This is a genomic window from Priestia sp. 53B2 (assembly GCF_056099005.1).
This window is the reverse complement of the sequence record NZ_JBLZXA010000030.1, coordinates 459069-570701: the sequence shown is the minus strand read 5'-3', so window position 1 is coordinate 570701 and position 111633 is coordinate 459069. Positions and strand designations below refer to the sequence as shown.

Here is a 111633-nt window from a genome sequence, read left to right as displayed (position 1 = left end):
ACCTGGTACAGGTGTGGCTCCGTTCCGCTCATTTATGCAAGAGCGTGAAGAAACAGGGGCGAAAGGCAAGTCATGGATGTTCTTTGGAGATCAGCACTTCGTAACAGACTTCCTTTACCAAACAGAATGGCAAAAGTGGTTAAAAGATGGCGTACTGACAAAAATGGACGTGGCGTTTTCACGCGATACAGAAGAAAAAGTATACGTACAAAACCGTATGCTCGAACATAGTAAAGAATTATTCCAATGGTTAGAAGAAGGCGCATCTTTTTATGTGTGCGGAGATAAAACAAATATGGCACGCGACGTGCACAACACGCTAGTTGAAATTATCGAAACAGAAGGCAAGATGAGCCGTGAACAGGCGGAAGGTTACCTTGCTGAAATGAAGAAACAAAAACGTTATCAGCGTGATGTATACTGAGGATTGAAAGGAGATTTTCAACATGGTAAACAAAATTTTAAAAGCGCCCGAAGGTCCTCCAAGTGACGTTGAGCGCATAAAAGATGAAAGTAATTATTTGCGCGGTACATTAGGAGAAACAATGCTCGACCGCATCAGCTCAGGTATTTCTGAAGACGATAATCGTTTGATGAAGTTCCACGGAAGCTACTTGCAAGATGATCGAGATCTTCGTAATGAACGTCAAAAACAAAAGCTAGAGCCAGCTTACCAATTCATGCTTCGCGTCCGGACTCCAGGCGGTGTTTCAACACCAGAACAGTGGCTAGTGATGGATGATTTAGCACAAAAATACGGAAATGGAACGTTAAAGCTGACAACTCGTCAGGCATTCCAAATGCACGGAATTTTAAAGTGGAACATGAAGAAAACGATTCAAGAAATCCATGCTTCGTTATTAGATACAATTGCAGCTTGCGGAGATGTAAACCGTAACGTAATGTGCAATCCGAATCCTTATCAGTCAGAAGTACACGCTGAAGTATTCGAATGGTCAAAAAAATTAAGTGATTACTTATTGCCTCGTACAAGAGCGTACCACGAACTTTGGCTAGATGAAGAGAAAGTGATCAGCACACCGGAAGTGGAAGAAGAAGTGGAACCAATGTATGGTCCGCTCTATTTGCCAAGAAAGTTCAAAATTGGCGTAGCTGTTCCACCGTCTAACGATATTGACGTGTATTCACAAGACCTTGGCTTTATTGCCATTTTAGAAGACGAGAAACTTGTTGGGTTTAACGTAGCAATCGGCGGCGGTATGGGTATGACGCACGGAGATAAAGCAACTTACCCTCAGCTTGCAAAAGTGATTGGGTTCTGTCGACCTGATCAAATTCTAGAAGTAGCTGAAAAAATCATTACGATTCAACGTGATTATGGAAACCGCTCTGTACGTAAAAACGCGCGTTTTAAATACACAGTTGATCGTCTTGGATTAGAAACGGTAAAAGAAGAGCTTGAAAATCGTCTAGGCTGGAGCTTAGACGAAGCAAAATCTTATCACTTTGATCATAACGGCGACCGCTACGGCTGGGAAAAAGGTGTAAAAGGAAAATGGCACTTTACTCTTTTTGTTCAAGGTGGACGTATTGCTGACTTTGAAGACTATAAGCTTATGACGGGTCTTCGTGAAATTGCAAAAGTTCATAGCGGTGATTTCCGTTTAACGGCCAATCAAAATTTAATTATCGCGAACGTATCAACTGAAAAGAAAAAACAAATTAGTGACCTCATCGAACAATATGGATTAACTGATGGCAAGCATTATTCGGCTCTTCGCCGCAGCTCATTAGCTTGTGTATCGCTTCCGACTTGCGGGCTTGCTATGGCAGAAGCTGAGCGTTATCTCCCAGTTCTTCTTGAGAAAATTGAAGCAATTGTAGATGAAAACGGCCTTCGCGATAAAGAAATTACCATTCGTATGACGGGCTGTCCTAACGGCTGTGCACGTCCTGCTTTAGGTGAAATTGCTTTTATCGGTAAAGCACCGGGTAAATACAATATGTATCTTGGAGCAGCATTTGATGGCAGCCGCTTAAGCAAAATGTACCGTGAAAATATCAGTGAAGAAGAAATTTTAAACGAACTGCGCGTCTTACTCCCTCGCTATGCAAAAGAAAGAGAAGAAGGCGAGCACTTTGGTGACTATGTCATCCGCGCTGGTGTAATTGAAGCTGTAACAGACGGCACGAATTTCCACGCATAATACGGATGAAGGGACCTTTCTAAACTTACAGAAAGGTCCCTTTTTTCTATTTTAATATTCTCTAACAAATACAGCTACTCCAAATACTCCTAATCTTTCAGCAGTAATTTGTTCAAAGCCGTTATCAAGTAAACAATGTGCTGCACTTCGGTAGCGCTGACCTTGAGCTAACAAACGTCCGCAAGGATTTGCGCTGCCGATTACTGTTGCTTCTACGACAGTACGAGGAGCTTGTCTATCCAAAGGATTTCGCTCCCACAGAATTGTTACCACATCCGGAGGACGTGGGATAGATACATTTCCTGTGTGTTCATGCATAGCTATCACCTCCTTACACTATAGTAAATGCAAAAAATGACAGACTGCTTGTACACACGCTGATTTTTATTAAAAAAGGCGTTCAACTATGTCCTAGTTAACCAATTTCATGGCAATGAAGTAATCAATGGAAACAGCTGAGAGAAAAAAAGAATGCTATAATGTAAAAGAAAGGAATTTTTAGCAAGGAGGGAGAAACATGCAGCAAAAACGAGTAGCGGTTATTACAGGGGGAGCAAGCGGAATTGGCAAAGAAACTGCCTTAAAGTTTGCGCAAAAAGGAGACGCGGTGGTCATTGCTGATTATGATAAAGGGAAAGGAAAAGAGACTCTTCAAAAAATTGAAGAAGCTGGAGGGAGCGCTTTATTTGTGCAAACGGACGTCACAAAGTTTGAAGAAGTGGAAGCACTGATTGAAGAAACTGTGAACCGCTTTGGGCGAATTGATGTGATGTTTAACAATGCAGGTATTGGACGCCCTACATCTATTTTAGATCAAGACTTAGAAGAATATCACCGTATTATTAATGTGAATCAGCACGGCGTTACATATGGGATTATGGCAGCGGGCAGGAAAATGAGAGAGTTAGGTATTAAAGGCGTCATTATCAATACGGCATCTATTTTTAGCTTCTTAGCCTCACCCGGTACTTATGCCTATCACGCAACGAAAGGAGCTGTTGTGATGATGACGAAATCAGCTGCGCTAGATCTCGCTAAATACGGTATTCGCGTCGTCGCCATTGCGCCAGGATTTGTTGATACGCCCATTATTCAAGGCTATAAAGACAACGGTATGATTGAAGGAATGAAAGCTAAAACGATGAGCAGAGAGCTCACTACACCAAAACAAATTGCAGATATGGTTTATTTGCTTTCCTTAGAAGAAGCGGGAGCTGTAAACGGCAGCGTCATCATGGCTGATGATGGGTATGCGGCATTTAAATAAAACGAAAAGGATTCTTTTTAAGAAAAGAATCCTTTTTTATTATGTAGTAGGCAGTGAACTATAAACAAACGTATCGTGAGCTTTTCCGTTTTGATACATATAGTTTTTTAACACGCCTTCTTTTTGAAACCCGAGCTTTTCAAGCACATGCTGTGATGCTTTGTTTTCAAGAAACACAACAGCTCCAATCCGCACTAGCTGAAGGGTATCAAAGCCATAAGCCATAACAGCCGAAGCAGCTTCCGAAGCATAGCCGTGACCCCAGTGCTGAGGGTGTAGCTCATAGCCAATTTCCGCGCGCTTATGCTTTTGGTTCCACTGATTAAATCCAACTGTCCCAATTAATTCACCCGTATCGAGCCGTTCGATTCCCCAGCGCATGCCTTTTTGATTTCTGTAATTTTCAGCAAAAATATCAATCAGCACTAATGCTTCTTGGATAGTTTTGAATTTTTCTTGCCCGTAATATTTGATAACTTCTTTCTGAGAGAAGCAGTCAAAGATAGTATCTGCATCGACTTCTGTTATTTCACGCAGTGTAGTGCGAGGTGTAAGAAGAATAGGAAACATACTTTTCTCCTTTCTATTTTATATAGAAAGATTTCGGCAGCTCGGAGAAAATTCCTTTTATTTTATTTTTCTGTTATAAATTAAGTAGAAATATGAGCTGAAGACTGAGAAAAAGACAGGAAAAACTTCTAAATAACGCAAACAGTTGTTACGTACTAGCACTAAAAATAGTATACTAAAAAAACAAATATAGCTAGCTGCACGTAGAGCAGCTAGCTTTCCTGTAGGAGAGAACCTATTTTTTAGTTAACTGATTGCGATCTTCAATTTGAGGAGGCTCTTCAAGCCACCCGTTTTGAATCATAATTTTGCCGCCTTCTTTCGCCAAACTGTAAATGTCTTTTGCAAGCTGGAGCATCTTTAATGGCAAATCACTTCTTAAACTAAAGGCTCCTCCTAAAGCATTACTCCCCAGACCGAACGTACTCAAAAGACTCGTATTGTACATCATCAGCTTATCTGAAAAAGGAGGAACGGTTGAATTCGTCGCTTTTCCGGCATGAGTAGCCGGGGGTTCTATGTAGCTATGGCGTAAAATATCACCTAGTTCTGTTTCAATTTTCTTCGAAAGCTTCATACCCCTGACAAAATGCTGCTGGGCCTCTTTGTTGTTGGCCACTTGAGCAAAACCAATCATCAGCTGCATTCCTACAAGATTTGTATCAACAGCATGTTGAATAAGTGACACTTCAATGGTATTCAGCGATCTTTTTTCGCTAAACCAGCTCAATCCGCCTATATAATTTTGTGCATGGACAAAATGGACTTCCTTAGGCATAGAAACGTATGGGGGTTTTGCGATGACACCCGTTTCTAACAATACTTGTGTGGATTGATTGTATATGTCCTGTGCTTCTGCTGTTGCCTCTACGAAGAAATTTCGGACATCTTCTCGGTAAGACATGGTCGAATGCAAAGCAAACAGTCCTGTCTCAATTTGAGACATTAAGCGTATATACATGGCTTCGAACATGGGGTCATATAGTTTAGGAACTCCTACATTTACGTCATCTTTCGTAAAACCAATTGGGATAACAGCGCCTTCGTTCTCAAATATTTCTTTAATTCGCGCTACACTTTTTAAAGATCGGCTATAATATAGCTCAAAAAGTTCTTTGTAATCTTGTTTATCTTCCAGAAAATATTCTAGAAACCTCAAAATCATCGTTTTTTCCTGATAAGTCATCCATAAGTTAGCAAGCTCCGAGGACGTGAGCGGCGGACGTTTTGATGTGCTCATTGTACACATTCCTCCTGAAAATAGTGATAATATGTATATCTTCGTTAGTATCTCTTTTATTTATAGGAATATTCTTTTTTAAAATTTATTGAAAAGCTTTAGCAGCCGTTATTATAGTAAGATAGTTGAAGAAAATAAGGCTTACCAACAAGTCAGTTGTATGATAACTGATATGAATAAAACTAAGTTTTTCTATTACTTTAAATAATTTGACAATTGCTGTTATTCTTACTATTATGGAAACATAAGTTTTACATATATTGCTAGAGTTCGGCAACACGTTCTAGCAGCACTATAAGTAAGGAGCTTACGATGAAGCACATTGTCCAAGCAACAGATCATCCTAGAACGAAAGCCGCATTAAAAGAGGATTTACGCAGGCTAGGCATAACACAAGGAATGACCATTATAGTTCATTCTTCGCTATCTGCATTAGGGTGGGTAAACGGAGGTTCAGTAGCCGTTATTCAAGCTTTAATGGAGACAGTGACGGAGGAAGGAACGATCGTTATGCCGTCACTGTCGGTCGATCTTTCAGATCCATCGGAATGGGGCAATCCGGCTGTGCCAAAAGAGTGGTGGGAGACTATTCGGGAAACAATGCCCGCATATAATCCAGCTCATACACCAACAAGCGGTATGGGACAAATCGTAGAAACTTTTCGAACATACCCTGGCGTAAGAAGAAGCAGCCATCCAATGTATTCATTCGCCGCTTGGGGAAAGGACAGCGAAGACATCTTAAGAGATCATCCCCTCGAATTCAGTTTAGGCGAAAATTCTCCTCTTGAAAGGCTTTACAAAAAACATGCCTTTGTTTTATTATTAGGTGTCGGGTTTGGGAACAATACTTCTTTTCATCTAGCAGAATATCGTATTCCATATCGAAACGTGATTCAAAAAGGCTCTCCGGTTATGGATGCAGGAAAGCGAGTATGGAAGACGTATAAAGAATTAGAGTTTCGAGAAGAGCTGTTTGAAGAGATAGGTGAAGCGTTTATTGAAGCAAAAGGAATAAAAGCGGAAAAAATCGGTTCAGCACGTGCATACTTCTTTTCAATGCCTAAAGCCGTCGATTTTGCTGAAACGTATTTGAAAGCGCTATAGTGAGCGGTTGTATGCTTTCTAAGTTGTCTGTATATCAGACAACTTAAAGTGAGACAAACGTGAGTCGCCGCCGCGTCTAGACTTTATATTAACAAAGCGCAGAAGTGGTTTAAGCAAGATAGTTTACTTTTTATATTCCTTGTTTCATAATGGCACTTGTCAGTGAATTTATTCGGTCAGGTTGTCTTACAATTATGGAGATAAAAAGCAAGTGTTAAATAAATTCATTAAAAAATTTAAATGTATAGAAAAAAAGGAGAGAATACAATTATGTCACTACGTGATCAAGCACTACATATGCATCAAGAAAAACAAGGTAAGTTAGAAGTTAAATCAAAAGTTGAAGTTCAAAACGCTCAAGATTTAAGCTTAGCTTACTCTCCGGGAGTAGCAGAACCTTGTAAAGAAATTCATGAACATCCAGAAACGGTGTATGATTACACAATGAAAGGAAACATGGTCGGCGTTGTGACAAATGGTACCGCTGTTCTTGGACTTGGAAACATTGGACCTGCGGCTTCACTTCCCGTTATGGAAGGAAAAGCAATTTTATTTAAAAGCTTTGCAGGCGTAGATGCATTCCCAATTACACTTGATACAACAGATACAGATAAAATTGTTGAAACTGTGAAATTAATGGCTCATACATTCGGAGGCATTAACTTGGAAGATATCGCAGCTCCACAGTGCTTTGAAATTGAAGAGCGCCTAAAAAAAGAAGTAGATATTCCTGTGTTCCATGATGATCAGCACGGCACAGCGATCGTAACAGTAGCAGGACTTGTAAATGCACTGAAAATTGTCAATAAATCAATGAAAGACTTAAAAATCGTCTTAAACGGAGCAGGAGCTGCCGGCATTGCCATTACAAAGCTTCTTTATTCTTACGGTGTACGTGACATGATTATGTGTGATACAAGAGGTGCTATTTATGAAGGCCGCTCTCAAGGTATGAACAAAGTGAAAGCTGAAGTGGCTTCTTATACAAATGTAAACAAAGAAAGCGGTACGCTAAGCGATGTAATTAAAGGCGCAGATGTATTTATCGGTGTATCTGCAGCAGATGCATTATCTCAAGAGATGGTTAAATCAATGAATGAAGATGCAATTATTTTTGCAATGGCAAATCCTAATCCAGAAATCAAGCCGGACGCTGCAAAAGAAGCAGGAGCGGCTGTTATTGGAACAGGTCGTTCAGACTTCCCTAACCAAGTAAATAACGTTCTTGCATTCCCTGGAATTTTCCGCGGTGCGTTAGACGTTCGCGCTACTCATATCAACGAAGAAATGAAAAAAGCTGCTGTTGAAGCAATTGCAGCCCTTATTACAGAAGAAGAGCTAAACGCAGATTACGTTATCCCTGGACCATTTGATCCTCGTGTAGCGCCAGCTGTAGCAGAGTCTGTAGCAAAAGCGGCAATGGATTCAGGCGTTGCCCGTATTACAATTGATCCAGCACGTGTAAAAACACATACAGAACAATTAACAAAAATCGAAAACTAATAACGGGTAAAAAAGTCCTTTGAAACGCTGTTTCAAAGGGCTTTTTATGTTAAAGACTTGCTGTAACCGCAGTGAAATCTAAACGTAACACCATTTCATCTCCCGTATGATGTACAATAAAGAGAGAAGAACCCAGGTTTTGTATCATAAAGGGAGGAACAAAGATGTACACCGTATTTTCAACATTTAATGTACCGGATGAAAAAGCTGAAGAAGTGATTGGAATTTATAAAAATCGTTCAAAATCAGTCGACGAGGCTCCAGGATTTGTAGACTTTCTACTTCTTCAAAACGATAAGCGAGCAGGGGAGCTCACCGTTCAGCTTACATTTGATACGAAAGAGAATTATTTAAGCTGGGTACGAAGCGAAGATTTCAAGCGCATTCATGATTTAGAGAAAAAGTACCCTGATCAAGAACTGGCAGCCGTCATCCCAAAAGTTTCTCAGTACAAAGTGGTGGCACGATGAGTTCACTTCCCGTTAATAAGATCGTCGAAAGAGTAACGGAGAAAATCTACGAGTTAGAACCTTCTTTGCTCGAAAAATTCGGAGAGCGCGGTAAAGAAAGATGCCATGAAGATAATCATTATCATATGAAGTATCTTGAGACAACATATAAGTTAGACAACCTGCAAATTTTTACGGACTATGCCTTATGGTTAAACAATTTACTCACAAGCCGAGGAATGAAAACACAGCATATTATTGATAATTTTAATTTTATACAAGAAGCGCTGTTTGAATTAGATAATTACGGTGATAAACAAGTACAGGCGTATGTGACTTACTTAGAAGAAGCGAATCATATACTGGAGCAACAGCAGCTTTAAAAAAGAGGTTAGCACAAAAGTGTTTTAGTTAAAAGAAAATCCGAACGGGTTTGATTCTTGATAAAGAATTCAACCCGTTCGGATTTTTTTATTGATAGGGTGAACGTAGGTTTCCTGTATGTAGTTATGTCTCACTTTTTTGTTTTACATATGTATAAAGGTGGAAATAAAAAAGAAAAAAGAAAAAGGAGAATACATATGCAAAAACAGCTAACAAAAGGAATCTTGTCCTTAATCACTATGTGTATGATTGGAAGTGCGGCAGCTTGTTCAGGTGAACCAGCAAACAAAACAAAATCTGATAATCATAAAGCAGAGGAAAAACCGATTGAAGACCGTCAAGAATTGACAAAGCTACAGCAGTATTCGAGCGACCCGGACATTAAAAAGGGGAAGGATGAAGATTTTGATTTGATCGGTACGTTAAAAAAAGACGCTGAAAAAGAAATGACGCTGAATATTGATGATCAACTCGTTAAAGTGCCAAAAAGCTCTGAGATGGAAGTGGAAGGCTCACAGCTAAAAGATATGATTAATAAAGAAGTAGAAGCTGAAATTGACGCGGCTAAACAAGAAGCAACTAGTATTGAATTAACTCCAAACGCAAAAGCAGATAAAAATGGCGTGTATGAACAAGATGGAAACGAACGTAAAATTGTGGGTGTTTTTATAGAAGAAAGTAACAAACATATAACGGTAAAAGTTCCAAATGGCAAAAAAACGTATCAAAAAAGCTCAGACTTTGAAAAAGAAGAAAAAGGCAGTTTAAAAGAAAAGACGGTATACCTTGAAATCAACTCAGCTAACGAAGTAGAAAGTATAGAAAAAGAAGACCGTGAATAAATAAAGCTACAGCTCTTCTTTCCCTCCTTGCTCTCTTGACTTTTCGAACTGTGTAACTTAACGTTACAGTAGAGAAAGAAAAAAGGTGGTTTATGGAAGATGAACAGTGAATTTACCATTGCCGTGCATAGCTTAGTGTTCCTAGCAAATTTACCAGATCACCGAGCAAGCAGTGAATCGATTGCTTATAACATCTGTACCAATCCTGCACGGGTTCGGAAAATAATGAGTACACTCAGAAAAAACAACTTGGTTCGGACAAAAGAAGGGCTAGGCGGCGGTTATACTTTAGGCTGCAGCCCTGCTGACATAAGTCTTGGGCTGATTTACCGAGCTATATCGACAGGAACGCTGAAGCCTCACTGGTGCAGCGGCGACCCTGATGCTGACTGTATTGTCAAATCAAACATTCAAACAGTGATGGACGACATTTTTACAGAGAGTGAGCAAAGCGTAATTAGGCATTTAGATCAAATTACGATCGAAGACGTGCTGAAAAAAGTTAAAACTGCTCACTAAAAAGCACCTTGCTCATGCAAGGTGCTTTTGTTATGACTCTTTGGAAGCGGCTGTTTCAGCCGCTGCTTCTTTTAAGCCGTCATTTACTTTTCTTCCATTCTCTAAATACTCTGTTTTGAAGCCGCTTTTTAAAGCCCATGTATAGAAGAGAAGAGAAACAACAACAATAATTCCCATATCCCATCCATATTTAATGACATTAAGGCCCCCAAACTTTTCGCTTCCAAGCCATGAAATAGTCATCATACAAAGTAAGTATACAACCATCCATGCGCCGCCTTTGAAGTTCTGTCGAAAGCCTTTCCATTTAGCCTTTGCTTGATAATAAAAATAAATAGGAAGGCCGATTAAAATAATAAACAAAACTTGTCCAGTTAGCGGCCAGCGCGCCCAATATAGCGTTAAAGAAGCAAAAATAAAACCGAGCGGCGCAATAATGCTTAATCCTTTTAAACGAAGAGGTCGATATAAATCGCTGCCAGTTCGTCTTAGCGTCATAACCGTAACAGGACCTGTAATGTAAGAAATAAGCGTAGCGACTGAAATAATTTCAGCAAGCACGCCCCAGCCCCGAAATAAAAACAAAAAGACAAGAGAAACAGCTAAGTTAAAAAACATGGCTTGACGCGGAACACCATAAATAGGATGAAGACGTCCTAGAACACTTGGCAAATATTTATTTTGTTCCATACCATAAATCATTCGAGCAGTAGTAGCTGTATACGTAATACCTGTTCCAGATGGTGAAACAAACGCATCTGCATACAGAACAATGACAAGCCAGTTGATGTTAAGCGCAATGGCTAAATCTGCAAATGGAGAGTTGAAATTTAAATGACTCCATCCCTTCGCAATATCAGAAGGATTTACCGCACCGATAAAAGCAATTTGAAGAAGCAAATAAATGACTGTAGCCACTAAAATTGAGCCTACAACCGCAATCGGAATAGCTCTTCCAGGGTTCTTTGCTTCTCCAGCCATATTAATGGGGCTTTGAAAACCGTTAAAAGCAAATACAATTCCAGACGTAGCAACAGCTGTTAGCACACTAGCCCAGCCGTTTGGTGCGATGCTGCTGCCAGAAGTGAAGTTCTCGCCGTGAAAGCCGACAAATAAAAGTGCTCCAATTGTAAGTCCCGGTATAACAATTTTAAAAATAGTGATTAACGAGTTGGCCTTGGAAAATAGTCCAACTGTCCAATAATTCAGTAAAAAGTAAATAATCAATAGCACAGTAGCGATAGCTAATCCTTCGCCAGTTAACGTTCCTTTTTCTACGAGGTGGCTTGTCCACTGTGCCCACTTCCAAGGCCACGAACTCATATACTGTACAGAAGCTACTGCTTCGACTGGAATAACGGATACAATCGCAATCCAGTTTGCCCAAGCAGCAATAAAACCAATAAACGAACCGTGTGAGTACTGCGTATACTTGACCATTCCGCCGGCTTCGGGAAACATGGATCCTAATTCACTGTAAGAAAGTGCAATAAATAAAATAACGACCATTCCAATGACCCATGATAAAATAGCAGCCGGCCCTGCAATTTGAGCTGCTCGCCACGCTCCAAATAACCAGCCGGAACCAATAATTGATCCAAGTCCCGTCATGGTTAATGCGAATGTTCCCATTCTTCGATGTAAATTGTTCATCTGACTAACACCTTTCATGTAAAATAAGCCTTTCATTTAAACGTTGTTGCTTTATTATTATTATTCTGAAATCTTTGGTTGTCAACTTTTGTCGTTACATGCAGTTCTTAATACTCATTGATTTCCAGTTATGCAGGACAGCTATCCTCAACCTTTCTGTCACAGTAATTAAAGCGCTTTACTTTCTTATTCATCCTACAAGAAACCCTACAGAAATAGATAAAAACCGACAAAAAGTTATCAAGTTCATACCTTATGCACTAGCAATATGAAAAAATTAGGGGATAAGTGGTAGTTGTATTCCCTAAATATGTGAAGAGAAAACACGCTTCATAATAAAGCCCCTTTTGAATAGAGGAGTAAATACCTTCAAAAGGGGGGGGGAGAATTGGACTTTTATCTTTCTTGATGTTTATACTCGAGTAGTTTTACGACGTTTTCTACATCATTTTCAGCAGAAAGTTCGTTAATATTCACTTTATAAATAAGCGTATCCGTTGCAAAAAATTCATCTTTTCCCTCAGGTTTTACTTTTAAGTTTAAGATTTTTACCCGCACAATATGAGTAAACTTACCGCCTTTACCGGGCTGTATTTCACCCATTTGTATCCCGATATCATCTTTTTTAATCGGGCGAACTTTTACTTTTTTATGCTGTTTACCGTAAACCTTCTCATAATGAGAAGTAATATCTTGATGTACCCAAGGTTCAAGAGATTGATAAATAAAATCTTTTACAACAGGCTGACTTACGTGTGATTCTATATTTTCTTCTGGTATATTTTCTTCTGCGGAAATGGAAAGCGTAAAACAAAAAAAGACAAATGCTGCTAAAAATAAAAATTTTCCCACGAAAAAACCCACCTTACCTGTTCGTTTATGTAGCCGATTTTCTAGATCTGCCTCTTTATCTTTTGAACAAAGGCAGGAAGGTATGCACAATTTTTTTTGTGTAATTTATCTTATTAAAAATCAATTTAGTTTAAATAAAATATGTTCTAAATAATTGATTGAAAATTCAAATGCGGTTTACGTACAAAAAAATAGCCAAGTGCGCCTTTACATAGGGGCACTTGGCTATTTGCATGAACATTTTATGCTGCTGTTTTCTTATTGCCTTTAAAAATAAAATAAAGAGCTAATAACATAAATGCTACACCAATCCAGCGGGCTAGATCAAAGGGTACTTCCTTGCTTCCAAACCAGCCAAAATGGTCGATAATCATACTTGCAAATAACTGACCGATAACAGTTGAGATATTAGCTGCTGTTACCCCAATTTTAGGTACAGCTAAAACAGTTAGAAATAAATAAGATGCTCCGAATAAAGCGCAGGTAAGCTGCCATTTAGGGACATCAAAAACAGAAAGAATGTCTCCTTGACCAAAAAATACAACGACAATCGTTAAAATCATGGCACCTGTCGCAAAGGTTAAAAAAGCTGTTTCAAACGTACCTGTTTTTTTACTTAGTGTGCCGTTGATAGAAGACTGAGCGCTTAGCGTTAAACCTCCTATTAAGGTAAGTATCACCATTAATAAACTCATCGTAAAACCCTCCTAGAAAATAAGTACAAGCGCAATTCCCATGCATACAATAGCCATTACGCGTTCTTTGTTAATTTTAATTTTGCTGCTGCCAAGCCAACCAAAATGCTCAATGATCATGCTTGTAATCATTTGGCCCACAATAACAGCAACCATTGAAACACCAATTCCGATAAAGGGGATACTAATCACTAGAATTGTTAAATAAATCGTACCTAATAAACCGCCGGTTAAATTCCACTTAGGCGCTTTTAAGACGTAAGGTAAATCTCCCTTTCCAGCAAATAAAGTGGTCAAACCTAAAATGAGCGTTCCCATGATAAAAATATAATAACTGCTTTCAAGTTTTCCCACTGTTTTTCCGAGTTCTCCGGCAATAGCGCCTTCCATACTTAAGGCAGCGCCGCCTAGAACCGCAACCAAATAAACCAACAACTTCACATTTATCACTCCAATATTTCTTTATATTTGTATATCTAGAAAAATAGATATATTAAGTGAAAAAAACTCGTTAAAGTTTTTTTCGTAAGAATGAAGAAAGCTCTTGAAGCGTTTCTTCATTTCGGCGATAGTATGTCCATTGACCGTGCCGAATTGACTCTAACAAACCTGCTTTTTGCATCATGGAAAGATAACTGGACACTGTGGACTGAGATAGCTGAGCTTTTTCCTGAATATCTCCCACGCAAACACCGCCTCTGCTGCTGACCTCCTTAGGCAAATGTGCTTGTTTGTCTTTAAAATGCTTTTCAGGTTCTTTTAACCACTCCAATATATTTAATCGAGTTTCATTAGATAATGCTTTAAAGATATCAATAGGTTTCATACTTATTATTTTATTCGTCACAGCTCAGATGTCAAATGTTCAAGTTTGCATTTTATAGTTGAATAACAAGCGATGGGTTGAATTATAACAGCTGTGAACGAAAAGTCAACTTATAATAGGATATAAAGAAGAACGTTTTATCCAGCTATTTTTCTACTTATATAATTAGAAAGCATCTTATTTTTTTGAGCAGAACAGATGACATATTCCTTATTTTTCAAGGGATAGTTTAGTAAAATAGAAAAAAGTGAATAAGAAAAGAAGCTAGTTTACTTACTTAAGGGGGAGAGCTGCATATGCAAGGGAAAACAAAACAAGTGCGCTTTCGTAATATGGTAGCGTATGGATTTGGGGATTTGTTTGGCGGAGGATCCTTTTTTATTATCGGCACATTATTTATGGTTTTTTTAACGGATGTAGTCGGGCTTTCTCCTGTAGAAGCAGGAACGATTGTAGCTCTTGGAAAAGTATGGGATGCTTTGTTAGATCCAACCATTGGGTACATATCTGATCATCTTCAGACAAAAAAAGGACGAAGAAGAGTCTTTTTTCTTTTTGGAATCATTCCAGTTGCCATCACGTTCAGTATGCTGTGGATTCCTATTGAAGGCTCGCATATGTTTAAGTACACCTATTTTATTTTAGCCTATCTTTTATTTAACACGGCGTTTGGTATGGTCATGGTTCCTTACAATACGCTAGCAGCAGAGATGACGACAGACTACAGTATTCGTTCAAAAATGACGGGAATACGCATGGTCTTTTCACAAGGCGCTTCATTTTTAGGTGCTTTCTTCCCAAAACGAATCATTGATGCATTTCCAGGTGGACAAGGATATTTAATCATGGGCATTATCTTTGGTCTTCTTTTTGCTCTTCCATGGATTTTTGTCTATAAAGGAACTTGGGACAGCGGAGAAGTAGTGGAACGAAAAAAGAAAAACGGATTTTGGTTAGAATTTAAGCAGCTTTTTATCAGTTTTGGAAGTGCATTTAAAAATAAGTCGTTTAACGTGTATCTTGCCATGTACTTAGCTTCTTACATTGCAATGGATGTATTTAATGCTCTTTTCTTTTATTTTATTGCTTATTACATGCTGCGCGAAGCTATTTATGCAGACACCCTAAGCTTTGTGCAAATTACACAAGTGCTATTTATTCCTCTTGTTACGTACATAGCCATTAAGTTAGGAAATAAATTAACCTATAACTTCAGCATGATCATCTGGGGAACGGGCATTGTTTTATTCAGTTTCCTAACAACGGATAGCTCTTTAGTTCTTATTTATTTAGCGGCATTTTTCTTAGGAAGCGGTCATTCTGGAGCGATCATGATTCCATGGAATGTGCTGCCGTTTGTATCAGATGTAGATGAAATGATTACGACAAAAAGAAGAGAAGGCGTGTATGCAGGGCTGATGTCGTTTATTCGAAAATCTTCTCAGGCGCTTGCGATTTTTCTTGTAGGCGTTGCCTTAAAGAATATTGGCTATGTACCAAACGCCGAGCAGTCAGCTTCTACGCTAGCCGGCTTACAAAAGCTGTTCATGATTGTACCTGCTATTTTGATTCTCGCTGGAATTATCGCAACCATATGGTTTAAGATAAGTCCGGAAAATCACAAAATCTTATTAACTGAAATTCAAAGAAGAAAAAAGGGAGGCCGAGCTAAAGACGTTACTCCTGAAGCGAAAGCGGTTTGTGAAAGTTTAACGGGTTATAAATACGAACAGCTTTGGAAAGACGTAACCATTTCAAAAGAAATTCGAGATAAAACGGTTGTTTAACCTTTAACTTGGCGAAAAAGCGCAAAATTTTCAGCGCAAATATTCGCTAATTATATCCAATAAGAAACTTCCTCTGACGTATTGCCTTTTGGAAAGAAAAGAAATTCTCCTGTCTATCGACTCATTTTTCAGGTGAATTTTAGAAAGGAAGGATTTCTTGCCATTAAAGATGTGCAATTTGGCACGTCTTGATAGGGTGGATTGTACAACTTATAATGAAACTATAAACTAACCACAGGCGCTTTCAATGCGCAGGTATAAATTAGAAAAAAGGAAGGTACAGTTTATGCCAATTCGATATGTTTGTCCACAATGCCAAGGAGCCGGTAAGAAATTTGGATTTATAAAGTGCAAAGTGTGCAACGGCGAAGGAAACATTATCATGTCTTCTAATGAGCCAGATCCAACTAAAAACAAAAAATTAAAATCATCTTCTAAACAAGATAAAGCAATGTAAGCTAAGCTATTGCTAGTAAAGGTATGTATGAACCCCGCTTTTCTATAAAAAAGCGGGGTTTTCTGTTAGACAGACGAACGCTTTTCTTATAATACAATAAAATGAAAGTCGCTAAAATAATAGATAGGGAACCGAAGGAAGAGGGAGGTGGATGGAATACACCGCAAAACAATTTACGCCGCAGTTAGAACAACATATACATACAGTTGAAAGATCTATGCAAGAACTTCTCAAATCAATATATGCACAATATAAAGAAGCTTTTGAAAAAAAAGGGATGCAGCTTTCTGTAGATGTGATCCGTGAAGGGAAAAATCCTTTTCAGTCCGGTTACCACGCCACTATTCAAGTAGGTATTTTGGAAAAAGGTGAGTTTTTAGACGGTCTTTTTATTCCTATCTGGCACTGTGTACGCACGTTTTTGGGCATCCGTTCTTCGAGGAAGCTCCCAGGCAGCAAGATAATCGGAGAGCTGCTGGAAGAAACAGAAGAGGAAATAACAAAAGAAGTAGTAGGTTATTTAGAAATGCAGCTAGAAGATTAGAAGCACCCTGCTTCTAATCTTCTTTAAATTGAAGAAGGTGCAGTTTCTTTTTCAATGTGTCTTTTAGCACGAATAAAGGCCGTCAGCTGCTGAATTTCTTCTTGAGATAGTTCCGCACCGTCGACCGTAATTCTATGAGTTTGAGGCGATGTTAATTCGATGGGTGCATCTGAAAGAGAATGAGGTTCCATTTCCTTACCTAGCAAGTAGTCTGTTGATGTATCAAATAGTTCTGCGATTGTAACGAGTGCTTCAAGAGAAGGACGACGATAGCCAGATTCGTATCCTGCGTAAGTGCTTTTAGCAATTTCAAGCTGGTCAGCTGTATATTGAAGAGACCATTTTTTTTCTTTCCTGAGTTGAGCTAATCTGCTTAACATTCATGACGCTCCTTTGTAGGTGTAGTATGTAAAAAACCGAGGCATTCAGCTCGCGCGCAGATCTTTGTAATCAAACCGTGAGCTAATTTACATTTTTATTCATTATATCATTGCTGCAGAAAAAAGTGTACGCGAAACGAATAATTTTTCTCTTGATTTATTGATTTTTGGTTACTATAATTACAGGTGAAGTACGCGAAATGAATATAATTTATTTGATAGATTGTCAGGTTTTTTTACAAAAATTAAGCAAAGGGGATGTCGGTTTTGAAAAAACTATTATTGTTATCAACTGGTGGAACGGTCGCTTCACTTGAAGGTGAAAATGGACTTGTTCCTGGAATGGAGCCAGATCAATTACTAAGCTACATACCTGATTTAAATGAACACTGTCAAATTGACAGCAAATCTCTTATGAATCTTGATAGTACAAATATGCAGCCAGAATGTTGGATAGAGATGGCAAAAGCGATTGAAGAGCATTATAATGAATACGATGGTTTTGTTATCACCCATGGAACTGATACAATGGCCTACACATCGGCAGCTCTTTCTTACATGCTTCAGCATTCTAAAAAACCAATTGCGATTACAGGATCTCAAATTCCTATTTCATTTAGTAAAACGGACGCGAAACGCAATATTGCAGATGCGATTCGCTTTGCTTGTGAAGAAACAGGCGGAGTCTATGTAGTCTTTGACGGTCGTGTGATTCAAGGCACAAGAGCAATCAAGCTTCGTACAAAAAGCTATGATGCATTTGAAAGCATTAATTATCCATACGTGGCGTCTATCCATGATAATACGGTGGAATATACAAAACCCGTTTGCTCTAGTAAAGAAGAGTTGACGGTTAATACATCTCTTTGTACGGATGTAGCAGTTGTTAAACTGTTTCCCGGCATTAAACCTGAATTTTTCGATGGATTAAAGGATGTATATCAAGGCGTTGTTGTTGAAAGCTATGGAAGTGGAGGTATTCCATTTCAAGTTCGCAACATTTTAGCCAAGCTTGTTGAGTTAACAAACCACGGTGTATCCGTTGTCATTACGACTCAATGTCTTGAAGAAGGAGAAGACATGGGCATTTATGAAGTAGGCCGAATGATTGATCATGACAGCGTCGTGCGCTCAAAAAACATGAACACAGAAGCCATTGTTCCTAAATTAATGTGGGTGCTCGGACAAACGAAAGACCCTCACCAAGTTAAAAAGATGATGGAAACGTCGATTGCAGAAGATATTAATTAAAAAAGAAAGCAGGTACAGCTATGAAACAAGAAACAGCAGGATTTCGTACAGAAGCTGATTTTCTAGGAGAAAAACAAATCCCAGCAGACGTATACTACGGTGTACAAACCGCACGTGCCGTAGAAAATTTTCCGATTACAGGTTATAAAGTACATGAAGAAATGATTAAAGCGCTTGCTATTGTAAAAAAAGCGGCAGCGCTTGCAAATATGGATACAAAGCGCTTATATGAAGGTATTGGAAATGCGATTGTTCAAGCAGCTGATGAAATTTTAGCAGGTCAGTGGCATGAATACTTTATTGTTGACCCTATTCAAGGCGGAGCAGGAACGTCAATGAATATGAATGCCAATGAAGTTATTGCGAACCGTGCTCTTGAAATTATGGGAAATAATAAAGGGGAATATGGTAAATTAAGTCCTAACAGCCATGTGAATATGTCTCAGTCAACAAATGATGTATTTCCAACGGCTATTCATATTTCAACGCTGAACTTATTAAATAAACTTCTTGTTACAATGAATGACATGCATGATGTGTTTAAACGAAAAGCGCAAGAATTTGATCATGTAATTAAAATGGGCCGTACGCACCTTCAAGATGCTGTACCCGTTCGTCTTGGTCAAGAGTTTGAAGCATACAGCCGCGTGTTAGCGCGCGACATTAAGCGTATCAGCGCAACGCGTGACCACTTGCATGAAGTAAATATGGGAGCGACAGCTGTTGGGACAGGCTTAAATGCAGATCCTCGCTATATTGAAAATGTAGTCAAGCACTTAGCCGATATCAGTGGTCTGCCGCTTGTGCATGCAGAGCATTTAGTAGACGCTACTCAAAATACAGATGCTTATACAGAAGTATCTGCAGCGCTTAAAATCTGTATGACGAATATGTCTAAAATCGCAAATGACCTGCGTTTAATGGCATCTGGACCTCGTGCAGGTCTAGGAGAAATCAGCCTTCCTGCTCGTCAGCCTGGTTCTTCAATCATGCCAGGAAAAGTGAACCCGGTTATGGCTGAATTAATCAATCAAATTGCGTTTCAAGTAATGGGAAATGACCAAACAATCTCTCTTGCTTCAGAAGCAGGTCAGATGGAGCTTAACGTTATGGAACCTGTGCTTGTATTTAACTTACTTCAATCAATCAGCATCATGAACAACGGTTTCAGAAGCTTTACAGATCACTGTTTAGCAGGAATTGAAGCAAACGAAACGCGCATGAAAGAATATGTAGAAAAAAGCGTAGGGATTATTACAGCTGTTAACCCTCACTTAGGCTATGAAGTCGTATCGCGTATTGCGCGTGAAGCGATTTTAACAGGAAAACCAATTCGTGAGCTTTGCCTTCAATACGATGTGTTAACAGAAGAGGAATTAGATCTCATTTTAAATCCATTTGAAATGACGAACCCTGGTATTGCAGGAAGTTCATTGTTTGATCGTCAGTAAAAAGAACGGCTTCCATAAGGAAGCCGTTTTTTTATAAAGACATTTGCTGAATGACGCGGCGCATTTTCCGAGCTGTTGCAGCCAAAGCGTCATTCTTTTTAGCAAACTGGGGAATTTGCGTATAAAAATCTCCGAAACACTCCTCTTGGTAGCGTGGAACGATGTGCATGTGAAAATGAGTTAACTTGTTAAACATTCCCCCGTTTTGAGAGAGAGTAACTCCGTCTGGGACAAAGAGCGTCTTCACTGCTTTTGTCATTAGCTTCGCTGCATTCATCACGGCCAGTATGTGTTCAGTATCAAATTCGTCGATTTCCACTATATGTGTTTTAGGAAGAATTAAGACGTGCCCTTCGTTAAATGGCTTGTGATCTAATAGGCACGTCACAAACGAATCTTCAAATATCACATGCGATTTCTCTTGGTTATTTGCTAATCGACACCCTAAGCAATCTATACATGGATTCCCCATCATATGTTCTCTCCTTTTTTAAGATAACTAAAGTGTAGCACGAGAAGTATCAGGAGGAATAGTTTGAAATATACACAGTTGTTTTTTCGCTTAGTAAAGAGCCCGGATATATGACCTGGGCTCTTTGTTTCGTTCTTTTTATATGGGTAGCTGATTTATCTAAAATTTACCATGGTTTTAATTGTAAAAACGAAACCTTTACAGCATAATGATAGTGTAACAGTTAACTGTAACTAACAAGGGGGATTGTTTGAATACATATACAGGCAAGCAAATTACGGAGTTATTAAATAATGAAGGTGCGGACTTGAACCTGCGTACGGTACGGTATTACACGCAAATAGAAATTGTTCCTCCGCTAGAGCTAGTAGGGAATAAGCGTGTGTATACAGATCAGCACCTTCACTACTTTCGAGCCGTTTTAACATTATCAAAAGCAGGTGAGTCACTAGCTTCCATTCAAGAAACGCTTCGTTCACTGAGTGATGAAGAAGTAAAAAACATCGGTGCGCAGCTCCCTCTTTACCAAAGCAAACAAATTCAAAATCAAGAAATGCATCAAGTCAATGAAGATGTATTTGTCGCTATGAACCGAAATTTATCAGCGGACGTACGGCAAAAAGTAATTGAGTCCGTTACTCAGATTTTAAAGGATCATTCATCGCATGATTAAATTAGCTGTGGCAAAATCAGTGATGGAAAAAGAAGAAGGAATGAACCACCTTTGTATTGCATTTGAACGTTCGCAAGTAAAAGTAAAAAAACATCACGATTGATATTCAGCTGCCCGAAGGTCTTTTCAAAGCGACAAACTTAAATGGGTATCGCGAAAACGAACAGGGGCAAATTGAAATAAAGCATATTGAGGATGAACCTCTATTAGTAGAGCTTTACACAGAAGAAGCCGTTTTATATCAGAAAGCAGAGATTGAAGTTGCTGTGACTTACCGCGATGAAAGCTTGCATATGCAGCAAGAAAGATATTCTTTAATGATTAAATTCACGGATGAAGATTTGATAGGGGATTCATTTTTAAATCATGAAATCAGTGCAAAAGTGAAAAAATTTGCTCGTACTAATTCAGGGGAAAGAGGCGGTCACATGAACTTAACTCCATATGTAGTGGAACAAACAAGCAAGGGAGAGCGTGCCTATGATATTTATTCAAGGCTGTTGCTCGACCGAGTGATTATGCTCACAGGTGAAGTTACGGATGAAGTGGCTACTAGCATTATCGCTCAGCTTTTATTTTTAGAAGCAGAAAACCCAGAAAAAGATATCAGCATTTATATTAATTCACCGGGAGGATCTATTACAGCGGGCATGGCTATTTTTGATACGATGCAGCTTATACGTGCAGATGTAAGCACATTGTGTATAGGGCTAGCAGCATCTATGGGTTCATTTTTACTAGCGGGCGGTCAAAAAGGGAAACGTTTTGCTCTTCCTAATAGCGAAGTGATGATTCATCAGCCGCTAGGAGCAGCAAAAGGGCAAGCAGCTGAAATTGAGATTCGAGCAAAGCGTATTTTGCGGTTAAAAGACCACCTAAATGAACTTCTGTCTGAACGAACAGGACAATCGCTTTCAACAATTAAAAAAGACACTGATCGAGATACATTCTTTACAGCGTATGAAGCAAAAGAATATGGCTTGATTGATCAAATTTTAGTTCATCAATAAGGAGGGTACCGTGTGGAAAAAATAAATCGTTATTCAGTAGAATATGAATGGACGAACGTCATTTTTTATCAAGAAGTAGAAGCAATGACTATACAGGAAGCAAAAGAGCGCATTCAACATACAAAAGTAAACGCTGCTATTCGCGCTGTTCATGTCATGGAAGATGTCGAATCGTAACGAAAAACTGGATCCTTTCGGGGATTCAGTTTTTTTGAGCAAATGAAGCAGGGATTTAGATGAAGAAAAGAGAATGCAAAAAGAGATTTAAAAACGAGCAGCTGGTAGCATCATTCAGCAAGAACATCTCATTTCAATTACAAAAAGAAAGGTAGATGTAAATGAAAAAAGTATGGTCTGGATTAGTTGTTCTCATTGCTATTTGTTGGGTGATAACAGGATGTCAGCAAAGCAGTGCTTCAAGCGGTACTGTTGAACAAAAGCTCGTAATCGAAAAATACATAGCCGATAATCAATATGGCCATGCGGTTAAAATGAAAGACCAAAATCAAGTGCAGAAAGTGCAACAGTGGTTAAAAGATGTATCATGGAGAGAAGAAAAAGCTGAAATGATTCGAAAACCTAACTACATTCTTCACTTTGAACCGGTAGAAACAAAAAAGGATATAAAGGTACAATCTTATCGGATGTGGGTCAACTTAGGAAACGAAACCGTTGAATTAGCTACAGATACACACTACGCACAGTTAAAGGGCAAACAAGCAAGATCATTTATTGAATTAGTAGAGCCGAAATAGAAAGCAACTATAAAATAATGTCCAATAAAAGCTAAAACTGCACCTGTTCATATTGAAGCTATCTTCACCGATATGCTTGAGGATCTTGAAGGTACAGAGCTATTCATTACTAACGCGCTTGATATGAGGGTGTAGAAGTATTAAATGTGAGAGGTGACAAGCAGCAATTTTTAAATGTAGCAATAAAGAATTACACTTACAGGTAGGTCCATTATTAAAACATTTTGCTACAAGAAGTAAGGGAAAAAGAGAAATCAAGACGCTGATTTCTCTTTTTTATTCAGGCGTGTCGATGATTATTATTTCCGCGCATTTTGCGTAAAACAAAACTCACAATTAAGACTAAAATAACAGCACCAATAATAGCAGGAACAATTGCGAATCCGCCGATCTCTGGACCAAAATCTCCAAAAATTAGAGAGCCTAACCATGCTCCAATGAACCCAGCAATGATGTTTCCGATAATTCCACCTGGAACATCTCGTCCTGTTAACGCACCAGCAAGCCAGCCGATAAGTCCTCCAACAATAAGCGTCCAAATAAATGACATATACCTAACCTCCTTTTTATAGGGAATTCCTTTTCAGTCTTTCCTAAAACACATTTTGTCATGCGATATCCTTGCTGCAAACCCTTTTACATTTTTTCATCTATTTATCATATATGCTAAGATAGCCCAACATTAAATTGAAGAGTTATGTATGAGAATTCACTGTGAAAGTAACGATAAAATAAAGGAGAGAAGTTCAGCTTATGTACGTTTTAGATTCAATTTAGCTTATTCTATTCCCAAAAGGGGACATCCGGTTCATTTTTAAAAGCTTTTTCCCTTAGTTTTACTTTTTTTAACGGTATTTATGATATCATTTTAAGTAAACAAATTCTTAACGGGAGAACAATATGGAGTCATTATTATTAGATAAAAAGCTTAAACACATTACGAATTTAATTCTAGAAAAAAAAGAAGAGTTCTCAAAACAAAAACAATATGAAGAAAAAGATATTCAACAACAGTTAGAACCGTGGCGCATTCATTTAATTCAAATATATGCTGATTCTGTCTCAACAAATGATACGAAAAACTTTGAAGTGCTTGAGGAATGGGGAAGAGAAGTAGCGAATTTACTCGTTGTCCTTCAGCTTCCGTTGGATGTAGCATTAGAAGAAATCAGCTATTACCGAAATATTATCGGGGAAATTATTAAAGAAGAAGCAAAAGCTGAAACGTTTACGTTTGATGCCTTCTATCAAGTTATTTCTCGTTTCAACGTAGTAGTAGATAAGGCCGTACACTGGGTTAGTAAATCATATATGACCGACTTTGCAAACAAAATCCAATCGGCTCGCTATGCAATTGATGAACTTTCAATTCCTGTGGTACGCATTACGAAAGAAATTGGCGTGATTCCTCTTGTTGGAGATTTAGATACAAATCGCGCTCAAATTTTAATGGAAAATGCGCTTCAACACGGCAGCGACTACAAGCTAAATTGGTTGATTATTGATTTATACGCGGTTCCAATTATTGATACGATGGTAGCGGACCAAATTTTTAAAGTAATCGGTGCTTTAAGATTATTAGGAATTCAAGTGGTTTTAAGCGGGATTCGTGCTGAAATTGCTCAGACGATGGTGAACTTAGGGTTAGATTTAGCTGACATTACGACTTTCAGCAGCCTTCACCAAGCAGTGGAATACGTTAATCAAGCGGACTAATACAACACAAAAGCCCATGATTATGTAACCATATCATGGGCTTTTATTGGTAGAAGAAAATTTGAAGCTTATTTAATAAAGTATCTAATGATTGACTAATTTGAAGTGTGTTAGGACTTGTCATTCCTTCACGGACAGCCGTTTGAATCATTAACGTTCGTGTCTGTTCGATTTCTTCTATTAGTATTTGGTACATGGATTTGTCTTTTGAGCGGGTTGAAAGCAGCATGTTAATTCCTCGTTTTTCTATAGTGATTATGGTTAAATTAACATTAATAGGTTTATTTTTCAATATTATGAAATTAAAAATAGTAAATTTTAAGAATCTTTCATATAAAAAAAGAACCTCTTTTTCAACAGAGGTTCTTTTTCTAATATAATGATTTATTAGGCATGTTTATGATTACCACGCATTTTTCTCATAATGAAACTTACGATTAACACTAAAATAATTGATCCGATAATAGCAGGAATAATAGCAAATCCACCTACAACTGGTCCGAAACTTCCAAAGATAGCTGAACCTAACCAAGAACCGATAAAACCGGCAATAATGTTACCAATAATACCTCCCGGAACGTCTCTTCCCGTAATTAATCCGGCAAGCCACCCAATAATACCACCTACAATAAGTGCCCATAAAAATGACATAAATATCATCCTCCTTTTTAATGATGTATTGCTTATATAGGTTAATACCCCACTTAAAAGAAAACTATTCATAGAATAGCAAAAAAATAAAAAAAACTTGTAAAAGGATTTAAGAACTGCGATAGAGTCATAGAAAATAGACTAACTAGTATATAATAGAAAAAGGAACATAGTTTAGAAGAGAAAGGAGACATAAAGTGAAAATAAAAAATCAAAGCGAGATAGTAGAACAGCACTTGATTCAGCACTGGATGTATTTCCAGCATACGAAGAAATCTGTGAAGGTGGATACGTCAGAAATTAAATGGATTTCTGCATCTCCTTACAATCGGGGTATATATGCAGGAACCCGTCACATTGAGCCTGCGTTAGGAATATGCTCTCGGGAAGGGGAGGAACCTCTATGGATTGTCGGTCCATCTTCATATGATAACCTTGGGCCAGTTCTTCATAAAAATGGATTTGTTCCTTATGAAAAATGGATCGGAATGATTCAGCACATTCAAGAAAAAGAATACATACAGGAGTAAAAGGGTTTCAATGTAAGCGAGTGCACACAGAAGCAGAATTGAAAGAATGGATCGCGGTATACATAGACGGCTATCAAAAACCAAAAGAATATCAAGCTGACTTTCTTGAAAGGTTTAGGGAGCTTATGCAGCACGCTGACCAATATCAGTTATATCTGGGTCTTTATCACAACCGGCCAGCTGTAGCTGGGTCTCTCTTTTTTTATGACGGTACAGCGGGTTTGTATTGTATCACTACAGCTAGACATATGAGGAGAAAAGGCCTGGCCACCGCGTATTTGAAGGAAGTTCTTACTGAAGCAAAAAAACAGGCGGATACGTGTATTTTGCATGCTACAAGTGCAGGAAAGCCAGCTTATGAAAAACTTGGTTTTACAGCGGTTAACGAATTTGATGTATACAGATGGAGAAATAGAGTTGGAACATAATGTGCTGCGGTTTGTGAGAAAAGAGACAAAATTCGACAAATTTTTAAAAAAGTGTAGCTTCCACTTCGTTTTTGGTGTATCCTAGGAAAAAGCAGCAGCATGAGCTAGTGTTGTACATAGAACACAGATAAAAGGAGTCATTATGAAACATTTTTTTAAAACGAGCACGTTTTGGATAGGTTTGGTTGTTGGAATCGCGCTCACATTTGGGGGATATTTTACTGTTACTAGTATTTATGATTATTATTTAGGACGAGAACAGCTGAAAGTATTGACTGCCTCTCAGAAAAACCTTCAAACTGCTTTTAAAGAGTATAATCAGCTGATGGCCGAAAAAAAAACCAAAAAGCAATTTATCAATGAACTCGATGATATTTCAAATACTATAAACTATGAATATAATGAATTAGCTTCCCTTGATCCTACGATGAAAACGATGTATAAGCATACGGGCGTCATCGATGATATGGAACTGATGATTGATAATATCGATAGCATCTATGAATTAACGATGAATGATCACAAAGACGCAACGAAACCGCTTCAAACCTACGTATCTGATTTAATGGAATATGTAGAGAAAGATATGAAAAAAGAAATAAGCATGCTAAGTAAATAGAACAAAACAGCTGTCTAAACAAATAGGCAGCTGTTTTTTTGTTGATTATAAAAGGAATCTTTTGGTTGCAGGCGAAAGAGTATACTATGCACCCACTCGCTTACGTGCACCACGTTTACAAAAAGGGAGGACATAGTATGAAGAAAGTGGTGATTATCCTATTTAGTTTGTTTTCATTAGCCGCATGTCAGGTTCCTACAGCTGAAACGCTTGAAGATCCTTATCCACCCGCTATAAAAATAATAGCTGAAGGCAAAGAAGCCATCGTCAAGCCCTTATTCTTTTGCTGGACCGAATGTGAAGCTGATTTTGGCGAACGAAAAAATTTTAGACAAATTGTTATGAAAGATAGTATTCCCGTCTCTCAAGGTGGTCAAGTGTCCATTAAAATAGATGGTAAAAAACCTAATGCGCTTTATTACAAACAAATTCGCAATCAGTCTATTTATGAAAACATAGTAGAAAAAAAGGACATAAAAAAAACATCTGCTATTACAGTAGATTCTGCCTCTCGCAGTGATCGGTATATACTCGTAGCAGATTGGAAAGATAGCAAAGGGAAAAAGTTAATCGGGCGTGTCTACTACACCCCAGTAAAATTTGAAACACCATAAATATGGCTCTCTATGCTGTAATAGAGAGCCATATGCTTAACTAATAGAATTAAGTGCTTGTGCAAGAGAAGAAGTAGTTTTAACATGTTCAAATGAAAGCCCTAAACGAATGGCAGTTTGAGAAATTTCCGGTCGAATTCCAGATAAAATTGTTTGCACACCAATTAAACGAAGAGCTTTTACCAAATTAAAAATCTCTTGTGCCATCATCGTATCAATCGTAGCTACACCGAGCAGGTCAATACATAAATGTTCAACGCCTTTTTCCGAGCATTGCTGAAGCGTATTTTCTAAAATAAACTGACTTTTGACGGTTCCAATATCACCTACAAGAGGCAGAAGTGCAACTTTGTTTTGAAGCATAATGACAGGAGAACTTAATTCATTAATTAACTCTTTCTGAGCGTTCAGCTGTTCTTGCGTATTTTTATGATATTCTTGAATAAAGATATAAATAGATAGATCAAAAGCTTTAACAATAATGTCATACCACATAAATATCTTATCTACACTTACCTCATTCGAATGCAAAGAGATAAACTTCTTTAAGTAATTGACGGCAATTTTTTGTGAATTAAAATATTCTCGAATAATAAAGTGAAGAGGCGTACTTAAATGCTTTGGATCACGCGCTAGTTCTATCGACCACTGCTGAAAATCTGAAAAAAAATACTCCTCATCCTTTATAAACACGTCAAATAAATGCTGAAAATAATCTTGATTTTGCTGCCTCAGTTCTTTCACAATTGCTGGATTTTTACTCGAATAGACAGAGAACTCATTTTCATCGTCGAGCTGATTGTACCAGTCTTCGGTTAATTGAAGAGAATGTTCTTTGAAAAAATGATATAAGTCCTGATTTTTATGCATGAAGACTCTCCTTATATATGTATAGTCTAATTGATTTATAAATAAAGGCATAAAAGCATCCCCTGATCTAGAGTGAGGATGCTTATAAATAAATCCATTATGAAGCGCATTTATTTTCCTATACGCCTTGTTTTCCCTAACTGTATACTCTCAAACCCAATTTATTAAAAAATAAACATTTTTTAACTACCATATTCATGCATTTTACCTATTTTTCATAAAGAACCACTTCTTGTGCTTATAGCTTTAGCTTGGGTAAAGCATCTTTAATGCTTTGATAGACTAAAATAAAGGACATATCATCTTCCATAGTGCTCATATGTATGGCCATGCTAGGAGAAATTCCTGTTAAAACAAGCTGAGTTCCCATGAGCTTCAGCCAATTGTAAATATTAAGAATATCACGGCCGAAAGAATCATTAAATTGCGCTAACCCTGAGACGTCTAGGATTAAATAACGATCTTTGCTGCTTGTATTACGAGAGGTGAAGCTGTTAAAAAGCATTTCTATACGCCGTTCGTTTAACGTTCCGATTAATGGAAGAACAGAGATTCCTTCCTCTATTGGCACGATAGGGGTGGATAGCCTTTTCACTTCTTCCAAAGCTTGCTGTAGCTGTTCCTGGGCTGTAATCTCTATTGTTACGTCTTTTTGAACACCAATAAAGTAGTATTTATCTTCTTCTTCTATATATGTCGGGTCAATCGTTAGCTGATTATGAAAGAAAGAGCCGTCTTTTCGATAATTAACAATTGTAACAGAGATTGACTGATTGCGGCTGATAGCGCTGCGAATTTCGTCAACGTGGTGCGGGTTTGTAAGAGGACCTTGTAGGAAACGGCAATTTTCCCCTAATACTTCTTCTTCCTTATAGCCGGTCATAAGGGAAAACCCTTGGTTGAGGTAAATAATTGGGTTATCAGGCAAAGAAGGGTCCGTCACGATAATACCAGATTGTGAGCTATGAAGGGCTTTATTTAAAATGGACCATTTTGAATCTTGAGCTTCAGGTGTAGTCAATGCATTCCCTCATTCCTTGGAATTTTTATAAAAATATTGTGACATAAACATGTCAAAAAAACAATTTTCGACGCGTTTGCTTCTAGAGAAAGAGTGAAGATAAGGAAAAATATGTTATAATAGTTTCAGGGGCAAAGGGAGTGTGAACAAATGTGATAACCATCAATTTATTTAATGTTAGTTTCTTTGTGATGGCGCTAGTAGGCTTTATTCTCATTTTTTGTTTGCGTATAAAGTTCAAGCGGCCACTGTCATTATTTAAATGGTCTTTTTTGTTCGGAATGGTGCTGCTGTCGCTAAGTTTATACTTGTTTATGGCGACCAGCCAATATATTCATTTGATATGCAATACAATCGGCTCAGTTATGACAGCGCTCTATCTTATCAGTATTATGGTTGGAGCAGAAGAGTCATAAATACATATGTTTAAAAGTCTATTAAAAGTGGAAAAAAGGAAAGATGCATAAAAGAGAAAGAGACGCACTTACATTCTTTTAGCCGACGAAATGATAACAACTTGAAAAACACCTCGGTATAAAATGCCGAGGTGTTTTTCATAAATAAAAGGGAAAGAAGAATATTTAGAGAAATACTAGTCATATTTTACTGAGTGTAGTAAAATAAAAAGTTATTATTCTATTTTTAGGTTGTTGCTATTGGCAACATGTGTTAGTCTAAAAGTGGTATACATTTTAGGCGATCTTGAAAAAGAGAGACGAGAAGCTTTTAGTCAAGTTTCTTAAAAGCTTTACGTTTACTGAGGTGAAACAATGAAATCTCAAGTACAAAAATTTGTAGGCTATTTATTAGCTGGTGATCAAGACAGCGCTTGGGAAGTTGTGCTAGAAGAAATCCACCAAGGAAAGAACAGCCTAGATATTTATGAAAATTTAATTACAACCGCAATGCGAGTAACTGGAGATATGTGGGAAGAAAATATCATTTCTGTAGCTGATGAGCACGTCGCAACTACGACATGTGATTATGTGCTAACTCGCTATCGCTTTTATAAAAAAATTCAGGGACACGCTTCAGACACCGCTCCAAGGGCACTGCTTCTATGCTTGGAACAAGAACAGCACTTTATTGGTTTAAAGATGGTAGCTTTATTGTTTGAGGAACATGGTTGGAATACTCGCTTTTTAGGGGCCAATCTACCTCTGGAATACGCTGAGAAAATGGCTATAGAATGGAAGCCGCATATGGTAGGATTATCTGTCAGCATTCCTTATCATATTGAGAGGCTTGCTGAATATACCAAAACTTTGGACAAATTAGAACCAAGACCAACGGTAATGGTAGGAGGGCGCTTAGTTTCTCAAATTGATTTCCGTTCTTACTGTTCTGAGCATACAAGCCTAATTCCGGATCTTTACCAACTAAATAACTGGTTAATCAGTTATCACAAAGGAGTGGAAGTTAATGTCGATGCTTGAATATGTTCCAATTCCTTACTTTTTAGTGGATACTGAATTTAATATTTTGGAATGGTCGCAACAATCAGGTCATTTATTTAAGCCTTCAGCTAATTTTTTAGATCTTGTAGACGTATTTAGTCAAGAAAAGGCGAGAAAGTTTTTAAGCTTGCGCCAAAAAGATTCTCGAGAACTATCGGTAGACGAACCCCATGATGAGCAAACGCTTGTCCAAAGCCGAGGCCAGGCTATTCAGAAAGTAGAGCTTGTGATGCCAACCAATGATTCGCCTTATTCACTGTTTGAATGCTTAATTCAATGGGATAGTGATATAGGTCATTTAGTTTGTATTCGCCAAGATGAACGTATACAAGAGCTAACGAATCTTGTTCAAGACCATCGGAAACGATTAGCAGATACAGATTTTGAACTGCTTGAACAAAAAGAACGTCTTGAAAAATCATTACAAAAAATTAAGCAATTGTCCGCCTCTTTTATTAAACTATCCTCTAAAGTAGGACTTATACCTCTTTTTGGAGACTTAGATACAGATCTTGTAGCTGAAAATACGTGCATTTTGCAAAACTTTGCGCATGAAGGAAATTACACCACGCTTCTATTTGACTTTGGGGGACTCGATATATTAACGAACGAAGGAATTCAAGCTTTTGCAGGCTTTATGCAGTCCTTCTATCTCATGGGTATCACATGCTATATTATTGGCATGAAGCCGCACCATACGGCTGCTTTGAAAAATAGAACGTTTGGTGATCAAATTATTTATATGAATAACCTGAGTGAAATTATTGCTGTGAATAAGAATGTAAGTTAAAAGAGTGGAGGAGAAGAAAGTTATTCTTCTCCTCTTTCTGTATACACTTCTCTTCTTATAATTAAACATCTATTAAAGAATCTTTTTATATTTCAGCTGAAAGAATGGCGTTAAGACGTTGAAGTCCTGTGTTCAAATCAGTATCACTAAGGAGGGAATAGCTTATTCGAATGTAAGCATGAAGCGGTTTGTGAACAAAACAAGCCTCACCAGGTAAAAAGCAGATATTGTGCTCCTGGGCTTTTTTTAATAACCCAAATGTGTTTACTTTTTGAGGCAGTTTTAACCATAAGTTGAATCCTCCTTTAGGAACTTGGAATTGAACGGATTCGGAAAGAGACGAAAGCAGGTCGCTTGCATGATCTCTTCTCAGTTGCAAAGCGGTCCTCAGTTTTTCCATGTGATGTTTCATTCGCTCAGTGCGTAAAAAAGCTAGCACGGCTTTTTGAGTTAGCAAGGGACTACCAATATCCATCAGTGCTTTAACCGCATATAGCCAATCAAATACAGAACCTTGTGCATAAAGTAATCCAATTCGAAGTCCTGGAGCCAAAGTTTTACTAAACCCCTTCAAGAACAAAACATGCCCATTTTTATCAAACGTTTTGATCGGCGGAGGCACCGATATATCATCGAAATAAATCTCTCCAAACGAATCATCTTCAACAATAAAAAAGTGATACAATTCGGCCAAATCAACTAGTTCTTTGCGGCGCTGTCTGCTCATTAGTATACCTGTAGGGTTTTGAAAAGAAGGGTTCACGTACAAAAGCGAAGGCTTTATTTTTTGGCAGACTTCTTCTACTAAATTAGATTGTATTCCTTCTTCATCTAGTTCAATTGAAATGACGTTAACACCTTTATTGGTGAAGACATCAATTGCAGCTCCGTAGCATGGACTCTCTACTATAACCGTATCCCCTGGCTTTAAAAGCGTTTGAGCAATTAAATCAATACCTTGCTGAGCGCCACTTGTAATCATAATTTCATGAGGATCAGCTTTTATTCCTTGCTCTCTCTGTAAATAAGAACAAAACTCTATGCGAAGCTCACGATCTCCTTGAATTGGACCGTATGTGGCTAAAACAAGCTCATTGGTACGTAACAGACTTTGCATTTCTTGCGCTAAAAACTGATTAGGAAGGAGACGAGGGAAAAGAATAGCCTGCGAGAAATCATAATATTTACGATCACGATTTAAGCTATACTGAGAGCGCGTGATATTTACGTTTAATTCATCTTGCCATGAAAAATTATTTAATACCGTGGAAGAACGTTTAGTAACCCCTTTAACAAAAGCTCCTTTTCCTGACTGTATTACGATTAATCCTGATTTTTGTAAGAGCTGATACGATTTTCGTACCGTTAATAAGCTTATTTCTAACTCTTGTGATAGCTTGCGTAAAGAAGGGAGCTGATCACCAGGTTTTATCATGCTCGTTTGGATGCGATAACGAATTTGCTCATAGATTTGCTGATAAATGGGGGTAGAAGATTTTTTATGTACATTAAATCTCATTGTGTCACCTAACTATTCTTTTTCTTTAGTTAACCTCAAAATAAGCATGGGCGCAACTGGAAAAACAGCAACTGTTATAGTCAAGGTTTTACTGTTATACTTCCTTTCTTTTATACTCGTGGCATGTTTAAAGGAGGAAGATATATGATTATTATTAATTACGTACTTATCTGTTTTATTTTTGGCACGACATTTTTAACTATTAAATTAGGGATTGAAGCAGGAATGCCTCCACTTTTCTCAGCTGGAACTCGCTTTCTTTTAGCAGGAATTTTAGTAATCTCGTACTTTGCATATAAAAAAGACGTTCGACACTCGTTATTATTTTCAAAAAAAGTGATGATGGTAGGGTTTTGTTTGACCTTTATGACATTTTCAACGCTCTATTGGGCAGAACAACATGTGACATCGGGTCTTGCAGCTGTTTTATCTGCTACTGGCCCAATGATGATATTGCTTATCCAAGTGATGCAAAGAAAAATGGAATTAAAAAAAGAGCAGTTATTCGCTTTGCTTCTGGCTTTTATCGGTGTTATTTGCATTTCACTTCCAAATGTGACAGCCAATATGTCTTATTCGTGGACGTTAGGGTGTATCATTATCATAGTAGGAGAGGTATTTTACGGCATAGGCAGCAATTATTCGAAAGTTTTGTTAAATGAACTAAAAAAAGTGTCACCGTTTTTAATTAACGGTATTCAAATGTTTTACGGGGGAATATTTCTACTGGTGCTATCTTTATGTACAGAGCAGATTCATGTTTCAACTATTATGCCTCGGAACGCAGTATGGTCTATTGTATATTTAATTTTTGTTGGTTCAATTGCTGGACACGGCTTATATTATTGGCTAATCGCCCAAACAAATCCGGTTTTTCCATCTACTTGGTTGTATGTATCTCCTTTAATCGCGATGTTAATCGGTTATGTAGTCTTAAATGAAGCTATCACGCCTTCTATTATTGGCGGAGGCCTTCTTATTTTAATAGGAGTGTTTATGGCCAACCGTGAAGCTTTGGGAGTACATTTTAAAAAAAGTGTGCTATTCAAAAAGCAGCTGTAAAACAAGTCGCCATTTGCTGACTTGTTTTTAGTTGATCGCAAGACAAAAAAGATTGAAGAAAGATATCAAAGATGACTAAAAGCCTCTTCCTAATGAAAGAAGAGGCTTTTTTGTTAAGAGTTCGCTGACATCGTATGAGACGGTAAAATGATATCTTGGTCTACGAGAAAGGATAAAAGTTCCCGTGTAGCATATGACATATAGCGATCTTTTTTCAAAATGATGCCGAGCTCCCACATTGGAGTAGGTGCGGCAATTGGAATACTTTTAATAAAAGGGTTATTGATCTTTGGAAACACGGACTTTGGTAAAATTGCAATACCTAATTCAGAAGCGACTAGTTCAATAATTAAATCCCATTGAGAACTTTCGTATGCTATTTTTGGATGAAAACCCGCTTGAATGCACTCATGAATAATGCGATCATGAAGAGAGAAATCTTTGCTGAACAGGACAAACGGTTCTTCTCTAAGCTCGCTCAAAGCAACGATTGATTTAGCTGCCAGGGGATGCTCATGATGAATGTATAAATTAAACTCTTCTTCAATAAACGGATAGACGTGAAAAAGAGGGTTTTGAATAGGCAACACGATAATGCCAAGGTCTACTTGTTCGTTTTCTACAAGTTCGACAATTCGCTTTGCGCCAAGCTCCACAAGCTCTAATTTCACCTGAGGATGTTTTGATGTAAAGTTTTTTGCAATCATCGGGAAAACAACAGTCCCTACTAAAGGAGGAATTCCTACTTTAATATCTCCTGTAGGCAGATTCCGTAAATCATCTAACAGAGCATGCAGCTCGTGAAGAGTGGATACCAGCTTTTGGCTTTGCCCATACACAATCTGTCCTGCATCGGTTAACGTCAGTTTTCGAGTAGAGCGATCAAAAAGATCTACGCCGAGTTCTTCTTCTAGTTTTTTTACAATTTTACTTAATGCTGGCTGAGACAAATGAATTGCAGCTGCTGCTTTCGTGAAACTTTTTTGATTAACTACTTCCATGAAATGTTGCAGTTCTCGAATATCCATAAATTCTCCTCACTAGTATTCTTAGTTTTCATACTATTTATTCTATTTATCTATTTTACTTATGATTCAAATAAATGTAAACTCTTACATAAGGAAGTGAATAGTGATTCATCTAAAAATAGCACATAAAATTCCTCTAAATACGTTAGAAACCCGCATATTTGTAAGCGTTAACAAAAAAAGAACCCTCGAAGAAAATCCTAGAAAAATATTTTTTTCTCCCGTAAAACAAAGCCGCGAGCGCAGAAATAACACGTGTTGAAATGTTCATTTTGTATACTGTTCTGACAATTAAGAAAGAGGAATAAAATGGTATAGTGCACCACTAAGGTGAGTCTATTCATTCTGCAAACGAGCCGTACATAGAAAAAAGGGCCGGTTTGTTAAAAATAATTGGGGGAGTGGTTGAGATGACATACGTTAAAGGACTAGAAGGAATCGTTGCAGCTGAAACAAAAGTAGGGCATGTTGATGGAGAGAAAGGTCAGCTGATTTATCGCGGATATTGGGCAAAAGATTTGGCGATCAATTATTCTTTTGAAGAAGTTTCCTATTTAATTTGGAACGGCACGCTGCCAAATCATGATGAGTTAAAAGCATTTAAACAAAAAATGGTGACTTATCGTACGCTTCCGGCTAACATTGTTGCGTTAATGGACTGTTTGCCAAAAGATACAGAAGTGATGAGCGCGCTTCGCACATGTATCTCAGCTTTAGGAGACCCTTCATACAGCTGGCCTCCTACAAAAGAGCAGGCGCTTGCGATTACAGCGGTCACACCTACCATTATTGCCTATTGGTATCGTAAAATGAATGATTTAGAAGTAGTAGAGCCTAACGAGCATTTGGATCATGTAGCCAACTATTTATACATGATTAACGGAGAAATTCCAGATCAAAGTTTGGTTACTGCGCTGAACGCATATTTTGTTTTGACAATTGAGCATGGGATGAACGCCTCAACCTTCTCATCACGCGTTATTTCATCTACCGAATCTGACATGGTTTCAGCTATTTGCGGAGCAATTGGCGCGATGAAAGGTCCGCTTCACGGAGGAGCTCCTTCTGGTGTTATTACCATGTTTGATGAAATTGGAAGTGAAGAGAATATTGAGCCTTGGGTTCGTAAAAAATTAGATAATAAAGAGAAAATCATGGGATTTGGTCATCGCGTTTATCGTACACATGATCCAAGAGCAGAAGCATTAAAAGAAGTATCGAAACAAATCTCAGGAGACAACGGGCTATTTGATTTAATTGTTAAAATTGAAGATAAAACCATTGAATTACTCAATGAATACAAGCCGGGTCGAGGCATTTATACCAATGTAGAATATTTCGCTGCAGCGGTTATGAAAGCGGTTGAGCTTCCGTCTGAACTATTCACACCAACCTTCACAGCAAGCCGTGTAGTTGGCTGGACAGCTCATGTCGTAGAGCAGTCAGAAAATAATCGTATTTACCGACCTCAGTCTGCGTATATAGGTTATACGCCAGTTGAACAAAATCAATAAACAAACTCGGTTTCACATAAAAAACGTCGGTAGATCCGACGTTTTTTTCATATGGTTAAATATATTCTTTTTGAGAATAAAATCGCTTTAATAAATAGAATAATCCGACTGCTAAGCATAAACTTGCTGCAGCTAAGCTAGAGGTAATCATGGCGTGCTCACCTTCGGTAGGGGTATGTGAAAGTTTATAGCTGCTGTAGCATAAGAGAGCTGTGATACATAAACAGCAGGAGCTAATCAATCCATACCGCTTTTTGAAGCCAATGATAGATAGTAATACAATCAAATAAATTCCGCTCACCATCATCATAATTGGAAACTGAGGGTGGAATTTAATTGTATATAACAAATAATCGATGTGAGAATAGTGATGAACCGCCGAGGACTTTGTTAGCCCTCCGGTCAAACTAGCTGATAAAGGTCCTTCAAGCATCGAAGAGCCGTTATACCAAGTAGCGACTGAGGAAAGTAAAAAAACAAAACAACTTGCAAATAGCTGCGTCATGCATTTTATTGACACGTATAGAAAGCTCCTCTCAATAACCATCTTTTGTTAATACAAGTCCGAAAATTATTATAGCAGGTTTTGAAAGTAAAAAAAGTACTATTGGAATGGTTTCATAAAACGTTCATATTTGAAAAGGTTTGTTTTTTAAAAAGAAAGGGAAAAAAGGTGAAACGGAAGATATGAATAGAGGAGAGAGAAAGATGAAGGCAGCAGTGATTTTGAATCCAAACGCTGGAAACAAAAAATTAGTAAATGAAATTGACTTTATATGTGATCGGTTAAACACTGCATTTGAGACGGTTACTTTATATAAAACAGAGCAACCTGGAGAGGGTGCCGATCTGGTAAGAAAATTGGAAGGCAAAGCGGATGTCATTATTGGAGCAGGAGGAGACGGGACAATTTATGAACTCATCAATGCTCTTGCTCCGCTGCAGCAACGTCCTGCATTTGCTATTTTACCTGGTGGAACGTGCAACGACTTTTCGCGTGCAATTGGAATGAATCAAAATCCTTTAAAAGCAGTGGAGCAAATTATAGAAAAGCAGACGGAGGCAGTGGATGTTGGAAAACATGGCGAAGATTATTTTTTAAACTTTTGGGGAATCGGCCTCGTAGCTGATGTATCTGAAAATATTTTAGAAGAAAATAAAGAGAAATTTGGTAAGCTCTCTTACTACATGAGCGTAGGTAGAACTTTAAATCAAGCAGAGCCTTTTCAACTAAAAATGACGAGTGAAAAAGCTTCCTATGAAGGAGAAGCTGTTATGGTGTTAATTGGAAACGGTCCTTTTTTAGGAGGAACTCGCGCTATGCTAGGAAACAGCTCATTTCAAGACGGATTATTAGATGTATTTGTTATTAAAGAAATGGGAATCGAGCCGGTTATGGCATGGTTACAAACAAGCCCTGATGAGGAACAGCTTAACCCTGAAAGCAACCTTATGCATTTTCGTGCAAAAGAAGTCCATATCGAAACTACTCCTGAAAAAACAGTAGATTGTGATGGAGAAAAAGAAACGACAACACCTTCAACGATTACGGTTCTCCACAATCACATAAATATGATAGTCGGAAACGGATAAAAAAACGCTGGAACTTCCAGCATTTTTTTTATGAAGACAGCCATCGCGGAGAAGTAAAAAGCATAATCATTATGCTGCTCATTGTAATAACAAGCATGGAGTAGCAAAAAGCATTAAATCCGATAATATGTAAGCCCACTATCATAATCGTACTGTCTAAGATAAAAATGGTTATTCCTATATTGATTTTCCATTTTTTCGATACAATAATAGCAATTAAATCAAGCCCGTCCGAACTAATGCCGTAGCGAAGCATCAGTCCTATTCCCATTCCTACGAGTGCGCCTCCAAGCAGTGAGCTAAAAAGCAAAGGAAGCTCTAGCGTGCCTTCGAGAATAGACAGCCATTCTGTCATAAAAAAAGAAACAAATAAACCTATACTTCCATAAAAAAAGTTTTGACGATGACGAAAAAAAGCATATAAATAGACAGGTACGTTCAAAAAGAAAATGGACAGTCCGATAGGAGTTCCAAACACATAATATACGATAAGCCCAAATCCTATAAGTCCACCGTCTAGTAAGTGATACGGAGCAATAAATCCGTTTAGCCCTAGTCCAATTAATAAGCTGCCACAGCAAATCGAAACCACTCTCGAAAAAATATTCCTCACCCTATACGTTAAATTTTAATAGGAGTACTCGTCCATCTATGTATATGGCAGGCTTAGGTTATTTAGAAGTAAAAAGAAGAAAAATGAAAATTATGTAAAAAGTATTGATTCTATAACTCTGATATTCTATAGTTAATCTAACTTCGTTTTCACGACAATTTCTTGATTTTTTACGATACTGTTTAACTGTTTGTATTTTTAATATATAAAAAAGTTGTGTTTGGCAAAAAGCATATGATTGTAATAAGTCGATAAAAGCGAGCCGCTATATAAAGGGGTTGATTATGTGTAGGATTCTCTTTCTTTTCAGTCATACTAAAAAGAAAGAGGGATTGTCGTGGAAAATCGTTCCGTACTTTTTTTATGGTTTGGTCAAAGCCAAGCCAATTTAGCAGATGTATTATATATTGTTGCGTTAATCAGTATTCTTTATGCTCAAAATAGTTCTCCTGTGCTGCTTTCATGCATTCCGTTTACCATTACGGCTGCTAAGTTTTTGAGCAGTTTTACTGTGCCTTTTCTTATAGATCGCTACAGGGCTAAGCGTATTCTTGTTGTGTCTCAGCTGTTAAAAACCAGTGTTTTGTCTATGTTTTTCTTGTGGCATATGTCGCTTATCAGCATGCTGTGCTGCGTGGCGTTTATTGCTTTTTTCGATGGGTGGGCAGCTCCGGTTCAAAGCTCTATGCTTCCTCATTTAGTAGATAAAGAGAAGCTGTTGAAATGGAACAGTATGTTTAATGTCACCGATCAAACGATTCAAATTGCAGCCTATCCGCTTGGAAGCTTTCTGATCATTAGCTGGGATGCTACTGGCCTTTTATGGCTGTCATTTTCGTTATTCAGTTTGTCAATCGTATTTATGCAGGCCATTCGCATTAACGTTCATTCTTCTAAAACGAAGCAAAAACAAGGGTTAAAAGAGGGATGGAAGCTAATTTGGCATTATCCGCGCCTGCGGGTTTTATTAGTCATGGAGGTTTTAGAGGGGATGGCTGCCGGCGTTTGGGCATCAGCAATTGTCTACGTGTTTGTGAAAGAGATATTAAATAAAAATGAAGCTTGGTGGGGATATATCAACAGCAGTTTTTTTGTTGGAACGGTGCTTGGAGGTTTCGTTTTGTTGAAGATTTCAGTTGAACAAGAGAAAAGTCTTTATCATATCGTAACATTAGGCAGTCTTTTATCAGGTTTCTTTACATTATTGTTCGGAGTGATGTCTGCTCCTTTTCTTTCACTTTTACTTAGTTTTGCTATTGGCGTTGCTCTTCAAATAAGCGCTACGTGTTCTTACACGCTTACACAAATGGCCGTTCCTTTAGAAAAGCTTTCTAAGATACTTTCCGCTACGCTGAGCGTTTCATATGTGACGTTTGGACTTTCTGTGCTGCTTCTTGGAGCTGTTGCTTCGCTAAATGTGACAGCGGCGTTTCTAACAGCAGGAGGACTGATTGTAATCAGCGGCTGTGTAGGTTTATTCTTACGGAATTATGCGCTTGCTAACTAAAAAAGGTTGCTATTTGCAACCTTTTTTTAAAACATCGTATTTTCTCTCCTCAACCATAAGCCGTATAAAGTTGTTTGCTTCAAATACCCCTTGTGTAAAAGTAGGGAGCTTTTCACGAAAACGAAAGGAAAAAAAGTATGGCTATCGAATTATGTTAAGAGCGTTGAGCTAAAAGGAGTGATTAAATGGTTGTCATTCGACAGGCGGTTGAAACTGATCGAGAGCGACTGGCTACGTTAATGCAAGAATATATAGTAAAATTCTGTGAGCAGCCTGCCCCTTCCCGGAAAGCTTTAACTTTACATATTAAGCGCTTATTGAATAATCCTTCCTATGGTATCCAGTTTGTTGCTGAATTGGAAGGGAAGCTAGTAGGTTTTGCAACGGTGTACGTATCGTGGAGCACCTATTATTTTAAAGAAACAGCCATCTTAAAAGACTTGTACGTATCTCCTTTAAACAGAGGAAATAAAATTGGTGAACGTTTGTTTAAGATCTGCCTGGCCTATTCTCAAAAGTATGAGTTTGCAGGTATGACCGCTGAGTGCAGCAGTGAAAATAAAGTTGCTCAAAACCTTTATCAAAAAATGAACGGTAAAGAAAATGCAGGGGTTCAATACCGTTTTTTTTAAGAGAAGTGCAGCTTTTACTTTTAAGACTTCTACTAAATGGCAAAAATATGTTATAGTATGAAAAGTGAAATTGATGAAAATGTCGGTGGGCTATATGTTAGATGATCGTATCAATAGTAGGAGGAAGTTGGACTAGCTGTTTGAAAGGCGGCCATCCTATTTTTAGTATAGCCGCAAGGAAGGAGCAGGGCCTTGAAAAAAAATCCAATCTTAAACGCGTGGAAAATAGTAACTGCGACGAGCGGTTTTTTACTTGCGCTGTTTATCTTTAAAGTCCGAAAAGGAAGATAACCATATAAAAAAAGCTCCTTGATTGAGGAGCTTTTTATTATTTAGTAATAGGAAACGTCAAGGGAGTCACGGTTGATAAAGAATCTCTGTAAGAATGATAAGTGAAATAATGACGTGTTGGACTATAAATAGTCATGTAAAGTAAATAATCATATTTCGTTTCCATATAGAAAAAAACGTCGTCTGCATGGAGTGTATAGAAAGAGTATGAAATCCCGAGCAGCGTTTGCTTTTGTACGCTTGTGCTTGGATTTTCTTTAATCCATTCGTACAGTTCAAACACACTCACTCCTGGTGATGATTGCAGCGTATGTACTTTGTCATATAACTTATCAGATACATTGGAAACCGACTGTTTTAATTGGTGAAATAAGTTGGACATTTGTTCTTTCATTGTGGTGAGCTCCTTTACGAGTAGTCAGCTATTAGCATGCTCAGAGAAATCCACGCTTATGTATAAGTTAGTGGATGGCTGATTTGAATTTGCCGCCATGCGCTTCTTGGGTATCCATAATGGTTGTAAATGCATGCGGATCTATTTCGGAAATAATGGTTTTAAGCTTGGTAATTTCTAAACGCGTCACAACTACGTATATGACTTCTTTTTCTGTACCTTCAAATCCGCCTTTACCGTAAAGCTTTGTAACGCCGCGTCCTAGACGATGTGTAATAGCATCTGATAGCTCTTCGTAGTGATTTGAAACAATAAAGGCTGCTTTTGTTTCATCAAGACCCTGAATAATCGCATCGATTGTTTTAGAAGCAATATAGTACGTAAGGATCGAGTACATCGCCTGTTCCCAACCTAGCACAAAGCCTGCCCAAGCAAAAATGAAGATATTTAAAAACATCACAAATTCGCCCACAGAAAACGGGATTTTTTTTGTTAATAAAATACCTAAAATCTCAGTTCCGTCTAACGCTCCGCCGTGACGAATGACCGTTCCTACACCTGCTCCTAACAGCAGCCCGCCAAATACAGTAGCAAGAAGCGGTTCAGATGTTACGGCTGGAACATGGTGCAATTGAGATTCTACAATGGATAAAGCAACAACTGCAAACATAGATGAAAAGCAGAAGTTACGACCAATTTGTTTGTATCCACTATATAAAAAAGGGAGATTAAAGATGATGATAAGAAGACTGAACGGCAATTTCGTTAAATAAACTAAAATTAGAGAAATACCGATAATACCGCCATCAATTACGGAATTTGGGACTAAAAATAATTCGATAGAAACGGCAGCCAAGGAAGCTCCAATTAACATCATAATGTAGCGATAAATGAGCCGACCTGCCTTTTCCTTTTTGTGCTGTTTCGTTGTCATAAAATCTTTCCTTTCAAAATACTGCCTATACGCAACTCTTACTAGTATAACTAAGTCTTGGGAACTCTATCCAATTATCTACTTTAAAAAAGACTAGCCAGAATAAACAAAATCCTGTTAAATTAAACGGTAGACATTTGCTGAAATAAAGGAGCTGTACATATGATAAACGTTTATATTCCAGCGCTTCAAACAAGCGCTGGTGAAAAAGCGGCACGCTATATTGATACATTAACCAAACCGATAGGAAGCCTTGGAAGACTCGAAGAAATAGCCGTTGAATTAGCGGCCATGACCGGGGAAGTTTTTCCGACAGTCACGCCGCCAGGAGTCCTCGTTTTTGCAGGCGATCATGGAATTGTAAAAGAAGGAGTTTCGGCTTATCCGCAGGACGTAACGGCACAAATGGCGCTGAATTTTTTGCAGGGAGGAGCAGCTATTAACGTGTTTAGTCAGCAAATAGATGCCCAGTTCAAACTGATTGACATCGGCATTGCTTCTGACCTTTCCCATAAGGACCTTGTACAACGCAAAGTGAAGCTGGGCACAGCAAGTTTTTATAAAGAAGACGCGATGACGCGCAGTGAGGCAGAACTGGCTGTTCAAGTCGGATATGAAGAAGCTGAAGAGCTTATTGCCCAAGGAATTAAATGTTTGATTGTAGGAGAAATGGGCATCGGAAATACTACGTCAAGCACGGCTATTTTAGCTGTATTGACAGGAGAAAAAGTCTCTAAGCTTGCAGGAATGGGCACAGGGATTTCTGCCGAACAACTGCGCCACAAAGTGAACGTGATTGAAGAAGCGCTGCAAAATAGGCACATTAACCCTCAGGATCCGATTGATATTATTAGTAAAATAGGGGGCCTTGAAATTGCCGGGATGACAGGTGCTATGCTGGCGGCAGCTGCTCACCGTATTCCTATTTTAGTAGATGGTTTTATTTGTACAGTTGCAGCCCTTCTAGCGACAGAAATCAATACACAAGCAAGAGACTATATGTTTGCTAGTCACCAATCTGTTGAACAAGGTCATGCGTGTGCAATGAAGCTTCTTGGCAAGACACCGCTCCTCAACCTCAATCTTCGGTTAGGTGAGGGAAGTGGAGCAGCTGTTACATTTCCGCTGCTGCACTCAGCTTCATTGATGATTGCCAATATGGCCACATTTCAATCTGCGGGAGTGTCTGAGAAAGAATAAACCTAAAAAAGACATGGGAACAAAACCATGTCTTTTTTCTTTATTTTATAAAAAAATCTTATATTTTTAACATCATAAACCAATAAATGCTAAAGCTAGCACCTGTTAAAATAAATGATCCAATAATTAACAATACCAGTGCAACGCGTCGTTTAATCGCTTGAATTTCTCTATCTTTTGGCAAACGTCCCATTGGTCTTCCTCCATTATGTAAATATTTCACGTATTTTCCTATTTTACTCTGCTTTAAAAAGAGAGAACATATGTCAAAGTTACTAAAAATCAAATTATTTTACAAAAAAATTGTATCCCCGTTACAGCAGGGCAAAGAATACGTATTTTTTCAGTTAGAAAAGGACTGCTCTAAAGGTTTACTTACATGGCAACAACCTTTATCATATAACTGACTATACTATGATGTTATCCAAAGTTGGAAGAAATCTCAATAAATGTGAGTGTTATAATTACATGATAAGAGTCAGAAAATTTTAAAAAAGAGTGTGAGCAAACAATGAACGGTATGTTGATTATTCGGAACGGTGCTCCTTTTTATGAAGGAGCTTCTGTGCCTATTCCAAAAAATAAAGCCTGTATTATCGGACGAAGCAGTGAAGAATGGGAGCCTTATCTGGCCTTTCAAAGTGCTTACATTTCACGCAAGCATTTTGAAGTAACGTACGAAAGCAATGCATTTTTCATTACAGACTTGTTTAGTAAACACGGGACAAAAGTAAACGGAGAAGAGTTACAGCCTGGAACCCCTCGTTTATTGAAAGAGCAGGATGTCATTACCTTAGCAAATGAGGAGGCAGCTTTAGTATTTAGAAATGATGATATGGATGAAACCCTCGATTTAGGACCTTTGCTAAAACAAATAAATAAGCCATTTTACACATTAGATCCAATTTTGCAGAAAGTAAAAGTAAAAGAGGAAACGTATATTCTGTCAGATAAAGAATACGCGTGCTTAGCTTATCTTCTAGAATACAACAATCAATTTGTTTCAAAAGAAGCATTAAAAAAAAGCGTTTGGCCTGAACGAGTAGAGTCAAATGGAGAAATTCTAGTAGCAGCGGAAGAGCTGAATGCGCTGATTTACCGGGTTCGCAAAAAAATAGGAACATATTTAGAAATCGAAGTGATTCGAGGAAAAGGATATTGGCTGCACTTTAACGAAAATGGACGTGAATAGAATCACGTCCATTTTTTAGTCTCGTTTTACAGCATGTACACGTATATGTTTAGCTTCTGCTAGCCAAGATCCGTTTTGAAATAGTTTGTCTTGCATTCGATTTTCTAAGCGCGTAATGAGGACATTTTTTGTTTCTGTCGTCACGTGAGCAAAAAGAGGGGCTGCATTTGTTTCCAGCCAATTACGCAAGCCGTTTTCCCCTTTTAACAGGAAGGGACGGCTGTAGTGTATAGCCGTGGTGACTTGAAAATTCTGTGATTCCAAAAGAGAAGAATATTCAGCTACAGAAGGAAAGTACCATGGGAAATCTACATCGTTATAAGGGATATCAAACGTTTTAAATTGACGAATGATTTCTGTAAAAATTTCGTCCATGTTTCCTTTTCCCCAAAATTCTGCTACAAATCGGCCATTTGGTTTTAAAGCATTGTAAATGTTTTTAATGACAAGGTGAGGGGGACGGATGTCGTGTAAAGTTGCATTTGAAAAAACTGCGTCAAATTGTTCGTAATAAGGAAGGTTAAGGGCATTTAACTGTTCAAAGGATAGAGTTGGGTACTGATGACGAGCCTGTTCAATCATATTTTCAGAGCAATCGATGCCCGTTGCACGGACATCAAGCTTATTGAGCTGCGAAATAAATTCGCCAGTGCCGCAGCCAATATCTAAAATATGTTCGCCAGCTTGAGGAGAAAGAAGGTTCATAGCACTTCCTCCAAATGAAGAAACAAACGGAAGATGATACACTTGAGCAATTTTTTGTTGATTAACAGTTTGACTCATGAAGTGATTCCTCCTTTGTAAAAGATGATGACTATCGTTTTATAAGAAGAAACAAGCTTTGAATAGTAGATATGAAGTTATTGATAGAATTATACCATATATCTCACTTATTATGCCGAAAACTGCAAAGAAAAAGCGCACCAAACTTCTAGCTTGGGCGCTTACAAGCACGAACTATTTTATAACCATTAACCAAACTGAACAAATAGAGGAAGATCTGTATGGCCCATCTCACGTACGTAGACGTATAAATTTCCTTTATGATGAATTTCATGGTCAATGGCCATTTGTAAGAGTTGACTTCCAGGAAGCTTTCTTCCAAACGCCGCCGTGGTGTCAATTGTTTTGTTTAAATCATCTTCGCTAAGTGAGCGTAATACGTCTACTGTTTTTTGCGTATATTCAGCTGCAAGGTCCGATAATGATTTACCACTAAAATCAGCTTTCTGGCCAAGTGGAGATAAATCGCCGGATTTTACCACTAATGTAAATGCATAAAAGGATGTTAAAATATGCGTAGATAAGTCAAAAGCGGACATAGATGTCGGGGCAGGCTTGTAGTCGTAGTGACCTGCTTCAATTTTGTTGATTAATTCATTGGTTACGTTTCGATGTGCTAAAAAGTGATGAGTAATTTGTTCAACTGTCATGATGAAAAGCTCCTTTATTATGTATTTCGCTTCTGAGTATAGCATCTGGAAATCAGAAAGCGAAGAAAAAACTTTAACAAAAAGAAAAGCAGCTGCATGTGAGCAGCTGCTTTTCTTTTTGTTAGAAATTACGTTGTTTTAATTCTTCTAGTAATAACTCCATACCTTCGCGGCTTAAAGTTAATTTGCCATCTGCGATTGTTACGTTGTCAGAAGATACTTCGCCAGTAATTGCACAAGCACCGTTCGGCTCATATTTCTTTAAAATAATTCGATCTGTTTCAACGAAAATTTCAACAGGATCTTTTACATCTATTTCAAGAACACGTCTTAACTCTTTAGGAATTACGATACGACCTAAATCATCTACTTTTCTTACAATACCAGTCGATTTCATTTTTTAATCACCTTTACTTTTATATTTTATTGAGTACGCAAAATATTATTTTTGGAATTTCTAAGATGATTATATACTAGATAACCGCTAAATTTGTCGAAGTTATTAATATGTAAATGAACTGTAATATTATTGAAATATTATCTGTAAATACAAATCCTCCTACAATATGGAATATATAGGGCTCTTTGTATGATATAGGAGATGAAGGAATTAATTACATTTGACATACAATTTTTTTTATGTTTATGCAGCAGCCTGGGGGTAGGCTACATGTAAGCGCGGAAGCAAACAAGTTGAAAAAATGAAGAAAATATGATTAAATTTAAAAGTAACTTGCTCAAAATAATTAAATCGTAATGATTACGTATTTCAAATAAAAAATTGATAAAACGAAAGGGTGACAAAGAGTTTGGCTAAAAAATCAAAAGTTGTGAAAGAACAAAGGCGTCAAGAGATGGTAGCGAAGTATGCGCAATTACGCCAAGAGCTGAAGGAAAAAGGAGATTACGAAGCGTTAAAAAAATTGCCTAGAGATTCTTCACCAACGCGCTTAAATAATCGCTGCCGCGTTACCGGTCGTCCGCGAGGCTATCTTAGAAAATTCGAAATGTCACGCATCGCTTTTAGGGAATTGGCCTACAAAGGACAAATTCCAGGTGTTAAAAAAGCAAGCTGGTAGTATAAAAGCCCTCATTATGAGGGCTTTTATTATTTATTAGCTGCAAAATATCGAGCGATCCCTTGGTAAATACCTGTAGATATTTGCTGCTGATACGCGTTAGAAGAAACAATTTGCTCATCGTGAGCATTTGATAAAAAGCCTAATTCAAGAAGTACAGCACGCTGGTTGTTTTCTCGAGTAACATAATAATCTCCAAAACGAACCCCCATATCTTTCATAGAAGGCGCGTTTTCAGCCATGCTTTCTTGAATGTATTTTGCTAATTCTTTATCTTTGGCTTCACTGTAATAAAATGATGCGATGCCGTTTGCAGAAGATGAAGTAGAAGCGTTATAGTGAATGCTGATAAATGCATCTGCATGCTTTGCTTCACTAACATTCACCCGTCCGCTCAGTGAAATAAAAGTATCGTTTGAACGCGTCATAAATACATTTGCTCCAGAATTAGCTAGGCGGCTTGCCACAAGTTTTGCTGTTGTTAACGCTAAATTTTTCTCAACCGATGACTTGCCTGAAGTGCCAGGATCATATCCGCCGTGCCCAGCGTCTACTACAATAATTTTATCTTTTAAAGCAGCAGAAGGAGAAGGCAAACTAGCTGAAGGTGTAGAACCAGCCTCAGCTGTTAACCCTTTTGATACCCATGCTGTTTGACTCGCAGAGTACTGAATTTGCACCCAGTCATTCGCTTCGCTTACTTTTTTGAATCTTTCACCTGCTTTTGCTACGCGAATAATTCCCGCACTTAAGCTCGGCTGACTGCGTAAATTTGAAGCTTTTGTAATTTGAATCGGCTGGGCTGTTTGTGAAGACTGTTCAGAACCTGTTTGTAAGTATTGACTTGCAACCCAACCTGTTTTGCCGCTTGCTGTTTTAATCTGGGACCAGGATCCGCTTTCTTTTACCACCGTTACTTTTGAATTGCGCGGTAAGTTCGTCACGATGGATGCGCTTGTGCTCGCAGAAGAGCGAACATTTAATGAGCTCGCATTAACAACCGCTGACTTCGATGTTGTAGAGCCAGAATCCTTAGCTGGCGTAGAAGAACCGGAGCCTGCTTGTAGGTACTGACTTGCTACCCAGCCCGTTTGACCGCTTGCCGTTTTAATTTGTGACCAAGACCCGCTTTCTTTTACCACCGTTACTTTTGAATTGCGGGATAAGTTTGTTACGATGGACGCGCTTGTGCTTGCAGAAGAACGAACGTTTAATGAGCTGGCATTAACGACCGCTGACTTCGATGTCGAATTTGCGGTAGACGTATTGTTTGTTTGCGTTTTATTTATGTATTGAGATGAAATCCAAGCTTCTTTGCCGTTATAGGTAATTTTAGCCCATCCTTTGCTTTCATCTACTATATCAACGGTGTTTCCCTTCGTTATTTTACCAACGATAGCACCGCTTGTACTAGGCGTTGCACGTACATTTAACGATGTAGCAGTTACTTTGGCCGATTCAGCTGCATCTGCATCAATTGAATGCAAAAGCAATGAAGAGCTTAAAAGAACAGAAGAAACGGCTGTGTACATGACATGTTTTTTATTCATTTTTTCCTCCTTGCAAATTACAAATTTCAACATAAGGTTATTGGTATACAAAGCATATATCGGCAAATAGTCCAAAATTTTGAGTTAAATCTACTATTATCTCATAATACCGATATTATCCATCATACTATATGTCGAAATTCAATTGTATAATGAATTTGAACTATCTGCCATCCTTAACGATAAAATTTTACATTAATGTAAAATATAATTATATTAAAGGTGGAATTTAGCGATATTAAAGACCTTTAATCCTTTGTTCATCTACATTTTGAGGATATGTCTTCTACTAGCAAAAACGTAAAATAGTATAAAACAGCTGAGTGTGAATATGATAGAGGAGAGATAGAAAATAAAAGCGTATCTATCTTTTGGAGGAGGAAACATCCACAATTATGAAACATTTAGAATAAAAATAACAAAAATATATAAACTAATACAAAGCCTGTCTATAGCGATGTAAAGCTCGTAGCATAAACCAAAAGTAAATAGTTAGAAAATTCTTTCTTTTTACTTTGAAACATGATACAGTATAAAAAAGTGAAAAGGTGGAAACTGATATGCGAAAGATTGTTCAGTATGAAACAAAGTGGTCGCTTTTGTATCAAATGGAAAAAGAAGCGTTGCTTAATACACTAAAAGATTTTTCAGTAGACATCGAACATATTGGAAGCACGTCCGTTCCAGGATTGGCAGGTTCACCAATCGTTGATATTTTAATTGGAGTCAAACGCGAAGAAGACATAAATGAAGTACGGGCTATATTAAAAAATAAATCTCACGTATATGTAGCGGAAAAAGAGATGTTTGTCTTATTAAAAGAAGGTGTTCCAGCTGCACACTATCCTCGAGTTATGACAGTTAAAAATGCCCGTAAGCTCATTCCACATGATGCTAGAAGAAGTCATGTGTACGTAACGGTCAGTGAATCACCTTATTGGAATGAACGAATTAATTTCAGGGAGCAGTTACGCTCGAGCGAACGTGCTAGAAAAAAATATGAAGGTATGAAATACGAGCTTTCAAAACGATTGTGGAACGATATATCTACCTATGAGTACAAAAAAGAAGAATTCATTCAGCGCAGTCTATAAAAAACGTCATTTCACTTGAAATGACGTTTTTTTAATTAATTATCTTGTAAAACAATGGTCTCAAGCTTGTCAGCAGTATTTACTGCGAGAACCGTATAGTTTTTACCGCTTTGAAGATTTGTTCCAGGAAGACTTAGTATTTCTTTTCCATCTGCCGTGGAAACAGATAGATCATACGAACCCGGATTTACTACTTGATAACCTGAAATGTTTTTAAAAGACAGTTCTTTAAATAAAGGAGCAGCACCTTTAGGACCTACGTTTACCGCAGGAGCATCAGGAGATAAATGAGCAACACGTAAACTTGCTTTTCCATCCATTTCTTGCTTATTATTCGTGAAAGCCTGTAGTTCAAGATTTTCCGCCTTATTTACAGCGGCCACTGTATACGATTTTCCACCGTCTACAACAAGGGTAGCTTCGATGATGGAATCTTTTGTTCCTTTTGTCTTCGCTTCGTATACTTCGACTTTATGAGAACCAGCTGACAAACGCAGGGAGTTGGAGACATCTTTAAACTTTGCTCCTTCTACTAAAGCTTTGTCATCCACAAAAATGTCTACAGCCGGAGCATCCGGTGAAGCATGAACGATGCGAACTTCTGCATTCTGAGCTGTTCGCTCATCTGCAGCAGGAGGTGTTTCAGCGGCAAATACTAACATGCGGCTAAGTGCTAAGAAGGCAATCACTGCTGCCATTACGAATAGTCGTTTCATCAAGTATCACTCCTTTTATAGTATACACAGCTTTATGTAAAGAGAAGGACTGTGCAGTTGTTAGCGTATACTAAATAAAATCAACTATTCGTTTGTTTGTTAACTTTTGACGTGTTTACTGAGATTTTTGACGAAAAAATCGAAGAATAGCCAAAATATTGTACAGAGCTGTTAAGAGCCATGTCAATAAAAAGCCTAGGCCAAGCCCAATATTGGCATCTATATACGTATGCGTGAAGTCATCATATACGACGTAGGAAAGAGGAGCAATCGACAGTAAAAATAGAAGAAAAAACAAAAGCGTTTTACATCTGTTTAAAGTGAAGGTTAAATAAAAGAAAAGGAAAGAGGCGAACAATAGAAGACCGTCTCTAATAGCCCAAGGCAAAACGCCGATATGTGGATTAGCGAGAAGAAAAGTCGGGACAATTGAAAGGAGGAAAAGGAGAGAAAGTAAAGTTACGTGAAGTGTGTGCTTTTTTGTAAAAGCCGGCACCAATAAAAACGCTGCGGTTGCACTTAAAAGAAAATTACAAATTAAAATAAACTCCATATCAACACCTCATTTATTGAGTATTACTTTTAGTCTATTCAGCATGCTGTTAAAGTAGATAAAAAAGCTGCGATGTTCATCGCAGCTTTTGGTTATTCGAATTTAAATCCTTGTTTTTCAAGCATCGCTCGAACTTCTGCATAATAAATGGTTTTATAAATAGCTGATACAGTTTGTGACCAGTTGCGGTCATCAGCACCGTTTGTTCTCTTTTTCATATACTCTGCCATTTCAGCATCATAGTCTTGAATCAATGACTTTAAGTCGTGATTATAGCTTTCACGATGGTGCACAGCAGCTTGTGGCAATCGAGGTTTTTTCGCAGAATGATCTGCCCGATGTCCAACCACAAGACCACTCACTGGGAATACGTATTCCGGTAAATCTAGCAGTTCAATGACTTCTAGCGGCTTTCTGCGAATGCCTCCGATTGGGACTGTACCTAAACCGAGTGATTCTGCAGCAACTGTTGCGGCTTCTAAAGAAATTCCAGCATCAGTTGCCCCGACTAAAATTGATTCAAGCCCATCGGTTACGCCAAGAGGGGCATCGTTAAGTTCAGCTGCAATCTTAGCACGATTAAAATCTGCACAAAAGATTAAAAATAGAGGAGCTTGGTCAATCCACGCTTGGTTGCCGGCAAGCTCTGAAAGTTTTTTCTTCTTTTCTTTATCTTGGACGCTAATAATAGTCACTTGCTGTCCATTAATAGACGAAGCGGCTGACTGAGCAGATTGAATAATCGTATCTAAATGCTCGTCACTTACTGCTTCGTCTGTATACTGACGGATAGAACGATGATCTTGAATTGTACGAATTGCTTCATTCATGATGCGTCATCCTTTCAAAGAAGTTATGATTAACCTTGTAATGTTTTTACATCTAAAGGTGCTACAAGTACGCCAGTTTGAGCAAATGCTACAAAACTTTGGAAGTGAGCTGATTTATTGTGTGCTTGAATTGCTTCTTCGCTTTTCCACTCTTCAATCATCATAAATGTGTTAGGTGTAAAAGCATCTTCAAATAGTTGATAGTTGCTGTTTCCTTCTTCTTGTAAAGAATGCTTAATTAGTTCTTGTACGTTTTCTAAAAATTCTTCTCTTTTTGCTGGGTTAACTTTCATTGAAGCTTGTAAATGAATCATGGATGATTCCTCCTTTAATAATGATGGTGCTTTATATTATTTGTTTTGTTTTTAATCTTTCATTCAATTTATGATTAAAATGAAGATAAGTTCGAATATCATCGAACAACGAAACTATAACACCGATTAAATAACAGTGCAAGGAATTTAGTTCGAAAGTTATCGAACATTGATACACAAAAGAAGCTGTGTTATATTTTAAGCATGAGAAAACCTTATCAACCACCGAAAGCTGAAATTAAATTAACGCCTATTTTACACGCGTTGAGTGATCCTAACCGACTGCGAATTGTACAGTGTTTAGCGACAAGAAAGGAGCAGACCTGTTCGTATTATCAAAAATTAAATGTATCAAAATCAACGCTATCACATCATATTAAAGTACTTCGCGAAGCTGGAATTATCAAACTACGTATAGAAGGTACGCAGCACTATTATTCCTTGCGTTTAGAAGAACTTGAGGACTTGTTCCCAGGTTTGCTTCCTTCCATTATAAATATAGATGAGCAATTATTTTAAAAGCTGAACGATGTTTTGTTCAGCTTTTTTGTTCAAAATAAATGTGTCCATGCAGGCTGCATCCGGGATTAAAAGAAGAACGACAGTGAGGGCAAGTGGAGTTACAGGTTAAGTATTCATTAATTGATAGCTCATGTTTACATACTCCGCAAAGAATAGCTTTTTCATTAAACATAGCTTCTTGCCACCTTTTAATGTCGTGATCAGCATGTCCGTTATGACATTGATAGCATGGATAATATGTATTACAGCAATAAAATTTTATTGCAATAATATCTTTATCCGTATGATAGTGCGTACAGCGCGTTTCAGAATCCACCGTATCACCTTTTACTACAGGTGCAGATTTGTTCATTATCATCACTCCCTATGAAAAGTATAGCATGCTTTTATACGCCTTATCATACATATGTAAAAAGAAAAATGCTATAATAAAACCATCGTTTTACATGTCAGATTGCATGCTAAAAAGATCAGATAAAAATTGATGTCAAAACAGATCGATTAAGTGAAGTAAAGAGAGGAAGAAAAAATGAGTAAGCAAGTTATCGTTTTTACCGGAGGCGGAACAGCTGGACACGTAACACCAAACATTGCCATTATGAAAGAATTAGACAGTGAAAAATGGGATATCCATTATGTCGGTTCTCACAATGGTATTGAGAAAGAATTAATTACAAAATTAAACGTTCCATATCATGCAATTTCAAGCGGGAAGCTGCGCCGCTACGTGGATATGGAAAATGTAAAAGATGTATTTCGAGTAGCAAAAGGAGTCGGCGATGCACGTCGCGTGCTGAAAAAGTTAAAGCCTTCTCTTGTTTTTTCAAAAGGCGGTTTTGTCACAGTTCCTGTTGTAATGGCTGCTAAATCTTTAAACATTCCCGTGTTTATTCATGAAAGTGATTTAACACCGGGATTAGCAAATAAAATTGCGCAGAAATTTGCTACTAAAATTTTTACTTCTTTTGATGAAGCGGCAAATTACTTTCCAAAAGAAAAAGTGCAGGTTGTTGGTTCACCTATTCGAAAAGAATTATTTAGCGGAAGCGCAGCGAACGGGGAAAGCTGGCTTCGCTTTTATGATAAGCGCCCAATTTTAACCATTATGGGCGGAAGTTTAGGAGCACGCCGCATCAATGAAATTGTTCGAGAGTCCTTGCCTGAACTGCAAAAGAAATTTCAAATTGTACACCTGTGCGGAAAAGGCAATATTGATACAAGCCTTGAAAAAGAGTCGGGCTACCGTCAGTTAGAATATGTAAATGAACAGCTTCCAGATGTTCTAGCGGCCACTGATTATGTGATTACACGCGGCGGATCCAATGCCATCTTTGAGTTTTTAGCCCTTCATAAACCGATGATGATTATTCCTTTATCAAAAGCACAAAGCCGCGGAGACCAAATTTTAAATGCACAGTCCTTTAAGAAAAAAGGTTACTGTATGGTTGTGGAAGAAGAACAGTTAACAAAAGAACTGTTTTTGCGTGAAGTAAATGAGCTTCAGCAGCAGGCAAGTACAATGAAGCGTACAATGCGTGAAGCAACAAAAACGGATGCCATTTCAATTCTTGTAAATGAAATTGAGAAAATGAGCTAAAAAAAGCGTTCTTATCGAGGAGATAAGAACGCTTTCTTCTAAAAGAGGCGGAGGAAGCATGCCGTAAACTAATTCATAATGAACATAATGAAATGGAAAGTATTTTGTCACGCGCGTCGGAACAAAATTTTATACCAGTTGTAGATGATCAAAATATTTTTATTGGACTCGTGCGGCGAAGAGAGATTATAGAGTATTGCATCTCTCAGCTTTTTATACATGGAGAAACGCCTCTAAATGTGAAGATTTAGTTAAGTTTACGTAAAAAACATAATTTTTACATAAAAGGTAGTCTCTTTTTATATAATTAATGTTATAATAAGAGATGTAAAGACGAAACTTGCGTAATGTAAGCCTCTAACATTTGTTAGAGGTTCTTTTTTTACATAACATAAAACATTTGATTTCAGTTCTTTCTATGGTTAAGTTAGAATAAGTGTTAAAGTAAGAGGTTTCTTGCTTTTTTACATAAGAAAAGTGAGCTGTACAAAGGAGACAAAGTATATTGACTACGGAAAAAACAAAAAGCGATCAATTACGCAGCATATTCAAAACTATTATCTTCGCTATCGCTCTAGTATTTATGATTCGCGCATTTTTATTTTCTCCGTATATTGTAGAAGGCGCTTCAATGAACCCAACGCTGCATAACGGAGAGCGTTTGTTTGTGAATAAACTGTCGTATTCGCTCCATGATATTCGCCGCGGAGATATTGTGATTATTAAAGACGAGGCTAAGAATAAGCATTATGTAAAAAGAGTAATCGGTCTGCCAGGTGAAAAAATCGAAATGAAAAAAGATCAGCTTTATATTGATGATAAAAAAGTAAGTGAACCTTATTTAAAAACGAATCGTCAAATTGCCAACAACATGGATATGGAGCTTACAGGAGATTTTGAGCCCGTTCAAATACCTAAAAACGAAGTATTTGTAATGGGTGATAACCGTCTGTACAGTATGGATAGCCGCAACGGTCTAGGTCTCATTGATGAAAAACGGATTGTCGGAAAAAGCGAATTTGTATTTTATCCCGTCAAAAAAATAAGAAAAACAACGTGAAAAAGAAATGCCGATGAAGGTATTTCTTTTTTTGTCTACTGTTCCTAAAGATGGGTAAGCTAAGAAAAAAAGAGGTGAACCACTTGAAGACAGCCTACGAAAAATTATTTAAGCATTTTAAATTTGTTGATGTCCTTGAGCTGAAAAACCGATTAGCAATGGGACCTATACTCACATACGCTTCACGGGAAAACGGAGAGATATCCGATATTGATATGTCTTTTTACGAAAAACGAGTGGGAGGCGTCAGTATGGTAATTGTCGGCCCTGCATTTATTACAGAAAATGGCCAAGTAGCACATGGACAAATCGGAATTCATCGTGATCATGTGATACGAAAGCTTCATCAACTGACTCAAATGATTCATAAAAGAGGAGCTAAAGCGATTCTTCAACTATCGCACGGGGGAAGAAAGTGCGTAGAAATGGAAAATAAGTGGCAAGCCATTAGCCCGAGTGAAAAGCCTCACAAACGAAAAGGCAAAAAGCCTGTTCAAATGAACGAGCGCGATATGACTTATATCGTTCAAGCATTTGGAGAAGCTACCACAAGAGCTATGGAAGCAGGGTTTGATGGAGTAGAAATTGACGGAGGAAATGAATGTTTACTGCAGCAGTTTACGTCAAGGCAAGCAAATGAACGAAGTGATTCTTATGGAGGAAGCACAGAAAACCGCTTCACTTTTGTGCTTGAAGTCATTCGTGAAGTGACGCGTCGAGCAGCTCATGGAGGCAGACCATTCATTGTGGGGTATACATTAGCGCCTAAAGAAAAAGGATATTTAGGAAATAAAGAGGAAGATACACTTGAAGGGATTGACCGTCTTATTCAAACGGAAATTGACTATTTACATATTAGTGCTTTACATGAACCTAACTCAAAAAGGGAAGAAATTAGTTCGCTGCTTTCTTCAATTATCAAGCACGTCAATCACCGGGTTCCTCTTGTGAGCACAGGAGGGCTTACAGCAACAGAGGTAGCAGAAGCTTTTCATCAGGGACTGGCTTTAATTACGATTGAACAAGCGTTAGTCGTAGAGCCAGATTGGGTAGAAAAAGTGATAAATAGCGATGAGCCTGCTTTTATGGATGCTACGTCACTGGATAAAGATGTGAGTTTGCCTCCTGAAGTGCTGGCTCACTGGAAAGATATGCATAGAAACGACCGCCATTATTAAGACGGTCGTTTTTATGTTTTTGATTTAACAAGAAGAGTTTTATTTTACTGATACTATAACCAAGCGGTATACATAGACTAAAAGAAAAAATCAAAAACACAGTTGACTTCTAGGAATAGTTAGGATTACAATATAAACAACTTATTCATAAAACGGACAGCTGATCGGACATACCGAAGGCTTCTAGCAAACAACTGTTGGAGGCCTTTTTGTGCTTTCTAACAGAAGATGAAAGTGGAGGGACAACATGAAAAAGTTAATTACGTTTGCACTTATTGGCTTTTTAGCTCAGTTAATTGATGGATCACTCGGAATGGCATACGGGGTGACATCAACTACGCTGCTTTTAACGTTTGGAATTGCACCAGCTGTGGCTTCCGCATCTGTTCACTTAGCAGAAGTTGTAACAACGGCAGCTTCGGGTGTTTCGCATATTAAATTTGGAAACGTAGATAAATCGATGGTGTTAAAACTGATTATCCCAGGCTCCATTGGAGCTTTTGTAGGAGCCTGCTTTCTAAGTAATTTACCTGGAGATGCAGTAAGGCCTTACGTTTCAACATTCTTATTGCTCCTAGGAGTTTATGTGTTATTTCGTTTTTTATTTACGTTTAAAACAAACGAAGAAAAGAGCACCAAACCTTTATCGACGAAGCAGTCCATTCCGTTAGGATTAATTGCTGGATTTGCTGATGCTACAGGAGGAGGCGGCTGGGGGCCGATAGCAACGCCTGTATTGCTAGCTAAAAAAGGCACAACAGCACGGAAAGTCGTTGGAACTGTGGATACAAGTGAATTTGCTATTGCCGTCTCGGCTACACTTGGCTTTTTAATTTCTCTTGGCTGGGAGCAGGTAAACTGGTTCTGGGTAGGCGCCCTTATGATTGGCGGAATTATCGCGGCTCCGATTGCTGCATGGTTTGTTCGTATTATCCCGGCTCACTTGCTTGGTTCACTTGTTGGTGGGTTTATCATTTTAACAAATGCTCGAACACTCTTAAACACATGGGTATCAAGCAGCTCAACTCAGATAGCTGTATATGCATTCATACTTATTGTGTGGGCAGCAGCGATCATTTACTCACTGTTACAAGGAAAAAAATATAATCAAAATCGAAACGTAGAAGTTTCGTAATAAAGAGGATGGAATAAAAGTAGCTTAGTTAAAGGAAGATCTGAACGTGTTTGATTCTTGATGGAGAATTAAATGTGTTCAGATCTTTTTATGGTTAGGGTGAAGGTAGGTTTCATGTATGTAGTGGCTTCTAGCTGTTGATTGGAGGGCAAGGCGAGGACTCCTGAGTGAAAAGCGGAACAGATGAGACCCGGCAGGAGCGGCCGCCCTCGGAAAGCGAAGCCTTGGACGGAAATCAACGGTGGTGTAAGGGATCATACTAGCGCATTATCCCCTTTGTTCGTCTTTAGATTGGGGTGATTTCGCTATGTCTCAATCTCTTTTATTATTTGAATTCCGTAAAATAGAGAAGCGTAGATATTTTCTTTGCGTCTTATGATACAATAGACGAGTTCATTCATGAGTGGGAATACTTTCTAACACATATAAAATTCATTGAATCGTCGAGGTGTGAAGAGTAAGTGGTCTATTTTATTTTAGTATTAGTAGCAGCTATCGAAGTAATTGTCTTATTGATTAATCGACCTGTATTTGCAAACATTCCGTATGTTCAAGTATATATTGTTCCTTTGTTAGTAGTAATTGTCATCACGATGTTACTTTCGCGAAATCCAAAGAGATTTATGCGGTGGTTTAAACAAGGGCTTATTACGATTTCAGTCGTTGTGCTTGTATTCGTACCGGTTCTCTATGCCAAAAATCTCCCGCTATATGGGTATAATGAAGCAAAAAAAATGCTTGCGCAAAGAGAACAGCTCTTGCTAAGTCAGTTCCAAAAAGGAAAATACGTATATCCAGCAAAAGACAGCCCTAAAAAATACCGTTATCTATTTAAAGTCAATCGTGGAAACGGCATGCTTGAATATGTATTCGACCCATACACAGGCGGTTATGAAGTTGTGACAGATGTGATAAAAAAATAAAGGTTTAGCTTATTTAAAGCTAAGCCTTTTTATATGAGAAAAATTGAAACTTTTTGAAAATCTGTGCGTATTTATTAAAGAACGTTCACAAAAAAGTCACAAAAGGAGTTGCGCAATGAGAAAGTTAGAATACCGACTGCTAAAGCCTGATGATACATTTATATCTATTTATCACTATCATTCTATTGAACTTGAACAAATTTTAGCAAGAAGGGAATGCGAATTTTTTGTTAAAGAAGGAGTAACGTATAAACAAACTTCATCTGCAGTCGAAGATGATATACATATTATTTATGTAAAAGAACATGAACATGGACCGAAAGAGCAAGCAGAAGATGATCACAGAGAAATTACGTTAGAAGTCCGCAAACTGAATTCTCTTCGAGGACACCCGATTTTATTCGTCTCTTCATTTTATACGCATTTAGACGTATTAAGCTATATCGGAACAGTTTATACATACTACAATGGATGGGAATGGGAAAGAGACTCTGCGGAAATTGATGAAGATCGCAGCGTGTACAGTTTATATGTAACAAAAACAGGCGTAACGTATGAAGGGGGAAAGGCGTAATGTCAAAAACAAAAAAAATGATGGCCGGGGTTTTGACCACAGCTTTAATGACATCGCTCGTTGCCTGTGGTTCAACTGATCAGGCAAAACCAGCTAAACCGAAAGATAAATCGTGTGACAAGTGGAAATGGGATGAAGATACCCAAACGTACTACTGTTCAGATTCTTCTTCTTCGCACAGCGGCTCATATTATCACGGAGGCCGCTACTACGGCTCTAAAAAACAGTTGACCTCATCATCGGCCTATAAATCATTTAAATCAAGCAGCTCGTATAAATCTGGAATTGGGAGCGGCTCTAAAGGCGGTTTTGGCGGGTAATGCATAAAGAAAAACGAGAAATGTTTTATAAAGAAATTGAAGATTTTTGGCACGATTTATACGGAACAGAGTATGCTCTTTATGACGTACATATAGAGTCTTCTCATATCATTGATTCTATTAAAGAAGCTGCAAATCGAATTGGGGAATTATTTTTTAAAACTGCACCTTTACTTCGTTCTTTAGATGATCAGACGCTTTTTTCTTTAGGATTTCCAAAAGACAGCCTCCCGTACCTACGACTGAAAACGATGGAAACAGAAAGTGTGATTTCGCGCCTTGATTTTGCTGTTACGACTGATCAAATTAAGCTTTTAGAACTAAATGCGGATACGCCTACGTTCATTAAAGAATTATTTCATGTAAATGAATTAGTCTGTCGTCATTTTCAAGTGCAAAACCCTAATAAGCTTGAGGAAAAAAAGCTTGCTTTAGCATTAAAACACGCCATTTTTGAAGCTTATAACGAGCTCGATAGACCGAACTATCCAAACGTCGTTTTTTCTTCTCATGATACACATGAAGAAGATAAGCTAACGACTCTTTATTTAATGAAGCTAGCCGATGTAGATGCTACATACGTTCCATTATCGCAGCTTCGAATTGTCCCTTCCTCTACAGTTGAAGAAGGTGAACATATAGAAGCGGGCGTGTATGATCAATATGGACAAAAAATAGACGTACTCTATCGCCAAACTTATCCGCTTGAACATTTAATTGAAGATGAAGATCCGAGCACGCATGAAAAAGTCGGACACATGCTTTTAACATTGGCACAGCAAAAACAAGTAGCCATAATCAATCCGCCTTCTGCATTTTTACTGCAGTCCAAAGCCGTGCAAGCACTCATTTGGGCTTTGTATGAACAACATCATCCTTTCTTCACTAAAGAAGAGCATCACACCATTGAAACGTACTTTTTACCAACGTATTTAGAAGAAGATCCATTTATTGAAAGAAAACAAGCATTTGTGAAGAAACCCTCTTTTGGTCGTGAGGGAGATACCGTTGAAATTTATAATAAAGATGGAATCAAAATAGAAGAAGATCAGCATAAGACATACCAAGAATACTCGGCTGTGTATCAACAGTTTATTCCATTGCCAGCTGCAACGATGAAGACTCAAACACAAACAATAGAGGCTCATATCATGTACGGGTGCTTTTTATTAAATGGAAAAGCAAGCGCAGTAGGAATACGAGCTGGAAATCAAATTACGGATAACGAATCATATTATTTGCCAATTGGATTAAAATGAAAAGGGGAATAAAAATGACACAATGGATTGATTGGGCTAGTATAGGGAGTTTTTTATCTCACGTAGCAGTAGGGTTAGGGCTATTATTTATCGGAGTCATGGTATTTGAATTAACAACAAAATTTAATGACCGTGAACTCATAAAAAAAGGCAATGTGGCGGTCGCTTTGAAGTTATGGGGAAAAGGAGTTGGGCTTGCTATTGTTATTTTTACTGTATGGAGCAACAGCTTAAATTTGGTAGATGCAACTCTTTGGGGAGTAGTAGGTATCATTACTCAAGTAGTGGCATATTGGGTTATTGAATTTATTATGACGCCTAAAACGAGCCTAGCCAAAAAAGTAGAAGAAGGAAATGTAGCGGTTGGAGTAACTCTTTTTACAGCGTCGGTTGCCGTCGGCCTTATTGTGGCCGGAAGCTTAACATATTAAAAGAAGGCGATTCCTGTTTTACGGGGAATCGCTTTTTTTATGTCCGGATTGCTCGTGTTCACTTAGTAATAATATACGTGTATTTTCACGGTCGGCACGAACAATTTTTTGCTGTGTGTAAAGCGGAATGACAAAGAGCAAAATAAATAAAAAAACATAGCTCATTCTTGTTATCCTCCCATGTAAATTGTAAACGCCTGCTAATAGTGTGTGACAAACAATACGTAAATATAGCATATTTAATTGGGTGAACTGGAAAAAATTGAGGGATATAAAAAGAATATAATCCTACCTACAACAAAAACTAAAAGCAGTATAGAGGCACGTCTTTTATTAAGAAAGGAGTTGGGAAAAGTGAAAAGGTGGCTCATTTTATGCTTATTGATTGTAATCGCAGCTGGATGTGGACGCCCAGATGAAACATCTCAACCGAGCATTTTCCTTATACCAGAAGGGTACAAAGGATGGGTTATGGTCGAATATGATAAAGATAACGGAAATCCCAGCAAGACAGAAGGAGACTACACTGTATTTAAAGTAAATGACCAGGGAGTCGGGAAAACCAAAACGCTTTTAAGCGGCGGCGGCTGGGCAAGAAATAAATATTTCTATGTAAATAAAAATGGAGAGCGAAAGCAATTGAAGCAGGGAAAGATGATTCATGGAACGACTCAAGGTAACAAAAATCATACGGTAACCTACTTTTTCGTGGGCACCGCAAAAGAGTTCGACAAGGCGGGAGACTATCGAAGAAAACTTACCGAAGAAAGTTCTTCGTAAAAAAAGAAACGTTGCCTCTTCGACAACGTTTCTTTTCTATCTTCATTTGAATGTGCAAAAGACGGTGTCTTTTAAACGTTGAATTTCGTTTAATGCTTCTTTCTGCTTATGAATTACCCAATCTGGCAACGAATGTTCAACCGGCAGCTCGTCGAAACAAGCCCCGCATGTTTTAACTTCAATATAAGACTCAATATACTGAAGGTGATCTAAGTTATAAGCCCAAAGTCGACGTTCAGGGCATATCGTTTCTAAGTAAAGCGGAAGCTGAAAAAAAGGATCTACTGCTTCAGAAAGTTCTAACGGTCCTTGGCTATCAGCATTGGTTACGTCTAGATAACCGCAGTGAGGACACGTGCATGAGTGCGTTGACCCGTTCAATTTTTTATCCAGTTTTACAACTCGCGCACATAGTTCGCAGTTTGGACATTTTACTAAGATAAAGTCAAGGAACTTATCTAAAAATTGTTGCTGTATTACTTGCTGATTTGTCATTTTTTGTACCTCTAACTGTCAAACTTTTTTTAGTTGCGAAAATAAATAATGAAACCTACATACTATTCATAACACATGATGGGGGTTAAAACAACAAAAACCCTTTTCGACAGAAGGGTTGTGTGATATAGTATGACAAATCAGAATAAATAAAGAAAAATGGTGAGAAAAAATGAGTCAAAACGAACAATGGACATCAAAACTCGGCTTTATCTTGGCATCTGCCGGTTCCGCAATTGGAATCGGAGCCATTTGGAAACTGCCTTATGTAGCCGGAACAAGCGGAGGAGGGGCTTTCTTTTTACTGTTTATTTTGTTTACAGCAATTATTGGTTTGCCGCTTTTGCTTGCTGAATTTGTACTAGGTAGACATACACAAAAAGAAGCAATTCGTGCTTATGATGCAGTTGCTCCCGGTTCTCTATGGAAAGGAATCGGGTATTTAGGTGTGATCACATGTTTTATTTTATTATCATTCTATAGTGTAGTAGGGGGATGGATTCTACAATATATTTTTGCAAGCGTCACGGGTCAACTGAATGGAGTAAGTGACTACGGAAATTTATTTAACTCGACCATTGCTAATCCAACAAGTGCTGTTATCTCTCAATTTGTTTTTCTTCTTTTAACAATTGTTGTAGTAGCAAGAGGCATTCAAAATGGTATTGAAAAAGCAAACAAAATTTTAATGCCTGCTCTCTTTATTTTATTTATTATTATTATTATTCGTTCTTTAACATTAGACGGGGCGATGGAAGGCGTATCTTTCTTTTTATATCCAGATTTTTCAAAGCTTACCTCTCAAACCATTTTGTTTGCGATGGGACAAGCATTCTTTTCGCTTAGCGTAGGCGTTTCAGTTATGGTTACGTACAGTTCGTATCTATCTAAGCAGCAAAACTTGCCAAAATCGGCTATTTCAATTTCAGCGTTAAACATTTTGATTTCTTTACTAGCAGGACTTGCAATTTTTCCTGCAGTCTTTTCAATGGGCGTAAAGCCGACGGAAGGACCAGGTCTTTTATTCATTGTATTGCCTTCTATTTTTGAACAGCTTCCGTTCGGAATTGTGTTTCAAACTTTCTTTTTGGCGCTGTTTTTATTTGCCACTTTGACATCTGCGTTTTCGATGTTAGAAATTATTGTCGCTTCATTAGCCAAAGGAGAGCAGCATAAGCGTATAAAGCTATCTTGGATTTCGGGCTTGCTAATCTTCGTGGTAGGAATACCTTCAGCGCTATCGTATGGTTTATTAAGTGACGTATTGATCTTTGGAAAAAGCATCTTTGACGCTTTCGATTTTCTTGTAAGTAATATCCTTATGCCACTCGGTACTCTTTTAATTGCCATCTTTGTTCCTTGGAAAATGAAAAAAGATGTACTAATTGAAGAATTTAAGCACGGTTCAACGAATGTGAAGCGCTGGTTCTCTTTATGGCTTCTTGCTATTCGATACATTGCACCTGTTTTAATTATCATTGTATTTATTAATATGCTAGGCTTTATCTAACGAAAAAACGCTGTTAAAACGCTTGGTTTTAACAGCGTTTTTTTGAAGGAAGAGGAGGAGTATGATGCTTGATTTCTTGTATGATATGTTTGTAGGGGCAGGGGTATTTATTTTATTAATAATTCTGTTGCTAGTAGCGAGAACGTCAGGGAAACGCAAGAAATAGGCGGGTATAATTCCCAGTGTAAAAACCCAAAAAAAGACTAACACCACAGAATTAAACTATGATAATATATTATCCTATGAGCATAATCAATGCTCACATATGTTGTGATGAAGCGTTTTTTAGAAAGAGGGATCATCTTGAGTGGAGAAGTTCTTGTCAAGATTTTATCTCAAGCGTATGAACAAAAAAAGACATTACCAATCGTCTCATTCTCGTCTTTTTTTGAACAAAAAAAGGTGGGCTTTCGTTTAAATAACGATGTGTCCGCTGATATCATCTACCATACGCTTATGTGTATTCAGAGAAAAACGTGTGTCCAAGATGTGTTAGTGGAAGTACTAAAAGTTGATAGTTCAAACAATGACGGGGCATCTTCTGATTGTGTATATATTTTAGCAAATGGTACAAAACAGCAAGTAAAAGAATGGGTTCAACCCTTACATCCTAAAAGAGTGAAACAAGGATATCAGCACGGGACACCCATTGATGCGCCACAGTTAAAAAATGACTACCACGTGTTTGCCGTTACTTGGTCATAAGCGTTTAACCAAAAAAACATCCTGCTGTCGCTGCAGGATGTTTTTTGTTAATAAGGATGAGCATCGTTTCCTTTTTCATTAGCTTCTTCTACCGCATCAGCAGCTTTGTTGCTTCCTAACGGTGAACCGCCTTCTTTTGGCAATTTCCCGTATGTAGGAGTCATTTCTGCTCCCATTTCAATTTCTAAGGAACCATCATCATGCAGCAGAAGACCGATGCCATTTGCTACTCGATTGCCGTAGTCAAAATCACATTGAGTTAAAAGCTCAATCATCTTTGTTTGAACGATATGGTGACAACATTTTAAGCCGTCTACTAAATTTTGAATAAGCTCATCACGTTCCCAGTCCTCTAGTAAACGATAGCGTTCACCAGCTTGCTTAAAGTCATTTGTACGATCAATTTTTTCCTTTTTTACATTTCCTTCAACATAAGGCTGATGAGGTTTTGGATGGTCATGCGCTTCTTGAAGACCTCCAAGAGAAGAAGGCTCGTAATTCACATGCGGGTTCTGACCTGGAGCAGCATCTACATGATAGGCCATTTGACCGTCGCGTTGATTTGTTGCTACATGTTTTTTCGGCGCGTTAATAGGCAGCTGCAAGTAGTTTGTTCCCACCCGGTGACGCTGCGTGTCGGAATAGGAAAACGTTCTTCCTTGCAGCATTTTGTCATCAGAAAAATCTAGCCCGTCTACAAGCACACCTGTACCAAATGCGACTTGCTCCGTTTCAGCAAATACGTTGCTTGGGTTTTTATCTAGGACCATTTTACCTACTGGGAGAAATGGAAATTGGTCCTCTGGCCAAATTTTCGTGTCATCAAGCGGATCAAAATCTAGTTCAGGATGCTCTCCATCTTCTATGATTTGTATACAAAGTTCCCACTCGGGGTAGTTACCGCTCTCAATCGCTTCATACAAGTCTTGAGTGGCGTGACTGATATTTTTAGCTTGAATTTCTTCTGCTTGCTTTTGGGTCAAATTTTTAATTCCTTGTTTTGGTTCCCAATGGTATTTCACAAGAAACGCATCGCCATCTTTGTTTACCCACTTATATGTATTAACACCGGAACCTTGCATTTGCCGATAGTTAGCAGGTATTCCCCAAGGTGAAAATAAAAAAGTAATCATATGCATAGCCTCAGGGGTGTGAGAAATAAAATCAAAAATGCGCTCGGTATCTTGACGGTTTGTCACAGGATCGGGCTTAAAAGCATGAATCAAATCAGGGAATTTAATAGCATCGCGGATAAAAAATATTTTAAGGTTATTTCCTACTAAGTCCCAGTTTCCGTCTTCTGTGTAGAACTTTACAGCAAATCCCCTTGGGTCTCGCATTGTTTCTGGAGAGTCCTTTCCATGAGTTACGGTAGAAAATCTGACAAAAACGGGCGTCTGTTTGCCTGCTCCTGAAAAAACTTTTGCGCGGGTGTATTTTTCAACGGGCTCGTCACCAAGCTTTCCGTACGTTTCAAAATACCCGTGAGCTCCCGTTCCTCGGGCATGAACAACACGTTCCGGTATACGTTCACGACCAAAATGCGAAAGTTTTTCAATCAGCTGGTAATTTTCAAGAGTAGCAGGTCCTCTGTTGCCTACCGTTCGAGAATTTTGGTTATCACGAATGGGGTGACCTTGACGCGTCGTAAGCGTCTGCTCGTTTTCTCCGGCTGCATAGCGTTTGTCTTCCGAGTCACCTGATCCTCTAACATTTGTACCATGAATGCCTTTATGGCTCATAAAATAATCCTCCTTGTTTCAAACATAACAAGACTATTTTTTTCAGCCCTCGCTTTTTTATTCATTAATATGGAAATAATATAAATTTTTAGAATAAATGCTGTTTTACTAAAGAGGGGAACAAATCCGCTAAACGAATAAATTTAAAAAAAGTTTCACATTTCAAAAAAAAATAAATTGTTTTTTTTGAAATATAAAGATAATGTTACGGGTGATTTTTTACCTATTATTAGTGTAGGAAAAGGAATAACATTGGAATATATTAGCTTTTTTGTCGAACTTATTAAGTGTTAAACGGCAATAAACTACGACAATATACACCATACAGCTGCGCTACTGTCGTTTCCTGTAACATAAATGTAATATTAGTGATGTTATTTTGTAATAATGTGTTGTTACAATGTAAACGTCTTATATATTAGTAGATTATGGCATTGGAGGAACCTTTTTTTATGAAAAAGTTGATATATTCGTTAGCGTTATGTGGATCTTTAACAGTAGTACCTACAATTAGTGAAGCTGCTTTAGGAGATGCTACGCTACACCCAGGAACAAGTAATTCAGATGTGAAAGAATTACAGCAAAAATTAAAAAACAAAGGTTATTTTACATACGGTACAACAACAAACTATTACGGTTCAATCACGACTAGCGCAGTAAAGTCATTTCAGCGTGCAAATGGTTTATCTGCAGATGGTATTGCAGGTCCATCTACATTTAATAAGCTGCTAGGAAGCGGAAGTTCATCAATTAGCTCAAGTTCATTGCTGCGCGTTGGTTCAACTGGACCAAACGTACAATCTTTACAGCAGCAGCTAAAGAATAAAGGCTATTTTAAAGGAACTACGACTCAATACTTCGGTTCAATTACCAAAAATGCAGTAATGGCATTTCAACGTGCAAACGGACTGTCTGTGGACGGAATTGCGGGTCCCGCTACGTTAAGCAAATTAAAAAATGGCGGTTCTAGCGCTTCAACTGGTGGTTCTAGCTCTAGCAGCTCAACTATTTTACGTCAAGGTATGAAAGGTTCAGCAGTAAGCAGTCTTCAGCAAAAACTAAAAAATAAAGGTTACTTCTCAGCTGGTGTAACAGGCTACTTTGGTTCAATTACAACAAGTGCAGTAAAATCATTTCAACGTGCAAATGGTTTATTAGTAGACGGAGAAGCGGGTCCAGATACGCTGAATAAATTAAATTCAAGCAGCTCTAGCAGCTCAAAACCTTCAACATCAACAGGAAGCAGCACAAGTTCAAGCTCAGCTTCAAAAGTTATTTCATACGGTAAACGTTTTATGGGAACACCTTATGTTTGGGGCGGAGCTGCGCCTGGAGGCTTTGATTGCAGTGGTTACCTTAACTATGTATATCGCAATGCAGTAGGTGTAAGTCTTCCTCGTACAGTTGCTAGCATCTATCAAACTGGTACGCGTGTAAGTTCACCTCAGCCTGGCGATATCGTTTTCTTTGAAACGTACCAACCAGGAGCTAGCCATGCTGGAATTTATATCGGAAATGGTCAATTCATGCATGCAGGTTCTTCAACAGGCGTGACAATCACATCGCTAAGCAACTCTTACTGGTCAAAACGTTACTTAGGAGCAAAGCGTTACCTATAAAAGTGTAACAAAAAGGAGTAGTTGTAGAACTATTCCTTTTTTCTATGCACCATAAACGTAAAAGTAGGAAATTTTCGCGCGATTTGGTATGATAACTAGGGAATAAATAAAAGGAGTGTATAACATGGCTATTGTAGATGTAACCATTATTCCGGTAGGTACGGAAACGCCAAGCGTGAGTCAGTACGTAGCTGATATTCAAAAAGTGTTGGCCAAGCATGAAGATGAAATTACATATCAATTAACCCCTATGAATACATTGATTGAAGGGGAATTAAGCACGCTGCTAAAAATTGTTCAAGAGATGCATGAAGTACCTTTTGAAAATGGTATTCAGCGCGTATGTACAAATTTACGAATTGATGATCGCCGTGATAAAGAAAATCATACGATGGCTGGGAAATTACAATCAGTACAGTCTAAATTAACAGCGAAATAAATAATATGCAATACAATAAAAAGCGCTTGAGTATCCACTCAGGCGTTTTTTATTGTATTTATACTTAATTAGCATGCACAAGAGAAAAAATTTGAAAAGCTACGCGCAGCCGAAGGGTTTCCTCCGACGTGTGAATAGGTCTTTTTAATAACTCTTCGCATTTTTCAATTCGATAGATCACCGTGTTCCGGTGGACGAATAACTGCTTAGCAGTCTCTGAGATTTGGCAATTGGAATTTAGATATGTTTCAAGCGTGTCAAGTAAGATGGAGCGATCTTTCTTATCGTACTGCAGCAAACCTTCTAATGTTTGAGAATAGTAATCCTGTAAATCGTTTGCTGGAAGCAACCTCAGCAGTTCTTTAAACTGTTTTGGCTGATAAAATTGAATAAGCTTCGACTGATCTTTAAAATGGATGGTTTCAAGAGCTTCAACAGCTTCTTTATATGAGTCAGCGATTGTAAGTAGGGATTGGCTTTGGTTTCCAATTCCAAATGACATTCGCTTATCGTAGTGACGGTAAACAGCTTCCTGCAAGCGATGCAAGCATTCTATAATCATAGGTTGAGAATAAGGTGTAAACAAAAGAATATAAAGATTGTCATAGAAAAACAAAACGGCCTCTGTATGACCTGCTAATAACTCATAGTGAAGGAGCTCATAGATCATATCATCATCGCTGTAAGGCGTGAATGTAGAGTGGATCTTCCCAACGGCGCAAATGTAGCTGTTTCCTGCTGATAAGCCCATCATCTGTGCTTGAAAGGAAGCATCTTCAAGCGTTTTATAATAATTGTTAACAAGCTGATTGAAAAAATCGTTTTTTCGTCGCCGTTCAGCTTCATACAAAGCCTGCTGCCTCATCATTTCGAAGGATAAAACGTTTGTTGCTTGTTCAATCGTTAGGAGCGCTGAATCGGATAAAGAAACTTGGTGTTCAATAAGTAAATAACTGTACTTTCTTGTATGCGTCGCAATCGGAAAAAGCGTAACGGTTTTTTTGGTGTGTAAAAAGGAAAAGGTTGTATATTTTGACGTTCGTAAAAACAGCTGCTTAGCGCCCGCTACCGCTTCTTCCATCGGGAGTGAAAAAGGTTCGCGTTTGTTTGTATAAAAGAGTTCATGGCCATGGGTATCAAAAAGGGCAACATGAGCATTGCATAACGTTTGAATAGATTGCATAATTTTCTCAATGCCTTTTCCTTGTAAGATGTATGAGGAAAATAGCTGATGTGTGACCATCGCTTGCTGAAGCTCGGCTGTTTTTTTATCTAAAATAAAGCTGAGAGATTCGTTAATAACCGCGCCTAACGTTTCGTCCGTTTGGAAATCAATGATCGGAAAGTGAAGTTCATCAGCTAGCTGACAAATAGAAGCAGGCACGTGTTCGAAAAAGCGCTTTGTTTTGATGGCCAATCCTGCACACTTCTTTTTAGCCATTCCTTCTACAAGTTTTGCTAAGCTTTCTTCATGTTCTTTGAAGTGATAACCCGTTGTAATTAAAAACTCTCCTTCTTTTAAAAAAGATAAAATATCGGGTGCGTCCATCATATTGACGTTATGTACTTTGCGGGTGACTCCTTTTTGCCCGGCTACTACAGATGCTTTTTCATAAATTGGAATGCGTAAAAGAGTTTGTAGTTCCATTATTCATTACTCCTTTTGTTAAAAATTCTCACATTTCCCTGCGCATATCTTTATCTATCTTTTATTTTATAAGAAACTTTAGTTAAAATAAATAAAATTTTCAGAAAAAAATGTATAAATTGTTAATGAAGAAGTGTATTCAATCCTGTAAGATGAAATAAATAACATATAATGTTAGAAAAAGTGACGTATATAAGACTTTGCGCATTTAGTGATAATAGCCAAAAAAACACTAAATCATTGTAGGAAGTGTTAATGAAAACAATCAGTCATTTTCTTAAAATGAAGATAGCAGGAGGGATAGCAATGGTTGCAGATATGACGGGAAAATCTAAGCTTTGTCAGCAAATCGAAGAAAACATTAGCTGGTTGTCACAGTTTGGGTTAGATGAAAATGAAGGGGTCACGAGGCTTTTATATACGGAACAGTGGAATGCAGCTCAAAAGGCATTGGAAGAAAAAATGAAGGGACTTCCCCTCAAAACGTATTACGATGATGTAGGAAATTTATTTGGACGGTTGCAAGGAACGGGTTCAGAACAACAAGTTATTTTAACAGGATCCCATATCGACACCGTGATAAACGGAGGAAAGTATGACGGGGTCTTTGGTGTTGTGGCAGGTATCATTGCTCTGCAGTACCTATATGCGCATTACGGCTCCCCTACAAAAACCTTAGAGGTCGTATCACTTTGTGAAGAAGAAGGTAGCAGATTTCCTCTTACGTATTGGGGATCAGGTAATATAAATGGATTACACAGCAAAAGTGATGCAAAACATGTTATAAATAAAGAAGGGGTTAAGCTGGATGACGCAATGAAACAGCTCAATTTCGGAAAAGGCCTCCACAGCGAGCCATACCGCACGGACATCGCTTCTTTTATTGAACTACATATTGAACAAGGAAAACAGCTTGAAATGTCTCGTTGCGATATCGGAATTGTTTCTAGTATCGTCGGGCAGAAACGATTTACAGTATCTGTTAAAGGTGAAAGTAACCATGCGGGCACAACCCCGATGAACATCAGAAAAGATGCATTTTATGTGAGCTGCAAACTTGCTAAAGCATTTATTGAATTGAGCGAAAAATATCATAACGCTTTATACGTAACGGTTGGCAAAATTACACTTTCTCCAAATGCACCGAATGTAATACCAGGATATGTAGAATTCACGGTCGATATAAGACATCATGAGTATGAGGTTTTACAAGAGGCAGAACGAGAAATGAAGGAAATTATAAAGCGAACAGCAGGGGGTTTAGAAGTGAATATCGACTGCTGGATGGATGAAAAACCTGTCGCCATGAGCGGAGAATTATCTGAACTTTCCAAAATTATTTCCTCGGAAAAGAATATCTCCTCCCGAGAATTAGTAAGCGGTGCAGGACACGACTCGCAGGTATTCGGACGAAGAGTTCCCACATGTTTGTTATTCGTACCGAGCCAAGATGGAATCAGCCATTCCCCAAAGGAATTCACCAAAGGAGAACAGTTAGAAAAAGGAGTAAAGGTCTTAATAGAACTATTATATAAACTTGCCTACTAGGAGGAATTTGACATGACTATAACAAAACAGCTTCATACACCGCCGCGTACGATTATGACACCCGGACCCGTAGAAGCAGATCCACGCGTATTAAGAGCATTAGGAACACCTATTTTAGGTCAGTTTGACCCCGCATTTACGCACATTATGAACGAAACGATGGAAATGCTTCGTGAACTATTTCAAACCAAAAACAAATGGGCTTTTCCCGTTGATGGAACGTCTAGAGCTGGGATTGAAGCAGTTCTTGCAAGTGTAGTTGAGCCTGGCGATAAAGTGTTCGTCCCGATTTTCGGCCGCTTCGGCTATTTATTAACGGAAATTGCCGAGCGCTACGGAGCTGATGTACACAATATTGAATGCGAATGGGGAGAAGTGTTTGACCCTGAAACAGTTATTCGTGAAATAAAAAAAGTAAATCCGAAAATTGTTGCAATGGTTCATGGTGAAACGTCTACAGGAAGAATGCAGCCTCTTAAAGAAATTGGTGCTGCATGCCGCAACCAAGATGTTTTATTTATCGTCGACGCAGTAGCCACTATTGGCGGTACGGATGTAAAAGTAGATGAGTGGAACATTGACGCATTGATTGCAGGCACACAAAAGTGTTTATCTGTTCCGTCCGGCATGGCACCTATTACGTACAATGATCGCATTGAAAAAATTATCATGGAACGTAAAAAAGTTGAAAAAGGAATTGCGACAAAAGCAGATGCTCAAACTGTTCGTCTGCGTCCGAATATTATCAGCAACTATTTTGATTTGAGTCAGCTTCAAGACTATTGGAGTGAGCGCAGATTAAATCATCACACGGAAGCAACGTCCATGCTCTATGCTTTAAGAGAAGGGCTGCGCGTTATTTTAGAAGAAGGATTAGAGGAAAGATTTTCAAGGCACCGCCTCCATGAAAAAGCACTTGTAGCCGGTATTAAAGCAATGGGATTATCTTTATTCGGAGATGAGGATTCAAAAGTTCCAACCGTTACTTGTGTTTTAATTCCCCCAGGTATTGACGGAGAGGCAGTTCGTTCTACGCTTCTTGAACAATTTGGGATTGAAATTGCAAGTTCTTTTGGGCCGATGCACGGAAAAATATGGCGTATCGGTACAATGGGATACAGCTGTCGAAAAGACAACGTTCTCTTTACATTGGCTGGTCTTGAAGCAGTGCTTATTCGAAACGGCGCAACCGTGAATGCAGGTTCTGCTTTACAAGCAGCATTAGAAGTTTACGAGGAAGAAGTAGCGTTGTCTAGTCTGTAAAGATTCGTTTTATTCATCATATAAAGAAAAGAGGAGATTTTCTATGAGCGAATACTTTTTTACACACCCCTATGCATCGCAGCGTACGTGTACGTTTGGAAAAAACGGAATGGTAGCAACTAGTCAGCCTCTTGCCGCTCAGGCGGGTCTTGAAATGTTGAAAAAAGGAGGCAATGCGGTAGATGCTGCTATTGCTTCCGCAGCTTGTTTAACGGTTGTAGAGCCTACGTCAAATGGAATTGGCGGAGACGCATTTGCTCTCGTGTGGATAAATGAAGAGCTATACGGACTCAACGCGAGCGGTCCTGCTCCTGCTTCTATCTCTATTGAAGCTCTGCGTGCCATGGGGATAAAAGAGATGCCGGCTCGCGGTTTTGTTCCTGTTACGGTCCCAGGTGCCCCCAACGCGTGGGTGGAACTGTCAAAACGCTTTGGGCGACTATCGTTAAAAGAAGTGCTGCAGCCTGCTATTTCGTATGCACAAGAAGGGTTCCCAATCTCCCCGATTTTAGGGTACAATTGGGAACGAGCGTTTGAACGATTTACATACGCGTTAAAAGGTGAAGAATATAAGCACTGGTTTGAGACGTTTACCCACAATGGATCAGCTCCTAAAGTAGGGGAAGTGTGGCGATCACCGGACCATGCTGCTACGCTGCTTGAAATTGCCGAAACGAATGGAGAATCTTTTTACAGAGGGGATTTAGCTGATAAAATAGCAGCTTTTTCTAAAAAATACGGCGGATTTTTAGCAAAAGAAGATTTAGCAGCTTTTAAAGCAGAGTGGGTGAAGCCAATTTCAACCTCTTACCGAGGATATGATGTGTGGGAAATTCCGCCTAACGGCCAAGGCCTTATTGCACTTTTAGCTTTAAATACGCTAAAAGGCTTTTCTTTCGATGCCAAAGATTCTGTCGATACATATCACAAGCAAATTGAAGCCATGAAGCTAGCATTTGCAGATGGCCAAAAATTCATTACAGATGCTGATAAAATGACAGTAGCAGTTGAAGATTTGTTGAATGATTCTTATGCAAACAAGCGCAGAGGGCTGATTGGTGAAAAAGCGCTTATTCCCGAAGCCGGACAGCCGTCTCATAGCGGCACTATCTATTTAGCGACAGCTGATGGAGAAGGAAACATGGTATCATTCATTCAAAGTAATTACATGGATTTTGGCTCAGGACTTGTCGTACCTAATACGGGCATATGCCTGCAAAACCGCGGACATAATTTTTCGTTAGACCCACAGCACCATAACCGATTAGAGCCTGGAAAACGAACCTACCATACCATCATTCCTGGATTTTTAACAAAGAATAAAAGCGCTGTAGGTCCATTCGGTGTAATGGGCAAATTTATGCAACCTCAAGGACATGTGCAAGTCGTCATGAATATGATCGATTTCCATCTAAATCCTCAGGCAGCTTTAGATGCACCAAGATGGCAGTGGATTGAACATAAAAAGGTTCTTGTGGAAAAAGAAATGCCTTCACATATTGTAGAAGCATTAGAACGCAAAGGGCATGATATTCATGTGGCTACGAGCAGACATACGTTTGGAAGAGGGCAGATTATTTTAAGAGATGAACAAACCGGTGTATTATACGGCGGCACAGAAGCGCGAACAGACGGAGCGGTCGTTGCTTATTAGATCACAGAGAAAGGAGCGCGAGAAATGCGACAATTGGATATTTTTATAGCGTTTTTTCGCTCAGGTATGCTCGGCTACGGAGGCGGACCTTCAGCTATTCCACTTGTGAAAAAAGAAGTGGTCGATACGTACAAGTGGATGGATGACGATGAATTTGGCGATTTATTAGCAATCGCCAATACGCTGCCTGGGCCTATTGCTACAAAGCTGGCCGGATACATCGGCTATCGAGTCGGCGGTATTTTGGGTCTCGGGACAGCTTTATTTGCAGCCGTTATTCCAACCGTTTTTTTAATGGTATTGCTGTTAACAACTTTAACGCAATTTAAAGATCAGCCGTGGGTTATGGGCATGACCAAAGCAGTTGTTCCTGTAGTGGGAGTTATGCTCGCGGTTATGACGTGGGACTTTTTTAAAAAATCAACGTCTGGTCTAGGGTGGACGCCAGCTATTATCTTACTGATTATTAGTTTAGGGCTAATGGAATTTGCCCATATCCATCCAGCGGTCATTATTATTGTTCTTATGGCAGCAGCTTGGATTCCGCTAAAACGAAAAGGAAAAAAAGGTGAAAGTGCTGAACACAAGCAAAAGAGGGAATCGGTATGATTTATATTCAGCTATTTATGGCGTTTTTTGTTTCAAATATTTTAGGCTATGGAGGCGGACCTGCGTCGATTCCGCTTATTCAAAAAGAAGTCGTGGATCACTATCATTGGCTTACGGTCAAAGAGTTTAGTGAAATGCTGGCAATCGGAAATGCGCTTCCTGGTCCGATTGCAACAAAAATGGCGGGGTTTATCGGATATCAGCAGGCAGGGATTTTAGGCTCTGTGATTGCTCTTTTTGCAACGATTGCTCCATCGGTTTTACTTTTAGTTATTTTACTTCGAATATTATTTAAGTATAAAGATTCGCCAAATGTTAAGAAAATGACGAACTACATTCGTCCCGTTATCGCCATTTTACTGGGCTTGATGGCGTATGAATTTTTTATGAATTCATACGGTGATTCAGGGATATGGCAAACTTTATTTTTAGTAGCAGCCAGCTTTCTTTTATTGGAAAAATTGCGTGTGCATCCAGCGTTCGTTATTGTCGGAGCACTCGTATACGGAGCTGTTTTTCTTGCTTAAATGAAGCTCTCAAATAATGAGAGTTTTTTTGTGTAAAAGAGACGAAAAGAGGGGAAGTCATGGTTGAAAAAGCAGCGCTAGAAAACGTTCAGGATTTGGTTAAACTGCGAATGTTGCTCATGAAAGAACTAGGAGAATTAAACGGGAACGAGGAGCTGTTTCAAAAAGCTACAGAAGAATATTTTATTGCAAATATAAATAATCCAAATAGCTATACGGCTATTTTAAAAGCGGATGGAGAAATTGTATCAGCAGGAAGCATCGTCTTTTTTATACGTCCGCCTTCACCCAGTAACCTCCAAGGAAAAGAAGCATATGTTATGAACATGTATACAGCTTTTGATCACCGAAAGCACGGCTATTCTTCAGCTATTTTAAAGCATTTGATGCAGTACTGCCAAAAAAATGGTGTAAATCGAATATGGTTAAATGCTTCTTCCGCTGGAAAAAGCTTGTATCAAAAACATGGATTTATTGAATGTGAATCTGAAATGGAATACAAGTTTGAAAAAAATTAGAGTAACAAAACTCTTGATAGGGATGGGTTTGAAGGAGCTATGGTTTTTAAAAAATAAAAAAAATTAATAAAAAGTGTTGACGAAGATAAAAAAACCATTCATAATACAAATCAACATCACACAACATTACACACAACTTGGAAGCGACAAACAGTTTCAAACGATCGGAACTGATTATCCAAGTACACATACATAGTCAATACTGAGCGTTGATAGGAGCACTAGTAGAAAAAATTTCCCTGTAACAGAGAGCTGACGGTTGCTGCGAGTCAGAACACAAATTTTTTCGAAGTACATTCCTTGAGCATCTTTTCCGAGCAGGAAAAGACGGCCTGGCCGTTATTTTAATGAAGAGGCAAGCAAAATGCTTGCAACTAGGGTGGTACCGCGAATTTTCGTCCCTACTGACTCTTAAGAAAAATCTTAAGGGTGAGTAGGGACTTTTTGTATTTCGGTCCATTATAATTTTATATCCATTACAAGCGATGAAAAGAGCATAGTAGCAAAATCTTCCCTGTATTCAGAGAGCTGATGGTTGGTGCGAATCAGTACAAAAGAGATTGCGAATTACATTCTTGGAGCTTTCTTTTGGCGATAGTCAAAAGCGGCAATAGCCGTTATCTTAATGAAGAGGCAAGCAATGCTTGCAATTAGGGTGGTACCGCGATCAATTCGTCCCTACTGATACAATCAGTAGGGACTTTTTGTATATCCGCATAAGCGGCTGTGTAGGTGTAAAACGGATTTTTCAATACAAACTAAACGAGAAAGTCCGTTCGAGGTTATAAAATCAAAGGAGGATTTTTAAAATGACAAAATCACTAGAACAATTACGAGGACAAATCGACGAAATAAATTTAGAAATTTTAGAATTATTAAACAAACGCGGTGAAATCGCACAAGAAATTGGAAAAGTAAAAGGTACACAAGGTGTGAATCGCTTTGATCCAGTTCGTGAACGTAAATCGTTAGATCAAATCTTAGCTAACCATAATGGTCCATTCGAAGCTTCAACAATTCAGCATATTTTCAAAGAAATTTTCAAAGCTAGCTTAGAGCTTCAAGAAGACGACCACCGTAAAGCACTTCTTGTATCTCGTAAAAAGAAATCTGAAGATACAATCGTTGACATCAACGGTACAAAAGTAGGACCTGGAAACTTAGAATTTGTAATGGGGCCATGTGCAGTAGAAAGCTACGAACAAGTAAAAGAAGTGGGCTTAGCGCTGAAAGAACAAGGCATTACATTAATGCGCGGCGGAGCGTTCAAACCACGTACATCACCTTACGATTTCCAAGGTCTTGGAGTGGAAGGATTAAAAATCTTACGTCAAGTAGGAGATGAGCTAGGCCTATCAATTATTAGTGAAATTGTTTCTCCTCAAGATATTGAAACGGCTCTAGACTACGTAGATGTGATTCAAATTGGTGCACGTAACATGCAAAACTTTGAGCTATTAAAAGCAGCAGGTTCTGTAGACAAACCAATTCTTTTAAAACGTGGATTGGCAGCAACAATTGAAGAATTCATTAACGCTGCTGAATACATTATGTCTCGTGGAAATGGAAACATTATTCTTTGTGAACGCGGTATCCGCACATACGAGCGTGCAACACGCAACACATTAGATATCTCAGCTGTTCCAATCTTGAAAAAAGAAACGCATTTACCAGTTGTAGTAGACGTAACGCATTCAACAGGACGCAAAGACTTACTATTACCATGTGCAAAAGCAGCGATTGCTATCGGCGCAGATGCTGTAATGGCAGAAGTTCATCCAGACCCAGCAGTAGCACTATCAGATTCAGCACAGCAAATGAACATTCCTGAATTCCACAAATTCATGGAAGAATTAAAAGGTGCAGCAGTAAAATTATCTTAATTTCATAGTGATACAGTGATAAGAAACTAGTAGCAAACATTTCCCTGTCTCAGAGAGCTGACGGTTGGTGGAAGTCAGTACACAAATGTGAGCGAATTACACTCTTTGAGTACTCTTTTACAGAGCGGTCAGCGGATCGTTAACAATTCGAGGTGGCAAGCAATGTTTGCAACTAGGGTGGTATCGCGAGAAAAACTCGTCCCTATGACGTAGGGGCGAGTTTTTTTATTTTTTATAACAGAAAGGAATCGATAATATGAGATATTTAACAGCAGGAGAATCGCACGGACCTCAATTAACAGCGATTATTGAAGGAGTACCGGCAGGGCTTGAATTAACAGCCGAACATATTAATGAAGATTTAGCAAGAAGACAAAAGGGACATGGGCGCGGACGCCGCATGCAGATTGAAAAAGATCAAGTTCAGATTAAAGGCGGGGTTCGCCACGGTGAGACGCTTGGTTCACCCATTGCTTTAGTCGTTGAAAACAAAGATTTTACTCACTGGAGAAATATTATGGGTGCTGATCCAGTTGATCATGATGAAGAAGTAAAGCGACAAATTACAAAACCTCGTCCAGGTCATGCGGATTTAAATGGAGCGATTAAATACGGTCACCGAGATATGCGAAACGTATTGGAACGTTCATCTGCTCGTGAAACGACGGTACGAGTAGCCACAGGCGCAGTTGCTAAACAAGTACTAAAAGCTGTAGGCGTAAATATTGCATGTCACGTGCTTGAAATCGGCGGTGTGAAAGCTGAAAAAACGGCATATGAGTCACTGACAGAACTTCAGGAAAAAACAGAAGCGTCACCTGTTCGCTGCTTAGATGAAGAAGCGGGACAGAAAATGATGAAAGCAATCGATGATGCAAAAGAAAATGGAGACAGCATTGGTGGCGTAGTGGAAGTAGTAGTAGAAGGAATGCCTACTGCAGTGGGAAGTTACGTGCACTATGATCGTAAGTTAGACTCAAAGCTAGCTGCTGCTATTATGAGCATTAACGCGTTTAAAGGCGTTGAAATCGGCGTAGGCTTTGAAGCAGCTCGCAGACCGGGAAGTGAAGTCCATGATGAAATTCTATGGGATGAACAAAACGGCTATGCGCGTAAAACGAACAATGCTGGAGGTTTAGAAGGAGGCATGACAACAGGGATGCCGATTGTTGTGCGAGGTGTCATGAAACCTATTCCTACCTTATACAAGCCGCTGCAAAGTGTAGATATTGATACAAAAGAGCCATTTGCTGCAAGTATTGAACGCTCAGACAGCTGTGCAGTACCGGCGGCAGCGGTTGTAGCAGAATCAGTGATTGCTTGGGAACTAGCATCTGCTATTATCGATCAATTTGGGGCAGATCGAATTCAGTTAATTCAAGAAAACGTAAAAAAACATGAAGAATACGCAAAGCAATTTTAATGAATAGAGGAGAATGAAAGGTGAAAACACGTGTATTACTTATTGGCGTCGGCCTTATTGGAGGATCATTAGCGCTAGCTATGAAGAAGCATCGTCACGTCACAGTCGTTGGAGCTGATATCAATACAAATGAAGTACAAGTAGCCAACCAGCTAGGTATCGTTGATTATGTAGCTGAAGATATAAAAACAGAAGCAGCCCAAGCAGATTATATCGTGCTTGCTACTCCAGTAGAGTACACGACAGCATGGATACACGACCTTTCTACTTGGAAGCTTAAAGAAACGGTTATCATAACGGATGTCGGAAGTACCAAAGGTGAAATTATGAAAGCAGCCGAAGCGCTGAATAAGAAACGTATTTCATTTATTGGCGGGCATCCGATGGCTGGTTCTCATACGAGCGGTGCAGTCAATGCACGAGCGGATTTATTTTGTTCGGCGCGCTATATTTTAACGCCGTTTGAAAATGAGAAAAAAGAAAAAATAGATGCGCTTATGCATTTGCTAGAGCCTACAGGTGCACAATTTGTACCGCTTGATGCAGCTACTCATGACCAAATCACTGGAGTTGTCAGTCATTTACCTCATGTGATTGCGACCAGTCTTGTAAGACAGGTAAAAGGATATTCAGCACAGAATCATCTTGTCACGGAAATGGCAGCAGGCGGTTTTCGAGATATTACGAGAATTGCTTCAAGCAATCCTCATATGTGGAGAGATATACTAAAACAAAACCGTTCTATGCTTTTAACATTGCTTGATGACTGGATGAAAGAAATGGAACAAGTAAAACTATTAGTAGAAAAAGGTGACGGTCACGAATTATTTGATTACTTTTCAGATGCCAAAGAATTTCGTGATTCGCTTCACGCATAAAAGGAGAGACATATTGTGACAGTAAAAGCTTTACGAGGAACGATTCAAATTCCAGGAGATAAATCCATTTCTCACCGTTCCGTTATGTTTGGTTCAATCGCAGAAGGAACAACAACGATTAACGGGTTTTTGCCAGGAGACGATTGCCTTAGCACCATTTCCTGCTTTCAAAAACTAGGTGTAGATATTCAAATGATTGATGAACAAAGCGTCGTAGTAAAAGGAAAAGGGATACAAGCGCTGAAAGAGCCATCTGATATTTTAGATGTTGGAAATTCGGGCACAACGATTCGCCTTATGATGGGGATTTTAGCAAATACACCCTTTCATTCAACATTGATTGGAGACGAATCTATTGCCAAACGCCCCATGAAGCGTGTGACCGGTCCGCTTCGTGATATGAATATTCATTTAGACGGTCGAAAAGATGCTAATTTTACACCGCTTGTTATTCGAGGTGGGAAAGCAAAAGGTATACACTATACATCTCCCGTTGCAAGCGCACAAATAAAATCAGCTATTTTACTTGCTGGACTGCAGGCGGAAGGAACAACTTCTGTAACGGAACCGGCGAAATCGCGTGATCATACAGAACGTATGCTAGAGGCATTTGGTGTTAAAGTCGAAGAAGAAGGCTTAACCGTTTCAATTGAAGGCGGTCAAACGTTAAGAGGAACGCATGTAGAAGTGCCTGGTGATATTTCGTCAGCTGCATTCTTTTTAGTAGCGGGGGCTATTATTGCAAACAGCCGCATTGAAATTCAAAAAGTGGGGATGAATCCGACTCGAACGGGTATTTTAGATGTGCTTTCAAATATGGGCGCTTCGATCAAGACAGTCGAAGAAACAAAAGAAATAGCGGAACCCTATGCAGATTTAGTTGTAGAAGCTTCTCACTTAAAAGGTACAGAAGTAGGCGGAGACTTAATTCCACGCCTAATTGACGAAATCCCAATTATTGCACTAGCTGCCACCCAAGCAGAAGGGATTACAGTTATTAAAGATGCTGCAGAGTTAAAAGTCAAAGAAACAAACCGTATTGATACGGTAGTGAATGAGTTAACCAAAATGGGAGCTAACATTGAAGCAACGGAAGATGGAATGATTATTCACGGAAGTACAAAACTTCACGGAGCAAATGTAAACAGCCACGGAGATCACCGTATCGGTATGATGCTCGCTGTTGCCTCTTGTATTGCAGAAGGGGAAACAATTATTGAAAATCGTGACGCGGTATCCGTCTCTTACCCGCAATTTTTTGCTCACTTAGAGTCTTTACAGCAGTAAATTCCCTTATTATGTTAAAATAGCAGTTTGAAAGTTGTAAGGAATTTATAAAATTAAAACCAATGACTCTATATTTCGCCGGAGAAATCCGATATAATCATTACAACACCTCTAGTATTAAATAGAATTTGGTGAATGATTATGTTTTTGATGATTGTCTACATCGGGGCCATTTTATTTTTTATAAAAATGTTTATGGATCGAGATTTTATTTGGTTTTTGTTTCTATTGCCATTTTTGATGTTTGTTATGTTTTTTGAAACAGACTATCTTGATCATGTCCCTGAATCTGGAAGGTTAATTATCTTTACGTTTTCTTTTTTAGTCATTTATGCAATGGTTTTGGTGTATAATCGATATTTTAGAAAAGAAGGATGTAAAGAGTAAACTCAAATGTGAATCCATTGATAATGATAAAAAAAGCATGCCCTACGGCGTGCTTTTTTTATCGCTTGAATTGACATCCACTGGCGTAAGCGGCTTTTTAGCAGGGCCTTCTACCACAGATCCGTCGTAAGAGAAACGAGAGCCGTGACAAGGGCAGTCCCACGTGCGGTCACCAGCGTTCCAATTTACTTCACATCCTAAGTGCGTGCATGTAGTATCGACGCAGTGAAGCTTCCCTTGAGGATCTTTATAAGCCCCCGTACGTTTGCTGTTTACATATACGACCGACCCTTCATCATTTTGAAGCTGATCCAGTCCTTTTTCAGGCATTGAAAACTTACCGGTAATAAAGTGTTCAGCCACATCAAGATTTTGACGAAAGAAATGCTTAAGGCTAGGATCCGCATAAAAACGAGACGGATTATACAACTCTGCATATGGGTTGTCTTTTCCGGTTATTGCATCTCGAATAATATGTGCTGCAATGGTGCTATGAGTCATCCCCCATTTTTTAAATCCGGTGGCAATAAAGATATTTGGCTTGCTTTCTTTCATGGGACCGATATATGGAATTTTATCAAGCGTAAATAAATCTTGTGCAGACCATTTATAACGAAAATGTTGAACAGTAAAATTTTCTTCGGCGAACCTCTGAAGGGACTCATAGTGGAACATAGTATTAATTCCTTGTCCAGCTTTGTGGCCTTCTCCACCAATTAAGATGAGTTCTTCTCCGTCAACTTTTGTTGAACGCAGCGAATGAGTAGGCTGATCAGCACTTAAATACATGCCTCCAGGGTAAGCTTGTTCAACTTTTGCTGCTAACACATACGAACGTTTGGCATACATGCGCGTATAGTAAAAGCCCGTTCCATCATAAAATGGAAAGTGTGAACACGCCACTACATATTTGCAAGAAATTCGATGGCCGTCTCTTGTGACAACGGTGGGCGACGTGCTTTCTTCTACGTCCGTTGCTACGGTGTTTTCAAAAATCAATCCGCCGCTTTCTGTGAATTTTTTTACTAAATGAAGCAGATATTTTAACGGGTGAAACTGAGCTTGATCTTTCATAATAGCCGCTGCCCTAATATCAAAATTAAAAGGAATCTCTGTTGCAAATTCACATGGAATATGTAATCGCTGATAGGCTCGAAATTCTTTACGAACTCGATGATCAAACTCCAGCGTTTCTCCGTATAAGTAAGCATCCTGTACCGAAAAATCACAGTCAATGTTTTCCGTTTGAATTAAGTTTTTCATAAACTGCAGAGCTTGTTCGTTTGCTTTATAATACAGCAGCGTTTTTTCTTCGCCAATGTGTGAAAGCAGCTCATCGTAGATAACGTCATGCTGAGCTGTAATCTTTGCTGTTGTGTGACCGGTTGTACCATTTAAAATATTATCAGCTTCAATTAACGCCACGTTCAGTCCTTCTTTTTGTAATAAATAAGCTGTTGTAATACCGCTAATACCGCCTCCTACTACTACAACATCAACTTTTCGATTTTCTGAAAGAGATGGGTATGTTGGAAACTTTAAATGATCGCGCCAGTAGGGCTCAGTATCCTTTGGGATATTTGCCAATTTATTCACCTCCATATGATAAGTCTTATTTTTACCATAGTTTTCTAAAAAATGTATGCAAAATAAAGGAATCTACTCTAATAGCATCTCTTTGCTATGCCCATTTAAGCAAAAGGAGGGGAAAAGAGTGATTACAATCAGCCTTTGTATGATTGTTGCGAACGAAGAAGAGATTAAACGAAAATATTTGCTCTTCAAGATTCTTCTTTTTCAACGTGGCTCCCGCACCTGCACCTTGCCATTTGCTACGAAAGAATTGGTGAATAAAAAGCAAAGTATGAAATAGTAAAGGTTACAGATTTAAACATGAAGAGCAATAAATTCATATAAATGATAGAGAGCATCATATAATAAAAGTATAGAGGCTTAATTCGGCAAAGGGTATTTAAACATCAAGGTCCAAATAAAAGGGCAAACGGCATGTTTGTCCTTTTTTCATGATTATAGTGACAATTTTCATATATAGTAATAAAGTATATATATAGCAAAAAAATCCCAAATTTAAAGAAGATAAAAAACGGCTTAAAACCAAAACAAGTTGTACTCTCAGAGTATGTAGAACGTGCAAAAAAACGAAATAATATGTAGTATTGTAATACAGGACGTAATTGGGAAGAAAAATGAAAACGTTGACAAAAAGAGGAGGGGTACCATGTTGGGTTCACTACCTAATGTTATAAATACGTCAACGCTTGTGTCTTCAAGTGAACAACAAGAAGCGTCATCTGAATCATTTAAAACATATACTCATAAAGGAAAAAAATTCAAGGTCTATTTACCTAAATCCTATCATATTTTAAAATCTTACCCGCTAATGGTTATGCTGCATGGATGTACACAAAATGCAGATGATTTTGCGATAGGCACGCAAATGAACGAGCTCGCCGACGAAAAAGAATTTATTGTCGTATATCCACAGCAGTCTTCTAACTCAAATATGAATAAATGCTGGAACTGGTTTGAACCTCTTCATCAAATTAGAGGGTTTGGCGAGCCAGCTATTATTGCAGGGATTGTAAAAAAAGTCCAAAACATGCACTTTATTCAGAAAAATAAAGTGTTTATTGCCGGTCTGTCAGCAGGAGGAGCAATGAGCATCGTTATGGGGGTAACGTATCCAGAACTGTTTGCTGGAATAGGTGTGTCAGCAGGTATCGAATATCAGGCGGCTCTTAACGTATTTAATGCGTATTCTGTCATGGCCAGTAAAGGTCCATCCCCTGTTAAACAAGGAAGAATTGCTTATCAGCAAATGGGAAAACGGGCAAAGCCACTGCCGCTCATTGTATTTCATGGTAACGCTGATTCTACGGTAAATGTAGCCAATGCAGATCAAGTGGTTCACCAGTGGATTACAACGAATAATCTTGCTTATAACGGAAGAATAGATGGATGGATTCAAGATAGCCCTGTTAAAACGAGAGAAGAAAAAATTCTCTTTGGACGGGATTATACAACATATCGCTACGAAAGCAGTAAGGGAGAATTGGCTATTGATAAATATATTATCAATGGAATGGGGCATGCATGGTCAGGAGGGAATTCAGCGGGCAGCTATACAGATCCTAAAGGCCCCAACGCTAGTCGAATCATGTGGGACTTTTTCATGAGTCAAAAAGTATAAACAGAGCATATAATGAGGTTCAGTTGCGTTCTTATCGCAGAGAAGAAGAGCTGAAAGTAGCTCTTCCGGCCCTTATTAGATAAAGAAGCAGCTGCAGGAACCATTATTTTAACTAGACGTGTTTTTCTAAAAATTAGGATTTGATTATTTAGAAAACGGGTACTGTAATAAAGAAAATAAGAAGCCAAAATTACATAGCTTAGGATTGACAGCTTATAGTTGTAAATGTAAGATAACTGCGAGCTGCATTTTGTATGATTAAAACATTAAAGTAAGCCGAAAAAATAAATAGAAATTGTAAGATGAGCGGGTAAGGAAAAGGAGATTAAAAAATGAATATTGCATTTTTCTTAGTACCAAAAAGTGATGTTGTAACACTAAATATTCAATCCACATTAAGACAGGCTCTTGAAAAAATGGAGTATCATCGCTATTCTACAGTTCCGCTGGTTGACGATGATGGCAAATATGTGGGCGTTCTTACTGAAGGAGATCTTCTTTGGAAGTTAAAAAGCCTAGGAGACTATCGCTTTCAAGATACGGAAAATATTAAATTAACAGAGATTGACCGCTATCAAGATTATAACCCAGTTGCTATATATGATGAAGTTCAAAACATCCTTTCAAAGGCAATTGACCAAAATTTTGTTCCTGTAACGGATGATCAAGGTGTATTTATTGGAATTGTGAGAAGAAGAGAAATTCTAGAGTTTTATGCAGAAAGCGCAAGTAAAGTGAAAAATCAAATATAAAAAAAGCCATCTCTAGATGGCTTTTTTTCTTGTCTTATCTCCCCCGTACATACCCCTAAAAACAGGCTTAGGTCATGGCCCACAGCAATGCACTTCCTTGTACTAGTTTACATAATCTATTTATATATAGGTATAAAATTGCCTATATAAATCTTATTTATAGATAAGGATGGTTTATGTGAGTTACAACAATAAAAAGAAGTGTTGCTGGTGTTCTAATCAGTATTATTACAAAACTTCTGGCTATGATCCAAGAAGTAGCCATGAAGGAAAATGCTGTCATAACGATTATAAGCATAACGATCATTGTCCTAAACATGATGATGATCATCGTTCTGGACATAAAAAATGCCATCATGGTGGCAACCATGGCGGAGTTCACGACGGTAACCATGGCGGAGATCATGGTGGCAACCATGGCGGAGGTCACGGCGGCAGTCATGGCGGTAATCACGGCGGTTGTCATGGCGGTAACCACGGCGGAGGTCACGGCGGCAACCATGGCGGAGGTCACGGCGGCAGTCATGGCGGTTGTAAAAGACGTCGCTGCTGTTGGGGCTGGGTGTTTTAATTTAATAAATAATTGAATTAAAATGAAGCGTTGATTTAGCAGAAAGAACTCAAGAAATTGAGTTCTTTTTTTGTAAGTTGAAACTTATAAACGGTATACTTCGTATATATAGTAAGAGCATTTTGGAGGAGGAAAAAAAATGTTTAAAAAAATGTTTGCTAAAATTGGAGTTGGAGCTGCCAAAGTAGATTTACGACTAAATGAAACGGCCTATACGCTCGGTCATGTAATTGAAGGAGCTATTATCATCCAAGGTGGAAACGTTCAGCAACATATTAATTTAATTGATGTTGAATTTTGGCTTGAAGTTCAAATGAAAAGCGGTCAAATGCATACACATCGTGTGGAAAGCCTGCGCGCAGCTTCTTCATTTACAATTAATGAAGGCGAGAAAAAAGAAATTCCATTTACATATCATTTACCTTTGGATCTTCCCATCTCTGCGAGCAACGTTAGCTATTTCTTTAAGACACACTTAGATATTGAAGGGGGAGTAGACTCAACAGACCGGGACCCTGTGCGCATTAAAGCTCCAAAAAGCTTATATCAGCTAGTAGAGGGCTTTGAAGCACTTGGGTTTAGAGAAAAACATCATTCAGGAAAATTTAACGGATACAAACAAGAATTTTCATTTTTTCCTACAGACTTCTTAAAGGGATATGTAAATGAGGTTGAGTTTGAGGTAGCCATTGAACAAAAAGGTATCCGCGTGCTGTTGGAGATAGATTTGCCTTCTTTCGGCCGAGAGAGGGAAATAAAAAATGAACTCTTTTTTACAAATGATGAACTAAGCCAGCCATCTACTATCGCTCGTTTGCTGGAAGAAGCGATGGAAGAGATGATGGAAAATCCTCGAGACTATGAATATTATAAGCCTTCTCACTATGATCAGCATTCACACCACCCACGTATGAGCGGGTTAGGAGGAGCAATGGGAGGCTTTGCGGCCGGTATGTTAGGCGGACTGCTCATTGAGAATTTGATGGATGATATGTTTGAAGACTCGGCGCTTGGTGAAATTGGAGAAGATATTGAAGAAGCCGGGGAGGATCTGTTGGATGGAGATTTTTTTGATGGAGGAGACGATTGGTAAAAGGGATTTTGAATAAATAAAAAGGATGATTAATGATGATCATCCTTTTTTTCTTTCTTCTTTCTTTTTTTTACTTCTATATACTTAATGTGAAAATCCTCTATAATCAGAACTTTAAAGTAAAATTGCTCATGCTGAATGATATCATTTTTGGTCACATCAAACTTTTCGGTTAACACCCACCCGGCAATGGTATCTACTTCTTCGTCGCTAATATCAGTACCGAGTAAATCATTTACTTGGCTAATGAGCATTTTTCCGTCAAGAATATAATGATCGTCTTTAATTTTTTGTACATAAGGAATTTCGTCCGTATCAAACTCATCTCGAATTTCTCCCACAATTTCTTCAATAATATCTTCTACTGTAACAAGCCCAGCGGTTCCGCCATACTCATCAAAAAGAATAGCCATTTGAATACGTTCTTTTTGCATCTTTACAAGCAAGTCATGAATAGGTACGGTTTCAATTACTTTAAAAATAGGCTTGACGTACGATTCTAACGTATTGGTGCCGTCTTTTTCGTTAAATACAATATCGTTATAAATTTCTTTAATATTAACGAGACCGATTACTTTATCTTTATCTCCATCTTCAACAATTGGATAGCGCGTATATTTTTCGACATTTGCGATTTGTAAAAAAACCTCTACGACGTCGTCTTTGGAAGCACTCACAATCTCCGTACGAGGGACCATTACTTCTTTAGCTAAACGATCATCAAAATCAAAAATTTTACTCATATATCGATATTCGGACTGATTGATTTCACCGCCTTCAAAGCTCTCGGATAACAAAATGCGAAGCTCTTCTTCACTATGAGCAGCTTCATTTTCTGAAATCATCGTTATACCAAAAACCTTGGTCAACATACGAGCTGAGCCGTTTAATATTTTAATGAACGGATACATAAGTTTGTAAAACACGATAATTGGTTTTGCAAAGTTCAGCGTAATTTGTTCAGCCATTTGAATAGCAAACGTTTTAGGAGCTAATTCTCCTAAGACAACATGTAAAAAAGTAATAACAACAAATGCAATGACAAAAGATAAAATACCAGCAAGCGGTTCATTCGTATGGAAGGTAGTAAAAAGAGGGTGAAGCAACCGATCTAGCGTCGGTTCACCAAGCCAACCAAGCCCGAGAGCTGTGATGGTGATACCAAGCTGACAAGCGGATAGATATTCATCTAGATGTGTAATAACGCGTTTGGCAGAGACGGCTTTTTTATTTCCTTCTTCTAGAAGCTGATTGATTTTTGAACTTCTTACTTTTACAATAGCGAATTCTGTCGCTACAAAAAAAGCAGTTAATGCAATTAAAACTGCGACTAATAGTAATTTTACGGCGATCATCAAAGTCACCACCTTGTACGTAAATGTATACCTTAAGTGTTAGCCAAAGTGGAGAAAACATGTATTAAATTGAGAAAAGAAAAACGCACATAAAAAAACTGCTTCTATCTTTAAAAAGAATAAGAAGCAGTTTATTATGTTACATGTTCATTTAGGGGAATTAATCTTAACTTTATCATCATGGTCTATCACATATCGGTTCTACAGTTCAACTGACTTTTAGCAAACGTATTGCGAGTGTGTTATGACACCTCCTTTAACTGTAATCCGAGTATATATGATGCATCTCTCACTCCTTTCTATTAGTTAATTCTATTATAATACATAATTAATCAAAATACTACAAATATTCAGAAAATAATTCGAAATGCATAGTTTTTTGTCATTTTCTGAAATATACACACAAAACGAGATTGAGATATAACAAAATCAATACAATCTAAAGACGAATAAACTGAGTAAATGATCTAGTATCGGTCGTTTGGTTGCACTGCTGGTGATTTCCGTGCAAGGCTACGCTTTCCGCGGGCGGCCGATGAGCCTCCTCGTCGCTTACGCTCCTGTGGAGTCTCATCTATTCCGCTTTTCCCGCAGGAATCTTCGCCTTTCCCTCCAATCAACAGCTAGAAGCAACTCTAAACATAACCTATATTCACCATACTAATGAAAAGATCCAAACGATGAATCGTTCGGATCTTCCGTCAACCAAAATACGTTTGTATCAGCCTCTTTTTAATTAATGCAGTTTATGGTTATTAGGCATCTGAGGAGAGACAGTGGCTTTTGCAAAACTTGTGATCATTTGCTGCATATCTTCTTTTGCAAGCTGCGGCACTTGATAATAATGGTGTTTATTTTGATAAAGAGAAATTTCATAAGCCATTTCAATCCAGTTAGGAACACTGTCTCCGAATATTCGGCGAACAACAGGATTCGTTATTTCTAAAGCGGTCATGGTTAAAAGAGATCCCTGAGACTTAACTAAACCTAGCATATGACCTGAAATTCCTTTTTCATTGATTTCCTCAACGGACTGATTCGGCTTTTTAGGCTGCGAAGGCTTTAAGCCATAAACAAAGGTATGAGACTGCTTCATGTTGTATACATGTGTAGAACCCGCCGGCTTTTGACCGGTAGAAAAAGCTTCTACAATCAAATTATATTCGTCTAAAATAAACTGATACTGACGATCAATAATATCAAGCAGTTCTTGTTCTTTTACATATTGCCGAAACATCATAAACTGATCCATTACATTAATTGAGCCCGCAAGCGTTTCATGAACATCAAACAATTCATGCCCTCCATGATTCAATTGAGGGGGGACAGCTCCAGTTTGCATGTTTGTAGGAAGTTCGTGATTATTCATACTAAGTCCTCCTTAAAATCGGTATCGACTATAGTCTTTAAACTTTTTCTGGTTTTATACTCAAACTTTCTTTATTCATAAAATATTGCTTTAAATAACTAAATTTACATTCAGTTATTTTTAATTAAAGGGTAAAAATGAAAGGGTTTTATGAAAAAAAAGCGAATATCAATAACAATTCACGATCTATAGATAGGGGAATCAAAAAACATGAATGAGCTGCTGTCATACTCAAGTGAATTAAAACACGAAGCAAATCAACTGGTGGTATCCAATCATTTATTGGATCTGTTAAGAGAATATGGTTGTCCTCTCTCAGGGGAGAATTTTGAGTTAAATGTCATGACAAATCGCATCATTCATTTTTACGTAGGAAATGATGAAATGGATGAAGAATCTATTTTTCACATGGGGTATCAGCTTACAAAGCGTTTTAGCCCTTATAAGATGATATTTGCTAATGAAAAAGATAAGTATCAGTGGAGTGTGTATATGATTCAGAAGGGAGAAGAGTGGAAGCTTGATATTTCCGTGCTTCCAGAAAATATCGTGAAAGGCAAAGTTGAGAAACAAGAGTTATTAAAATCACTTCTCACTGAAAAGAAGCGGGAATGCATTTTATTTTTCAAGCAGCAAAGCGGATATAATCGCTATTATACGAGTGATCATGTCTATAAGGCTGTCCTAGAAGATGACATTCACGATGATATGTCTTTTTTTATGTGGCTGCAAAGACAAAAAAAAGTAAATCAACAAACGTAAAAAAGAGCCGCTTAGGCTCTTTTTATGCGTTTACGGATGTTTTTACAGGTAAAGCAGCTTTTAGCATCCAAATATGTTTTTCAATGTTGCCGATTGTTCCAATGAATAAGTCAGCTGTTACGTGATCGTGTGCTGCTTCAGCGTTTTCAACTGCACTTTTTAGGTTTTTAACAAGTAGCATATAGTCATTAATTAAGGTTTCTACCATTTCTTCACTCGTTTGCTCGTTTCCATCTTCAGAAAGAGTAGCTGCTTGTAAAAATTGCTTCATTGTAGCAATTGGGCTTCCTCCAATGGCTAGTAATCGTTCTGCATATTCATCTATATAGTCCGCCGTCTCATTATAGAATTCTTCAAATTTTTCATGAAGCGTAAAAAATTGAGGCCCTTTTACATACCAGTGAAAGCGATGTAGCTTCGTATACAATACGTTAAAATCGGCAATTTGTTGGTTCAATACGTTTTCTAAATTCATAGTTAATAGCCTCCTAATGAGTTGTTGTTATCTTATATTTATATTATATCAAATATCAAATTAAAATCAATACTTAATTATAATTATTATTAAATAATAATTAGGATGCTTTTAAATTATAGCTATTCTCTTTAAAAACTCTAAAGATATGATAGGATAGAGCAAGAGTATTGAAAGGAAGAAGGGTTAGTCATGCATATTACACCAGAAGCAAAACAATTAATTAACAATATACTTGAAGAGCAGGAGATAACAGGAATTCGCTTGTATTTCAAAGGAATTAGCTGTGATATCCCTAATATTGGGTTAGCTTTTGAAGAGCCTTTTGAAAATGATGAAATGTATGAAGTCGACGGAGTACAAGTAGCAATGGAAGCTTCTATTGTGCCTTATACAAATGAATTAATGTTAGATGTTCATACAACGCCGTACGGTCCAGGTTTAGCATTAGTTGGGGCTAAAGAGGCTGAGTAAAAAATTTATGTAAGAGAAGCTAACAGGTTTGTTGTTTGTTTTGGTAAACCTTGGTTTACTTAATTCAAACGTTAGTGAAATGGAGGGGGACCTATGCTTCTTTCTCATCATGTAACGGTTGAACAAAGACAGCAAATCAAACGCTTTAAGCAGCAAATACAAGACGCAAAAACGCTAGATGAGCGCCGTTTGTATCAAGCCCAGCTAAATAAATTTGTTGAGCGCCTATTTATTGAGAATCGCTTGCAACGCAGCGGCGAACAATAAAAAACACCTAGAAAAGAAGCCTTCAAAGAAGGTTTCTTTTTTTTTTAGTAGATTATTATACTTTTACATCTTGTAATTATTCATTTTCTTATATATCGCCCTTTATCTACTTGAAATCCGGTTTTCTGTATGAATATAGCACTAAAAACGTGTAAGTCACTATTAAATGAAAGCGCTTTCTGTTATAGTGAAGGTATAGAATTGTACTTGTTCACCTACAATGTTCATAAGGAGTGGTTTGTATGATTGAAAGAGGAAACTTCTTAATTGGTTTAGCGTGGGGAACATCTTTGAGCATACCTTTATGGATCGCCTTCTTTGGCTGGATAAAATTAGTTTGGCGCTTGCTTTAAATAAATAAAAACAAAAAAAGTAAAAAAACTTCAGTGAATATGCGCTGAAGTTTTTTTAAATAGTATAAATAGGTATTAAGAACTATTAAATAAATTATAATTTATAACGATAAGTAAATAAGACTACTATAAGTATTATTTTTGGTTTTTTTAGCATTCTAATGTTTTAGGTCTTATTACACAATGGAAAGCAGGAGTACAAATTGAAAAGCTATCGTTTAGTAAGTTTCTCCACCTTATGTATCTGTCTATTCGTTTTATTCATTTCACCTTTTCAAGACACATCTAGTGCATCAACTGATAAATATCAAAATTTCAAGCAGCTCTCACAGCACGAGTCTTCAGCTAGCTATAAAGTGACGACCAAAGAAACGAAAAGCCCTGTCCTTATCTTTGCTCCACACGGTGGAGGAATTGAAGGGGGGACAAGCGAAATTGCCAAAGAGCTTAGCAAACAAAATGCTCTTTACCTATTCGAATCGTTAAAGTCGAAAGGGTCACGAGACCTGCACCTCACAAGCACTCATTTTGATGAGCCCACAGCGCGTAAGATGGTAAGCAAGTATGATAATGTTTTATCTCTTCACGGGTATTCTGGGAACGAAAAACATATTTTTGTGGGCGGAACTGATCGGGAGCGCGCAAAAAAATTAACGCAATTATTAAATCAAAATGGATTTCCGGCGGAACTGATTACAAAAGGGCACGATGAGATTGCAGGCATTAACCCTGGAAATATTGCAAATAAAAATCGTACCGGGAAAAGTATTCAATTAGAGATTAGCCAACCGCTGCGAAGTGCTATGTTTCATTCATTCACTTCAAAAGGAAGAGCTTCGTCTAAAACTCAAACTTTTTATAGGTTTACAAATGTGCTTTCCACATTTGTTTCCACTTCTTACTGAATCCAAAAAAGAATGCTTTCGCAAGCATTCTTTTTTTATAAACTAGTTTTGCTACTCGTGACTTATAATAGGTTTCCAGTTAAAATCTTTTACATCTTGAACAGAAGGCTTTCTCACGTGCTGTAAGCTTTCTTTATTACACGCTCCATAAACCATAAAATTTTCCTGAGCTTCTATTAAAGAAATAGAGTTGGCTCCTAATTCGTTGGCATTCAGCTTTTGGTACGGATCGTCTTCCCAAAAACATATCTCACAAATATCATAGTCACCATCACTGTCTAACGATTGATAACCACAGCAAGGGCATGTATACTTTTTCATTGTTTCTATCCTTTCTGTATGGGATTTTAAGCTAGAAAAAAGTCAGCCATCTTATTTAACTATTTTACTATATTCAAGGATAACCTGAAAGAATATTCAAAAAATTACAGCGGCACTTCCCTAGGATTTGTGAACATTTTATAACGAATTGGTAATAGTTATTGTGAGACTGAGTAAAAAAGGAGTACACTTACTAGGAAAATAGATCGTGTTCGGAAACGTCTACATAAAAGCATTTTTGGATATGATGAAAAAAGAAAAAAGAGATAGGGAGTCATAAATATGAAAAAAATAATAGGTTTACTTTTAGCATGCTTTTTAGCTGTTCCGACAGTTAGTTTTGCTCATACACATGTGCAAACAACAGTACCGGAAAATGGTGCAACTGTTACAGCTCCTCTAAAAGAAATTAAATTAACCTTTGAAACACACATCGAGAAAATCAGTACTGTAACCGTTACAAAAGATGGACAAAAAATTTCACTTGCATCGCAAAAAGTAGAGGGTCATGATTTAATAGCTTCTGTCGATCAGCCTCTTGAAAACGGATCTTACACAGTGAACTGGGAAATTGTAGGGGAAGATGGTCATGTAATGAAAGATTCGATTGCTTTTAAAGTAGATGTGAAAGATAAAGCGAAGGAAGAGAATACTCAAGCAGCCGGAAAAGATAGTGAAAAAAAGCAAGGCGCCACGCAATCTGAACAACACCAAAAAAGTGCAGTAGCAAATGATGAAAAAACAGAGAACAATGATTCTTCATCGTTTTTTGTTATCATGATTATTGCTATTGTAGTGGTGGTTGGAGCATTACTCTTAATCTTCAGAAAGAAAAAGGCTTAAAAAGATGAGTATTTTGTTGCCTGTTTTTGAGTGGTTCACATACGTAGGTCTTTCCTTATTATTAGGATTTGCCGTACTGCAATATGTGCCGCTTACAAAAAAGCCAACAATTTTATTATCAAAGCGATGGCTACTTGCAAGTGCAGCGGCTGTCGCTATTTTTTCGGTTGGAAATTCGCTTGAGATTATTTTATCTTTTTCAAAAATAAGAGGGTTAGGTGAAACAGTTCGTCTTGTATTATTGGAAACAAGAACGGGACACGCCTGGATCTTTGTTGTGCTGATTGCTATTTTATGTATGGTTGCTGTTTCAATAGAGAGCCACCCTCATATGTATACATTACTGACTGTAGCCTTGGTGGGAGGAATCGCCTACGCAAGTCACGCAGCATCCGCTTCTGCGCTTAGCGGCATGCTTTCTCATTCCCTTCATATTTTAGCAGTGGGACTGTGGGGAGGGGTGGTTCTGATTGTTGCCGCTTTTTCAAAAGAAACCTCCAATTGGAAAAGTTTCTTAAGCTGGTTTACTCCTTTTGCAATCGCTTGTTTTGTGCTTCTTTCATTAAGTGGGTTCATTTCGATGGTCATTATCATGGGGCTGTCCAACTATGTAAATTCATGGGCCACAGATTACGGGCAGTCTCTTTTACTAAAGCATATTACGATTATTCCGCTGCTTGCATTTGCCGTCATCAATGGCTTTCTTATGAAAAAAGCGGTAAAACATCCAGAATATAAGCCCGTGATGTGGATTCGAGCAGAAAGCATTATTTTGCTTATCATTTTTTTATTTACAGCTATCATGGTGACGCAATCGCCGCCAACTAATATAAGTCATATGGCAATGGATTCATCGATTCTTCCGTTTATCTATGGGAAACAAGTGACGCTCCCTCTAACGTTTCACGTAACGATTGTAGGAATCCTATTCTTATTTGTCGCACTGCTGTTTTTTGTGTATTTACTTATTTGTTTTTACAAAAAGACAGTATGGCTTAGCGTATTAAGTGCGGGGTTGTTTGTTTTTGCTTTTTATATTGCCATGATGACAAGTATTCAAGTCTAAAAACAGTGAGAAATATCTCACTGTTTTTTTATTAGCCATTAAAAGCTGTGTTATCTCTCGGGCCTTTTCCCGAAGAAGGAGGCATCGGCATTTGGGAATTAGAATTAGAACCAGAGCCGAACGTAGAGCCGCTTGGAGGCGATATATTTCCTGCGCTTCCAAAAATAACGATCCCGCCAGAAATTGTGCCAATAGAAATAGATTTAATATAAACAGACATTTTTATTCAACCTCTCATCTAGCAAAAGAATTCAGTGTACCCTAGTATATGACCAGCTTGTCATTTTCGTATAGACGAGTTTAAAAATTAGGTAAAAGCTTAGAAGTTCAGGTTGAGAAAGGAAATGGTGTAAAATAAGATAGAACTTTTAAGGCAAAGTGTGTGGTGTCTGCTTAAAGTGTGTATACCACCTATTAAAAGAAGTAGAAAGGAACTAAGATGAATACGCAAAAAGGAATTCATTTTTCATTTAAAAAATTATGGTTGCTAACGAATCCTCCGACAGGAAAGTTACTCATTTCCTTTATACTGGCTTTAATTAATACCGGAGCGTCGCTTTCTATTCCTCTTGTCATCAAAGAAGTGATGGAAAAAATCGCAGCGGGCGTCTCACCGCAGATTATAGCAGGACTTCTCGGTTTATTTGCTGCTCAAATGATAACAAGCGCAGTATCTCTTTATCTTCTTGCTCAAGTAGGGCAAGGTGTTGTAAAAGAACTTAGATTCAAAGTGTGGGACAAGCTAATAAAGCTTCCGGTCTCATTTTACGATCAAAACCGTTCAGGTGAAATGGTAAGCCGCATTACAAATGATACAACCATTGTGATGAATTTATTGTCAACAGAAATGATTGACTTTGTAAAAAATATTTTATCTATTATTATTGCCGTTGTTATTTTATTTACGCTCGACGTACCCATGACGCTCATTTTATTAGCGGTTATTCCCGTTATGTTTGTACTGGTTATGCCGCTAGCGCGAAAAATACATAAAATTTCACGTGAGCAGCAGGATAAAATGTCCAAGCTTACGGCTTTTTTAGCTCAAATGCTGAGTGAAATCCGCTTGATTAAAGTATCCGGTTCAGAGAAAAAAGAAATTGATTCCGGCTTACAATCGTTTCAGTCACTCTACCTCTTCGGCGTGAAGCGAGCTAAAATTGAAGCCATCATTACCCCGATTATTAGCACAGTGATGACAGCTGTTATGATTACGATTGTCGGGTTTGGTGCATACCGGGTGAGTGAGGGACTTATCACTGCAGGAGAGCTGGTGGCTTTTGTTCTTTACCTTTTTCAAATTATGGTTCCGATTGGTTCACTTACCCGATTTGTCACGAGCTTTCAGCAAACCAAAGGAGCTTCAGAGAGAATCTTTGATATATTAGCTGAGAAAGAAGAGAACTATGAAAATGGAGAAGTGCTCGGACAAGTAGGGAGTTTAAGGTTCGATAAAGTTGCTTTTCAATATGAAGATAAACCAGTATTGCAGAAAGTTTCATTTTCTGCTAAAAAAGGAGAAGTTACCGCTTTTGTTGGACCTAGCGGAGCTGGAAAATCTACTGTTTTTTCACTTATCGAACGCTTTTATGAGCCTTCATCGGGGCACATATTCTTGGATGGAACAGACAGTCAAAACGTCAACTTACGTTCGTGGCGTCACCTGTTTAGCTATGTTCAGCAGGATTCTCCGATTTTAGCAGGAACAATTCGAGAAAATCTCATTTACGGATTAGAGCGGCATGTGACGGATGAAGAAATAGAAGAAGCAGCGAAGTTAGCAAATGCTCATCATTTCATTTAGTCCTTTGAAGCTCAATATGAAACAATGATTGGAGAAAGAGGTATTAATCTCTCAGGAGGCCAGCGACAGCGTATTGCAATTGCCCGAGCGCTGTTACGCAATCCCCAGTTTTTACTACTGGACGAAGCGACAGCTAGCTTGGACTCCGAATCAGAAAAGCTTGTGCAAGAGTCATTGGAAACGGTAATGAAAGGACGCACATCACTCGTCATTGCCCATCGTCTATCTACGGTCATTAATGCGGACCAAATTGTTGTAATAGAAGAAGGGCAGGTTACAGGTAGCGGAACGCATAAAGAGCTGTTAGCCTCTCATTCTTTTTACCGGCGTTTGGTAGAGCAGCAGTTTCAAACATCCCTATAGAACAAACAAAAAAAGACTGCTTTCAAGCAGTCTTTTTTTAGTTTATTTATTTAGCTTTTTAACTAATTCATCACCCATTAACTCAGAAGAAAAAGGATCTCGGCTTGTGACAATTTGATCATTTGCCCAAACAGCATATGCTTTTTTATCCATCTCAGGGATGTAATTAGCCACTTCACGAAGTTCTTGTTCTAAACTGTATGGTAAAAAGGGAAGTACTTCTTCTGGTTCAATTTCATCAGGATAACCGGTTACGTCTAGTCCTTTAATTAACAGTTCGTCATCGGATCCTTTCAAGAAAGCAAAAACAGAAGGTCCGTGACACTCAGCTGCTAAAATACCTCCGTTGTCGTACACTTTGTTCATAAGTGCATGCAAGTCCACATTTTTTGCTAAGTCAAACATAGCGCCGTGGCCGCCTACTACTAAAATAACGTCATAGTTCTCAGCATCTACTTCTTCAAGTTTCATTGTCTGATCCGCTCTTCCTGATTCATATAATTTCTTATACGTTCCGTCTGGATCAAAGTTTTCTGAAATACTTCGAACGTCTACTTCCGGCTTACCTCCAAAAGGTGAGGCTAAATCAACGGTGTGCCCTGCGTCCTCAAGCTTTTGCAGCGGAGCAAATAATTCTTCTGCCCACCAACCTGTGTGATAATCTTTCTCTTCGTATCCGCTTGATAATACAGCTAACACTCTTGCCATGTTTATACCTCCTAAATGATGTAAAACGTATAGTGATACATATCATGTATTCATTGTGAACTGTACCCTATATAAAAAAACTTTAAACAATGGCAAGTTATGAAAAGGTAGCGTGAATCATAAACAAAACCAAAAAAGAGATAGCAAATTTAAGATGCCACTTTTTATCTGTACGCTTATAGCGCTTCACGCCCATCACGAGTAAACAAGCTAGAACAGCCATCGTAATAATTCCTGAAAAGTACGTAAAATCTGCTTGAAATCCTTTTATTAAAGCCATATAACCATGTAAAATAATCAAGGCCGTTGATATAAGCGCAATGGGAACGTGCCACTGACGAACGTACTTGGCTAAAAATTGGATAAGCGGTTTCAACTCAAAATTTCCTTTTTTTATGTGCGATAACGGTTTCCATTTTAATAATAAAAAAATAGGATAAATGGCTAAAGCTGCAAAGAAACCAATTCGTGCGATTGAACCAAGCTCTTTAAAATTTCCTTCATATATTTTAGAATCGATCGGAAGGGAATGTTTATAAATAGGGATGTAAATAAGCCCTGCTACAACTAGTAAAAAAGAGATAGTAAAGATAAAGATCACTTTTTTACGCTCACTTTTATTTTTGATTAATGTCTGTAGCCATGATTTTTTAGCTGAATTCATTTTCTTCCTCCTTGGAAAAAACTAGTTAGTGTCAGTATGAACTTTTTTTCTTAAAAATTCTTTAAAAATCTTTCTTTTTTAGAAAAATTCATTTTTTTCTTTGCAATACGCGTTATAGTTAAACAAAGGGTTTAAAAAGGAGATGAATACATGAAAAAAAGAATAAGTATATCTATAATCAGTCTTTGTTTACTTTTAACAGCCTGTGGTCAGGAACCTGCTCAAAGCACAAATGCTGAGCAGCCAAAACCGTTGGACGTAAATCTTCAAGGCCCAAAGGCGTTACAGAAAAATGAAAGCGGTATCTACAAAGCCGAAGTTACATATGGAGACGAAAAAGTAAAAAATGATGATGTTGAAATGATTGAATTTGAAATAGAGAAAAAAGATGGCGAAGGGAAAGGGGAAATGTTAAAGCCTAAACAAATAGGAGAAGGTGTATATGAAATACAAACATCTTTCTCTGAGCCTGGCACATATACCGTGCAATCACATGTTTCTGCAAAGGGAACGCATAACATGCCTCTTATAACCGTTACGGTTAAATAAAAAAAGTCAAGGATGCTAATTCCTTGGCTTCTTTTCGTTTAGTATGCCCATTGAATTCCCATTCTACAAGGGGAAAAGGTTATTTGGAATAGGATGATGTTTTCTATCATCAATTAAAGTAATGCACTGAGCCAGCTGTTCAATTCCTCGTTTGATCGTATTCGTATTTACTTGTGAGATGCTTAATCGGAGAAGAGTGTCTCGTTTGTATTCTGGTAAAAAAAATCTAGAAGCATCATCAACATATATGTGCTGCTCGTTTAGCATGTGAACGATCTGTTTTGCTGTCACATGCTCAGGTAAACTAATGGATAAATAGAATCCTGAAGTTGGTTTAGAAAAATGTGTATGAGCGGGTAGCAGTGAATCACATGCTTCTACAAGAGTTTGCATTTTGGTATGGTATACTTCTTTTATCTTTTTAAGATGACTAGTAAACATGCCGCTTTTTAAATAAATTTCCAGAGCACCTTGGGAAAGCGCTGAACTATTAAAATCTGAACTGAATTTATACCGTAAAAAGTTGCTATTCATTAACGAAGGAAGCACGACAGCAGCAATACGTAACCCAGGAAGAAAGATTTTCGAAAAGCTTTTAATGTAAATAACTCGTCCAGAAGGATTAAAAGAAAATAAAGGATCTGATTTTGCATCGGGATCAAGGTCGCCCAAAAAGTCATCTTCCACTATATATACATCGTATTTTTCGGCTAGCTCCACGATTTTTTTCTTCTCAAAATTTGTATAACAATGTCCAAGAGGATTGTGAAATCTTGGAATAATGTAGAAAAATTTTATATCATTATTTCGAAAAATGTACTCCAAACGATCAAGATCAATCCCTTTCATCGATAGCTCGATCCCAAAAGTAGTAGCTTGGTGCAGCGTAAGAGACTCGATAAAACCGAAATAAGTGGGCTGTTCAATTAGGATATTATTTTTTCCATTTGGAAAGGGCATAGAAACTAGTAAGTGAAGAGCTTGCTGAGATCCGGATACAACAACTAACCTTTCAGCTTGAGTGAATACCTGTAGGTTCTGCAAGTGTTTCACTAACTGTACCCGCAATGAGTAAGAGCCTTGTTGATCAGAGTATGTAAAAAGCTCTTCTTTGTAGTGTTCAATCGCTTGGTTTATACAATGCTGAAATTCAAGATAAGGCATAACGTTTTTATCTGGACCAGCAGACAAGAAATCAATCACTTCATTTTCATTCGCCCTATGTTGAAATTCTGCCACAACGTAGTAGCCGCTTTTAGGAACAGAATAAATTAAATGCTCTTTTTCTAGTTCGCTGTACGCTTTGATAACGGTATTCTTGCTGCACGAAAAATGTTGGGATAGTCGGCGAACAGAAGGGAGTTTACCACCTGCAATAAGCGATCCAGTTGCTAGGCCAAGCTTAATTTCTTCCATGATTTTCAGATATTTTAAACTCATAGGTCCTACTCCTTTAATGTGTACCCGTACAGATAGGTAAAAGAATGATTTATTTTAGTAGTTGTCCTGCGCTATCCTTTTAATTATATCAGAAATTTTTTTAGAAAAATGGTACAGTTCTGAAAAATAAAAAGACAGGGGTAGGGTAAGATGCAAAAGAAAATTAGAGAGAAAATGGGCGTATTGTTGGGATTAGTAGGCGTTATCTGTTTTAGCTTAACCCTTCCTTCTACAAGCATTGCAGTCGAGTATTTCGGAACGACAGTCGCCGGTTTAGGAAGAACAGCTGTAGCTGCTGTTTTAGTAGCTGTGATATTGATTGTACGAAAAGAAAAATTTCCTTCTCTTCGCCAATTTAAAAGTCTGCTGATCGTTGCTTTAGGCGCAGTTTTAGGGTTTCCTCTGCTCACTTCTTGGGCAATGAAATCATTGCCTGTTTCTCACGGAGCGGTTGAACTCGCTCTTTTACCATTAGCCACAGCCGGTTTTGCGATGTTTAGAGGGGGTGAACGTCCTTCTTTAAAATTCTGGATATCAAGCATGATTGGTTCTGCAGCTGTTATCGTGTATGCTCTTCACCTAGGCTTTGGCCAACTGCAGTTTGCCGATGGAGCTTTACTAGCAGCGGTGCTGATACTTGGACTGAGCTACGCAGAAGGAGGGGTGTTAGCAAGAGAATTAGGCAGCTGGCAAGTTATTGCTTGGGCCATTATCATCGGTGCGCCATTTTTTATGATTCCAGTGGGACTAAGCATTACAGCTGAGATGCTTCATGCGCCTTTACAAGCGTGGGTTAGTTTGATTTATCTCTCAGTAGTGAGTCAATTTTTAGCATACGTTGCTTGGTACAGCGGGATGGCTATGGGGGGAATAGCCAGAGTTAGCCAGGTTCAATATTTACAGCCATTTTTAATGATTCTGTTTGCAGCTCTATTTCTAGGCGAATCAATTACACTGTTTACTCTTGCTATAGCAATAATTGTTGTCTTTTCGGTTGTACTAGGCAAAAACGCCTCGGTATCAAAAAAAGAAGTGCATCCACAGAAAATGATGAATAAAGACGCTTAACTAATATGTGCATTTGTTACATTAAAACAACATGCTCTATTCCCGTTAGCAATCGGCAGGTTCATTCAGTCTCCTGTTTTTCTATGTAAGTTTCACGAGCCAAAAGATAAGAAATGAATGAATTTCCTATGTAAAAAAGGTATATAACGGTTTTTTTTCACATAGGTTGAACATTATACAAGAACTTGTACACCGAAAAAATACAATTAGACAAATAATTCGTATTGGGCTTGTCATATACATAGAGAGAAGAGGTAGTGATGAAAAAGGACGGGAGATAGAGGAGATAACGAGATGAACACTTTTTTGAAAGGAACGTTTATTCTAGCAGGTGCTGCCTTTGCAGGAGAGTTAATTGAATTTCTTGTAAATATGGTACTTGCTAGAGAATTAGGGAGGGAAGGCATGGGCATGTACATGACTGTTCTTCCTATCATTTTTCTTATTGCCACCGTAGCCAACTTAGAACTGCCTATTTCTATTTCTAAATTTCTTGCTGAACATCATCGCAAAGAACATCAGCATATGATGAAGCATGCCACCATTTTTGCGACTGCTGTGAGCTTGGGAATCTTTTTTATTACACTGGCCGTATTAGCAGCCTTTCCATTTTTTAGTCACTATCATCCTTACTTGAAATGGGTTGTACTATGTTTCATTCCGGTTGTTTCATTTTCAGCGGTGCTTCGTGGATATTTTACGGGTAAAAATAATATGACGACTATCGCTGTGTCTAATTTTATCCGCAAAGCCTTTCAGCTAACGATTTTATTTGTTGTTTTTCAAATGTTTGCTTTCACAGATGTTAAAATGTCGCTGTTTATTGCGATTTGTACGCTAATTGGAACCGAAGCTGTTATTTTGCTTTATTTTTTTATCACGTATGTTACTCAGTTAAGTGTTTTATCAAGAGGGCACAGACCTCTGCTTTCTCCAAGTGAGATTCGAAAAAAGCTGTTAGGCGTCTCACTTCCGACCACGGGACTGCGTTTATTTAATGCGGTATGTAATGCTGTTCAGCCGTTTTTAATCAAACACGCGCTCGTTTTATCAGGCATGACTTTAACTGGGGCAACGCAGCATTTTGGTATGCTAACAGGGGTAGCGATGTCGATCGGCTTTTTTCCGGCTTTCTTTGCTCATTCTCTTTTAGTAGCACTAATACCTGCTGTATCTGAAGCTCATGCGAAAAATCAGGAAGAACAGCTTCAAAGACTTTTGACTCAAAGTATGCAAATGACATTTTTATATGGGATTCCGTCTATAGTGGCGATGTATTTCTTTGCTGAGCCGCTTACTAACTTGTTTTTTCATTCTACAGAGGCCGTGTACTATCTAAAGGCTTTATGGCCGTATTTTCTTTTTCACTTCTTTGCCGTCCCGCTTCAAGCTTATTTAATTGGACTTGGCTATGTAAAAGATGCTTTTTATCATACGATTTGGTCTCATATTGTATCTTTTTCCCTGATGTTTTTCTTAGGGTCACAAACAAATATTGGCATGCAGGGAATTATTATCGGGATGAACTGTGGCGTGGTTGTCTTGACCGTTCTGCATTATGTAACGATTTGCAAAGTCATTAACGTTTCCTTTTTTTCACTTAAGCATAAAACGCATTTATCGTAAAAAAACCTCCAACAGTGAAGTTGGAGGTTTTTTGGTTACCAGTTATTCATAATTGAGCTAAACAGTGTAGCAGGATCTTGTCCGCCGCCGCCTGATAAGTATTTCGTTTTTTGCGTAGAATTGGCGTTATCAAAGCCAGCGTGGATAGAAACAACTGCATCATCGGTATACCCGACAAACCAAGCATCTTTGTCATCGTTGGTTGTACCGGTTTTACCTGCAGCATCTCGTGAAGAACGAGCGTTAACACCTGTTCCATAGTTTTTTTCAATGACATCTTGCAGCATAGATGTCATCGTATCTGCATTTTCTTCACTCATTACTCGCTCTGTCTGAATGTCCGGCTTCTTCACTGCACCGCCGCGCATCTCGAGTTTTCGAATCGCGTATGGTTTAGTCATAATGCCTTTGTTAGCAAAAGTCGTGTATCCTTGTGCTAACTGAAGGGGAGAGAACGTTGTTGTCGTTCCTCCAAGGGCAAGTCCTAATTTTGACTTATCGTCATCTTCAAGAGGAAGCCCAGCTTTTTCCATGAATTTTGCACTGGTGCGAGTACCTATTTCATTTAAAAGCCAAACGGCTGGAACGTTAAGCGAACGAGTAAGCGCTTGGCGCATTGTAACATGCTCTTGATATTGTCCATTTGCATTTTTAGGACTGTATCCACCGCCAAAGTCCTGGCGTTCGTCACTTAACAGTGAAGTTGGCGTATAGTCTCCAGTTTCTAATGCAGGACCGTATACAGCTAACGGCTTAATAGCTGAGCCAAGCTGATAGCCGCTAGTAGCGCGGTTTAAACCGTTCCGCTCATAGCTGCGTCCTCCATACATAGCCGAAATAGCGCCCGTTTTAGGATTGACAGCTGAGATTCCTACTTCTACTTTGCTGTTAATGTCATCATCTCGGAACGTATGATTTGCTACAGAGTTATTAATCGATTCCTGTAAATTAGGATCAAAATCTGTGTAAATCGCATAGCCGCCTTCATAAAGATCGTCAGCTGATACGCCGTACTGCTGAGCAGCTTCTTTGATGGCGTAGTCAATAAAGGCCTGATTTTGGTTTGCTTTTTTGACCGGAATGCTTGGCTTTACAACACGTTCGTTTAGTGCTTGTTGATACTGCGTGTCACTAATAACGTTTTGGTCATGCATCAGTCTTAATACAACGTTTCGTCGGGCTGTCGCTTTTTCTGTACTATTGCTTGGTGAATACGTACTCGGCGCTTTTGGCAGTCCTGCTAAAAGCGCAGCTTCGCCTACGGTCAAATCTGATACAGGCTTATTAAAATAAAGCTGAGAAGCTGCACCAATACCATATACACCGCTTCCGAAATAAATTTGATTTAAATATAATTCCAAGATTTGATCTTTTGTAAATTGTCTTTCTAAGCCTAGTGATAGAAACATTTCATCTACTTTACGTTTAATGGTCTTATCACTAGATAAGTAAAGATTTCTTGCTAACTGCTGTGTAATGGTACTTGCGCCTTCAGCTTTACTCATTGTTACAATGTTCTTAAAAAGTGCGCGGCCAATACCTTGTAAATCAATCCCAAAATGCTTGTAAAAGCGGCGGTCTTCCGTTGCAACAAACGCCATTTTTACATAATCGGGAATTTCACTGCTCGAAACATTTTGACGGGGAACGGTTTTATACAATTCGTCAATCTTACGGTCATTTTTGTCATAGACTACCGTACTTTGAACCGACTGCAGTTTCGAGTAAGATAAATCAGCCGTTTGCTGAAATTGCTTTAATACATAGGTAACTCCTAGCATTACAATTAAAACAACGACTAAAAAGGCTAAAATAAATTTCCTCATGTTGGTTCACTCCACTAAGTAATAATTCCATGTTCACACATAGCTACATTCTTCGTCTTTACAAGGTCGTTATGTAAAGAATGCTAAAGTTTGTTGACCCATTCAATCTTTTAATAGAGAGATGGATGATAAAGTATTAACGTTCACAAGCTGACGCGCTAAGTTTAATAAAGGCTATTATTCAAGTGCAGGTAAGTTTTTAGGGTATAAGATGATTGACATAAATAGCTCTTTACGCAGTTATTTTTTGCTTACTCGCAGATGCTTCGTTTTTTTATTAAACTGAAACGAAGTAAAATACAATCATCTGAACTTAGTTTACCCATAAATTTGTGTTTGTCAAATAAAGTCGTATAAAGCACCATTCGGGGCTTTGTTCCCCTTTATAAAAAAACAAGCTGGTATTTTACGTTCTGTTTCTCATAGAAAAAAGTCGTTATAACACGTATACGAAATACGATTTAGTACGTTCGGGTATAAATGCTGATATCTGTTGAAAGTAACGAAATAAAGCAAAAATTAACTAATTTATCAGACCAGGGCACTTTTTATACGACGGAGGACGGGGGAGTTTTAATCATTATCCACCTTTTGACGGGAGCACTTAGCTAAAAGTGGAATATTTCTTTCCCTGTTCTAAGTCAAACGAATTAAATACCTAGCTGCATATGAGCAATGGCTATATGAAGTTATTCAGTATTATGTGATACTGCCAGCAAAACATACAGGTATTTCTTTGACAGTAGTTCCTTTACAAATGCTTCGAAAGTTCTTATAATAAAATTATCTTTAATTCGAGATATTTAAAAGGAGTGGATATACGTGAAACATATTTTTAAAAAAGGAATGGACGAGACGAAACCGACTTTATTGCTATTGCATGGCACAGGAGGTATAGAACAAGATCTGCTTCCTGTTGCAGATATGATTGATTCCTCTTGCTCCGTATTATCTGTAAGAGGAAATGTACTAGAAAACGGAATGCCCCGTTTCTTTAGACGTTTACAAGAAGGAGTATTTGATATAGAAGATTTAATTGAACGTACAAAAGAACTTCATCAATTTTTAGATGAAGCGGCTGAAACATATTCATTCGACCGAAACAACATCGTAGCTGTAGGCTACTCAAATGGTGCCAATATTGCAGGAAGTTTGCTATTTCATTATAAGAATTCTTTAAAAGGGGCGGCTCTTCTTCATCCGATGGTTCCAAGAAGAGGAATTGAAGTGCCTAAGACCGACGCTTCTATCTTTATCGGCGCAGGTACAAACGATCCTATTTGCCCAGCATCAGAAACGGAAGAACTTTCTGCGCTTTTAGAAAAAGCCGGAGCGGACGTACAGGTGTATTGGGAATCATTTGGTCATCAGTTAACACGAACAGAAATTGAAGCAGCTGAAAAATGGTATCGGTCAAAATTTTAATTTAAAAACTTTCCGCACTCGTGCGGGAAGTTTTTTATTTTTTAAAAATAATGACAGTTATCGTACAAAAGATAGATATAAATGGTAAAAAGTACTTTTTTTACTGAATGAAGGGAAATTTTATGATATCATTTTATTTCCGGTATATCCTTGCAAAACAGCTATTTTTAGGTAAAGTATTAAATTATTTTAAAATTCCTGGCTTCTATCACAAAAAAATGAAACCAAAGTCTGAGTAAACCGTTATAATAAATGCAGGATTTAAATTCAAAAGGATGGTTAAAAGCATATGACTCGTTTTTTTATTGTTTTACTTTTCGTTCTAATGGTTATATGTGTATATACCATCATTTCGCAAACCCTTTACCGTCGCTATCATTCATCAGTCATAATAAAAGGGGCAAAAAAGCATAAAATAGCTATAACATTTGACGATGGACCTCATCCTGTTTATACGCCAAAAATTTTGGACTTGTTCAAACTGCATGAAATGAAAGCTACTTTTTTTATTGTGGGAGAACTAGGGGAAAAACACCCGTCTATTTTAAACAGGATGATCGATGAAGGACATGAAGTAGCGATACATCATTATCGGCATGTGAGTGCATGGACGCAAACACCTTGGCAATTAAAAAGACAAATTCATCAATGTGCACAGGTTATAGAGAAAGTAACAAATCAAAAGCCGCTTTTTTATCGTCCGCCGTGGGGACATTTAAATATGAGCAGTTTATCAATGGCCAAGCCATATCACCTTGTGATCTGGACAGGAATCTTTCAGGATTGGACGTTAAAAACAACGAAAACGGCATTAGTTCAAAAACTAATGCGTAAAGTAGAAGATGGAGCCATTTTTGTGTTACACGACAATGGAGATACCCCGGGAGCAGATGAAAAAGCACCTGAAATGACGATTGCGGCGTTAGAAGAATTTTTACCTTACTTAAAACAGCAAGGGTATGAAAGTATAACCATGCAGCAATTGATGAATCAATCGTAAATAGAGGAGCGAGCAGTGGACTTAACAATTATTTCTCAGTATATACATTCCTATGGTTATATTGTTATTTTACTTGTACTTTTTTGTGGGATTGTTGGAATTCCAGCGCCTGAAGAATCATTTTTAATATTATTAGGCATGTTTATTGCCAAACATCAGCTGAACTTATACGAATCATCTCTTTTTGCTTTTTTAGGTGTTATAACTGGAATGCTTACTGCTTACGGGCTAGGAAGGTATGCAGGAACCCCGTTTTTTGATAAATACGGAAAATACGTAGGGTTAACCAAAGAGAAAATTGAAGCCGCAAGCGGCAGCTACCATAAATATGGGATATGGACTATTTTATTTGGTTTATATATTCCAGGCTTGCGTCAGATTAGCCCATATATGGCGGGAATAAGTCGCTATCCGTTTTTGCTTTATTTATTGTTATCGGTAGTAGGAAGTCTAGTATGGGTCCTTTCTTTTCTGATTCTAGGTTACTACGTAGGAGATCGAATTCATATTTCGTATATTATCATGGGCGCTGTAGCTTTTTTTGTCATTTATTTACTTATAAAAAGAAAAAGAAACCGAAAACGTCTTGAGAGGAGGGATGGTCAATGAGGAAGGTTTTATTCTTACCGCTTTTTCAGATGCCATCTGGTCATCACCAAGTAGCAGACGCCGTTATGGATGCCATCATGGAGCGTTTTTCGCACGTTATTTGTCAAAAAATTGATTGTTTAAGTTATTGGAGCAAACCGCTTGAACAAATGATTTCATCGATATACATGAAATGGATTTCTGTTTTTCCAAAGCAGTTTGAAAAATTTTATTACGGTCATGTATACAAAAAAAACGACCATACGATGGATGATTTTGTTGTGAAAAAGTGGCCGATTATCGAATACCATATGAAGAAATTAATTGATGCAGAGCAGCCGGATGTCATTGTTTGTACACACAGCTTTCCTTCCTGTGTATTAAGCGGGTTAAAAGAAAAAGGAATCATTGATCTTCCTATTATAAACGTATACACAGACTTCTTAGTAAGCGACGTATGGGGTAAAAATGGAATTGAGCTTCACTGCGTGCCTGATCAGGATACAAAAGCGTTTTTACAAAACGTTCACGGTGTAAAAGAGTCTTCTATTTATGTAACGGGCATTCCCGTTCATAAAGCGTTTTTAAAAAGACGGATTGACCATCTTATGCCACAGAAACATATACTGATTGCCGGAGGGAATTCCGGCCTTGGAAATGTACGCAAAATGCTTCAGCAGCTTCCGCAAAACTGTACGTATATGTATTATGTGCTGTGCGGAAAAAACAAAAAGTTATATCAAGAACTAATAAAATTAAACCACCCGAGAATTAAAGCGGTCTCGTATGTAAAATCGAGAGAGAAAATGAATGATTTATATGAGGGAGCAGATGCCATTGTCACAAAAGCGGGGGGAGTGACAATTAGCGAAGCCCTTCATAAGAGACTACCTATTTTTATTCATTCATCTCTTCCCGGTCAAGAACAAATTAACATTGAATATTTAAAAGAAAAAGAGCTGCTGATACCGCTTAATGATGCTGAAGCCTTTGAACAGCAGCTTAAGAACATTTTAGAAAATGATGTGAAACGAAACCGTTTGATAAAACGGATGGACGAATATGTAGACAGCTTAGAAGTAAAAGTAGATCGCGTGCTTGCAGATCACTTTAAGCTGTATCGATATGAGACAAGTCAAAATCAATTTTAAGCAGAACATTGGTTATTTCTTTTTACATTCGATAAACTAACTGTAGAGATAACATCTGTAGAAGGTTAGATGAAGTAAAAGGAGATTATAATATGAACTCAGTTATTGAAACGATTTTAAATCATCGTTCTATTCGCAAATATGAAGACAAACCATTGTCGGAAGAGCAAATTCAGACGATTGTAGAAAGCGCACAGGCAGCTTCCACATCAAGCTATATTCAAGCGTATTCCATTATTGGAGTAAAAGATAAAGAAATGAAGCGAAAGCTTGCTCAATTAGCAGGAAATCAGCCTTACGTAGAAACAAATGGACACTTCTTTGTATTTTGCGCTGACTTTCATCGTCATGATGTCATTGCGGAAATGGAGAAAAAAGATTTATCGACAGCGCTCGAAAGCACAGAGCAGTTTATGGTAGCTATTATTGACGTTGCCCTTGCTGCGCAAAATGCAACGCTTGCTGCTGAATCAATGGGACTTGGAGCTTGTTACATTGGCGGTTTGCGTAACGAATTAGAAGAAGTAAGCAAATTGTTAAAACTGCCTCATCATGTAATTCCGTTATTTGGTCTAACGGTTGGACATCCAGCGGGTATTACGGATAAAAAGCCGCGCTTACCATTTAAACATGTGTATCATGAAGAAACATATGAGCCGAACGATGAGCAGACGAGAAAAGAATTAACAGCGTATAACGAAGAAATTTCTGCTTATTACAACGAAAGAACAAATGGCAAACGCCAAGACACATGGACTGGTCAAATGGCCGACATGCTTTCCAATCCTAAGCGTATGTATATGAAGGAATTTGTTGAAAAGCAAGGATTTAACAAGAAATAAAAAAGCTGGGAAAAAAGTATTTTAGCCGAATTGAAAAGCGAACCGCTGATCAAAATTTTTGATTAGCGGTTCGCTTTTTTTGTTATGGTGAACATAGGTTTCATTTATGTAGTTCCTTCTAGCAGTTGATTGGAGGACAAGGCGAAGACTCCTGCGGTAAAAGCGGAACAGAGGAGACCCCGCAAGAGCGTAAGCGACGAGGAGGCTCAGCAGCCGCCCGCAGAAAGCGACGTCTTGCACGGAGATCAA

125 protein-coding genes, 3 pseudogenes and 3 other annotated features (2 of these 131 running past the window's edge) are annotated in these 111633 nt (G+C 38.2%); of the genes and pseudogenes, 82 read left to right on the top strand and 46 right to left on the bottom strand.

Annotation, left to right across the window (positions count from 1 at the left end; all coding sequences use genetic code 11):
* Nucleotides 1–424, top strand: the final stretch of a protein-coding gene (locus ACN6NE_RS27680; protein ID WP_474328475.1) for an assimilatory sulfite reductase (NADPH) flavoprotein subunit. Its footprint begins 1385 nt before the window's first position; only the last 424 of its 1809 coding nucleotides appear in the window; its start codon lies beyond the left edge, outside the window; its stop codon occupies nt 422–424.
* Between the two features lie 22 nt (nt 425–446).
* A complete protein-coding gene (gene cysI, locus ACN6NE_RS27675) occupies nt 447–2168 on the top strand; it encodes an assimilatory sulfite reductase (NADPH) hemoprotein subunit (protein WP_129710488.1) in 1722 nt (573 codons plus the stop codon).
* 51 nt (nt 2169–2219) lie between these two features.
* Here cysI and ACN6NE_RS27670 read toward each other — a convergent pair whose 3' ends face one another.
* Nucleotides 2220–2486, bottom strand: a complete 267-nt coding sequence (locus tag ACN6NE_RS27670) for a hypothetical protein (protein WP_029322730.1) — start codon at nt 2484–2486, stop codon at nt 2220–2222.
* Between the two features lie 199 nt (nt 2487–2685).
* On the opposite strand from ACN6NE_RS27670, the gene ACN6NE_RS27665 reads away from it, so the two are divergent.
* Nucleotides 2686–3435: an SDR family NAD(P)-dependent oxidoreductase gene (locus ACN6NE_RS27665; RefSeq protein ID WP_280159308.1), complete on the top strand. Its 750-nt coding sequence runs from the start codon at nt 2686–2688 to the stop codon at nt 3433–3435.
* 39 nt (nt 3436–3474) lie between these two features.
* Here ACN6NE_RS27665 and ACN6NE_RS27660 read toward each other — a convergent pair whose 3' ends face one another.
* Complete coding sequence (locus tag ACN6NE_RS27660; RefSeq protein WP_129710486.1) at nt 3475–4005, bottom strand: GNAT family N-acetyltransferase; 531 nt, start codon at nt 4003–4005, stop codon at nt 3475–3477.
* A 235-nt stretch (nt 4006–4240) separates the two neighbouring features.
* Nucleotides 4241–5245, bottom strand: a complete 1005-nt coding sequence (locus ACN6NE_RS27655) for a DUF3231 family protein (protein ID WP_129710485.1) — start codon at nt 5243–5245, stop codon at nt 4241–4243.
* 312 nt (nt 5246–5557) lie between these two features.
* On the opposite strand from ACN6NE_RS27655, the gene ACN6NE_RS27650 reads away from it, so the two are divergent.
* The 6 genes from ACN6NE_RS27650 (at nt 5558) to ACN6NE_RS27625 (ending at nt 10049) form a co-directional block, all read left to right on the top strand.
* Nucleotides 5558–6352, top strand: a complete 795-nt coding sequence (locus tag ACN6NE_RS27650; RefSeq protein ID WP_474328471.1) for an AAC(3) family N-acetyltransferase — start codon at nt 5558–5560, stop codon at nt 6350–6352.
* Nucleotides 6353–6622: 270 nt separating this feature from the next.
* The gene (gene ystJ, locus ACN6NE_RS27645; protein WP_013057787.1) at nt 6623–7855 is read left to right on the top strand and encodes an NADP-dependent malic enzyme; all 1233 of its coding nucleotides are present in this window, start codon (nt 6623–6625) and stop codon (nt 7853–7855) included.
* A 164-nt stretch (nt 7856–8019) separates the two neighbouring features.
* Nucleotides 8020–8325, top strand: a complete 306-nt coding sequence (locus ACN6NE_RS27640; protein WP_013057785.1) for an antibiotic biosynthesis monooxygenase family protein — start codon at nt 8020–8022, stop codon at nt 8323–8325.
* Nucleotides 8322–8687, top strand: a complete 366-nt coding sequence (locus ACN6NE_RS27635; RefSeq protein WP_474328468.1) for a hypothetical protein — start codon at nt 8322–8324, stop codon at nt 8685–8687. Before ACN6NE_RS27640 ends, ACN6NE_RS27635 begins: the two co-directional genes overlap by 4 nt.
* 198 nt (nt 8688–8885) lie before the next feature.
* Complete coding sequence (locus ACN6NE_RS27630; protein WP_474328466.1) at nt 8886–9530, top strand: hypothetical protein; 645 nt, start codon at nt 8886–8888, stop codon at nt 9528–9530.
* A gap of 99 nt (nt 9531–9629) precedes the next feature.
* Entirely contained in the window at nt 9630–10049 is a 420-nt protein-coding gene (locus tag ACN6NE_RS27625) for an Rrf2 family transcriptional regulator (protein ID WP_129710482.1), read from the top strand.
* 30 nt (nt 10050–10079) lie between these two features.
* On the opposite strand, the gene ACN6NE_RS27620 is transcribed toward ACN6NE_RS27625, so the two are convergent.
* The 5 genes from ACN6NE_RS27620 to ACN6NE_RS27600 form a co-directional block, all read right to left on the bottom strand.
* Nucleotides 10080–11702, bottom strand: a complete 1623-nt coding sequence (locus tag ACN6NE_RS27620; protein ID WP_474328464.1) for an APC family permease — start codon at nt 11700–11702, stop codon at nt 10080–10082.
* A 396-nt stretch (nt 11703–12098) separates the two neighbouring features.
* Nucleotides 12099–12554 carry a hypothetical protein gene (locus tag ACN6NE_RS27615; RefSeq protein ID WP_129710480.1) on the bottom strand — a complete coding sequence of 152 codons (456 nt, stop codon included), beginning with the start codon at nt 12552–12554 and terminating at the stop codon, nt 12099–12101.
* A 242-nt stretch (nt 12555–12796) separates the two neighbouring features.
* The gene (locus ACN6NE_RS27610) at nt 12797–13249 is read right to left on the bottom strand and encodes a DMT family transporter (protein WP_129710479.1); all 453 of its coding nucleotides are present in this window, start codon (nt 13247–13249) and stop codon (nt 12797–12799) included.
* Nucleotides 13250–13261: 12 nt separating this feature from the next.
* On the bottom strand, nt 13262–13690 hold the full coding sequence (locus tag ACN6NE_RS27605; RefSeq protein WP_129710478.1) for a DMT family transporter: 429 nt from the start codon (nt 13688–13690) through the stop codon (nt 13262–13264).
* 70 nt (nt 13691–13760) lie between these two features.
* Nucleotides 13761–14075 (bottom strand): ArsR/SmtB family transcription factor, encoded by a 315-nt coding sequence (locus ACN6NE_RS27600; protein ID WP_013083854.1) that lies wholly within the window; start codon nt 14073–14075, stop codon nt 13761–13763.
* Nucleotides 14076–14371: 296 nt separating this feature from the next.
* Between ACN6NE_RS27600 and ACN6NE_RS27595 the strand changes: the two genes are divergently transcribed.
* The 3 genes from ACN6NE_RS27595 to ACN6NE_RS27585 all read left to right on the top strand — a co-directional run bounded on the left by ACN6NE_RS27595 (nt 14372) and on the right by ACN6NE_RS27585 (nt 16863).
* A complete protein-coding gene (locus tag ACN6NE_RS27595) occupies nt 14372–15862 on the top strand; it encodes an MFS transporter (RefSeq protein ID WP_057235234.1) in 1491 nt (496 codons plus the stop codon).
* Nucleotides 15863–16148: 286 nt separating this feature from the next.
* A complete protein-coding gene (locus ACN6NE_RS27590; RefSeq protein ID WP_013057775.1) occupies nt 16149–16319 on the top strand; it encodes a hypothetical protein in 171 nt (56 codons plus the stop codon).
* Between the two features lie 151 nt (nt 16320–16470).
* Nucleotides 16471–16863: a hypothetical protein gene (locus tag ACN6NE_RS27585; RefSeq protein WP_474328460.1), complete on the top strand. Its 393-nt coding sequence runs from the start codon at nt 16471–16473 to the stop codon at nt 16861–16863.
* Between the two features lie 23 nt (nt 16864–16886).
* Here ACN6NE_RS27585 and ACN6NE_RS27580 read toward each other — a convergent pair whose 3' ends face one another.
* Complete coding sequence (locus ACN6NE_RS27580; RefSeq protein ID WP_474328458.1) at nt 16887–17243, bottom strand: helix-turn-helix domain-containing protein; 357 nt, start codon at nt 17241–17243, stop codon at nt 16887–16889.
* Nucleotides 17244–17510: 267 nt separating this feature from the next.
* On the opposite strand from ACN6NE_RS27580, the gene ACN6NE_RS27575 reads away from it, so the two are divergent.
* Nucleotides 17511–18494, top strand: coding sequence for an asparaginase (locus ACN6NE_RS27575; RefSeq protein WP_129710476.1), 984 nt, complete (start codon nt 17511–17513; stop codon nt 18492–18494).
* A gap of 20 nt (nt 18495–18514) precedes the next feature.
* Nucleotides 18515–19945 (top strand): aspartate ammonia-lyase, encoded by a 1431-nt coding sequence (gene aspA / locus ACN6NE_RS27570; RefSeq protein ID WP_129710475.1) that lies wholly within the window; start codon nt 18515–18517, stop codon nt 19943–19945.
* A 31-nt stretch (nt 19946–19976) separates the two neighbouring features.
* On the opposite strand, the gene ACN6NE_RS27565 is transcribed toward aspA, so the two are convergent.
* Entirely contained in the window at nt 19977–20420 is a 444-nt protein-coding gene (locus tag ACN6NE_RS27565; protein ID WP_474328455.1) for an HIT family protein, read from the bottom strand.
* Nucleotides 20421–20667: 247 nt separating this feature from the next.
* On the opposite strand from ACN6NE_RS27565, the gene ACN6NE_RS27560 reads away from it, so the two are divergent.
* The 4 genes from ACN6NE_RS27560 (at nt 20668) to ACN6NE_RS27545 (ending at nt 22855) form a co-directional block, all read left to right on the top strand.
* The gene (locus tag ACN6NE_RS27560; protein WP_474328453.1) at nt 20668–21090 is read left to right on the top strand and encodes a MerR family transcriptional regulator; all 423 of its coding nucleotides are present in this window, start codon (nt 20668–20670) and stop codon (nt 21088–21090) included.
* Between the two features lie 428 nt (nt 21091–21518).
* Nucleotides 21519–22100, top strand: a complete 582-nt coding sequence (gene clpP, locus ACN6NE_RS27555) for an ATP-dependent Clp endopeptidase proteolytic subunit ClpP (RefSeq protein ID WP_474328522.1) — start codon at nt 21519–21521, stop codon at nt 22098–22100.
* A 12-nt stretch (nt 22101–22112) separates the two neighbouring features.
* Nucleotides 22113–22277 (top strand): hypothetical protein, encoded by a 165-nt coding sequence (locus ACN6NE_RS27550; protein ID WP_474328452.1) that lies wholly within the window; start codon nt 22113–22115, stop codon nt 22275–22277.
* Between the two features lie 161 nt (nt 22278–22438).
* Nucleotides 22439–22855: a YhfM domain-containing protein gene (locus tag ACN6NE_RS27545; protein ID WP_013057766.1), complete on the top strand. Its 417-nt coding sequence runs from the start codon at nt 22439–22441 to the stop codon at nt 22853–22855.
* Nucleotides 22856–23135: 280 nt separating this feature from the next.
* On the opposite strand, the gene ACN6NE_RS27540 is transcribed toward ACN6NE_RS27545, so the two are convergent.
* A complete protein-coding gene (locus ACN6NE_RS27540; protein ID WP_013057765.1) occupies nt 23136–23405 on the bottom strand; it encodes a GlsB/YeaQ/YmgE family stress response membrane protein in 270 nt (89 codons plus the stop codon).
* 350 nt (nt 23406–23755) lie between these two features.
* Between ACN6NE_RS27540 and ACN6NE_RS27535 the strand changes: the two genes are divergently transcribed.
* Entirely contained in the window at nt 23756–24571 is an 816-nt protein-coding gene (locus tag ACN6NE_RS27535; protein WP_129710472.1) for an STAS domain-containing protein, read from the top strand.
* A gap of 43 nt (nt 24572–24614) precedes the next feature.
* Here the strand turns inward: ACN6NE_RS27535 and ACN6NE_RS27530 are convergent, their stop codons facing one another.
* On the bottom strand, nt 24615–24800 hold the full coding sequence (locus ACN6NE_RS27530) for an aspartyl-phosphate phosphatase Spo0E family protein (protein WP_129710471.1): 186 nt from the start codon (nt 24798–24800) through the stop codon (nt 24615–24617).
* A 158-nt stretch (nt 24801–24958) separates the two neighbouring features.
* Complete coding sequence (locus tag ACN6NE_RS27525) at nt 24959–25222, bottom strand: GlsB/YeaQ/YmgE family stress response membrane protein (RefSeq protein ID WP_013057762.1); 264 nt, start codon at nt 25220–25222, stop codon at nt 24959–24961.
* A 197-nt stretch (nt 25223–25419) separates the two neighbouring features.
* Here ACN6NE_RS27525 and ACN6NE_RS27520 point away from each other — a divergent pair, with 197 nt between their 5' ends.
* From ACN6NE_RS27520 to ACN6NE_RS27505, 4 genes are all read left to right on the top strand, one after another.
* Nucleotides 25420–25752: a hypothetical protein gene (locus ACN6NE_RS27520; RefSeq protein WP_474328448.1), complete on the top strand. Its 333-nt coding sequence runs from the start codon at nt 25420–25422 to the stop codon at nt 25750–25752.
* 38 nt (nt 25753–25790) lie between these two features.
* Nucleotides 25791–26180 carry a GNAT family N-acetyltransferase gene (locus ACN6NE_RS27515; RefSeq protein WP_474328446.1) on the top strand — a complete coding sequence of 130 codons (390 nt, stop codon included), beginning with the start codon at nt 25791–25793 and terminating at the stop codon, nt 26178–26180.
* Between the two features lie 142 nt (nt 26181–26322).
* Nucleotides 26323–26799 carry a hypothetical protein gene (locus ACN6NE_RS27510; RefSeq protein ID WP_014459392.1) on the top strand — a complete coding sequence of 159 codons (477 nt, stop codon included), beginning with the start codon at nt 26323–26325 and terminating at the stop codon, nt 26797–26799.
* 137 nt (nt 26800–26936) lie between these two features.
* Nucleotides 26937–27413: a hypothetical protein gene (locus tag ACN6NE_RS27505; RefSeq protein WP_129710469.1), complete on the top strand. Its 477-nt coding sequence runs from the start codon at nt 26937–26939 to the stop codon at nt 27411–27413.
* A gap of 36 nt (nt 27414–27449) precedes the next feature.
* Here ACN6NE_RS27505 and ACN6NE_RS27500 read toward each other — a convergent pair whose 3' ends face one another.
* Nucleotides 27450–28283 carry an STAS domain-containing protein gene (locus ACN6NE_RS27500; RefSeq protein WP_474328443.1) on the bottom strand — a complete coding sequence of 278 codons (834 nt, stop codon included), beginning with the start codon at nt 28281–28283 and terminating at the stop codon, nt 27450–27452.
* A 238-nt stretch (nt 28284–28521) separates the two neighbouring features.
* The gene (gene ytvA, locus ACN6NE_RS27495; protein ID WP_474328442.1) at nt 28522–29304 is read right to left on the bottom strand and encodes a YtvA family blue-light photoreceptor; all 783 of its coding nucleotides are present in this window, start codon (nt 29302–29304) and stop codon (nt 28522–28524) included.
* 152 nt (nt 29305–29456) lie between these two features.
* Between ytvA and ACN6NE_RS27490 the strand changes: the two genes are divergently transcribed.
* The 3 genes from ACN6NE_RS27490 to ACN6NE_RS27480 all read left to right on the top strand — a co-directional run bounded on the left by ACN6NE_RS27490 (nt 29457) and on the right by ACN6NE_RS27480 (nt 31551).
* Entirely contained in the window at nt 29457–29720 is a 264-nt protein-coding gene (locus tag ACN6NE_RS27490) for a hypothetical protein (protein ID WP_129710467.1), read from the top strand.
* Nucleotides 29721–30074: 354 nt separating this feature from the next.
* On the top strand, nt 30075–30740 hold the full coding sequence (locus tag ACN6NE_RS27485) for a cobalamin B12-binding domain-containing protein (RefSeq protein ID WP_129710466.1): 666 nt from the start codon (nt 30075–30077) through the stop codon (nt 30738–30740).
* A complete protein-coding gene (locus ACN6NE_RS27480) occupies nt 30727–31551 on the top strand; it encodes an STAS domain-containing protein (protein WP_129710465.1) in 825 nt (274 codons plus the stop codon). The genes ACN6NE_RS27485 and ACN6NE_RS27480 overlap by 14 nt, the downstream gene beginning before the upstream one ends.
* 85 nt (nt 31552–31636) lie before the next feature.
* On the opposite strand, the gene pdxR is transcribed toward ACN6NE_RS27480, so the two are convergent.
* Nucleotides 31637–33070, bottom strand: coding sequence for a MocR-like pyridoxine biosynthesis transcription factor PdxR (gene pdxR / locus ACN6NE_RS27475; protein WP_129710464.1), 1434 nt, complete (start codon nt 33068–33070; stop codon nt 31637–31639).
* A gap of 144 nt (nt 33071–33214) precedes the next feature.
* On the opposite strand from pdxR, the gene ACN6NE_RS27470 reads away from it, so the two are divergent.
* Complete coding sequence (locus ACN6NE_RS27470; protein WP_474328438.1) at nt 33215–34132, top strand: DMT family transporter; 918 nt, start codon at nt 33215–33217, stop codon at nt 34130–34132.
* Between the two features lie 113 nt (nt 34133–34245).
* Here the strand turns inward: ACN6NE_RS27470 and ACN6NE_RS27465 are convergent, their stop codons facing one another.
* The gene (locus ACN6NE_RS27465) at nt 34246–35160 is read right to left on the bottom strand and encodes a LysR family transcriptional regulator (RefSeq protein ID WP_013083830.1); all 915 of its coding nucleotides are present in this window, start codon (nt 35158–35160) and stop codon (nt 34246–34248) included.
* Nucleotides 35161–35570: 410 nt separating this feature from the next.
* Between ACN6NE_RS27465 and ACN6NE_RS27460 the strand changes: the two genes are divergently transcribed.
* On the top strand, nt 35571–36674 hold the full coding sequence (locus ACN6NE_RS27460; protein WP_129710462.1) for a citrate synthase/methylcitrate synthase: 1104 nt from the start codon (nt 35571–35573) through the stop codon (nt 36672–36674).
* A gap of 55 nt (nt 36675–36729) precedes the next feature.
* Here ACN6NE_RS27460 and ACN6NE_RS27455 read toward each other — a convergent pair whose 3' ends face one another.
* Nucleotides 36730–37194 (bottom strand): DUF4306 domain-containing protein, encoded by a 465-nt coding sequence (locus ACN6NE_RS27455; RefSeq protein ID WP_223260182.1) that lies wholly within the window; start codon nt 37192–37194, stop codon nt 36730–36732.
* A 188-nt stretch (nt 37195–37382) separates the two neighbouring features.
* Here ACN6NE_RS27455 and ACN6NE_RS27450 point away from each other — a divergent pair, with 188 nt between their 5' ends.
* Nucleotides 37383–38267, top strand: a complete 885-nt coding sequence (locus ACN6NE_RS27450) for a diacylglycerol/lipid kinase family protein (RefSeq protein ID WP_164795630.1) — start codon at nt 37383–37385, stop codon at nt 38265–38267.
* 28 nt (nt 38268–38295) lie between these two features.
* Here ACN6NE_RS27450 and ACN6NE_RS27445 read toward each other — a convergent pair whose 3' ends face one another.
* Nucleotides 38296–38859, bottom strand: coding sequence for a YitT family protein (locus ACN6NE_RS27445; protein ID WP_129710460.1), 564 nt, complete (start codon nt 38857–38859; stop codon nt 38296–38298).
* Between the two features lie 358 nt (nt 38860–39217).
* On the opposite strand from ACN6NE_RS27445, the gene ACN6NE_RS27440 reads away from it, so the two are divergent.
* The gene (locus ACN6NE_RS27440) at nt 39218–40387 is read left to right on the top strand and encodes an MFS transporter (protein ID WP_474328434.1); all 1170 of its coding nucleotides are present in this window, start codon (nt 39218–39220) and stop codon (nt 40385–40387) included.
* Nucleotides 40388–40572: 185 nt separating this feature from the next.
* Nucleotides 40573–41019 carry a GNAT family N-acetyltransferase gene (locus tag ACN6NE_RS27435; RefSeq protein WP_013057744.1) on the top strand — a complete coding sequence of 149 codons (447 nt, stop codon included), beginning with the start codon at nt 40573–40575 and terminating at the stop codon, nt 41017–41019.
* A gap of 328 nt (nt 41020–41347) precedes the next feature.
* Here ACN6NE_RS27435 and ACN6NE_RS27430 read toward each other — a convergent pair whose 3' ends face one another.
* Nucleotides 41348–41704 carry a hypothetical protein gene (locus ACN6NE_RS27430; protein ID WP_129710458.1) on the bottom strand — a complete coding sequence of 119 codons (357 nt, stop codon included), beginning with the start codon at nt 41702–41704 and terminating at the stop codon, nt 41348–41350.
* Between the two features lie 67 nt (nt 41705–41771).
* Nucleotides 41772–42638 (bottom strand): YitT family protein, encoded by an 867-nt coding sequence (locus tag ACN6NE_RS27425; protein WP_013057742.1) that lies wholly within the window; start codon nt 42636–42638, stop codon nt 41772–41774.
* A gap of 162 nt (nt 42639–42800) precedes the next feature.
* Between ACN6NE_RS27425 and cobT the strand changes: the two genes are divergently transcribed.
* Nucleotides 42801–43838 carry a nicotinate-nucleotide--dimethylbenzimidazole phosphoribosyltransferase gene (gene cobT / locus ACN6NE_RS27420; protein WP_474328431.1) on the top strand — a complete coding sequence of 346 codons (1038 nt, stop codon included), beginning with the start codon at nt 42801–42803 and terminating at the stop codon, nt 43836–43838.
* A gap of 58 nt (nt 43839–43896) precedes the next feature.
* Here the strand turns inward: cobT and ACN6NE_RS27415 are convergent, their stop codons facing one another.
* Nucleotides 43897–44031 carry a hypothetical protein gene (locus ACN6NE_RS27415; protein ID WP_013057740.1) on the bottom strand — a complete coding sequence of 45 codons (135 nt, stop codon included), beginning with the start codon at nt 44029–44031 and terminating at the stop codon, nt 43897–43899.
* A 318-nt stretch (nt 44032–44349) separates the two neighbouring features.
* Here ACN6NE_RS27415 and ACN6NE_RS27410 point away from each other — a divergent pair, with 318 nt between their 5' ends.
* Nucleotides 44350–45030, top strand: coding sequence for an FHA domain-containing protein (locus ACN6NE_RS27410; protein ID WP_474328429.1), 681 nt, complete (start codon nt 44350–44352; stop codon nt 45028–45030).
* Nucleotides 45031–45045: 15 nt separating this feature from the next.
* Here ACN6NE_RS27410 and ACN6NE_RS27405 read toward each other — a convergent pair whose 3' ends face one another.
* The 3 genes from ACN6NE_RS27405 to ACN6NE_RS27395 all read right to left on the bottom strand — a co-directional run bounded on the left by ACN6NE_RS27405 (nt 45046) and on the right by ACN6NE_RS27395 (nt 46860).
* Entirely contained in the window at nt 45046–45813 is a 768-nt protein-coding gene (locus ACN6NE_RS27405) for a class I SAM-dependent methyltransferase (RefSeq protein ID WP_474328427.1), read from the bottom strand.
* 188 nt (nt 45814–46001) lie between these two features.
* Nucleotides 46002–46463 (bottom strand): DinB family protein, encoded by a 462-nt coding sequence (locus tag ACN6NE_RS27400; RefSeq protein ID WP_129710454.1) that lies wholly within the window; start codon nt 46461–46463, stop codon nt 46002–46004.
* Nucleotides 46464–46584: 121 nt separating this feature from the next.
* Nucleotides 46585–46860, bottom strand: a complete 276-nt coding sequence (locus tag ACN6NE_RS27395; protein ID WP_013057736.1) for an AbrB/MazE/SpoVT family DNA-binding domain-containing protein — start codon at nt 46858–46860, stop codon at nt 46585–46587.
* A gap of 412 nt (nt 46861–47272) precedes the next feature.
* On the opposite strand from ACN6NE_RS27395, the gene rpsN reads away from it, so the two are divergent.
* Entirely contained in the window at nt 47273–47542 is a 270-nt protein-coding gene (gene rpsN / locus ACN6NE_RS27390) for a 30S ribosomal protein S14 (protein WP_129710453.1), read from the top strand.
* Nucleotides 47543–47571: 29 nt separating this feature from the next.
* Here the strand turns inward: rpsN and ACN6NE_RS27385 are convergent, their stop codons facing one another.
* Complete coding sequence (locus tag ACN6NE_RS27385; protein ID WP_474328424.1) at nt 47572–49092, bottom strand: SH3 domain-containing protein; 1521 nt, start codon at nt 49090–49092, stop codon at nt 47572–47574.
* Between the two features lie 560 nt (nt 49093–49652).
* Between ACN6NE_RS27385 and ACN6NE_RS27380 the strand changes: the two genes are divergently transcribed.
* Nucleotides 49653–50186, top strand: coding sequence for a GrpB family protein (locus ACN6NE_RS27380; RefSeq protein ID WP_129710451.1), 534 nt, complete (start codon nt 49653–49655; stop codon nt 50184–50186).
* A gap of 35 nt (nt 50187–50221) precedes the next feature.
* Here ACN6NE_RS27380 and ACN6NE_RS27375 read toward each other — a convergent pair whose 3' ends face one another.
* From ACN6NE_RS27375 to ACN6NE_RS27360, 4 genes are all read right to left on the bottom strand, one after another.
* Nucleotides 50222–50902, bottom strand: a complete 681-nt coding sequence (locus tag ACN6NE_RS27375) for a DUF4397 domain-containing protein (RefSeq protein WP_474328421.1) — start codon at nt 50900–50902, stop codon at nt 50222–50224.
* A gap of 115 nt (nt 50903–51017) precedes the next feature.
* Entirely contained in the window at nt 51018–51455 is a 438-nt protein-coding gene (locus ACN6NE_RS27370) for a hypothetical protein (RefSeq protein ID WP_129710449.1), read from the bottom strand.
* Between the two features lie 92 nt (nt 51456–51547).
* The gene (locus ACN6NE_RS27365) at nt 51548–52285 is read right to left on the bottom strand and encodes an NADPH-dependent oxidoreductase (RefSeq protein WP_474328419.1); all 738 of its coding nucleotides are present in this window, start codon (nt 52283–52285) and stop codon (nt 51548–51550) included.
* A gap of 29 nt (nt 52286–52314) precedes the next feature.
* Entirely contained in the window at nt 52315–52599 is a 285-nt protein-coding gene (locus tag ACN6NE_RS27360; protein WP_013057729.1) for a putative quinol monooxygenase, read from the bottom strand.
* 204 nt (nt 52600–52803) lie between these two features.
* Between ACN6NE_RS27360 and ACN6NE_RS27355 the strand changes: the two genes are divergently transcribed.
* A complete protein-coding gene (locus tag ACN6NE_RS27355) occupies nt 52804–53118 on the top strand; it encodes an ArsR/SmtB family transcription factor (RefSeq protein ID WP_129710447.1) in 315 nt (104 codons plus the stop codon).
* 19 nt (nt 53119–53137) lie between these two features.
* On the opposite strand, the gene ACN6NE_RS27350 is transcribed toward ACN6NE_RS27355, so the two are convergent.
* A complete protein-coding gene (locus ACN6NE_RS27350; protein ID WP_474328416.1) occupies nt 53138–53473 on the bottom strand; it encodes a CHY zinc finger protein in 336 nt (111 codons plus the stop codon).
* A gap of 177 nt (nt 53474–53650) precedes the next feature.
* Between ACN6NE_RS27350 and ACN6NE_RS27345 the strand changes: the two genes are divergently transcribed.
* The 9 genes from ACN6NE_RS27345 to ACN6NE_RS27305 all read left to right on the top strand — a co-directional run bounded on the left by ACN6NE_RS27345 (nt 53651) and on the right by ACN6NE_RS27305 (nt 61598).
* On the top strand, nt 53651–54718 hold the full coding sequence (locus tag ACN6NE_RS27345; RefSeq protein WP_029714620.1) for an undecaprenyldiphospho-muramoylpentapeptide beta-N-acetylglucosaminyltransferase: 1068 nt from the start codon (nt 53651–53653) through the stop codon (nt 54716–54718).
* A 505-nt stretch (nt 54719–55223) separates the two neighbouring features.
* Entirely contained in the window at nt 55224–55778 is a 555-nt protein-coding gene (gene lepB / locus ACN6NE_RS27340; protein WP_028412768.1) for a signal peptidase I, read from the top strand.
* Nucleotides 55779–55861: 83 nt separating this feature from the next.
* The gene (locus tag ACN6NE_RS27335) at nt 55862–56956 is read left to right on the top strand and encodes an oxidoreductase (protein WP_474328414.1); all 1095 of its coding nucleotides are present in this window, start codon (nt 55862–55864) and stop codon (nt 56954–56956) included.
* A gap of 247 nt (nt 56957–57203) precedes the next feature.
* Nucleotides 57204–58091 carry a sulfite exporter TauE/SafE family protein gene (locus ACN6NE_RS27330; protein ID WP_013057718.1) on the top strand — a complete coding sequence of 296 codons (888 nt, stop codon included), beginning with the start codon at nt 57204–57206 and terminating at the stop codon, nt 58089–58091.
* Nucleotides 58092–58552: 461 nt separating this feature from the next.
* Complete coding sequence (locus ACN6NE_RS27325) at nt 58553–59014, top strand: hypothetical protein (protein WP_013057717.1); 462 nt, start codon at nt 58553–58555, stop codon at nt 59012–59014.
* Between the two features lie 115 nt (nt 59015–59129).
* Complete coding sequence (locus ACN6NE_RS27320; protein ID WP_474328411.1) at nt 59130–59588, top strand: hypothetical protein; 459 nt, start codon at nt 59130–59132, stop codon at nt 59586–59588.
* Nucleotides 59588–59908 (top strand): hypothetical protein, encoded by a 321-nt coding sequence (locus tag ACN6NE_RS27315; RefSeq protein ID WP_129710443.1) that lies wholly within the window; start codon nt 59588–59590, stop codon nt 59906–59908. Before ACN6NE_RS27320 ends, ACN6NE_RS27315 begins: the two co-directional genes overlap by 1 nt.
* Complete coding sequence (locus ACN6NE_RS27310) at nt 59908–61167, top strand: glutathionylspermidine synthase family protein (protein WP_474328408.1); 1260 nt, start codon at nt 59908–59910, stop codon at nt 61165–61167. Before ACN6NE_RS27315 ends, ACN6NE_RS27310 begins: the two co-directional genes overlap by 1 nt.
* Before the next feature lie 14 nt (nt 61168–61181).
* Nucleotides 61182–61598, top strand: coding sequence for a DUF350 domain-containing protein (locus tag ACN6NE_RS27305; protein ID WP_129710441.1), 417 nt, complete (start codon nt 61182–61184; stop codon nt 61596–61598).
* Nucleotides 61599–61616: 18 nt separating this feature from the next.
* On the opposite strand, the gene ACN6NE_RS27300 is transcribed toward ACN6NE_RS27305, so the two are convergent.
* Nucleotides 61617–61763: a hypothetical protein gene (locus ACN6NE_RS27300; protein ID WP_165351762.1), complete on the bottom strand. Its 147-nt coding sequence runs from the start codon at nt 61761–61763 to the stop codon at nt 61617–61619.
* Between the two features lie 189 nt (nt 61764–61952).
* On the opposite strand from ACN6NE_RS27300, the gene ACN6NE_RS27295 reads away from it, so the two are divergent.
* Nucleotides 61953–62378: a DUF6843 domain-containing protein gene (locus ACN6NE_RS27295; RefSeq protein ID WP_025751186.1), complete on the top strand. Its 426-nt coding sequence runs from the start codon at nt 61953–61955 to the stop codon at nt 62376–62378.
* Nucleotides 62379–62420: 42 nt separating this feature from the next.
* Here the strand turns inward: ACN6NE_RS27295 and ACN6NE_RS27290 are convergent, their stop codons facing one another.
* Entirely contained in the window at nt 62421–62873 is a 453-nt protein-coding gene (locus tag ACN6NE_RS27290; RefSeq protein WP_129710440.1) for a hypothetical protein, read from the bottom strand.
* A 172-nt stretch (nt 62874–63045) separates the two neighbouring features.
* On the opposite strand from ACN6NE_RS27290, the gene ACN6NE_RS27285 reads away from it, so the two are divergent.
* Complete coding sequence (locus ACN6NE_RS27285; protein ID WP_474328405.1) at nt 63046–64383, top strand: sodium-dependent transporter; 1338 nt, start codon at nt 63046–63048, stop codon at nt 64381–64383.
* A gap of 303 nt (nt 64384–64686) precedes the next feature.
* On the top strand, nt 64687–65088 hold the full coding sequence (locus ACN6NE_RS27280) for a hypothetical protein (RefSeq protein WP_240702733.1): 402 nt from the start codon (nt 64687–64689) through the stop codon (nt 65086–65088).
* A 217-nt stretch (nt 65089–65305) separates the two neighbouring features.
* On the opposite strand, the pseudogene ACN6NE_RS27275 reads toward ACN6NE_RS27280, so the two are convergent.
* A pseudogene (locus tag ACN6NE_RS27275) lies at nt 65306–66830 on the bottom strand (catalase); the annotation flags it as partial.
* 452 nt (nt 66831–67282) lie between these two features.
* Between ACN6NE_RS27275 and ACN6NE_RS27270 the strand changes: the two are divergent.
* Both ACN6NE_RS27270 and ACN6NE_RS27265 read left to right on the top strand, forming a co-directional pair.
* The gene (locus tag ACN6NE_RS27270; protein WP_013057707.1) at nt 67283–68449 is read left to right on the top strand and encodes a C40 family peptidase; all 1167 of its coding nucleotides are present in this window, start codon (nt 67283–67285) and stop codon (nt 68447–68449) included.
* A gap of 124 nt (nt 68450–68573) precedes the next feature.
* Entirely contained in the window at nt 68574–68888 is a 315-nt protein-coding gene (locus tag ACN6NE_RS27265) for an MTH1187 family thiamine-binding protein (protein ID WP_129710436.1), read from the top strand.
* Between the two features lie 64 nt (nt 68889–68952).
* Here the strand turns inward: ACN6NE_RS27265 and ACN6NE_RS27260 are convergent, their stop codons facing one another.
* Nucleotides 68953–70536: a PucR family transcriptional regulator gene (locus ACN6NE_RS27260; RefSeq protein ID WP_129710435.1), complete on the bottom strand. Its 1584-nt coding sequence runs from the start codon at nt 70534–70536 to the stop codon at nt 68953–68955.
* Between the two features lie 306 nt (nt 70537–70842).
* Between ACN6NE_RS27260 and allC the strand changes: the two genes are divergently transcribed.
* From allC to ACN6NE_RS27205, 11 genes are all read left to right on the top strand, one after another.
* Nucleotides 70843–72084, top strand: a complete 1242-nt coding sequence (allC, locus tag ACN6NE_RS27255) for an allantoate deiminase (RefSeq protein ID WP_474328520.1) — start codon at nt 70843–70845, stop codon at nt 72082–72084.
* 12 nt (nt 72085–72096) lie between these two features.
* Entirely contained in the window at nt 72097–73347 is a 1251-nt protein-coding gene (locus ACN6NE_RS27250) for a pyridoxal-phosphate-dependent aminotransferase family protein (protein ID WP_474328401.1), read from the top strand.
* 43 nt (nt 73348–73390) lie between these two features.
* Nucleotides 73391–75001: a gamma-glutamyltransferase gene (gene ggt, locus ACN6NE_RS27245; protein WP_474328399.1), complete on the top strand. Its 1611-nt coding sequence runs from the start codon at nt 73391–73393 to the stop codon at nt 74999–75001.
* Between the two features lie 24 nt (nt 75002–75025).
* Nucleotides 75026–75610, top strand: a complete 585-nt coding sequence (locus ACN6NE_RS27240; protein ID WP_013057701.1) for a chromate transporter — start codon at nt 75026–75028, stop codon at nt 75608–75610.
* The gene (locus ACN6NE_RS27235) at nt 75607–76137 is read left to right on the top strand and encodes a chromate transporter (protein WP_028409146.1); all 531 of its coding nucleotides are present in this window, start codon (nt 75607–75609) and stop codon (nt 76135–76137) included. Before ACN6NE_RS27240 ends, ACN6NE_RS27235 begins: the two co-directional genes overlap by 4 nt.
* A gap of 59 nt (nt 76138–76196) precedes the next feature.
* Complete coding sequence (locus tag ACN6NE_RS27230) at nt 76197–76655, top strand: GNAT family N-acetyltransferase (protein WP_474328396.1); 459 nt, start codon at nt 76197–76199, stop codon at nt 76653–76655.
* A gap of 200 nt (nt 76656–76855) precedes the next feature.
* Nucleotides 76856–77061 (top strand) — a binding site (T-box leader).
* A 70-nt stretch (nt 77062–77131) separates the two neighbouring features.
* Nucleotides 77132–77338, top strand: a binding site (T-box leader).
* 126 nt (nt 77339–77464) lie between these two features.
* Nucleotides 77465–78538: a bifunctional 3-deoxy-7-phosphoheptulonate synthase/chorismate mutase gene (locus ACN6NE_RS27225; protein ID WP_013057698.1), complete on the top strand. Its 1074-nt coding sequence runs from the start codon at nt 77465–77467 to the stop codon at nt 78536–78538.
* A gap of 6 nt (nt 78539–78544) precedes the next feature.
* Nucleotides 78545–78745, top strand: a binding site (T-box leader).
* A gap of 49 nt (nt 78746–78794) precedes the next feature.
* Entirely contained in the window at nt 78795–79961 is a 1167-nt protein-coding gene (gene aroC, locus ACN6NE_RS27220) for a chorismate synthase (RefSeq protein ID WP_474328394.1), read from the top strand.
* A 20-nt stretch (nt 79962–79981) separates the two neighbouring features.
* Nucleotides 79982–80839: a prephenate dehydrogenase gene (locus ACN6NE_RS27215; protein ID WP_129710429.1), complete on the top strand. Its 858-nt coding sequence runs from the start codon at nt 79982–79984 to the stop codon at nt 80837–80839.
* 15 nt (nt 80840–80854) lie between these two features.
* Nucleotides 80855–82126 carry a 3-phosphoshikimate 1-carboxyvinyltransferase gene (gene aroA, locus ACN6NE_RS27210; RefSeq protein ID WP_474328392.1) on the top strand — a complete coding sequence of 424 codons (1272 nt, stop codon included), beginning with the start codon at nt 80855–80857 and terminating at the stop codon, nt 82124–82126.
* Between the two features lie 141 nt (nt 82127–82267).
* Nucleotides 82268–82513 carry a hypothetical protein gene (locus ACN6NE_RS27205; RefSeq protein ID WP_013057694.1) on the top strand — a complete coding sequence of 82 codons (246 nt, stop codon included), beginning with the start codon at nt 82268–82270 and terminating at the stop codon, nt 82511–82513.
* Nucleotides 82514–82555: 42 nt separating this feature from the next.
* Here ACN6NE_RS27205 and ACN6NE_RS27200 read toward each other — a convergent pair whose 3' ends face one another.
* Nucleotides 82556–84100, bottom strand: a complete 1545-nt coding sequence (locus ACN6NE_RS27200; protein WP_129710427.1) for an FAD-dependent oxidoreductase — start codon at nt 84098–84100, stop codon at nt 82556–82558.
* Between the two features lie 127 nt (nt 84101–84227).
* On the opposite strand from ACN6NE_RS27200, the gene ACN6NE_RS27195 reads away from it, so the two are divergent.
* The 5 genes from ACN6NE_RS27195 (at nt 84228) to ACN6NE_RS27175 (ending at nt 88140) form a co-directional block, all read left to right on the top strand.
* Nucleotides 84228–84386, top strand: a complete 159-nt coding sequence (locus tag ACN6NE_RS27195; RefSeq protein ID WP_165351761.1) for a hypothetical protein — start codon at nt 84228–84230, stop codon at nt 84384–84386.
* Between the two features lie 366 nt (nt 84387–84752).
* A complete protein-coding gene (locus tag ACN6NE_RS27190) occupies nt 84753–85724 on the top strand; it encodes an extracellular catalytic domain type 1 short-chain-length polyhydroxyalkanoate depolymerase (RefSeq protein WP_016764703.1) in 972 nt (323 codons plus the stop codon).
* Nucleotides 85725–86056: 332 nt separating this feature from the next.
* A complete protein-coding gene (locus ACN6NE_RS27185) occupies nt 86057–86476 on the top strand; it encodes a CBS domain-containing protein (RefSeq protein ID WP_013057690.1) in 420 nt (139 codons plus the stop codon).
* 263 nt (nt 86477–86739) lie between these two features.
* The gene (locus tag ACN6NE_RS27180) at nt 86740–87063 is read left to right on the top strand and encodes a hypothetical protein (RefSeq protein WP_474328388.1); all 324 of its coding nucleotides are present in this window, start codon (nt 86740–86742) and stop codon (nt 87061–87063) included.
* A 123-nt stretch (nt 87064–87186) separates the two neighbouring features.
* Complete coding sequence (locus tag ACN6NE_RS27175) at nt 87187–88140, top strand: sporulation protein (protein ID WP_129710425.1); 954 nt, start codon at nt 87187–87189, stop codon at nt 88138–88140.
* 29 nt (nt 88141–88169) lie between these two features.
* Here ACN6NE_RS27175 and ACN6NE_RS27170 read toward each other — a convergent pair whose 3' ends face one another.
* From ACN6NE_RS27170 to ACN6NE_RS27160, 3 genes are all read right to left on the bottom strand, one after another.
* Nucleotides 88170–89495, bottom strand: coding sequence for a hemolysin family protein (locus tag ACN6NE_RS27170; RefSeq protein WP_129710424.1), 1326 nt, complete (start codon nt 89493–89495; stop codon nt 88170–88172).
* A gap of 467 nt (nt 89496–89962) precedes the next feature.
* Nucleotides 89963–90115: a hypothetical protein gene (locus ACN6NE_RS27165; RefSeq protein WP_165351759.1), complete on the bottom strand. Its 153-nt coding sequence runs from the start codon at nt 90113–90115 to the stop codon at nt 89963–89965.
* A gap of 116 nt (nt 90116–90231) precedes the next feature.
* Nucleotides 90232–90864 (bottom strand): spore coat protein, encoded by a 633-nt coding sequence (locus ACN6NE_RS27160; RefSeq protein ID WP_474328385.1) that lies wholly within the window; start codon nt 90862–90864, stop codon nt 90232–90234.
* Nucleotides 90865–91074: 210 nt separating this feature from the next.
* Between ACN6NE_RS27160 and ACN6NE_RS27155 the strand changes: the two genes are divergently transcribed.
* Complete coding sequence (locus ACN6NE_RS27155; RefSeq protein WP_474328383.1) at nt 91075–91626, top strand: hypothetical protein; 552 nt, start codon at nt 91075–91077, stop codon at nt 91624–91626.
* Nucleotides 91627–91648: 22 nt separating this feature from the next.
* Here ACN6NE_RS27155 and ACN6NE_RS27150 read toward each other — a convergent pair whose 3' ends face one another.
* Nucleotides 91649–92101: a Dps family protein gene (locus ACN6NE_RS27150; protein WP_129710421.1), complete on the bottom strand. Its 453-nt coding sequence runs from the start codon at nt 92099–92101 to the stop codon at nt 91649–91651.
* Nucleotides 92102–92293: 192 nt separating this feature from the next.
* On the opposite strand from ACN6NE_RS27150, the gene ACN6NE_RS27145 reads away from it, so the two are divergent.
* The 3 genes from ACN6NE_RS27145 (at nt 92294) to ACN6NE_RS27135 (ending at nt 94100) form a co-directional block, all read left to right on the top strand.
* Nucleotides 92294–92575: a Fe-S cluster assembly protein HesB gene (locus tag ACN6NE_RS27145; protein ID WP_474328381.1), complete on the top strand. Its 282-nt coding sequence runs from the start codon at nt 92294–92296 to the stop codon at nt 92573–92575.
* Between the two features lie 93 nt (nt 92576–92668).
* Nucleotides 92669–92842, top strand: a complete 174-nt coding sequence (locus ACN6NE_RS27140) for a hypothetical protein (protein WP_013057683.1) — start codon at nt 92669–92671, stop codon at nt 92840–92842.
* Nucleotides 92843–93398: 556 nt separating this feature from the next.
* Nucleotides 93399–94100, top strand: coding sequence for a poly-gamma-glutamate hydrolase family protein (locus tag ACN6NE_RS27135; RefSeq protein WP_129710420.1), 702 nt, complete (start codon nt 93399–93401; stop codon nt 94098–94100).
* Nucleotides 94101–94151: 51 nt separating this feature from the next.
* Here ACN6NE_RS27135 and ACN6NE_RS27130 read toward each other — a convergent pair whose 3' ends face one another.
* Nucleotides 94152–94421: a CPCC family cysteine-rich protein gene (locus ACN6NE_RS27130; RefSeq protein ID WP_474328378.1), complete on the bottom strand. Its 270-nt coding sequence runs from the start codon at nt 94419–94421 to the stop codon at nt 94152–94154.
* A 282-nt stretch (nt 94422–94703) separates the two neighbouring features.
* Here ACN6NE_RS27130 and ACN6NE_RS27125 point away from each other — a divergent pair, with 282 nt between their 5' ends.
* Nucleotides 94704–95264, top strand: coding sequence for a copper resistance CopC family protein (locus ACN6NE_RS27125; protein ID WP_474328376.1), 561 nt, complete (start codon nt 94704–94706; stop codon nt 95262–95264).
* Between the two features lie 4 nt (nt 95265–95268).
* Nucleotides 95269–96330, top strand: coding sequence for a copper resistance D family protein (locus ACN6NE_RS27120; RefSeq protein ID WP_240702732.1), 1062 nt, complete (start codon nt 95269–95271; stop codon nt 96328–96330).
* Between the two features lie 31 nt (nt 96331–96361).
* Here ACN6NE_RS27120 and ACN6NE_RS27115 read toward each other — a convergent pair whose 3' ends face one another.
* Nucleotides 96362–96550 carry a hypothetical protein gene (locus ACN6NE_RS27115; RefSeq protein ID WP_474328374.1) on the bottom strand — a complete coding sequence of 63 codons (189 nt, stop codon included), beginning with the start codon at nt 96548–96550 and terminating at the stop codon, nt 96362–96364.
* A 219-nt stretch (nt 96551–96769) separates the two neighbouring features.
* On the opposite strand from ACN6NE_RS27115, the pseudogene ACN6NE_RS27110 reads away from it, so the two are divergent.
* Nucleotides 96770–98497: pseudogene (locus tag ACN6NE_RS27110) on the top strand (ABC transporter ATP-binding protein).
* 42 nt (nt 98498–98539) lie between these two features.
* Here the strand turns inward: ACN6NE_RS27110 and ACN6NE_RS27105 are convergent.
* Together ACN6NE_RS27105 and ACN6NE_RS27100 are read right to left on the bottom strand one after the other, a co-directional pair.
* Nucleotides 98540–99205, bottom strand: coding sequence for a type 1 glutamine amidotransferase domain-containing protein (locus ACN6NE_RS27105; protein WP_129710415.1), 666 nt, complete (start codon nt 99203–99205; stop codon nt 98540–98542).
* Between the two features lie 97 nt (nt 99206–99302).
* Entirely contained in the window at nt 99303–99869 is a 567-nt protein-coding gene (locus ACN6NE_RS27100) for a hypothetical protein (RefSeq protein ID WP_129710414.1), read from the bottom strand.
* Between the two features lie 150 nt (nt 99870–100019).
* Between ACN6NE_RS27100 and ACN6NE_RS27095 the strand changes: the two genes are divergently transcribed.
* Nucleotides 100020–100418, top strand: coding sequence for a FixH family protein (locus ACN6NE_RS27095; RefSeq protein ID WP_474328371.1), 399 nt, complete (start codon nt 100020–100022; stop codon nt 100416–100418).
* A 63-nt stretch (nt 100419–100481) separates the two neighbouring features.
* Here ACN6NE_RS27095 and ACN6NE_RS27090 read toward each other — a convergent pair whose 3' ends face one another.
* Entirely contained in the window at nt 100482–101858 is a 1377-nt protein-coding gene (locus ACN6NE_RS27090) for an aminotransferase-like domain-containing protein (RefSeq protein ID WP_129710412.1), read from the bottom strand.
* A gap of 150 nt (nt 101859–102008) precedes the next feature.
* On the opposite strand from ACN6NE_RS27090, the gene ACN6NE_RS27085 reads away from it, so the two are divergent.
* Together ACN6NE_RS27085 and ACN6NE_RS27080 are read left to right on the top strand one after the other, a co-directional pair.
* Entirely contained in the window at nt 102009–102926 is a 918-nt protein-coding gene (locus ACN6NE_RS27085; RefSeq protein WP_474328369.1) for a DMT family transporter, read from the top strand.
* A gap of 294 nt (nt 102927–103220) precedes the next feature.
* Nucleotides 103221–104552: a polysaccharide biosynthesis protein gene (locus ACN6NE_RS27080; RefSeq protein ID WP_028409125.1), complete on the top strand. Its 1332-nt coding sequence runs from the start codon at nt 103221–103223 to the stop codon at nt 104550–104552.
* Nucleotides 104553–104587: 35 nt separating this feature from the next.
* On the opposite strand, the gene ACN6NE_RS27075 is transcribed toward ACN6NE_RS27080, so the two are convergent.
* Nucleotides 104588–106378, bottom strand: a complete 1791-nt coding sequence (locus ACN6NE_RS27075; RefSeq protein WP_474328366.1) for a transglycosylase domain-containing protein — start codon at nt 106376–106378, stop codon at nt 104588–104590.
* Nucleotides 106379–107200: 822 nt separating this feature from the next.
* Between ACN6NE_RS27075 and ACN6NE_RS27070 the strand changes: the two genes are divergently transcribed.
* From ACN6NE_RS27070 to ACN6NE_RS27045, 6 genes and pseudogenes are all read left to right on the top strand, one after another.
* Nucleotides 107201–107803 carry an alpha/beta hydrolase gene (locus ACN6NE_RS27070; RefSeq protein WP_474328364.1) on the top strand — a complete coding sequence of 201 codons (603 nt, stop codon included), beginning with the start codon at nt 107201–107203 and terminating at the stop codon, nt 107801–107803.
* Between the two features lie 289 nt (nt 107804–108092).
* Nucleotides 108093–108803, top strand: a complete 711-nt coding sequence (locus ACN6NE_RS27065) for a polysaccharide deacetylase family protein (RefSeq protein WP_129710408.1) — start codon at nt 108093–108095, stop codon at nt 108801–108803.
* Nucleotides 108804–108818: 15 nt separating this feature from the next.
* Nucleotides 108819–109412, top strand: coding sequence for a DedA family protein (locus ACN6NE_RS27060; RefSeq protein ID WP_013057665.1), 594 nt, complete (start codon nt 108819–108821; stop codon nt 109410–109412).
* Nucleotides 109409–110542: an MGDG synthase family glycosyltransferase gene (locus tag ACN6NE_RS27055; RefSeq protein WP_013057664.1), complete on the top strand. Its 1134-nt coding sequence runs from the start codon at nt 109409–109411 to the stop codon at nt 110540–110542. The genes ACN6NE_RS27060 and ACN6NE_RS27055 overlap by 4 nt, the downstream gene beginning before the upstream one ends.
* Nucleotides 110543–110634: 92 nt before the next feature.
* On the top strand, nt 110635–111384 hold the full coding sequence (nfsA, locus tag ACN6NE_RS27050) for an oxygen-insensitive NADPH nitroreductase (RefSeq protein ID WP_129710406.1): 750 nt from the start codon (nt 110635–110637) through the stop codon (nt 111382–111384).
* Nucleotides 111385–111509: 125 nt separating this feature from the next.
* Nucleotides 111510–111633: pseudogene (locus ACN6NE_RS27045) on the top strand (hypothetical protein); it runs 94 nt beyond the window's last position.

What these genes read in the sequence shown, in the direction of transcription:
- ACN6NE_RS27190 (WP_016764703.1), top strand. Translation starts at nt 84,753, where the DNA reads ATGTTGGGTTCACTACCTAATGTTATAAATACGTCAACGCTTGTGTCT.
- ACN6NE_RS27470 (WP_474328438.1), top strand. Translation starts at nt 33,215, where the DNA reads ATGATTATTATTAATTACGTACTTATCTGTTTTATTTTTGGCACGACA.
- ACN6NE_RS27525 (WP_013057762.1), bottom strand. Translation starts at nt 25,222, where the DNA reads ATGTCATTTTTATGGGCACTTATTGTAGGTGGTATTATTGGGTGGCTT.
- ACN6NE_RS27120 (WP_240702732.1), top strand. Translation starts at nt 95,269, where the DNA reads ATGAGTATTTTGTTGCCTGTTTTTGAGTGGTTCACATACGTAGGTCTT.
- ACN6NE_RS27630 (WP_474328466.1), top strand. Translation starts at nt 8,886, where the DNA reads ATGCAAAAACAGCTAACAAAAGGAATCTTGTCCTTAATCACTATGTGT.
- cysI (WP_129710488.1), top strand. Translation starts at nt 447, where the DNA reads ATGGTAAACAAAATTTTAAAAGCGCCCGAAGGTCCTCCAAGTGACGTT.
- ACN6NE_RS27545 (WP_013057766.1), top strand. Translation starts at nt 22,439, where the DNA reads ATGAAAAAAGTATGGTCTGGATTAGTTGTTCTCATTGCTATTTGTTGG.
- ACN6NE_RS27380 (WP_129710451.1), top strand. Translation starts at nt 49,653, where the DNA reads ATGCGAAAGATTGTTCAGTATGAAACAAAGTGGTCGCTTTTGTATCAA.
- ACN6NE_RS27265 (WP_129710436.1), top strand. Translation starts at nt 68,574, where the DNA reads ATGGCTATTGTAGATGTAACCATTATTCCGGTAGGTACGGAAACGCCA.
- ACN6NE_RS27415 (WP_013057740.1), bottom strand. Translation starts at nt 44,031, where the DNA reads ATGGGACGTTTGCCAAAAGATAGAGAAATTCAAGCGATTAAACGACGC.
- ACN6NE_RS27640 (WP_013057785.1), top strand. Translation starts at nt 8,020, where the DNA reads ATGTACACCGTATTTTCAACATTTAATGTACCGGATGAAAAAGCTGAA.
- allC (WP_474328520.1), top strand. Translation starts at nt 70,843, where the DNA reads ATGGTTGCAGATATGACGGGAAAATCTAAGCTTTGTCAGCAAATCGAA.
- ACN6NE_RS27395 (WP_013057736.1), bottom strand. Translation starts at nt 46,860, where the DNA reads ATGAAATCGACTGGTATTGTAAGAAAAGTAGATGATTTAGGTCGTATC.
- ACN6NE_RS27125 (WP_474328376.1), top strand. Translation starts at nt 94,704, where the DNA reads ATGAAAAAAATAATAGGTTTACTTTTAGCATGCTTTTTAGCTGTTCCG.
- ACN6NE_RS27345 (WP_029714620.1), top strand. Translation starts at nt 53,651, where the DNA reads ATGAGTAAGCAAGTTATCGTTTTTACCGGAGGCGGAACAGCTGGACAC.
- ACN6NE_RS27410 (WP_474328429.1), top strand. Translation starts at nt 44,350, where the DNA reads ATGAACGGTATGTTGATTATTCGGAACGGTGCTCCTTTTTATGAAGGA.
- ACN6NE_RS27285 (WP_474328405.1), top strand. Translation starts at nt 63,046, where the DNA reads ATGAGTCAAAACGAACAATGGACATCAAAACTCGGCTTTATCTTGGCA.
- ACN6NE_RS27315 (WP_129710443.1), top strand. Translation starts at nt 59,588, where the DNA reads ATGTCAAAAACAAAAAAAATGATGGCCGGGGTTTTGACCACAGCTTTA.
- ACN6NE_RS27240 (WP_013057701.1), top strand. Translation starts at nt 75,026, where the DNA reads ATGCGACAATTGGATATTTTTATAGCGTTTTTTCGCTCAGGTATGCTC.
- ACN6NE_RS27565 (WP_474328455.1), bottom strand. Translation starts at nt 20,420, where the DNA reads ATGATGGGGAATCCATGTATAGATTGCTTAGGGTGTCGATTAGCAAAT.
- ACN6NE_RS27590 (WP_013057775.1), top strand. Translation starts at nt 16,149, where the DNA reads ATGCCAATTCGATATGTTTGTCCACAATGCCAAGGAGCCGGTAAGAAA.
- ACN6NE_RS27185 (WP_013057690.1), top strand. Translation starts at nt 86,057, where the DNA reads ATGAATATTGCATTTTTCTTAGTACCAAAAAGTGATGTTGTAACACTA.
- ACN6NE_RS27115 (WP_474328374.1), bottom strand. Translation starts at nt 96,550, where the DNA reads ATGTCTGTTTATATTAAATCTATTTCTATTGGCACAATTTCTGGCGGG.
- ACN6NE_RS27270 (WP_013057707.1), top strand. Translation starts at nt 67,283, where the DNA reads ATGAAAAAGTTGATATATTCGTTAGCGTTATGTGGATCTTTAACAGTA.
- ACN6NE_RS27250 (WP_474328401.1), top strand. Translation starts at nt 72,097, where the DNA reads ATGACTATAACAAAACAGCTTCATACACCGCCGCGTACGATTATGACA.
- ACN6NE_RS27465 (WP_013083830.1), bottom strand. Translation starts at nt 35,160, where the DNA reads ATGGATATTCGAGAACTGCAACATTTCATGGAAGTAGTTAATCAAAAA.
- clpP (WP_474328522.1), top strand. Translation starts at nt 21,519, where the DNA reads ATGAACTTAACTCCATATGTAGTGGAACAAACAAGCAAGGGAGAGCGT.
- ACN6NE_RS27055 (WP_013057664.1), top strand. Translation starts at nt 109,409, where the DNA reads ATGAGGAAGGTTTTATTCTTACCGCTTTTTCAGATGCCATCTGGTCAT.
- ACN6NE_RS27175 (WP_129710425.1), top strand. Translation starts at nt 87,187, where the DNA reads ATGTTTAAAAAAATGTTTGCTAAAATTGGAGTTGGAGCTGCCAAAGTA.
- ACN6NE_RS27350 (WP_474328416.1), bottom strand. Translation starts at nt 53,473, where the DNA reads ATGAACAAATCTGCACCTGTAGTAAAAGGTGATACGGTGGATTCTGAA.
- ACN6NE_RS27360 (WP_013057729.1), bottom strand. Translation starts at nt 52,599, where the DNA reads ATGATTCATTTACAAGCTTCAATGAAAGTTAACCCAGCAAAAAGAGAA.
- ystJ (WP_013057787.1), top strand. Translation starts at nt 6,623, where the DNA reads ATGTCACTACGTGATCAAGCACTACATATGCATCAAGAAAAACAAGGT.
- ACN6NE_RS27540 (WP_013057765.1), bottom strand. Translation starts at nt 23,405, where the DNA reads ATGTCATTTATTTGGACGCTTATTGTTGGAGGACTTATCGGCTGGCTT.
- ACN6NE_RS27595 (WP_057235234.1), top strand. Translation starts at nt 14,372, where the DNA reads ATGCAAGGGAAAACAAAACAAGTGCGCTTTCGTAATATGGTAGCGTAT.
- ACN6NE_RS27290 (WP_129710440.1), bottom strand. Translation starts at nt 62,873, where the DNA reads ATGACAAATCAGCAAGTAATACAGCAACAATTTTTAGATAAGTTCCTT.
- ACN6NE_RS27670 (WP_029322730.1), bottom strand. Translation starts at nt 2,486, where the DNA reads ATGCATGAACACACAGGAAATGTATCTATCCCACGTCCTCCGGATGTG.
- ACN6NE_RS27435 (WP_013057744.1), top strand. Translation starts at nt 40,573, where the DNA reads ATGGTTGTCATTCGACAGGCGGTTGAAACTGATCGAGAGCGACTGGCT.
- pdxR (WP_129710464.1), bottom strand. Translation starts at nt 33,070, where the DNA reads ATGAGATTTAATGTACATAAAAAATCTTCTACCCCCATTTATCAGCAA.
- ACN6NE_RS27065 (WP_129710408.1), top strand. Translation starts at nt 108,093, where the DNA reads ATGACTCGTTTTTTTATTGTTTTACTTTTCGTTCTAATGGTTATATGT.
- ACN6NE_RS27460 (WP_129710462.1), top strand. Translation starts at nt 35,571, where the DNA reads ATGACATACGTTAAAGGACTAGAAGGAATCGTTGCAGCTGAAACAAAA.
- aspA (WP_129710475.1), top strand. Translation starts at nt 18,515, where the DNA reads ATGAAACAAGAAACAGCAGGATTTCGTACAGAAGCTGATTTTCTAGGA.
- ACN6NE_RS27585 (WP_474328460.1), top strand. Translation starts at nt 16,471, where the DNA reads ATGGAATACACCGCAAAACAATTTACGCCGCAGTTAGAACAACATATA.
- ACN6NE_RS27660 (WP_129710486.1), bottom strand. Translation starts at nt 4,005, where the DNA reads ATGTTTCCTATTCTTCTTACACCTCGCACTACACTGCGTGAAATAACA.
- ACN6NE_RS27425 (WP_013057742.1), bottom strand. Translation starts at nt 42,638, where the DNA reads ATGACAACGAAACAGCACAAAAAGGAAAAGGCAGGTCGGCTCATTTAT.
- ACN6NE_RS27330 (WP_013057718.1), top strand. Translation starts at nt 57,204, where the DNA reads ATGAAAAAGTTAATTACGTTTGCACTTATTGGCTTTTTAGCTCAGTTA.
- ACN6NE_RS27580 (WP_474328458.1), bottom strand. Translation starts at nt 17,243, where the DNA reads ATGTTAAGCAGATTAGCTCAACTCAGGAAAGAAAAAAAATGGTCTCTT.
- cobT (WP_474328431.1), top strand. Translation starts at nt 42,801, where the DNA reads ATGATAAACGTTTATATTCCAGCGCTTCAAACAAGCGCTGGTGAAAAA.
- ACN6NE_RS27160 (WP_474328385.1), bottom strand. Translation starts at nt 90,864, where the DNA reads ATGAATAATCACGAACTTCCTACAAACATGCAAACTGGAGCTGTCCCC.
- ACN6NE_RS27500 (WP_474328443.1), bottom strand. Translation starts at nt 28,283, where the DNA reads ATGCATAAAAATCAGGACTTATATCATTTTTTCAAAGAACATTCTCTT.
- ACN6NE_RS27510 (WP_014459392.1), top strand. Translation starts at nt 26,323, where the DNA reads ATGAAACATTTTTTTAAAACGAGCACGTTTTGGATAGGTTTGGTTGTT.
- ACN6NE_RS27400 (WP_129710454.1), bottom strand. Translation starts at nt 46,463, where the DNA reads ATGACAGTTGAACAAATTACTCATCACTTTTTAGCACATCGAAACGTA.
- ACN6NE_RS27450 (WP_164795630.1), top strand. Translation starts at nt 37,383, where the DNA reads ATGAAGGCAGCAGTGATTTTGAATCCAAACGCTGGAAACAAAAAATTA.
- ACN6NE_RS27130 (WP_474328378.1), bottom strand. Translation starts at nt 94,421, where the DNA reads ATGAAAAAGTATACATGCCCTTGCTGTGGTTATCAATCGTTAGACAGT.
- ACN6NE_RS27365 (WP_474328419.1), bottom strand. Translation starts at nt 52,285, where the DNA reads ATGAATGAAGCAATTCGTACAATTCAAGATCATCGTTCTATCCGTCAG.
- ACN6NE_RS27305 (WP_129710441.1), top strand. Translation starts at nt 61,182, where the DNA reads ATGACACAATGGATTGATTGGGCTAGTATAGGGAGTTTTTTATCTCAC.
- ACN6NE_RS27310 (WP_474328408.1), top strand. Translation starts at nt 59,908, where the DNA reads ATGCATAAAGAAAAACGAGAAATGTTTTATAAAGAAATTGAAGATTTT.
- ACN6NE_RS27620 (WP_474328464.1), bottom strand. Translation starts at nt 11,702, where the DNA reads ATGAACAATTTACATCGAAGAATGGGAACATTCGCATTAACCATGACG.
- ACN6NE_RS27655 (WP_129710485.1), bottom strand. Translation starts at nt 5,245, where the DNA reads ATGAGCACATCAAAACGTCCGCCGCTCACGTCCTCGGAGCTTGCTAAC.
- ACN6NE_RS27610 (WP_129710479.1), bottom strand. Translation starts at nt 13,249, where the DNA reads ATGAGTTTATTAATGGTGATACTTACCTTAATAGGAGGTTTAACGCTA.
- ggt (WP_474328399.1), top strand. Translation starts at nt 73,391, where the DNA reads ATGAGCGAATACTTTTTTACACACCCCTATGCATCGCAGCGTACGTGT.
- ACN6NE_RS27320 (WP_474328411.1), top strand. Translation starts at nt 59,130, where the DNA reads ATGAGAAAGTTAGAATACCGACTGCTAAAGCCTGATGATACATTTATA.
- ACN6NE_RS27300 (WP_165351762.1), bottom strand. Translation starts at nt 61,763, where the DNA reads ATGAGCTATGTTTTTTTATTTATTTTGCTCTTTGTCATTCCGCTTTAC.
- ACN6NE_RS27230 (WP_474328396.1), top strand. Translation starts at nt 76,197, where the DNA reads ATGGTTGAAAAAGCAGCGCTAGAAAACGTTCAGGATTTGGTTAAACTG.
- ACN6NE_RS27085 (WP_474328369.1), top strand. Translation starts at nt 102,009, where the DNA reads ATGCAAAAGAAAATTAGAGAGAAAATGGGCGTATTGTTGGGATTAGTA.
- nfsA (WP_129710406.1), top strand. Translation starts at nt 110,635, where the DNA reads ATGAACTCAGTTATTGAAACGATTTTAAATCATCGTTCTATTCGCAAA.
- ACN6NE_RS27260 (WP_129710435.1), bottom strand. Translation starts at nt 70,536, where the DNA reads ATGGAACTACAAACTCTTTTACGCATTCCAATTTATGAAAAAGCATCT.
- ACN6NE_RS27625 (WP_129710482.1), top strand. Translation starts at nt 9,630, where the DNA reads ATGAACAGTGAATTTACCATTGCCGTGCATAGCTTAGTGTTCCTAGCA.
- ACN6NE_RS27145 (WP_474328381.1), top strand. Translation starts at nt 92,294, where the DNA reads ATGCATATTACACCAGAAGCAAAACAATTAATTAACAATATACTTGAA.
- ACN6NE_RS27535 (WP_129710472.1), top strand. Translation starts at nt 23,756, where the DNA reads ATGGAGTCATTATTATTAGATAAAAAGCTTAAACACATTACGAATTTA.
- ACN6NE_RS27235 (WP_028409146.1), top strand. Translation starts at nt 75,607, where the DNA reads ATGATTTATATTCAGCTATTTATGGCGTTTTTTGTTTCAAATATTTTA.
- ACN6NE_RS27140 (WP_013057683.1), top strand. Translation starts at nt 92,669, where the DNA reads ATGCTTCTTTCTCATCATGTAACGGTTGAACAAAGACAGCAAATCAAA.
- ACN6NE_RS27105 (WP_129710415.1), bottom strand. Translation starts at nt 99,205, where the DNA reads ATGGCAAGAGTGTTAGCTGTATTATCAAGCGGATACGAAGAGAAAGAT.
- ACN6NE_RS27485 (WP_129710466.1), top strand. Translation starts at nt 30,075, where the DNA reads ATGAAATCTCAAGTACAAAAATTTGTAGGCTATTTATTAGCTGGTGAT.
- ACN6NE_RS27405 (WP_474328427.1), bottom strand. Translation starts at nt 45,813, where the DNA reads ATGAGTCAAACTGTTAATCAACAAAAAATTGCTCAAGTGTATCATCTT.
- ACN6NE_RS27635 (WP_474328468.1), top strand. Translation starts at nt 8,322, where the DNA reads ATGAGTTCACTTCCCGTTAATAAGATCGTCGAAAGAGTAACGGAGAAA.
- ACN6NE_RS27170 (WP_129710424.1), bottom strand. Translation starts at nt 89,495, where the DNA reads ATGATCGCCGTAAAATTACTATTAGTCGCAGTTTTAATTGCATTAACT.
- ACN6NE_RS27180 (WP_474328388.1), top strand. Translation starts at nt 86,740, where the DNA reads ATGAAGGAAAATGCTGTCATAACGATTATAAGCATAACGATCATTGTC.
- ACN6NE_RS27370 (WP_129710449.1), bottom strand. Translation starts at nt 51,455, where the DNA reads ATGGAGTTTATTTTAATTTGTAATTTTCTTTTAAGTGCAACCGCAGCG.
- ACN6NE_RS27480 (WP_129710465.1), top strand. Translation starts at nt 30,727, where the DNA reads ATGTCGATGCTTGAATATGTTCCAATTCCTTACTTTTTAGTGGATACT.
- ACN6NE_RS27205 (WP_013057694.1), top strand. Translation starts at nt 82,268, where the DNA reads ATGTTTTTGATGATTGTCTACATCGGGGCCATTTTATTTTTTATAAAA.
- ACN6NE_RS27225 (WP_013057698.1), top strand. Translation starts at nt 77,465, where the DNA reads ATGACAAAATCACTAGAACAATTACGAGGACAAATCGACGAAATAAAT.
- ACN6NE_RS27355 (WP_129710447.1), top strand. Translation starts at nt 52,804, where the DNA reads ATGAGAAAACCTTATCAACCACCGAAAGCTGAAATTAAATTAACGCCT.
- ACN6NE_RS27080 (WP_028409125.1), top strand. Translation starts at nt 103,221, where the DNA reads ATGAACACTTTTTTGAAAGGAACGTTTATTCTAGCAGGTGCTGCCTTT.
- ACN6NE_RS27155 (WP_474328383.1), top strand. Translation starts at nt 91,075, where the DNA reads ATGAATGAGCTGCTGTCATACTCAAGTGAATTAAAACACGAAGCAAAT.
- ACN6NE_RS27530 (WP_129710471.1), bottom strand. Translation starts at nt 24,800, where the DNA reads ATGCTGCTTTCAACCCGCTCAAAAGACAAATCCATGTACCAAATACTA.
- ACN6NE_RS27430 (WP_129710458.1), bottom strand. Translation starts at nt 41,704, where the DNA reads ATGAAAGAACAAATGTCCAACTTATTTCACCAATTAAAACAGTCGGTT.
- aroC (WP_474328394.1), top strand. Translation starts at nt 78,795, where the DNA reads ATGAGATATTTAACAGCAGGAGAATCGCACGGACCTCAATTAACAGCG.
- ACN6NE_RS27100 (WP_129710414.1), bottom strand. Translation starts at nt 99,869, where the DNA reads ATGAATTCAGCTAAAAAATCATGGCTACAGACATTAATCAAAAATAAA.
- ACN6NE_RS27090 (WP_129710412.1), bottom strand. Translation starts at nt 101,858, where the DNA reads ATGAGTTTAAAATATCTGAAAATCATGGAAGAAATTAAGCTTGGCCTA.
- ACN6NE_RS27075 (WP_474328366.1), bottom strand. Translation starts at nt 106,378, where the DNA reads ATGAGGAAATTTATTTTAGCCTTTTTAGTCGTTGTTTTAATTGTAATG.
- ACN6NE_RS27650 (WP_474328471.1), top strand. Translation starts at nt 5,558, where the DNA reads ATGAAGCACATTGTCCAAGCAACAGATCATCCTAGAACGAAAGCCGCA.
- ACN6NE_RS27095 (WP_474328371.1), top strand. Translation starts at nt 100,020, where the DNA reads ATGAAAAAAAGAATAAGTATATCTATAATCAGTCTTTGTTTACTTTTA.
- ACN6NE_RS27150 (WP_129710421.1), bottom strand. Translation starts at nt 92,101, where the DNA reads ATGAATTTAGAAAACGTATTGAACCAACAAATTGCCGATTTTAACGTA.
- ACN6NE_RS27375 (WP_474328421.1), bottom strand. Translation starts at nt 50,902, where the DNA reads ATGAAACGACTATTCGTAATGGCAGCAGTGATTGCCTTCTTAGCACTT.
- ACN6NE_RS27505 (WP_129710469.1), top strand. Translation starts at nt 26,937, where the DNA reads ATGAAGAAAGTGGTGATTATCCTATTTAGTTTGTTTTCATTAGCCGCA.
- ACN6NE_RS27600 (WP_013083854.1), bottom strand. Translation starts at nt 14,075, where the DNA reads ATGAAACCTATTGATATCTTTAAAGCATTATCTAATGAAACTCGATTA.
- ACN6NE_RS27665 (WP_280159308.1), top strand. Translation starts at nt 2,686, where the DNA reads ATGCAGCAAAAACGAGTAGCGGTTATTACAGGGGGAGCAAGCGGAATT.
- ACN6NE_RS27385 (WP_474328424.1), bottom strand. Translation starts at nt 49,092, where the DNA reads ATGAATAAAAAACATGTCATGTACACAGCCGTTTCTTCTGTTCTTTTA.